The sequence below is a fragment of the Streptomyces sp. NPDC057445 genome, from assembly GCF_042802855.1.
Lineage (GTDB): Bacteria > Actinomycetota > Actinomycetes > Streptomycetales > Streptomycetaceae > Streptomyces.
In genome coordinates, this window is record NZ_JBHVDH010000007.1 from 70,608 (window position 1) to 184,329 (window position 113,722).

Here is a 113,722-nt window from a genome sequence, read left to right on the forward strand (position 1 = left end):
GCCCCCGACCTCCGCCCTGCGTCTGCTCAAGTCCCCGAACGTGGTCCTCTCCCCCCACGTCGGCGGCGTCACCCGTGAAACCCTGGTCCGTATCGCCCTGGCCGCGGTTCAGAACGTCCTCGATCACATCGACGGCAAGCCGCTGCGGGACGTCGTGGCGTAGGCCACGCCCCCTCGGCGGCTTCCTCGTCGGCGGCTTCCTCGTCGGCGGTTTCCTCTGGCGCGACGCGGAAGGACCGGGCGCCACGAGGGCGTCCGGTCCCTTTGCCGCAGGAGAAGAACGCGGGGGCGCGGGCCGTGCGCACTTTCCCACCGCGCAGAACGTCAAAGCCCCTACCGGGTTTCCCGGTAAGGGCTTTGATTTGTTGTTGTGGACCTGAGGGGATTTGAACCCCTGACCCCCTCGATGCGAACGAGGTGCGCTACCAGTCTGCGCCACAGGCCCTTGCAACGAGTGAAACCTTAGCATCCCGATCGGGGTGCTTGGAAATCCGTTCCTCGCTGGTCAGCCGGGGCGGAGTTCCGAAGGTCTCGTCCGCCGTTCTCACTCGTTGGCGGCGCGGGGACGGTCGTCGTCCGCGTACTGGTCGAAGAGCGGGGTGCGGCCGTGGTCGCGGCTGCGGCGGGGTGGAGCGGTGCGCCGGCTCGGGGCCGGGGCGGGAGTCGGGTCGGCCGTGGAGGACCGGGCCGAGCTCCAGGTGTCCGGGTCCGTGACATCGATGCCGCTGGTGGCGCGCGGGGCGACCGGGGCGGTGACATAGGTCGGGAGCGGGACCGGGACCGGGTCCCAGCTGTCGCCGCGGGCCGGGCCGGGGTCGCGCTGCTGGTCGACCCACTCCGCGTGGTCGGTCTGCTCGACCAGGGCGCGGCGGCCGGCCTCCTGGGGGGAGACCGCGGGTGCGGGCTCGGGCTCGGGTCGGTCCGTGGGCTCCTCGGCCGGCGACGCCGCGGCTGCGGCGGGCTGACGGCGCGGGCGGTTCTCACGCAGGCGCTGGGCCGCGGCCTCCGCACGGCGTCGGTCCATGACGTAGACGAAGCGGCGGCGCTCCTTCGCGCGCAGATGCGCGATGTACGCGGTGAGCAGGACGGCCGGGACCCCCGGCGCCCAGAGGAAGCCGAGCCCGCCGACCGCGGCGACGATCGCGCCGAGGGTGAAGGTGAGGAAGAGCATCACCGTGGTGCGCCGACGGCGCACGAGAACCTTGGAGCGCCGGGCACGTGCTGCTGCCGCCCCGTTCTCGCGCGGGGCGCGCGCCGGAGGCCGGATACGGACTTCCGTACGGGCCGGGGGCGCGGAGAAGGCCCGGACGTCGACGGAACTCAATCGGTCCGTCTCGGCATCCGGGTCGGCGTCGGTGTCCGCCTCCTCCTCTGCGGTGCGGTCACGCAGCTCCTTGGCGTAACGGCGCTCCATTCCCGCCCGTCCGGACAGTAGCCGGATGGCGGTGCTGAAGCGTTCCGTCGGACGGGCTTCGTTGAGCTCGTCCTGCCTGCGGAGCCACATCGGCACCAAGTAGGCGGCCCAGGCCCCGACGATGACTGCGTAGATGAGGCCGCTGCTGCTCACGCTTCACACCGTAGAGGGGTTCGCGCGAGGGCATCGGCCAATTGGCCCGGTGTGTCGCACGATCTGGCTGATATCACTGACTTTTTTTGTGATTCTTCAGATCGCCCGGCGATCGAGTCGCGATTGAATTCGAACAGGTATTTTATTTTTCGTGCCGCGCGGTTCGTGCCTGGTGCCAGCGCCGCAGCAGCCCCTGCGGCACCTCCTCCGCCGTGAGGGCGAAGACAAGATGGTCCCGCCACGCGCCGTCGATGTGCAGATAGCGGGGACGGAGTCCCTCTTCGCGGAATCCGAGTTTCTCGACGACCCTGCGGCTCGGGCCGTTCTCGGGCCGAATGCAGACCTCTATGCGGTGCAGTCCGACCGCGCGGAAACAGTGGTCCACGGCGAGCGCGACGGCTGTCGGCATCACCCCGCGGCCCGCGACATCACGGTCGACCCAGTAGCCGACATGGCCCGAGCACATCGAGCCCCAGGTGATTCCGGCGACGGTGAGCTGGCCGACGAGCACTCCCCTGTACTCGACCACGAACGGCAGCATCCGGCCCGCGTTCGCCTCGGCCCGCAGATGGCGGACCATCTGGCGGTACGTGGGGCGCTGGGCCATCGGGGCACCGGGGGCGGGCGGCGGGATCGTCGCCTCCCAGGGACGCAGCCAGTCACGGTTGCGCCGGTTCACCTCGCGCCAGGCCCGCTGGTCGCGCAGCTTTATGGGGCGGAGGGTGACATCACCGTCCGTCAGGACCACGGGCCAGGAGACGTTCAGTGTGAGCTCCCCGTGGGTCTGGGATGGTCGCCGCCGTGGATCTGGTCCACGGCGTGCGGCAGGATCCGGCCGAGTACGGCGAGCCCGTCCCGTACGCCACCCGTCGAACCCGGCAGATTGACGATCAGCGTGCGACCTCCCGCGACGCCCGCGAGGCCCCGCGACAGCGCGGCGGTGGGGACCTTCGCCAGTCCGTGTGCCCGGATCGCCTCCGGAATGCCCGGGATCTCGTAGTCGAGGACCCGGCGGGTGGCGTCGGGGGTGCGGTCGGTCGGCGAGACGCCCGTGCCACCGGTGGTGAGAATGACGTCGTACGCCGCGGCCACCCCTTCCCGCAGCGCGGCCTCGACCGGGTCGCCGTCGGGCACGACCCGGGGGCCGTCGACCTCGAAGCCCATCGCGGCAAGCCCCTCAGCGAGAAGGGGGCCGCCCTTGTCCTCGTACACACCGGCGGACGCACGGTTCGAGGCGGTCACCACCAGGGCACGCCGCGCGTGCGGGCCGGCGTCCTGGCGCTCCTCGCCCCCGGGCGCGGTGCCATGGGCGTGGCTGTGGACCTCACCGGCGCGCGGGCTCACTGCCCGGCCTCCGTACCCGCCCCCGTACGCCTCCAGTCGCCCGACTTGCCGCCCGTCTTCTCCTCCACCCGGATGTCGGAGATGACCGCCGCCTTGTCGACGGCCTTGACCATGTCGACGACGGTCAGCGCGGCCACCGACACCGCGGTCAGGGCCTCCATCTCGACGCCCGTACGGTCCGTCGTCCGCACCGTCGCGACGATCTCCACGGCGTCGTCGGCCACGGAGAGGTCCAGCTTCACGCCGGAGACCGCCAGCGGGTGGCACAGAGGGATCAGATCGGGGGTGCGCTTGGCGCCCATGATGCCCGCGATACGGGCGGTGGCGAGGGCGTCGCCCTTGGGGACTCCCTCGCCACGCAGCAGCTCGACGACGCGCGCCGACACAAGAACCCGGCCGCTCGCCCGGGCGGTGCGCGCGGTGACGCTCTTGCCGGAGACGTCGACCATACGGGCCGCGCCCGCCTCGTCGATGTGTGTGAGTCCTTGCTGCGCGCTCATTGCTGTGGCTCCCGGTCACTGTGTGGTCAGACACCGTACCGCCACGGCCTTGCGCTCAGCCGAGGAGGACCACCTCGGTCCCCGTGCCGGGCTCCAGGGAGGTGACGTCCTCGGGGACCACGATGAGCGCGTCCGCCTGGGCCAGGGCCGCGATCAGGTGGGATCCGCTGCCGCCGACGGGCGTGACGGTGCCCTTCTCCGCATCGTAGGCACCCCGCAGGAACTGGCGCTTCCCGGCCGGCGACGGCAGGGCCTTGTCGGCGCGCAGCTCGGCGCGCACGCGCGGGCGGTGCACGTCCTTCAGGCCCATCAGCGCCCGGATGGCCGGTCGCACGAACAGCTCGAACGACACGTAGGAGGACACGGGATTCCCCGGCAGCGCGAGCAGGGGTGTGTGCTCCGGGCCGATGGAACCGAAGCCCTGCGGCTTGCCCGGCTGCATGGCGAGCTTGCGGAACTCGACCCCGCCGCCCGGCTTCTCGGTGCTCCCGTCCTCGGCCCCGTCCTCGGCCCTGTCCTTGTCCGCGTCCGCGCGCTCGTTCCCGTCGCCGACCGAGGACAGCGCCTCCTTGACCACGTCGTACGCGCCGACGCTCACGCCGCCCGTGGTGACCAGCAGGTCCGCGCGGATCAGCTGGTCCTCGATGGTGGCCCTCAGCTCGTCGGCGTCATCGGTGACGGCACCCACGCGGTAGGCGATGGCGCCGGCGTCGCGGGCGGCGGCCGTGAGCGCGAAGCTGTTCGAGTCGTAGATCTGGCCCTCGGCCAGCTCCTCGCCCGGCTGGACGAGTTCGCTGCCGGTCGAGAGGACGACCACGCGCGGGCGGGGGCGCACCCGCACCGTGGCGCGGCCGATGGCGGCGAGCAGGCCGATCTGCGGCGGGCCGATGACCGCGCCCTCCCCCAGCGCGACATCGCCGGCCCGGACGTCGCTGCCGCGCGCCCGGACGTGCGCCCGGGGCCCGGCGGGCCGGTGGACGCGGACCTCACCGCTCGCGTCCCCGGGAGCATGCCCGGCCGGGCGCATCTCCGTGGCAGCGCCCTCGCCGCGGCCGCCGTCGGTCCACTCGACCGGGACGACGGTCTCTGCGCCGGGCGGCAACGGAGCACCCGTCATGATGCGGGCGGCCTGTCCTGGGCCCACGACGGGCGGCTCGCCGCTGCCCGCCGCGACATCGCCGATGACGGTGAGGACCGCGGGGAACTCCTCGCTCGCGCCCGCGACATCGGCGACCCGCACCGCGTACCCGTCCATCGAGCTGTTGTCGAAGGGCGGAAGGTCGACAGGGACGGTGACGTCCTCGACCAGGACACAGCCCTGGGCGTCGGGCAGCTGCAGTTCGATGGGCTCGAGCGGGCGGATCGCGCCGAGGATGTCGTCCAGGTGCTCGTCCACCGACCACACGTGCGCGGTGCCCCCGCGGGCGCCGCCCGAGGCGGCGGACGGCGTTGCCGTACTGCTCAAAGTGCTACATCTCCTCGGTGACGTAACGGCGAAGCCAGGTCCGGAAGTCCGGGCCCAGGTCTTCACGTTCGCACGCGAGTCTGACAATGGCACGCAGATAGTCGCCTCGGTCGCCGGTGTCGTAGCGGCGGCCCTTGAACACGACGCCGTGGACCGGGCCTCCGACCTTCTCGTCGGCGGCGAGCTTCTGGAGGGCGTCGGTGAGCTGGATCTCGCCACCGCGGCCCGGCTCGGTCTTGCGGAGTATCTCGAAGACGGCCGGGTCGAGGACGTAGCGGCCGATGATGGCGTAGTTGCTCGGCGCCTCTGCCGGGTCCGGCTTCTCGACCAGATCGGTCACCCTGACCACGTCGTCGTCGCCGGTGGCCTCGACCGCGGCGCAGCCGTAGAGGTGGATCTGGGAGGGCTCGACCTCCATGAGGGCGATGACGCTGCCGCCCTCACGCTCCTGGATGTCGACCATCCGGGAGAGCAGCGGGTCGCGCGGGTCGATCAGGTCGTCGCCGAGGAGGACGGCGAAGGGCTGGTCGCCGACGTGCGGGGCGGCGCAGAGGACGGCGTGCCCGAGGCCCCTGGGGTCGCCCTGACGTACGTAGTGCATAGTGGCCAGGTCGCTCGACTCCTGGACCTTGGCGAGCCGCTGGGCGTCGCCCTTGCGCCGCAGCGCCTCTTCCAGCTCGTAGTTGCGGTCGAAGTGGTCCTCGAGGGGGCGCTTGTTGCGACCGGTGACCATGAGGACGTCCGAGAGACCGGCGCCCACTGCTTCTTCGACGACGTACTGGATCGCCGGCTTGTCGACGACAGGCAGCATCTCTTTGGGAGTGGCTTTCGTTGCAGGCAAGAACCTGGTACCGAGGCCTGCGGCGGGGATGACAGCCTTGCTGATCCTGGGGTGCGACTCGTTCATGCGGAGCACCATATCCGCTGCCTATGGGCGGAAGATTAGCCTCCGGTTAACTTTCTGCTCATAAAGGCGTATTGACTGGAGATTGCGAGGCCGTGGTGGGTGCCGACATGTCCGGAAAGATCGCGGTTCGACGTGAACTGCTCGACGCACGGCGCCTGCTGTCCTCTGATGACGTCCGGGAGGCCGCCGCGGTTCTCGCGCACCGCGCACTCGGCCTGCCGGAACTCGCCTCCGTCCGCACCGTGGCCGCCTATGTGTCGGTGGGGCGCGAGCCGGGCACCCGCGCGCTGCTCGACGCGCTGCGCACGCGGGGCGTACGGGTGCTCCTCCCGGTGCTCATGGAGGACAACGATCTCGACTGGGCGGTGTACGCGGGCGCGGAGCACCTGGTGCCCGCCGGGCGCGGGCTGCTGGAGCCGGACGGACCGCGACTCGGTCCCGGGGCCGTGCTGGAGGCGGAGACGGTGCTTCTGCCCGGGCTCGCCGTGGACGAGCGGGGCATGCGCCTCGGCCGGGGCGGCGGTTCGTACGACCGCGTCCTCGCCCGCCTGGAGGCCGCTTCCGCGGACCCGGCCCTCGTGGTGCTCCTGTACGCGAACGAGGTGGTCGCCCGGGTCCCAGAGGAACCGCACGACCACCCCGTACACGCGGTGGTGACGCCCGAAGGCATCCGCCGTTTCACTGCCTGAGGCCCGCACCCTCCAGGGGCCGGGCCCCCGGCATCAGGGCTTGAGCACCAGCGTGTCCTTCGTCGCCCCTGAGACCGCCTGCTCGCCGTAGGCCCAGTCCAGCAGCTCGCCCTTGGCCCACTTGTCGGTCTGGTCGGTGTAGTGCGCGTTGTACGCGTGCCCGGAGGCACCGGTCAGATTGATCCAGCGGGACTTGTCCCAGTCGCCGACATTGACGACCATCCGCATCGACGGCACCCAGATCACCTCGTAGCCGCCGGCCGCGTTCCAGCCTGTCGCGTTCACGGCGGCCTCGCCGCCGCCCAGGTTCCACGGGCCGCGGTTGAGCATCCACCGCAGCGCGCCGGGTCCGCCGGTGCCCAGTGTCTGGTTCTTCAGCGTCAGCTGGTGCAGCCGGCCCCAGCTCCAGCTGGAGACGTCCTTGCCGAGCTTCGCGGTGAGCTCCCAGCGCGCGTCGTCCATGGCCCGGGCGAGCAGCTGGTCACGGGTCGCCGTGGCGACCTCCTTGCGGTTCGGGGGGGTCTGCCACCACTCGCTGGTCTCGTTCTTCAGCAGGCCGCGGACCACCTCGTACCAGCGGTCCCCACCGTCGGGCTGGGCCGACTCCGCATCACGCCTGCCGCACTCGCGCACCAGCCGGTTCAGATCGTCGACCGGTCCGGTGCTGTCGGCGGGACGGACGTTGAGGCACTCGCCGTCGACCCGCAGCTCCTTGGGCAGCTTGTTGCCGAAGGCGAGCTTGAGGACGTTGCGCCAGACGGCGTTGAAGTACGCCGCGGCTCCAGAGTCGGGCTCCTGGGTGTAGTCCCAGCCCTCGAGGAGCTTCTGGGCCTCGCGGATGTAGGGGTCGGACACATCGATCTTCAGCAGATACGGCGTCAGCAGCTTGGCGATCTCACTGCTGTTGTCCATCTGCATGGTGCGCATGTCGTCCGTGGAGATCTTCCCGCCGTCCTTGATCTTCGACTCGATGAGATCGTTGATCCGCTGGCTGCGGGAGCCGTAGCCGTAGTCGCCCGTGATCATGTACGGGTACTTCCCGGCGTCCACGACCGCCTGGTTGGCGGTCACGATGTAACCGCGCTTCGGGTTGTACTCGTACGGAAGCTCGTCGAAGGGGATGTAGCGCCTCCAGCCGGAGCTGGGGTCCCAGCCCGGCGTCGGCATGGAGCCGTCGTAGCCCTTGGCGCGGACCGGGATCCTTCCGGGGGCCTGGTAGCCGATGTTGCCCTTGGTGTCGGCGTAGATCAGGTTCTGGGACGGGACCTCGAAGTCCTTGGCGGCCGCTCGGAAGCTGTCGAAGTCCTTGGCCCGGTTGAGCATGAAGACCGCGTCCATGGACTTGCCGGGGTCGAGCGCCGTCCACCTCAGCGCCACGGCGTAGCCCTCGCCCCGGTCCGGGGCGGAGGTCCGGACGGGCGCGCGTTGGCCGACGCCCTCGAGCTCCTCGTTGCGGTCCGAGATCAGCGGACCGTGCTCGGTCTCCCGGACCAGGATCTTGTGGCTCGCGCCGCCCGCGACCTTGATGGTCTCCTCGCGGGTCCTGAACGGCTTGGTACTCCTGCCGGAGAGGTAGCCGTCCTGGGAGATCTTCTCCAGATAGAGGTCGGTGACATCGGCACCGAGGTTCGTGAAGCCCCAGGCGATGTCCTTGTTGTGACCGATGACCACGCCCGGCATGCCGGAGAAGGTGTACCCGGCGACGTCGTACGTGCACTTGTCCGAGACGGCGCGGCAGTGCAGGCCCATCTGCGACCAGAGGGAGGGCAGCTGGGGAGCGAGGTGCGGGTCGTTGGCGAGCAGCGGCTTGCCGGTGGTCGTGTTGCTGCCGGAGACGACCCAGGAGTTCGAGCCGATGCCGTTGCCGTTCGGGCCGAGCAGGGCCGGGACGTCGTCGAGGGAGTCGGAGAGCGCGGAAAGCTGGGTCTGGGTGTCCTCGCTCCCGTCCGAGGCGCTGCCCGCGGACCCGTCCTGCGAGCCGGAGCCCTGGTCCGAACTCGCGGTCGAGTCCCCGGACGAGGGCGAGCCCGCCGCCGTCGAGGAGTCGGAGTCCGAGGACGGCTCGGCCTGCGGATCCCACTTCTCGCTGCCCGAGTCGACGGCACCGTTCTGGACCACGGGCTGGTGCAGCTCGTACGGGTAGGCCGGGTACAGCTCCTTGATCTGCTGCGGGCTCAGCCTGGAGGACATCAGCGACCGGTCGATCTCGTCCTGCATGTTGCCGCGCAGATCCCAGGCCATGGCCTTGAGCCAGGCGACCGAGTCCACCGGCGTCCACTTCTCGGGCTTGTAGTCGTTGGTGAAGCCCAGCGCGGCGTACTCGACGGAGATGTCGTCGTTGTCCCGCCCGGCCAGATAGGCGTTGACGCCGTCCGCGTACGACCGGAGGTACTTCTTGGTCTCGTCGGACAGGACCTTGTCGTACTCCTCCTGGGCCACCTTGCGCCAGCCGAGGGTACGCAGGAAGGCATCGGTGTCGACCTGGTCGGAGCCGAACATCTCGGAGAGGCGGCCGGCCGTCACATGGCGCCGTACGTCCATCTCCCAGAAGCGGTCCTGGGCGTGGACATAGCCCTGGGCCTTGAAGAGGTCCTCGTCGCTGTCCGCGTAGATCTGCGGGATGCCGTTGGCGTCGCGCTTGACGTCCACGGGGGCGCCGAGCCCCTTGAGCTCGATCGTGCCGGTGGTCTGGGGGAACGAGGCACGTACCGTGCTCACGCCCCAGTACGAGCCGTATCCGAGGCCCCCGACCAGCGCCAGCACCAGGACGATCACGGTCAGACGACCGCGTCGCCCCTTCTTCCTGCCGGGCGTGCCGGCCGAAGGGACGGTGGAATCAGCACTGTCGCCGCTCGGCGGCGTCGTTGAGGGGCGGTTGTCGGGCGACGGGCGGGAGGGCATCGCTGTCCTTCGAGGGGCACGGTTGTCCAGGAGAGTGCTGGAGCAACCATAGGCGCAGCGCGAAACGGGCCCGGACGCGGTATCAGTAACGCCATGCCATCAAGTTGGCCGCCGACATATGCCGAACTGACGATCGAGTACAGCGTCAGGGAACGCCAAGAGGCGTCAAGAGGCGTCAAGGAAGCGTTAAAGATTAGGTAAGGTAACGAAGTGTTGCCGCCCGGAGGGGCGATCCGGCACGCCGGCGCGAGGGGAAGGATCGGCCACTGACTGTCCACCAGCTCAACGAACTCCTGCTCATCTGCTCGCTCGTCCTGCTCATCGCCGTCGCGGCGGTGCGCGTCTCGTCCCGGAGCGGGCTGCCGAGCCTGCTGCTCTATCTGGGCATCGGGGTCGCCATCGGGCAGGACGGCTTTTTCCATGTCAAGTTCGACAACGCCGAACTGACGCAGGTGATCGGTTATGCCGCACTTGTGGTGATCCTGGCCGAAGGTGGTCTGGGCACCAAGTGGAAGGAGGTCAAACCGGCGCTGCCCGCGGCAGCCTCACTGTCGCTCGTCGGCGTCGCGGTGAGCGTGGGCGTCACGGCGGCCGCGGCGCACTATCTGGTCGGACTGGAGTGGCGTCAGGCGCTCATCATCGGCGCGGTCGTCTCCTCGACGGACGCCGCCGCGGTCTTCTCCGTACTGCGGAGGGTGCCCCTGCCGTCGCGTGTCACGGGCGTACTCGAAGCGGAGTCGGGCTTCAACGACGCTCCTGTGGTCATCCTGGTGGTCGCCTTCTCGACGGCCGGTCCCGTGGACGACTGGTACATCCTCATCGGGAAGATCGTCCTGGAGCTGGCGATCGGCGCGGCCGTCGGCCTCGCGGTCGGCTTCCTCGGCGCGTACGGCCTGCGGCATGTGGCCCTGCCCGCCTCTGGTCTGTACCCGATCGCGGTCATGGCGATCGCGGTGAGCGCGTACGCCGCCGGCGCCATCGCCCACGGCAGCGGCTTCCTCGCGGTCTATCTGGCGGCGATGGTGCTGGGGAACTCCAGGCTGCCGCACTGGCCCGCCACCCGCGGATTCGCCGACGGGCTCGGCTGGATCGCCCAGATCGGCATGTTCGTCCTGCTCGGGCTGCTGGTCACCCCGCACGAGCTGGTGCACGACTTCTGGAAGGCCGTCGTCATCGGACTGGTGCTGACCATGGTGGCGCGGCCCCTGTCGGTCGTCGTCAGTCTGCTGCCGTTCAAGATGCCCTGGCAGGAGAAGGCACTGATGTCATGGGCGGGGCTGCGCGGCGCCGTCCCCATCATCCTGGCCACGATTCCGATGGTGTACAAGATCCCCGGCAGCGACCGGATCTTCAACATCGTCTTCGTGCTCGTGGTCGTCTACACACTGGTGCAGGGCCCGACGCTGCCCTGGCTGGCCAGGGCACTGCGGCTCGGCGGCGATGCCGAGGCCGCCGACCTCGGCATCGAGTCGGCGCCTCTGGAGCGGCTGCGCGGGCATCTGCTGTCGGTGGCCATCCCCGAGAAGTCGCGGATGCACGGTGTCGAGGTCGCGGAGTTGCGGCTGCCTCCCGGGGCCGCGGTCACCCTCGTCGTACGCGAGGGGAAGAGCTTCGTACCGCTTCCGTCGACCGTGCTGCGGCGCGGGGACGAGCTTCTGGTCGTGACGACGGATCCGGTACGGGACGCGGCGGAGGCGCGGCTGCGGGCAGTCGGACAGGGCGGAAAGCTGGCGGGATGGCTAGGAACCGGAAGAGAAACGTCCGGTTAATCCCAGGTGAGGATCCCAGAACGTCGGCAACTTCACAGGGCTGAGCCGCTTTCACCCCTGTAGCATGAAGGCACACAGATCGACCAACTCTGCCTGATGCAGAGCTGGCGCGACCGTATGGCGGCCGAGTCTCCCCTTCCGTGGGCACCGGTATCTACCGCAGTTCCGCGCAAGAGGACAGCTCTCGGCAGCTCCCACCACCCCGGGGAGCGCTACCAGGCGGCAGAAAGGCAAGGACCGTGGCGTCCACGGTCACCTCTGGCACGTCCGGCCGGCGTCCTGGCTACGGACAGTTGCTCCGTACCCCCGGGGTCTGGACATTCCTGCTCCCCGGTTTCGCGGCCCGGCAGCCGTTCGCGATGCTCACCATCAGCATCGTCCTGCTGGTCCAGCACACCACCGGCTCGTTCGGCAGCGCGGGCGCCGTCGCCGCTGTCACCGGCGTCTCCATGGCGCTCTTCGCCCCCCAGAGCGGCAAGCTCGCCGACCGCTTCGGCCAGCGCGCGGTCCTGGTACCCGGAGTGCTGGTGCATGCGGCGTCCGTCGGCACGCTCACCGCGCTGGCGCTCGCGGACGCGCCCCTGTGGGTGCTGTTCGCGGCCGCCGTGCCGACCGGTGCCTCCGTGCCGCAGGTCGGGCCCATGGTGCGGGCCCGCTGGGCGGCGAGGCTCGGAGGCTCTCCGCTGATGCCGACCGCGGCGGCCTTCGAGTCCGTGACGGACGAGTTCACCTTCGTGGTCGGGCCGGTCCTTGCCACGGCCCTGTGCACCGGCGTCCACCCGGCCGCCGGTCTGACCGCAGAGGCCGTGCTCACGCTGGCCGGCGGTCTGCTGTTCGCGGCCCAGCGCCGTACCCAGCCGCCCTTCGGCCGCCCGTCCGGCCATGAGCGGGCGGCGCACGTGTCCGCGCTGTCCGTGCCGGGTGTACGTGTCCTGGCCGTTGCCTTCCTGGGTATCGGCGCCGTCTTCGGCGGCATGCAAGTCTCCCTGACCGCGTTCACCGAGGAGATCGGTGAGCCCGGCATGAACGGCCTGCTGTACGGGCTCTTCGCCGCCGGCAACATGCTGGCCGGCATCGCCGTCGGCGCGATCGCCTGGAAGTCCGGGCCGCGGCGCCGCCTCGTCATCGGCTACGCGGGACTGACGGCCGCCGCGTCCCTGCTGTGGGCAGCGCACTCCGTGGTGCTGCTCGGCGCGCTCGGTCTGGTCGTGGGCCTGTGCATCGCGCCCGCTCTGATCACCGGCTACACGCTGGTCGAACCGCTGGTCCCGGCATCCGCCCGTACGGAGGCCTTCACCTGGCTCACGGGCGCGGTGGCACTCGGCCAGGCGGCCGCGGTGACGGTCGCCGGCAGGCTGGCCGACGCACACGGTTCGGCGGCCGGATTCCTGGTCCCGCTGGTGGGCACCGCGCTGGCGCTCGTCACCCTGGTGGCACTCCGGGCGCGGCTCGTTCCGCAGACGCACAGCCGTACGGTCGCACGTGGTATCGGTCACCGAGTGCCGGTGACGGTGGACTGAGCCGACGGAATACGTCAGTATGGAACATCGTTAGCACTCATTGAGTGAGAGTGCCAGGAGGAAGACAAGTGCCGACCTACCAGTACCAGTGCACCGAGTGCGGCGAGGGCCTCGAGGCGGTGCAGAAGTTCACCGATGACGCCCTGACCGAGTGCCCGAGCTGCCAGGGACGCCTCAAGAAGGTGTTCTCCGCCGTCGGCATTGTCTTCAAGGGCTCCGGGTTCTACCGGAACGACAGCCGCGGGTCGTCGTCGACCAGCTCGCCGGCGTCGGCGTCCTCGTCGTCGTCTTCTTCGTCGGGGTCGTCGTCCTCTTCGTCGGGGTCGTCGTCGAACGCGAAGGCCTCCGAGTCGAAGCCGTCGGCGTCGAGCTCGTCCAGCAGCGGCACGACGGCTGCCTGAGCCTCCCTCCCCATCTGTTTGCGCGAGGCCCCCTGTTCGACTGCTTCGGACAGCGGGGCCTTCGCCATGTTCGGGCGCGGCTACTGTGATCGCCATGGCCAACGCAGAGAGCGCACATCAGGGGAACGCCCGGCAGGAGACCGCGGGGCAGGGGACCACCGGGCAGGAGACCGCCCGGAAGGAGACCGCCCGGCGGAAGACCGGTGAGCGCGCCGAGATCGGTGTGATCGGCGGCTCGGGCTTCTACTCGTTCCTGGAGAACGTGACCGAGGTCCAGGTGCCGACCCCGTACGGCAGCCCCAGCGATTCCCTGTTCTTCGGGGAGCTCGCCGGCCGGCGGGTCGCCTTCCTGCCGAGGCACGGACGCGGTCACCACCTGCCGCCCCACCGCATCAACTACCGGGCCAATCTGTGGGCCCTGCGGTCCGTGGGCGTACGCCAGGTGCTGGCGCCCTGCGCGGTCGGCGGGCTGCGGCCGGAATACGGACCTGGCACGCTGCTCGTCCCTGACCAGCTGGTGGACCGTACGAAGTCACGCGCCGACACCTACTTCGACGGCGAGCCCCTTCCGGAGGGCTCGGTGCCGAAGGTCGTCCATGTGTCGCTGGCCGACCCGTACTGCCCGGAGGGGCGGACGGTCGCGCTGGCCGCGGCGCGGGGGCGCGACTGGGAGCCGGTCGACGGCGGGACGTTGGTGGTGATCGAGGGGCCACGCTTCGGGACCCGCGCCGAGTCGCGCTGGCACGCGGCGATGGGCTGGTCGGTGGTCGGGATGACCGGGCACCCCGAGGCGGCGCTGGCCCGTGAGCTGGAGCTCTGCTACACGGCGATCGCCATGGTGACGGACCTCGACGCGGGGGCGGAGGCGGGTGAAGGCGTCTCCCACGAGGATGTGATGAAGGTCTTCGCCTCGAACGTGGACCGGCTGCGCGGCGTCGTGTTCGACGCGGTGGCCGGGCTGCAGGCGAACGAGGACCGCAGCTGCCTGTGCACCACGGCGCTGAGCGGTCTCGAGACGGGGATAGAGCTGCCGTGATCACCCTGCGGCGGCTGCGGTGATCACCATGTGAGGGCAGTCGTGATCACCCGTCGGGGTGAGCGGGTTGTCCACAGCCGGGGTGCGGTCCACAGGGTCCGGCAGGGCGGCGGGAAAGCGTGGATCGTGAGGTGCGTTCGGCACAACACTTCGCGAATCTCACGGTCCTCACGGTTCTCACGAACGGCGGTCACGGCAATGTCGCTGCTTTCTCCCCGCGGGCAAGACGCTTCGTCCACGCACGGTTCTTCGCACGGCGCTTCGGCGGGCTCCTCGTACCGTCCTTCACACGGCGCTTCGCACGGCGCTTCGGCGGGCTCCTCGTACCGTCCTTCACACGGCGCTTCGGCCGGCGCTGCGGCGGGCTCGCCGTACCGTCCTTCACACGGCGCTTCGGCCGGCGCTGCGGCGGGCTCCTCGTACGGTTCCGCCCCCGGCTCCCCCTCCGGCCCGTCGCACGGAAACGGCCTCCTGAGCGCGCAGCATATGGAGCGGGGGCCGTTCGCCGTGCGGCGCGGCCCCCTGGGCAGCCGGCAGGGGCCGGTGCTCTTGGGCCAGGGCGGTTCCTCGGGCACGCAGGGGTCGCCGTCGGCCCTGCCGCCCTCGTCCGCGCCCGAGCCGTTCGGCGTCCCGGCGTTCGCTCCCCTGCATGTGAGGACCGGCTGGCAGCGACTGCGGCTGTGGCGCGCGATGCGCCGCAGGCGGCGTGCCCTGGCCGCCGGGCTGGCGCTGACGGCGGTCGCACTGGCGTTATGGGGGCCGCGCGCGCCGGTCGGGGCCGAGCCGCACGACGAGCCCGTGTCGCTGCGCCGGCACCGGCCTCCCCCGCCGGTGGACCTGGTCTCCGCCCCCGTACGGATCGCGGACGCCGAGACGGTCCGGCTGCTGCGGCCGGGCGACCGGGTCGACGTGATCGCGGCGCCGGACTCCCCGGCGGGCGGGACACCCGCCGCTCGCGTCATCGCGACCGGCGCCCGGGTGGCTGTGGTTCCTCGGTCGGAGGGGACGTTTCCCGACGGCGGCGCGCTGGTCGTTCTGTCCGTCCCACGCCCGGTCGCCGCGGTGCTGGCGGGCGCGGGCACCACGTCCCGTCTGGCGGTGACGCTGTGCTGACGCACCGCCGGCAGGACCGGGGTGCGGCTCAGAGGTGGTGCGGGGGCCGCTCGTCGAGGAACCGCGCAAGGTCCGCAGCACTGTCGCCGCTCGTCGCCGGAGGCCGCTCGCCCCACCCGCGGTCCGTATCGTCCGCGGACTGCTGGTCCAGCGGATCCTCGAAGATCAGCGCCGGCGGCTTGGGAAGGGGCTCCTGCCGGGCTTCCTTCGCATCGCGCGGTCCGGGGGCGGGGGCGGTACTCATACGCCCAGGGTACGCCGGGGCCGACAAGGCCAGGCCCGGAGAGGAGGGGTCCGGCGAGCAGAGGTCCGGCGAGCAGAGGTCCGGCGAGCAGAGGTCCGGCGAGCAGAGGTCCGGCGAGCAGAGGTCCGGCGAGCAGAGGTCCGGCGAGGAGGGGTCCGGAGAGATGGGGCCCGGCAGTCGCGTCCGGCAGTCGCGTCCGGCAGCGGGCGGGACCGGACGACGGGTGTCGTGCGGGGTGCGGACGTGGCCCGTTCTGTTCTGCTGGAGGGATGACGTCCACATCCGCCTCCGCCGAGGGCGACGGCTCCCGCCCTGTGCGTCGTATGCGCGCCCGCCACCGCGACGAGGCACATCGCGCCGCGACGCCGCTCGAGCTCTTCTTCGACCTCTGCTTCGTCGTCGCCGTCGGGCAGGCCGGGCTGCAGCTGGTGCACGCGCTCGCCGAGGGCCACGTGAGCGAAGGCGTCGTCGGCTATCTGTATGTCTTCTTCGGCGTGTGGTGGGCCTGGATCAACTTCACCTGGTTCGCCTCCGCCTACGACTGCGACGACGTGCCGTACCGGATCGCGACGCTGGTGCAGATCTGCGGGGTGCTGATCTACGCGGCCGGCGTGCCGAGGGCCTTCGCCGACAACGACTGGACCATCGCGGTCGTCGGCTATGTCGTCATGCGTATCGCACTGACGGTGCTGTGGCTGCGGGCCGCCGCGGCCGAGCCACCGGGGCCGGCCCGGGGCACCGCCCTCATGTACGCGGCCGGTCTGGTGGTCTGCCAGGCGGCGTGGATCGCCCTGCTGGCCGCGCCCGACGGGGCGAAGCGCTGGCTCTTCCCCGCTGTCGCGGCGGCCGAGATGCTCGTACCCGTGATCGCCGAGCATCGCCACCAGACGCCCTGGCATCCGCACCACATCGCTGAGCGGTACGGCCTGTTCACCATCATCGTGCTGGGCGAGACGATGTTCGCGGCCACCATCGGCGTCCAGTCCGCCCTGGGCAGCGTGGTGAAGGTCGGTGAGCTGGCACCCATCGCGTCCGGCGGCATTCTGATCATCTTCTCGGCCTGGTGGATCTACTTCGCCGTGCCCGCGCACGAGCGGCTCAGGGGCAACCGCGAGGCCATTCCCTGGGGTTACGGGCACTTCCTGATCTTCGCTTCCGCCGCCGCGATCGGGGCAGGGCTGGAGGTCGCGGTGGAGCAGTCCGTGGGCGAGGCGCACATCTCGACGTTCGCCGCGTCGGCCGCGGTGACCGTGCCGACGGCACTGTTCCTGCTGACCCTCTGGTATCTGCACGCCCGGCACTTCAAGCGCACGACCGCAGAGCAACTCCTGCTTCCGGTCTCGGTGCCCGCGATCCTCGCCTGCACGTTCGCCGGGCACGCGGCCGTGCTCAGCGCCGGTCTGGTGGCGGCGGCCACGGTCGCGGCGGGTGTGGCCCTGGCGAGCCGCAACCCGGAGTCGGCACAGCCCCCGGACCACCCGGAGTTGGAGGTGTGACGGCCCCTCCTCGAATCGCGGACCCGCGTGATACGCAGAAGGTATGGCACTCAACGACGCACTGACCGATGTCGCCGGCCTCCGGGTCGGCCACGCCGGTCTCTCCGGACCCGGCGCGCTCAGCGGCACCACCGTCGTCCTCGCGCCCGAGGGCGGGGCGATCGCCGCCGTCGACGTTCGCGGCGGAGGGCCCGGCACGCGGGAGACCGACGCGCTCGACCCCCGGAACCTGGTGCAGCGCGTCGACGCGATCGTCCTGACCGGCGGCAGCGCGTACGGGCTGGATTCCGCGTCGGGCGTCATGGCGTGGCTGGAGGAGCAGGGCCGTGGGGTTCCGGTGAGCCGCGAGCCCGGCCAGGTCGTCCCGGTCGTGCCGGCCGCCTGCGTCTTCGACCTGGGGCGCGGCGGTGACTGGCGGGCCAGGCCCGACGCGGCGACCGGGCGGGCAGCCGTGGAGGCGGCGGCGCGTACGGAGCCGGGCGCGCCGGTCGAGGAGGGCGGGGTGGGCGCCGGTACGGGCGCGGTCGTCGGCAGGATCAAGGGCGGGGTGGGCACGGCGAGCACCGTGCTTCCCGACGGGTCCACCGTCGCCGCGCTGGTGGTGGCGAACGCCGTGGGGTCGGCGGTCGATCCGGACACCGGTGCGCTGTACGGGCAGTACTTCACCGGCGAGCGACCCGCGTTCCCCTCCCCGGAGGTCCATGCCGCGGCGCTGCACCGCCTTGCCGAGACCGCGGACGCGAACGGTGCGCCGCCGCTGAACACCACCCTCGCCGTCGTCGCCACCGACTCCGAACTGACCCGTGCCCAGGCGCAGAAGCTCGCGGGCACGGCGCACGACGGCATCGCCCGCGCGGTGCGCCCGGTCCATCTCCTCAACGACGGTGACACCGTCTTCGTCCTCGCCACCGGCAGCCGTCCCCTCGGCCCTCACCCGCTCGCCCTCAACGCGGTCCTGGCGGCCGGTGCGGACGTCGTGACGCGGGCGATCGTGCGTGCCGTGCTGGCCGCGCGCACGGTGACCGGTCCGGGCGGCGAATTCCCCTCGTACCGGGAGCTGTACGCCGCTGCCGCCGAGTGACAGGGAGCACACCGGGACAGCCCGACGGCCTTGACCGGCAAGGCAGTTGAAGGAGCGCGCGCCCGCGCCGGGAAACTCCGCGCGCGCCCCCGTTCGTTTTCCCGAACCCTGGACGAGATGTCGGACCCAGGGACTACGTTAAGCAGTCACCAAGTGACGTGTGGCAACGGCCTGGAGATCCGGAGATCCACCTTGAACGATCCGTACGAGACAACCGAGACGCACCTCGAGCGGCTCCTGGGTCGGGCACTCAACTCCTTCGACCTTCCCGACACCATGGTCGACCGGCTCGAATCCGCGCTGGCTCACGCCAGTTCGCTCCACTCCTCGCACCACAGCGCGACGCTGCACCGCACGACCTACCGGCATACGTATCTGCTGGCCGACGGTTCCTCGCTCACCCTCTGGGAGCTCGTCCACAACACCGGCCGGGGCGGCGCCGACCAGCACGAGCTGTACACGGAGGAGACGGAGGCGCGGCTCGCCGCCTCCCGGCTCCGGGCCTTCGGCCGACAGCAGCCGGGCGGTGCGGGCGGCGACGGTCGCGCCGTGGCACCGGGCGCCTGGCCGGAGGCCGGTCCCGATCCGGATGCCGGTCCCGACGCCGGCCTGGACACGGGCCCCGACGCCGATCTGGACGCCGATCTGGAGCTGCTCGGCAGACTGCTGGCAACGGCCCCCGCCGCCCCGGCGCGTACGTACGCCCCCGACGACTCCCCCGACCATGCCCGCCGGCTGCTGCGCCGCGCCGAGAACCCCGACCGGCCGGGCGAGGAGACGGCCCGGCTGTTGCGGTCCGCCTTCGCCCACCACATCGGTCAGGCATTCGGCCGCCAGTGCCTGGCCGACGGCCGGGATTCGGGGTTCACCCTCTACGAGCATGCGTTCCTGCTGCTCGACGGCACCGAGCTGAGTCTGTGGGAGGTCGAGCACACGGCGACGCCCGACGGCCGCCACATGTGCGAGGTCTACGCCGACGAGCGCACCGCACGCGGGGCGATGGAGCTCCGCGCGCGAGTGCGCTGACCGACGGGTCCGGGGCCGGGCTCAGACGGCCGCGACCACCTGGGGCTTGTCGGACGCCGCCTCGGCCGGCCCGGTCACCTCCGACGTCCTGCGCATGCCTTTCAGCAGGATGACCAGGCCCGCGCCGACGACGGTGCCCGCGAGAACGGCCACGAGGTAGAGGAACGCGTTGCCGATCAGCGGGACCACGAAGATGCCGCCGTGCGGTGCGCGCAGAGTGCATCCGAAGGCCATGGACAGGGCGCCGGTCACGGCGCCGCCCGCCATCACCGACGGGATGACCCTCAGCGGGTCGGCCGCGGCGAACGGGATCGCGCCCTCCGTGATGAACGAAGCGCCCAGCACCCAGGCCGCCTTGCCGTTCTCCCGCTCCGCCTTCGTGAAGAGCCTGGCGCGCACGGTCGTCGCCAGTGCCAGCGCCAGCGGCGGCACCATGCCCGCGGCCATCACGGCCGCCATGACCTTGAGAGAGCCGTCGGTGGCATTGGCGAGACCGCCGACCGCGAAGGTGTACGCGACCTTGTTGAGCGGACCGCCCAGATCGAAGCACATCATCAGTCCGAGGATCACACCCAGGATGACGGCGTTGGCGCCCGTGAGGCCGTTCAGCCAGTCGGTGAGGCCCTGCTGGAGCTTCGCGAGCGGCTTGCCGATCACCAGGAACATCAGAAAACCGACGATCGCGGACGAGATCAGGGGAATCACGACGACGGGCATGATGCCCCGCAGCACGGCGGGCACCCTGACTCTCTGGATGGCCATCACGACGGCGCCCGCGAGGAGTCCCGCGACCAGGCCGCCGAGGAAGCCCGCCTTGATCGTGATCGCGATCGCCCCGCCGACGAAGCCCGGTACGAGGCCGGGGCGGTCGGCCATTCCGTAGGCGATGTACCCCGCGAGCACCGGGATCAGGAAGCTGAAGGCCAGCCCGCCGATCTGGAAGAGGAGCGCGGCCCAACTGGTCGGGTCGCCCCAGGCGAACGCCTCGGCGACGGGCTTGGCGCCGGCGATCTCGTAGCCGCCGATGGCGAAGCCGAGCGCGATGAGCAGGCCTCCCGCCGCGACGAACGGAATCATGTAACTGACTCCGGACATCAGCCACTTGCGGAGCTTGGTGCCGTACCCCTCGTCGGGACCGCCGGAGCGCTCCACGGGGCCGCCGGCCACGGCGTCGCTCACCTCGCCCCGGGCGGCCTTCTCCCGGACCTCGGATATGAGCTCGGCGGGCCGGTTGATCCCGGCCTTCACCCCGACGTCGACGACAGGCTTCCCGGCGAAGCGGTGCTTGTCCCGTACGGGCACGTCGTGCGCGAAGATCACGCCGTCGGCCGCGTCGACGACGGCGGGGTCGAGCCGCGCGAACCCGGCTGATCCCTGCGTCTCGACGACCACCTCGACGCCTGCGGCGCGTCCGGCCTTCTCGAGGGACTCGGCGGCCATGTAGGTGTGGGCGATACCGGTCGGGCAGGAGGTGACGGCGACGATGCGGAACGGTTCCTGTCCCCCTCCCTCAGCCCCGTCCTTCCCTGGATCGGAGGCTACGGGCGCTGGGGGCGCGGAGGTCGCGGCCGTCGTCCCGGGCACCGCGTCCGAGGCAGGCGCGGCGCCGGGCGCCGCCGGGGCGTTCGCGCCCTCCGGAGCGGCGGTCCGCCCGGGCCCGGCATTCGTCGTTGCCGGCTCCGCGCCGACGGACGAAGCGCCGGCCGAGGAGGCCGCGGCATTCGTCGCCCCCGCCTCGGGATCTGAGGTCACCGACTGCGCAGCGGCACCGGCCTGCGCCGGCGGGCCGGCCGCGCCAGGCTCGGCAGCGGGCTCCGTGGCGTCGGTGCCCTCCGCTTCGCCGCTCGCTGCCCCGCCGCCGGAAGTCGCCGCGTCCGCAGTCGCGTCCGCCGCGTCCGGGTCGGCGTCCCCGCGGAGCATGGCCGCGGCGACACGGGGTGAGGCCGTCGTGCGGAGGGCGGTGGTGAAGTCCCCGTCCATCAGGCGGCGGGCGAGGGAGGAGAGGATCGTGAGGTGGGCGTCGTCGGCTCCCGACGGGGCGGCTATGAGGAAGACGAGGTCCGCCGGGCCGTCGGGGGCGCCGAAGTCGATGCCCTGGGGAGCTCGGCCGAAGGCCAGGGTCGGTTCGGCCACGTGGGGGCTGCGGCAGTGGGGAATACCGATCCCGCCGTCGAGGCCCGTCGGCATCTGCGCCTCCCGTGCGGCCACATCGGCGAGGAAGCCGTCGAGGTCGGTGACGCGGCCGAGCGTGACCATGCGCCGCGCCAGCGAGCGGGCCGCCTCTTCCTTCGTCGCGGCGGCCAGGTCGAGGTCGACCAGGTCCGCGGTGATCATGTCGCTCATCGCGGGCTCCCTTGCTCCGTGAGTACGCGGTCCAGGGGGACGTCCGCGGTCACCTGGACCGCGGCGGTATCGAGGTCGGACGGCGTGGGCATCACGCTGCCCGGCAGTTGGACGGCCGCGGCGCCGTGCGCCACGGCGGCGGCCAGGGCATCCGGCCCCTCGCCACCGGCCGCCAGGAAACCGGCGAGGGACGCGTCCCCGGCGCCGACGTTGCTCCGCACGGCGGAGACCGGCGCGGCACCGTAGTGGACGCCCGCGTCCGAGACGAGCAGTTGTCCGTCCGCGCCCAGGCTGGCCAGGACCGTTGCCGCTCCGAGGGATCGCAGCTCCTCGGCGGCCTTCACGGCGTCCCCCACCGTCGCGAGCGGCCGTCCGACCGCCTCGGCGAGTTCGTCGGCGTTCGGTTTCACGACATCGGGCCGGGCCGGGAGCGCGGCCAGCAGCGAAGGGCCGGAGGTGTCGACGGCGATCCGGGCGCCCCATTCGTGCGCCCGCGTGACCAGCTCGGCGTACCAGGCGGGGGTGAGGCCCAGTGGCAGGCTGCCGCTGCAGACGATCCACGACACGGATGAGGAGTGCTCCAGTACCGCGGCGAGGAGAGCTCTCGATTCGGCGGCCGTGAGCCGCGGGCCAGGCGCGTTGATCTTCGTCAGCGTGCCGTCCCGCTCCGCCAGCGCGATGTTCGACCGCGTCACGCCCACGATCCTCACCGGTGCGACCTCGACCCCCTCCCCCTCGAGCAGCTCGGCGACCAGTCCGCCCGGAGCGCCGCCGAGCGGCATCACCGCGACGGTGCGGTGCCCGGCCGCGGCGACCGCCAGGGAGACGTTGACGCCCTTGCCGCCCGGGTCCATGCGCTCGCCGGTGGCACGCAGCACTTCACCGCGCTCCAGGTCCGGGATCTCGTACGTCCGGTCAAGCGACGGGTTCGGTGTGACGGTGAGGATCATGTGCGTACCACTTCCGTGCCCGCGGCCTCGATCGCCGCGGCGTCCTCGGGGCTGAGCCCGCTGTCGGTGATGAGCAGATCGACGTCGGCGAGGTCCGCGAAGCGCGCGAAGTGTTCCTCGCCGTACTTGTTCGAGTCGGCGAGCAGCACCACCCGCCGCGCGGCCGCGACGACGGCCCGCTTCACGGCGGCCTCTGCGAGGTCGGGCGTGGTCAGTCCGGCGGTGACCGAGAAGCCGTTGGTGCCGAGGAAGACGACATCGGCGCGAATCTCGCCGTACGCCCTCAGGGCCCACGCGTCGACGGCGGCACGCGTACGCTGCCGGACTCGGCCGCCGACCAGATGCAGATCGATACCGGGGTGATCGGCGAGCCGCGACGCGGCGGGCAGCGCGTGGGTGACGACCGTGAGCAAGCACTCCAGCGGAAACGCCGCCGCGAGCCGCGCCACCGTCGAGCCCGCGTCCAGAATGACGCTGCCGTCCTTCGGCAGCTCGGCGAGTGCCGCCCGGGCTATGCGGTCCTTCTCGTCGGCCGCGGTGGACTCCCGCTCGGCAAGATCCGGCTCGAAGTCGAGTCGCCCGGCCGGAATGGCCCCACCGTGCACCCGGCGCACGAGCCCGGCCCGGTCGAGGGCCTTCAGGTCACGCCTGATGGTCTCGGCGGTGACCTGGAACTCGTCGGCGAGAGACAGCACATCGACGCGTCCGCCCTCGCGGGCGAGATGGAGGATCTGCTGCTGACGCTCCGGTGCATACATGTGGGTTTACGTCCGTTCCGTGCCCGAACCTGTGGTTTCACCGCAAGGCTACGCCCAGGATTCCGCAAAGTAAACAGATTCGGGCACCGGACGGACATATTCGGGCTCTGCGACGGCTGGCGACGGGACACGGCGCGGGCCAAGAGCCCCGGGCACACGAAAGCCCGGCACCGGGAAAACGTCCCCCGTGCCGGGCCTCCCCCCGGGCCTCCGCGGCCTGCGGGCTCAGTGCGTCAGCGCCGGCTCCCGCTCCTTGCCCTGCTGCCCGGCGCCGGCCTCCTGCCCGGTCTCGTCCGTGGCGCCGGCGCCCTCCAGGTGCTGCTTCGGCCGCGCCGGGAGCGCGAACATCACCAGGAAGATCACGACCAGCACCGCGACGACCCACCACAGTGAGCCCTGGAATGCGTCCGAGAACGCCTGGCCCACCTCGGCCGGAGCCGGCCGCTGCTCATCGATCGTCCCGAAGAAGACGACCGACACCAGCCCGAGCCCGAGCGCATTGCCCATCTGCGTGGTGGTGTTGATCAGCCCGGACGCCGAACCGGCGTGTTCCCGCGGCACATCCGACAGCACCGCGTCCGTCAGCGGCGCCACGATCAGCCCCATACCGAGACCCATGACCACGAGCGGCGCGATCATCTGCCAGGAGTGGATCCCCGTGCCGTACCGCCCGGCCTCCCAGATGTAGAGGAGCAGCCCCGCAGCCATCGTCAGCGCGCCCGCCTGCAGCACCTTCCGGCCGAAGCGCGGTACGAGCTGCTGCACGGACATGCCGGCCGCCAGCGACACCGCGATGGAGAACGGCACCCCGGTCAGACCCGCCTTCAGCGGGCTCCAGCCGAGGCCGATCTGCATGTACAGCGTCCAGACCAGGAAGAAGATGCCCATGACCACGCCGAAGGTCAGCTGCACCGCGACGCCGGCGGCGAAGCTCTTCACACGGAACAGCGACAGCTCGACGAGCGGCGAACCGTCCTTGCGCGTCTTCCGCTTCTCGTACGCCACGAACACGCCGAACACGAGCGGACTGCCCGCCATGCACAGATGACCCCAGAGCGGCCAGTCCAGCTCACGGCCGCGCGTGAGCGGGTAGATCAGCATCAGCAGACCGGCCGTGACGAGTGCGACGCCGACCAGGTCGAGGCGGAGCGCCTTCTCGGCCTTCGACTCGGTGATGAACCTCCGGCCCAGGATGACGCCCGCGATGCCGACCGGAAGGTTGATCAGGAAGATGGGCCGCCACTCCAGCCCGAACAGATTCCACTCGGTCAGCAGCGCACCGAGCAGCGGACCGGACACCGCACCGAGGCCGACGATCGCACCGAACATCCCGAAGACCTTGCCGCGTTCGTGCGCCGGGAAGGTCACATGGATGATCGAGAGCACCTGAGGCACCATCATCGCGGCCATGGCGCCCTGCAGCATCCGCGCGGCGACCAGCATCTCCGCACCGGCGGCGAAGCCGCACAGCGCGGAGGCGACGGTGAAGCCGGTGATTCCGATCAGGAACAGCCGCTTGCGGCCGAAGATGTCCCCGAGACGACCACCTGTGATGAGTCCGGCGGCGAACGCCAGCGCGTAACCGGCGGTGATCCACTGGATCGCCCCGAACGACGCTCCCAGGTCCCGCTCGATGCTCGGGATCGCGATGTTGACGATGGTGACGTCGACCAGGTCCATGAAAGCCGCGGTCATGACGATGGCCAGGGCTATCCAGCGACGCCGGTCGGCCACGGCGTCGGGACCCGCCGCCGGCCCGGCCCCCTCGGGCGCCTCCACAGACGTGCGAGGAGACGGGTTTTCCAGCGCCGGCGCGGACGCTGGAGCGGGTACGGAAGCGGAGACAGGGGTGGACGTTGCCGTATCCGGTACGGCGGCTTCGGAGCTCATGCGAAGCAAATTAGTGAGGATATAGGTCAGCTCATGTCCTAGAAGGCTGGCAATCTGAGGCTCATGACGGACACCCCGGCACGACTGCTGAATCTGCTGTCCCTCCTCCAGACGCCGCGCGAGTGGCCGGGCAGCGAACTCGCCGAGAGGCTCCAGGTCAGCCCGCGCACGATCCGGCGGGACATCGACCGGCTGCGCGACCTCGGCTATCCCGTCGAGGCCACGAAAGGCGCGGTCGGCGGATACCGGCTGGTCGCGGGCACGGCCATGCCGCCGCTGCTCCTCGACGACGAGGAGGCCGTCGCGATCGCGGTGGGGCTGCGGGCGGGGGCCGGGCATGCCATCGAAGGGGTCGAAGAGGCGTCCGTAAGGGCCCTCGCGAAGCTGGAGCAGGTGCTGCCGTCGCGGCTGCGGCACCGGGTGTCGACCCTGCAGAACGCGATGATTCCCTTCACCCGCGGCGACGGCGCCACCGTCCATCCGCACACGCTCACCGCCATCGCGGCAACGGTCACCGGCCGGGAGCGGCTGCGGTTCGGCTATCGCTCGGGGGACGGCACGGAGACGAAGCGGCAGGTCGAGCCGTACCGGCTGATCTCGACGGGCCGGCGGTGGTACCTGGTCGCTTACGACCTCGAGCGGGAGGACTGGCGTACGTTCCGGGTGGACCGGGTGCGAGACACCTTCGCCACGGGAGCCCGCTTCACGCCGCGCGAGGTGCCGGCCGGCTGGGACGCGGTGAAACTCCTGTCCCACTCCATGTACCGGAATCAGCCGGAACACGCGCTGGACGTGTCCTTCGGGGCGCCCGCGGAGTACGTCGCGGCCCGGCTCCCCGGCTACCTCGGTACGCCCGAGGCGACAGGACCGGACAGCTGCCGTCTGCACACCAGCTCACAGGACTCGCTGGAGTGGCTCGCCGTCCGGCTGGCGCTGGTCGACTGCGAGTTCACGGTCCATGCCCCGGCGACGCTGGCCGAGCACCTCTCGGAACTGGGCGCGCGTCTCACGCGCGCGGGGCGCTGAGGCGGCGGGGCGGCAGGCTCCGGATCCACCGTTCCGGATCGCGTCCACCGTTCCGGATCGCGTCCACCGTTCCAGATCGCACAGAGAGCCGTCCGGACAGAGCCGTCCGAACAGAGCCGTCCGGAAAGACCGGAAAGATAAGGACCCCGACACCGGGGGGAAGGTGCCGGGGTCCGCTCAGGGGGCGTGGGGTCGCGCCCCACACCGCTCACGCCGCCGCGTCGAAGCCGGTGTCCCGCGCCATCCGCTTCAGCTCGAGCAGCGCGTGCTTCTCGATCTGGCGGATGCGCTCGCGCGTCAGGCCGTGCTCCTTGCCCACCTCGGTCAGCGTACGCTCGCGGCCGTCCTCGATGCCGTACCGCATACGGATGATCGACGCGGTCCGGTGGTCGAGCTTGTCGATCAGATCGTCCAGTTCCTCGCTGCGCAGCAGCGTCAGCACCGACTGCTCCGGCGACACCGCCGAGGTGTCCTCCAGCAGATCGCCGAACTGCGTCTCGCCCTCGTCGTCGACCGACATGTTCAGTGAGACCGGGTCCCGGGCCCAGTCCAGCACGTCGACGATCCGCTCCGGCGTGGAGCCCAGCTCCGCGGCCACCTCGGCCGGCTCGGGCTCACGGCCGTTCTCGCGGTTGAACTCGCGCTGGACACGGCGGATCCGGCCCAGCTCCTCCACCAGATGGACGGGGAGCCGGATCGTGCGGGACTGGTCGGCTATGGAACGCGTGATGGCCTGACGGATCCACCACGTCGCGTACGTCGAGAACTTGAAGCCCTTCGCGTAGTCGAACTTCTCGACCGCGCGCACCAGGCCCGCGTTTCCCTCCTGGATCAGATCCAGCAGCGGAAGGCCGCTGCGGGGATAGCGCCGGGCCACGGCCACCACCAGGCGGAGGTTCGACCGGATGAAGATGTCCTTGGCGCGCTCGCCCTGGGCGACCAGCGCCTCCAGTTCCTCGCGCGTGACAGCGCCCCCGTCGCCCGAACCCTTGGCGGCGTCCGATGTCACGGAGCCGTCGAGGATCTGCGTGGCGTACACACCGGCCTCGATGGTCTGGGAGAGCTCGACCTCCTTTGCGGCGTCGAGCAGGGGCGTACGCGCGATCTCGTCGAGATACATGCCGACCAGGTCGCGGTCGGCGATCTCCCCGCCCACGGCGCGAACGCTGCTTGCCCTGTTGGCCCCAGCCCCGTTTGCGGCGGACTGACGACGGGCGACGGCACGGGTTGCCATGCGTGCTCCCTTGCTGAGTAGGTCGCGACACCCTTCAGAGTCTTCCGGGTGCCCTGCATCCGAGGGAAACAACGACTGGAAACCGGACAGAATTCCCAGGCGGTGCAGGGATTTTTGTGATCTTGCAGTACCCTGTCCGGCCACCACGGGAGGACGAATGCTGCCGGAGCACATGGAGACGCAGGTCAAGGCGGGCTCGGAGGCGGATCTTCCGGCACTCACGGAGCTGTACAACCACTACGTCCGCGAGACGGCCGTGACCTTCGACACCGTCGCTTTCACCCCCGAGCAGCGCCGCCCCTGGCTGCGCTCCCACCCTGAAGACGGCCCGCACCGTCTTCTGGTTGCTCGGGATGTCCGTTCCGGCCGGACCCTTGGATACGCGACCAGCAGCGCGTTCCGGCCGAAGGCCGCCTACGCCACCTCGGTGGAGGTCAGCGTCTATCTCGCTCCCGACGCGGCGGGCCGCGGCATCGGCACCCTCCTCTACGACGCGCTCTTCGACGCACTCGCCGGCGAGGACCTGCACCGCGCCTACGCGGGGATCGCCTTGCCGAACAAGGCCTCGGTCCGGCTCCACGAGCGCTTCGGGTTCCGGCACGTCGGGACGTACGAGGAGGTCGGGCGGAAGTTCGGCCGGTACTGGGACGTGGCCTGGTTCGAGAAGAGACTGGACCAGGGCCCGGACCCGACCCCGGACCCGGACCGCTGGAGCGCGGGACGCCGCCCTGGCACCGACCGTACGGAGTCCCGCGGCAGCGGACCACTTGCGGTCGCCCCGGGCCGTGTCTGAGAACTCCTGCCCGGCTCGCCCCGCCCTGCGGGCGGACGGCGCGCGACCCCGCTCACCGATCCGGCCTGATCCGGCCTGATCCGGAGGAGAGACCCTAGCCGAACTGGACCGAGCGCTTCGCCAGCCCCATCCAGAAGCCGTCGATGACGCTCCGGCTGTGCGCCGGTTCGTCGCCCGCGGCACCCAGGGTCACGAACAACGGCGCGAAGTGCTCGGTGCGCGGGTGCGCGAGTCTCCCCGCCGGCGACTTGTGCTCGAAGTCGAGCAGGGCGTCCACGTCCGCGGCGGCCAGCGCCCGCTGCCCCCAGTCGTCGAACTCCACCGACCAGCCGGGGACGCCGCCGCCCACGTGCCGCAGCGCCGCGAGGTTGTGGGTGAAGAAGCCGCTGCCGACGATCAGCACGCCCTCGTCGCGCAGTGGTGCGAGCTTGCGCCCGATGGCGAGGAGCCGCTGCGGGTCGAGCGTCGGCATGGAGATCTGCAGTACGGGAGTGTCGGCGCCGGGGAACATCTCGACGAGCGGGACGTACGCCCCGTGATCGAGGCCGCGGTCCGGCATGTCCTGCACGGGAGTGCCGGGGCCGCGCAGCAGCTTCCGCACGGACTCGGCGAGTGCGGGCGCACCCGGGGCCTCGTAACGGACCCGGTAGTAGTGCTCGGGAAAGCCCCAGAAGTCGTACACGAGCGGCACGGTCTCCGTCGCGCCGAGCGCGAGCGGGGCCTCCTCCCAGTGCGCGGAGACGACCAGGATGGCCTTCGGCCGGGGCAGGCCCGCCGACCAGGCCGCGAGCTGGCCCGGCCAGACCGGGTCGTCGGCGAGCGGAGGCGCGCCGTGTGAGAGATAGAGAGCCGGCATCCGCCCCGTGGCGACCGGGCCGGGCGAGGCGGCATCCGAGCTCAGGGGGGCCACGGGGCCCACAGGGTCTATGGCGTTCGCCGCGCTCGCCGCGTCCATGGTGCCCATCGGAGCCTCCCGAGCAGTCGATCTTGAATCTTCAAGTTCCTGTACCTCAGAAGACTAGGGCCATCTTGTTCAACTTTCAAGAAAAGGCTCGTAGAGTAGATGCATGACGACGGCATCCAACGCGGGCGAAGGTCGCTGGCTCAGCTCGGAGGAGCAGCGCATATGGCGCTCCTACCGCCACGCCACCACGCTCCTCGAGGACAGTCTCGACCGCCGGCTCCAGCGGGACGCGGGCATGCCGCACATCTACTACGGCCTACTCGTCCAGCTCTCCGAGGCTCCGCGCCGCCGCCTCCGCATGACCGAGCTGGCCAAGGACGCCAAGATCACCCGCTCGCGGCTCTCGCACGCGATCGCACGCCTGGAGAAGAACGGGTGGGTGCGCCGCGAGGACTGTCCGTCCGACAGACGGGGCCAGAACGCGTATCTCACCGACGAGGGGTACGAGGTCCTGAAGAACGCGGCCCCCGCGCATGTCACCGCCGTACGGCAAGCGATCTTCGACCGTCTCACCCCGGAGCAGGTACGCCAGCTCGGCGAGATCACCCGGATCATGACCGAGGGTCTCGAGCCGGACGGCACCGGCGCGGACCTCCCCTGGCTGCGCTGAGACACGTTCGGGCACAGGGGACGGGGCCGGGGGACGGGGCCAGAGGACGGGACCAGAGGACGGGACCAGGGAACGGGCCCAGAGGACGCGCCCAGGGGACGGGGCCAGGGGACGGGGCCAGGGGACGGGCACATACAAGACGGGTCCCCGCCCGGGTTCCATGAACCCGGGCGGGGACCCGCTCTCCCTCACGGTGGCGTCAACCGCGCCCCACCGCCACCGGGCTCAGTGCGCGACCACCGGGATCTTCACCTCGTCGTCGACGCCGTCCCCGGAGGACACCACGGCCGTCGCTCCCGGCCGCCCGGTGTTGATGAAGGCGAAAGCGATGGCCGCGGACGCCGCCAGGATGCCGACCGCCCACCAGATCGCGCTGGCGTAGCCGTGCACCATGCCCTGCAGCTGCAGCAGTTGCTGCGCCTTGGGGCCGGTCGCCCCCGCCGCGTGCGCGGTGATGTAGGTGGTGGTGGCGGACGCGGCGATCGTGTTGAGCAGGGCGGTGCCGATCGCGCCGCCCACCTGCTGCGAGGTGTTCACCATCGCGGAGGCGACGCCCGCGTCCCGCGCCTCGACGCCGTGCGTGGAGAGCGACATCGCCGGCATGAAGGCCGTGCCCATGCCGAGGCCGAGCAGCAGCTGCGCGGGCAGGATCAGACCGGTGTAAGAGGACCCGATCTCGAGCTGCGTCAGCAGCAGCATGCCGGTCCCGGCGACCAGGAAGCCCGGACCCATGAGCAGCCGGGGCGGCACGCGGGTCATCAGCCGGGCGCCGATCTGCGTGGAGCCCGTGATCATGCCCGCGATCATCGGAAGGAAGGCGAAGCCCGTCTTGACCGGCGAGTAACCCTTCACGACCTGCAGGTAGTACGTGAGGAAGAGGAACAGGCCGAACATCGCGATGATGGCGAGGCCCAGCGAGAGGTAGACACCGCCGCGGTTGCGGTCGGTCAGAACGCGCAGCGGCAGAAGCGGCGACCGCACCTTCGACTCGGTGAGAACGAAGGCCGCGAGCAGAACGGCAGAGGCGACGAAGAGGCCGATCGTCGTGGAGTCCGACCAGCCGTCCGACTCGGCGCGCGTGAAGCCGTACACCAGGGCCACCAGACCGAGGGTGGACAGAATGACGCCGGGGATGTCGAGCGGCGAGCGGTTGCGCCCGCCGGCCGGCTCACGGATGACGAAGTACGCGCCCGCCGCGGCGGCGACCGCGAAGGGGATGTTGACGAAGAACGTCCAGCGCCAGTCCAGGTATTCGGTGAGGAAGCCGCCGAGAATCAGTCCGACGGCGCCACCGCCACCGGCGATCGCTCCATAGATGCCGAAGGCCTTGGCCCGCTCCTTGGCGTCGGTGAACATCACGGCGAGCAGCGAGAGGGCGGCGGGGGCGAGCAGTGCGCCGAACGCGCCCTGCAGCGCCCTCGAGCCGAGCAGCATGGCCTCGCCGGAGGCCGCGCCACCGAGCGCGGACGCGGCGGCGAACCCGAGCAGGCCGACCACGAAGGTGCGCTTGCGGCCCCACAGGTCGGCTATGCGTCCGCCGAACAGCAGCAGCCCGCCGAAGGCCAGGGCGTAGGCGGTGATGACCCACTGCCGGTTGCCGTCCGAAATCCCCAGGTCCTGCTGGGCGGACGGCAGCGCGATGTTCACGATCGTCGCGTCGAGCACGACCATCAACTGGGCGAGGGCGATGAAGACCAGGGCTTTCCAGCGACTGGGGTCCGGGAGCCGGGTTTCGGCTGTTTTTGACATGGGTGTAGCCACCTAAGGGTGCGTAAGGGAGCGAGCAGGGCGAAAACGGGCGTCGTTCAGGTCGTACGGCGGGCCTTACGGGCCGCCGGGTGCGGACCGTCCGTACGGATGAGGGAGTCGGATCGCCGCGGTCCGATCGCCGGGACAGGGTCGCCGTGATCGGATCGGCTGGGTCGATTTGCGGTGGTCGAAGTGCGGGAGCCGGATCGCGAGTTACGGATCGCGGGTTACGGATCGCGGGTTACGGGTTGCGGGTTGCGGGCGGGCTATGGGTCGCAGGGTCGGTCGGCCGCGGGGCGCGATGCTCGCCGGTCGCGAATGACGGCGCGCCGTGGCTCACGGCTCACGGCTTGTGCCGCAGGTCCTCCAAGGTCGCGGCCGCACCGGGCAGTTCGGAGCGCGCGGGCGCTTCGAGACCGTCCAGCAACAGCTGCAGATGGCGGTGGGTGAACCGGTCCATGTCCGGGCACACGGTGCCCGGCAGCGGCCGGGTGAGCTGGGAGATGGCCACCATCAGATCTCCGACGGCGACGTCGGGGCGGAGCCTGCCCGCCGCCTGCGCACGGTCCATGAGGCCCTGCACGGCCTCTTCGAGCCGGTCGCGCTCGGCGAGCAGTTCGGGATGATCCTTGTCGAAGCCTCCGGAGAGCATCGGGCAGAGCGCGCCGATCCGCTCGTCGGCAGCCGCATAGGTGAAGCGCGTCAGCGCGGCGAAGGGGTCCGCCTCCTCGGCGGCCGCCTCCTCCGCACGCTCCGCGGTGCGCGCCATGACGCTGAGGACGACCTCGTGGATCAGAGTCGCCCGGTCGTGGAAGTTCCGGTAGAGAGTCGCGTTGCCGACACCGGCGCGGCGGGCGATCTCGTCGAGCGGCACCTCGGGGCCGAACTCGACGAACACCTCACGGGCCGCCGATACGATCCGCTCCCGGTTGCGCAGAGCGTCGGCGCGCGGCCTGCCGGCTCGGCGCACTGCGGTGTCGGTGGCGGTGCTCACGGCTCCACTCCCTCTCGTCGTCGTCACTCGTACTCGCTGTGGCTCGTACTCGTAGCTGTCACGTCTCATACGGTCGGCCCCGCGGCCTTCCGTCCCGGCCCGGCCTTGTGGCCGACCACGGGCAACCGCATCCGGGGAATGCCTCCCCGTTTCGCAGGTTCACCGGTTCAAACGGGGAAACGGTCCCCGGTTATTTCGGCCGCCGGGAAAAATCCGTGTGACCTGAGCCACGTCATGCAAGTCTCCGCGCAGCGACCCGCCGGGCGTGTCCCACGATCGGCCCACCCGGCGCGCGCCCGCTCCCGGCCCGACCGAGGCTGATCGCACGGAGCGCAGTCGAGGACCGGCCGGCTGCCGCGGACCCGAAGGCGACCGCATGGAGCAGACCCGCCGCCGGATACGCAGACCCGCCGCGCTCGGCGCCGTAGCGGCACTCACCCTGGGCGCGCTGACTTCGGCGAGCTCGTACCTCCCCGGCCCCTCCCGGATCTCGGCCGGCAGCCCCGTCGCGGAGGCCGAGGAATCGGCGCTGGGACCCTGTCGCATCGCCGCGACCATGGGCGTGCAGATGTCGGAGGGCATGCCCACGCCGCCCGGGTACGTGCGCTCCACGGGTGAGGTCCGCGCCCTCAGCATCATGATCGACTTCCCCGACGCGGAAGGAGAGGGAACGGCCCTCGAGCGGTTCGAGGAGTTCTCCCCGCAGACCCAGAAGTGGTTCGCCACCAGCTCGTACGGACGCCTCAGCTACCGTCCCGAAGCCCCCCTGGCCGGTTGGCTGCGAATGCCGATGCCGTTCGCCGCGTACGGGATAGACCGGGGCTCGCCGTTCGAGCCCGGCTACCGGCAGCTGGTGCAGGACATCGCGACGGCGGCCGACCCGCATGTGGACTTCAGTGCGTACGACCTGGTCAACGTACTCGTCACGCCGAACGCCGGCCCGTCCGCGCTGGACACGGTTCTGTCCGTGACCTTCTCCGGGAACCACGACGCGCCGTACGCGGACGGGGTGCCGCTCGCCAACACCTCGTTCGTCTACAGCCGCCAGGACGACGGATCCGGCTCGTACGACGAGACCGGCTTCCGCGTGCTCCCGCACGAGAACGGCCATGTCTTCGGCCTGCCCGACCTCTACACCTCGGAAGGCGGCGGCGCGGTCGGCCACTGGGACATCATGTCCGAGGACTGGGGGGCCAACAACGACCTGCTGGGCTGGCACAAGTGGAAGCTGGGCTGGCTCGACAACGACCAGGTCAGCTGCGCCTCCGCCACGGGAACGAGCGAGTACGAACTGACGCCGCTCGCCACCAGGGGCGGCCGCAAGCTCGTCTTCGTACCGCTCAGCGCGGATTCCGGTTACGCCGTGGAGGTCCGCACCCGGGAGGGCAACGACGAGGCGGTCTGCGAGCCGGGCGTCCTCGTCTACCGGGTCGAGACGGACATCGACACAGGACAGGGACCGGTGCGGGTCGCCGACAGCGACCAGGACAGCGGCGGCTGCACGCGGCGGCCCAATGTGCACGCCGAGCTGTCGGACGCTCCCTACCGGCCGGGCGAGTCCTTCACGGACCCGCGCAACAAGATCCGCATCACCGTGGTCGCGGAGGACGCGACGGGGACCTACCGGGTACGGGTCACGCGCCCCTGAGCCCCGGCCGGCCCGGACCTGCCCCCGGTCCGCCCGCGCCTGCCCGTCGGCTCACCCTCGACCCGACAGCACCGCCTACTTCTCGGCCGGCGTCCCGCCCCGTGCCGGGACCCGCCCCCCTGCCTGCTCCGGCACCCGCGTCCCTGCCTGTCCCGGCATCCGGGTCCCTGCCTGTCCCGGCACCCGCGTCCCTGCCTGTCCCGGCATCCGGGTCCCTGCCTGTTCCGGCACCCGCGCCCCTGCCTGCTCCGGCACCCGCGCCCCGCCCGCTTTCCGGACCTGCGCCCCGACCGGCTCGCGCAGCTCCCGCTTGAGGATCTTCCCGGTGGGATTGCGGGGCAGCGGCTCGTCCCGTACGACGACGTAGGCCGGCACCTTGAAGGCGGCGAGGGTCCTGCCGACATGAGCCCGCAGCTCGTCGGGGGTCACGGCGGCCCCGGGCCGCAGCTGGACGACGGCGGCGACCTCCTCGCCGAGGACGGCGTGCGGTACCCCGAGGACGGCCGCGTCGGCGACGTCCGGATGGTCGTGGAGGGCGGCCTCGACCTCGACGCAGTACACGTTCTCGCCGCCGCGGACGACCATGTCCTTGATCCGGTCGACGATCGAGACCCGGCCGCCGTCCCGCACGGTCGCGAGGTCACCCGTCCTGAACCAGCCGTCCTCCGTGAACGCGGCCGCCGTGGCCTCCGGGTTGCGCCAGTACCCGCGCACCAGCGACTGCCCGCGCAGCCACAACTCACCCGTCCCGCCCTCCGGGAGAGCCTCGCCCGCGGGCCCGGCGATCCTCACCTCTGTGGCGGGGGTGGGCCGGCCCACGCTGTCCGGGAACTCCCGGTACTCCGCACCGAAGTTCGCCGTCACACCGCCGCTGGTCTCCGTGAGCCCGTAGCCGTTGCGGGGCTCGATCCGCTCCGCGTAGCGCCGCGTGAGCCGGCCGACGAGGTCCGGCGGCGCGGCGGCCCCGCCCGTGTTGAGGTGGGTGAGGCTCGACAGCTCCGCGTTCCGCCGCTCGGCCGCATCGAGCAGTTGCAGCGCGGTGGTGGGCACCCCGGAGCAATGCGTGACGCGGTGCCGCTCGATCAGCCCGAGGGCCTTGTCCGCGTCCCATTTCCGCATCAGCACGAGGGTCCCGCCCACGGCCATCAGGGAGTACAGCGTGGTGAAGGCCGCCACGTGGAAGAACGGGAACGTCATCAGCGTGACGGGCGCCGGGCCCTGGCCCGGCATCACGCCTCTCGCGAGTGCGGAGGCGGCTGCGGTGTAGCGCGGATTCATCGCGGCCCCGGCCTGCGCGAGGTGAGTGGCGACAGCGCCCTTGGGCCGGCCCGTGGTGCCGGACGTGTAGAAGATCGTGGCGTCGTCCTCTGGCCGTACGTCGACGTCGGGCGGCGCGGCGGCAGGATCAGGGGCGGGCAGGTCCTCGTACCGTACGACGCCTTCGCCGACCGCCCCTTCGTGATGGAAGACGACGACCGGAACCGCCCGTGCCCTCGCCCACGCGTCGACCCTCGGCAGCCGCTCTCCGTCGACGAGCAGGACGTGCGGCTCGCAGTCGTCGAGCGCGTACGCGAACTCCTCCGTGGTCCACCAGGCGTTGAGCGGCACGGCGATCAGTCCGGCGAGTTGAGCCGCCCAGAAGGCGATCTGCCACTCGGGGTGGTTGCGCATCCCGACGACGGCCCGGTCGCCGGGCCGCAGCCCGTACTCCCCGGTGAACCGCCGCGCCAGCGCCGACGCGGCCGCGAAGAACTGCCCGTACGTGTACGTCCCGCTCTCCGCCACCAGAAAGGGCCGGTCCCCGAACGCCCACGTCGCCTCGACGAACTCCCGCAGCGTGCGCGGCCCGGACGTGTACACCCCGTCGGCGACCGCGAAGGGGGCGCCCGGTGCGGTGAGGGCTTCGAGGGCGGCGGAACGGGGGTGCGGCACGGGGCGCCCTTCTGTCGTACGTGGGCGCCGCACCGGCCGGCCGGCGGGCTGAGCGCCCGCTCAGCTCGGGGCGACGCTATGCGCCGGTCCCTGCGTCGTCAAGACGCGTTCGGCGTACGCCCGCCGGGGCTGGAGGGCGTATGCCGCATGGTGCGGTCGGCGCGAGCGCGTGGCGCGGTGGACGGAGACCGCGTGGCGCACGGCGCGCGGTCGCCGCGGAGCTGAGTCACCGAGGGCCGACGCACCGGTTGCCGCCGTCGATGCGAACCGCTCGGCGACGAAGGCCGGATGCGTCCACCGACCGCGTCTTGCCGAGCCCACCGGCAAACAACTCCTGGTACAGGACCTGCGGCGCGGCACAGGGAACGGCGGTGGCGGTCGTACGTCGCGAGTGCGGCGGAGGCGCCCGCCATGGCCGCCTCGCAGTGCATCAGCTCGAGCAACAACTCCTCGTCCCGCGGCAGCTCCCGAAACAGCTCAACAGAACCGAGCACCTGCGTCAGGTCCCGCCGGACAACCCCGCCGGCCGACGGCTGAAGTGTTCCGCCAGGACAGCGCTCCCAGTACTCACGCTTCGACCAGAGCCACCCTGCAAGAGGGCGCCCGCCCACGGCGCCGACGCGGCGCTCCTGATCTACATCGGCTCCGCCTGGCCCAACAACTCCGTCGCCCGAGCCATGATCAATCGCCTCCAGGGCGCCTAAGCCGAGTGAGGCCCCACCTACCGCCCGTAGTCAGATCCCGATCAAGCACCACCCGCTACACTGTCCGACGGTGGCTGATCCCCACGGGTCGGGCGCCGCGCTGTCGATCAACGGTTTCAGACACGTTTTCCGACAGATCCCCGCCTTCGTAGCTCAGGGGATAGAGCACCGCTCTCCTAAAGCGGGTGTCGCAGGTTCGAATCCTGCCGGGGGCACCAGCCAAAAGGCCCCGGACCGATCATGGTCCGGGGCCTTTGACATCAGCTTTTGACATCAACGGGGGCGGTCACTCACGGCCCGGGCGCCTCTTGAGCAGCCGGTCCATGTGGCTGATCGCCTCGCGCTGCGTGTCCTGGACGACGTGCGTGTACACGTCCATCGTGATGCTGATCTGGCTGTGCCCGAGGATCTCCATCACGACGCGGGGCGCGACCCCGGCCGCGGTGAGCAGCGTCGCGCAGCCGTGCCGGGCATCGTGCAGCCGGACGACGCGGAGGCCGGCGGAGTCGGCGACGCGGGTGAAGGAGCGGTACACGTTGCGCGGCTCGACCGGGCGGCCCGTGCGGGTGGTGAAGACGTGGCCGTTCTCGTCCCAGGACTCCCCCGCACGCTGCTTCGCGGCCGCCTGGCGCATCCGATGCCAGCGCAGCGGCGGGATGCACATCGCCGGGAGCGGCAGCGCACGACGGCGACGGTTCTTGGTCTCGTCGTCGTAGAGGACTCCGCGCCGTCGCTGGGTCTGCTGCCGGACATAGATCACGCGGTTGTCCAGGTCGACATCACTCCAGCGGAGACCGACGATCTCCCCCCGGCGCAGGCCCATGGCGATCGCGAGCACAAAGGCCGCGTACAACGGGTCCTTACGGGCAGCGGCGAGGAAGTCCAGCGTCTCGTCGAGGGTCCAGGGGCTCAGCTCCCGGGACTTGGCCCGCGGCGGCTCGACGAGGGCGGCCACGTTCCGGGTCACCAGTTCCTCGCGGCAGGCTGCGCTGAGAGCCGTGCGCAACACTCGGTGAGACTCCTTGGCGGTGGCCGCGGTCGTCTTGTTCTCCAGCTGGACGATGAAGCGCCGGACATCGGCGACGCCGAGAGATTCCAGACGCTTCGAGCCCACCATGGGCACAAGGTAGAGCCGCACGTGTGCTTCGTACTTGTCGTAGGTGCTCAGCTTGCGTCGGGGCTTGACGATGTTGTCCAGCCAGTACGGCAGCCATTCAGCGAGCCGGGCCGAACGGGTGGGGACGGGCACGCCCTGGTCCACCTTGTCGAGGAGCTCCCGCCGCTTGGCGTCGCACTCCGCCCAGCTCTTGCCGTAGGCGAACTTGCGGGCACGGGTGCCGTCCGGCTGGAGAACGTAGACGGCGGCTTGGTAGCGGCCGTCCTTGCGCTTGGTGATGGTGCCGGCGCCGTTGGGGTTGCGCTTGCGCTGCGTCGCCATCAGGCGGCCTCCTCGATCTGGCCGAGGACGAAGTCCTGGACTGCGTCGGCCGGGATTCGGCGGCAGCCATCGATCTTGATCGAGGTCAGGCGGCGGGAGCGGATCAGGTCGTAGACCTTGGAGCGTCCGAGCTTGAGCCGCGCCATGACCTCGGGCACGGTGAGGAGTTCGGCGGTCGCGGTGGTCATGCTGCGGCTCCTTCCAGGGCCAGTTGGTCTTGCAGGGCTTCACGGGCGGTTTGGCGGTTGAGCTGGATGTCTCTGGCGATAGAGGCGGCGAGTACGGACTCGCCGGGGCTGTGGCCCTGTCCGGCGAACCGCCAGTCGGCCAGGACGAGGACGGTCGGGTCGTGGTCCGGGTCGGGCAGGCCGAGTTCGTCGCGTTGCTGGGCGGCGCGGTAGTCGGCGCGGACCTGCCGGAGGGCGCCCAGGGTCGTCGAGTAGCGGCGGGACTTGCTGGAGAAGTGGCCGCGGAAGCCGAGCATGTGGGCCCAGGCCCTCAGTCGCCGGTCGGGATACGCGGCGTCGAGGTCGAAGCACGCTTCGATGAGGCGGCGTGGGTGGTCGGGGATGTCGAGGAGGACCAGGACCTCACGGTTGCCGATGCGGCGGTCTACGGTGCCGGTCGTCTCGGCAGCCTTGGTCGCGTACTTGGCAACGTAGGAGGCGACGGCCTGTTCGGTGATGGCGGTGCCGGCCTCGAAGGCGCGGATGGGCCGGATGTCGAGCTGGGTGCCCCAGCGCAGTGTGCGGGCAGGGTGGCCGTCGGCGGCCGGGACGGTGATGGTCGTGTAGGAGTGCGCGGCGGCGGCGCGGATGGCGTCGGTGAGCAGCTGCACGGTGGCCCAGGACGGTGGCGGGGATTCGGGGCCGTCCGGTCCGTCGAGGCGTACGACGGCGTGGAAGTGGACGGCGCCGCGCTTCTGGAACTCGGCGACCTTGCCGTATGAGACTCGGGCGCATTCCTTGAGTTCGCGCTGTGTGATGCCGGCGCGGGCGGCGATCTCGCGGCGAAGCCGGTTGGTGAGGCGCTGCCAGAGCTCCCCGGCGTGGTTGTTGAAGAGGACCGCCGCAGCGTAGTCGTACGTGGCCGGGTCGATCGGTGTGCCGAGTGCGTCGTCGTCCGCCGGGTGCTGGAGGCCGCAGCGGCAGCGGCCGGAGTCGGGGCGGTTGTGGACGCGGCCGAACGACGGGGCGGTGAGCGTGGCGAAGACCCGGGGGTGGTCGCGGACGGTGGCGGGGACGTCCTTGTCCTGGTCGCCCATGAGCCCGGCGCGGATCAGGTGATAGGTGTCGGCGGCGTACATCCAGGCGCAGGCCGGGCAGCGGGATGCGCGGCGGTTGCCGCAGGCGACGCGGAGCCGACCATCGGGCTCGGTGTCGGTCGAGTAGCGGTGCAGTGTGTCGCCGGTGGTCTTGTCCTTGGTGAGGGTCCAGCCGGACAGATGGATGGGATTGGCGCAGCCGCCTGTGCGGCGGATCTGGTCACGCCAGCGGTCGAAGCCGGGGGACCCGGCCACCCGCAGCAGGTCGCCGAGGGTGGCCGGGTCCAGGCCCGCGATGGTCGCGGTGTCGGTCACGCGCTCACCGCCACGGCGACGGGCTCGCAGATCGTGTAGACGCGCAGAGAGATGAGGCCGAGCGATGCCGTGAAGAGCAGTTTCGTACCCTCAGCGCGTTCGGTGATCAGCACGGCGGCGGGTTCCGCGTAGAGGGCCTGGCGCCAGGCTTCGAGGTCGCTCGGGCCGTCGAGCAGGACGTGGGCTTCAGCGGGCGTGATGTCGCTGGCGGTGATGTAGGCGCCGGGCAGGTCCGGGTGTGCCTCGGTGAAGCGGGCGAGGACTGCGAACAGTGCGGCCTGTGTGCCGAGCGGGTTGTTGAGCGAGGCGTCCATGCCCTACCTCCCCGCCGGAACGGTGAGGGGACGGCGGGCCGACGCGGTGCCGGTGCCGTGGCAGGCCGTGCAGTGCGCGGTGATGGTGCGGAGGTGTCCGGACCGGTCGCGGCCGCCGAGGGTGACCTTGACGGCGGGGAAGCCGTCGCAGTCGGGGCAGACGCGTGTCCGGGCAGGGGTGGGCTGGGACATGATGGTGGTCCTTTCGATTGCGGTTGGAAGGGGCCGGACCGTCCGGGCGGCGGCGATGCTTGGCGGCTTGTGCGCCGCCCGGAGGCCGGTCAGTGCGTGGCTATGGATCAGCGCGCGAGGGTGCGGGTCCCGCGGCGGCCGGCCTTGCCTTTGATCTCGTACATGGCGGCGTCGGCGGCGCAGAGCGCGTCGGAGAGGCTTCGCAGGGGCAGGTCCACGACGCGGGAGGCCCCGGTGGACACGTAGAGCGGGATGCGTACACCGGCGTGGGCGAGCGGTTCGTGGAGGAGGTCGACGAGGCGGTCGATGTCCTCCGTGCCGGCGGAGCGGACGACGGCGACGAACTCGTCTCCGCCGAAGCGGCCCGCGATGCCGTGTCGGCCGCACCAGGCGGTGAGACGGGCGGCGATGGCGGTCAGTGCCGCGTCTCCGGCGGCGTGGCCGTGGGTGTCGTTGAGGTGCTTGAAGTCGTCGACGTCCAGGAGCAGGACGACGGCGTTGCGGTGGCGGCGGATGATGCGTTCGGCTCGGGCGGTCCATCCGGCGCGGGTGCGCAGGCCGGTGAGCGGGTCGCGGCGGGCGGTGGCCAGTCGGTGGGTGAGGTAGCCGAAGTGTGCGACCCAGCCGACCAGCGGCAGGGATAAGGCGAGCGCTTGGGTGTCCACGGTTGTCCCTTCGTTTGCGGTTGGAAGAGGTGCGTGGGCCGTCCGGGCGGTGGCGATGCTTGGCGGCTTGTGGCACCGCCCGGAGGCCGGTCAGCGGCGGAATTCCTGGCGGAGCATGCGGACCAGGACCAGGAGGACGACGCCGCTGATGGAGAGCGCGAGGCCGGTGATGGCCACGGCCAGGAGCATGGAGACGAGGACCGCGCCGACGGCGACGACCCCGGTGACCGTGGCGGCCGGGTTGACGCGGACCTGGTCGACGAGCCCGGGCCGGTTCGAGGCCGCCGGCGCGGCGGGCCGTTCGGCCGGGACGGGCGCGGGGGCGATGCGGCTGGTGAGCGCGTCGTAGGTGTCGGAGGGCGGGTACTTGGGCTTGAACACGGGCCGTGTCCTTTCCTGTCGGTTACTTGGCGAGCGGGTCGATGACCGGGGCGAGGAGGCTGTCGGCGAGGAGGTAGCCGCCGAGGAGGAGCACGGCGACGAGCCACCAGGGCGGGCGGACGAGCTTGATGCCGAGGGCGCCGACGACGATCAGCGCGAGCCAGAGCGGTACGTCCATGGCGTGATCTCCTGAGTGGTCAGCGGGGGTTGCAGCGGTGGGTACGGGCGGCCAGCTCGGCGGCGGCGCGGTTGAGGTAGTCGGCCGACCAGTCGCAGCCGGGTGCGGTGCAGGCGGCGGCGTGGGCCTCGCGGCCCTGCCGGTCGCGGTGGGTTCCGATCTGGACGGGGCCGATGCGGTCGACGTCCCAGAAGCGGTTGCGCGGCATGGGGATCACCTCCTCTCAGGCGAGTCGGGCGGCGATGGCGTCGGCCATCGGGGCGGGGACGCCGAGCCGGGAGCGCAGGGTGTCGGCGTCGATGTCGCGTCCGGTCGCCGAGCGGTGCGAGTCGGCGAGCTTCCGGGCGTGGACGATGAGGGCGGGCGGTACCGCGGGGTCGGCGGCCGGGAGCTCCGGAGCCGAAGCGGGCTCGTCCTCGGGAACCTCTGCCCGTACGACCTCGGGTGCCGTGTCCTCCTGGGCGACGGGCTCGGGCGCGTGTCGCGTGGCTTCCGGGGTGTGCACGAGGAGCGTGCCGCCGAGGAAGGCGAGCGCCGGCCAACCGGCGACGAGGATGCGCAGCCAGTCCGGCACGTCGTTCAGATCGAGCAGCCCGGCCGTGGCGACGTTCGCCCCGAGGGAGGCAGCGAGGGCCACGGCGAACCAGGACCAGGCAGCCCCTCGCGACGCGCCCGCATCCCTCAGCGTCCGGAGCCGACGCCAGGCAGCGACGAGCAGGAGGTCCACGGAGACCGGGTAGGCCCATGCCTTCCAGCCGTGCTGTCCGGCGGCCTCTGCCAGGTCGTGCAGGTGGGAGAAGGAAAGGGCCCCGGCGATCACGGCTTGCACGAGGACGGCGTCGAGTCGGAGCGATGGGCGCATGGCGTCAGTCCTTGTCGGCGACCAGGTCGAAGGCGAGGGCGGGGACCACGGGACGGAAGGCGGCCAGACCGGGCAGGTCGGGGGTCAGGGCCGCGTGCTCGGTGCATGTGGCCACCGCGTCTGCGAGCTCGGTGAACGGACTGCGGACGAGGGACCAGCCGCCCGAGGAGTCGCCCGCGACGGCCACGCCGCGCTGTTCCGGCGCTATGGCGGTGGCGGCCAGGACGGCGAGCGGGCTGATGTCGCCGAGCGCCATCTTGGCGGTGGTCTCGTCGTTCACCCGGTGCGAGATCCGGCCCGTGAGCTGGGCGCGAAGTGCGGTTGCGCCCTTGCCGAGTTCGGCGCCGAAGCGCTGCCCGCAGACCTCCAGGTAGAGGCCGGCGGCGCGGCCGAGCTGGGCGAGGCGAACGAGCTGGGTGACCATCTGGTCTCGGCGCTTCTCGTCGGCGGAGCAGGCCGTGAGGAACAGCTCCGCCACCTCGTCGACGAAGACGACCACCGGTACCGGTCGCATGTCCTCCGGCAGTCCCCAGATGTCCGACGTGATGGACTCCACCGGACCGGGCCCGAGCCGCTGCACACTCCGGATCAGCTCGTATCGTTCGGTCATCTCCGCCACCAGGGCGTCAAGCAGCTCGGCGGCCTCCTCCGGCGTGCAGGCGAGCGCGGACAACCGCGGCGAGAACGGGGCGAGTTCCACGCCCCACTTGCAGTCGATCCCGACGAGCGCGACAGGCTGCGGCGCGAGGCCGGCCAACAGGCCACGCAGGTAGACCGACTTCCCCGACAACGTGGCGCCCATCACCAACTCATGCGGCACCGTGCGGAAGTCCCTTGTGTGGACCGCTCCGTCGGAGCGCACGGCCACCGGGATGCTCAGCAGCGACGGACGCGCCCTCTTCGGCATCACGACCTGGCGGAGCACGTCGTACCCGACGACCTTGACCTGAAGCCACCCCGGGGTGAGCGCCGAGACGTGCACCGCGTAGGCCCGCCAGGAGTGGCGCAGCCGCTCGGTGGCCGTCTCGAAGTCGTGGACCTCCTGCCCGGGCTGCATCCGGATCCGTAAGACCAGGCCACTCGCGGTGAACCGGATGCGAGCCAGGCGGGGCACCCTGCGCGGGGCGGTACGGTTCGTCGTCGCCGCGACAGCGAGGCGGAAACGGGACGGGGGCTCGGTGAGCCCGCACGCCTCCATGACCGAGCGGTACGTGACCACGATCCGGATCAGCTTGGCGGAGGCGCCGACCGCGTACCAGTACCAGGCGGGGCGCCAGCGCCGCAGGACGAGCAGTCCGGCGGCCACCAGCACCAAAGCCAGGTAGATCAGGAACTCTCGGGCGCTCATGAGTCAGCCCGCCAGCGCGGTCACGGCAGCGGCGCGGAAGGTGATTCCGTGCTTCTTCTTGCCGTCGAACTCGTTCTCCCACGGCCGTGCCACCAGGCCGGACAGCGCCACCTGCGTGCCCGTGACGAGTTCACCGGAGAGGTCTGCCTCGGCCACCGTCACGGTGACCAGGTCGGCGTTGCCGTTCGCGACGAACAGCACGTCCACCGTCATCAGGGAGCCGCCGGTCTCGGCGTCCACGGCGATCACGCCGTTCTTCCTGTCCTTCATCTTCGGCTGCGGGGGCTGGGCCACCATCGCGGTCACGCCGCTCATGTCCACGGGGATCACACGCACAGAGATCACTCCTCTAGAAGTGCTGGACTCCGTCACTCATGTATATGAGTGACATGAAGAAGAGTGCATGACTCCTATACATGAGTCAACCCGCCGAGACGGAGAAGTCGCGGCGGGCTAAAGGGAGTTGAGCGGGCGTCAGTCGGCCGCGGGGATCCTGTACTGGAAGACGAACTGGTCAGCGGCCATGAGGGTGTCGCAGACCTCGACCACCCGACCCTCTTCGGTCACGGCCTCGCGCACGAGGTGAACGACCGGAGCTCCGGGGCTCAAGGCGAGCTCGGACGACTCGGCCTTGCTCGCCGATCGGGCCTGAAGCGTCTCGACGAATTCGGCGAAGACGTGGCCGTCGTCCTCGAGGCGGGCGTAGATGCCGCCAGGGCCGGGGTTCTCGCCGAACAGCTCGGGGATGTCCTTGACCACGTCCCACGGCAGGTACGAAGTGGCCGTCTCGACGGGTGTGCCGTTCCGAAAGTAGAGCCGCCGCCGCGCGAGCACCTGGGCGCCGGCCTCGACGCCGAGCCGTTCGGCGATCTCCTCGGGAGCCTCCATCGGGCCGATGTAGAGCACGCTCACCTTGGCAGTCGCGCCGGACTGCTCAGACTCGGCCAGGTACGCGGCCTTGCCGCCTCGACGATGCGAGGCCCGAAACCGGTCCGAGGACCGCAGCCGCACCGGCGGCCGATCCTTCACGATCGAGCCTTTGCCGTGCCGAGTCTCCACCAGGCCACTGGCGCGGACCTCCACCATGGCCTTGCGAATCGTCCCGCCGGAGACGCCGTAGCGCTCGACGAGCTCGGACTCACTCGGCACCATGTCACCAGGCTTCAGGACACCAGCCCGGATCTGCTGAACGATCTCGTCGGCGATCTGAACGTACCGAGGTACGGCCCTGCCACCTCCTACCGCGGTTCCCATAGTCCTTCTCTTCCTCCTATGCTCCTGTACATGAGTACGGGTTCCCCGCAGCACAAGTCAACGCCACTGCACTCCGTGTCCGTGGCGGGGGCGGTCATGCGCGAGGACGGCCGGCTCCTCGCGATCCGCCGGGCAGACAACGGGACTTGGGAGCTGCCGGGCGGAGTTCTGGAGCTCTCCGAAACGCCGGAAGACGGTGTGGCCCGCGAAGTCTGGGAAGAGACCGGCATTCACGTCGAAGTCGACCAGCTCAGCGGCGTCTACAAGAACACGACGCGAGGCATCGTCGCCCTGGTCTTCCGCTGCAAGCCCTCCGGGGGCACCGAGCGCACCTCCGACGAGTCGACGGCGGTCGCCTGGCTCACGCCGGAAGAAGTCGCCGAGCGAATGTCCGAGGTCTACGCGGTGCGCCTGCTCGATGCACTGGACGGCAACGGACCCCACGTCCGGAGCCACGACGGCCAACAACTGCTGGAGGCATCGGCATGACCAGCAATGCCGGACTCCCCAAGCCAAGGCCGCTGCACGAGCTGTGCGGCGTACACGACTTCCTCGACGACGTTCGCCTCAGGCCAGGCATGTACGTGCGAGGGCGTTCCGTCTTGCACCTTCAGTCGATCCTTTACGGGTACAGCGTCGCTTGCGAGATCCACGGAGCCCCGGCGGCAAAGGACTTCGACCACTTCGGGCCGTTCAGCGAGTGGCTCTGGCCTCGGCTCGGCATGCAGTACGCGAGCCCGCTCGGCTGGGCCGTCGAGATCGAACGGGCAGCTGAAGCAGCGGGCGGACAGCCCCTGGACATGTTCTTCGACCTCTTGGACGAGTTCCGCGCTGCGCAAGCCCCGACAGCCAACCAGGCCGCGCGGTAAGAGTTTCTCTACTTCATCAAGGCGGCTCGCTCCGCTCGCCGCGCGCTCCCCGGCTCACCGCCGAGGACGACGCTCCTGTCTCCGCCCCGCTCCGTCCCCGGCTACGCCGGTCGCGCGGCTGGAGCAAGACGACTTGGCCGAGGCGAGAACGGCCGGCAGGGGGCTGGGGCGGTCGGCTCCGCGGCTTTAGGCAGCCACCATGGGGCGAGCCTCGAAGATCGGGGCCCACATCGGGCCACTGCGGGCAGGTCAGGAGACTGCCCGAGTCGCGGGAAGCTTACGGGCCCCGATCTCTCGCCCCATGGCAGCTCCCGCCCAAAGCCGCTCCCACCGACCTACGCGTTGTGCTACACCGTTGTTCATGGGCGAGGGACTGGCAGCTTTGATCGTCGCAGGAGTGGGCTGTGCAGGCGCGTTAGGGGGTGCTCTCATCGGTGGGACCCTGGCGGGGCGAGGAGCAAGATCCAGCGCAGAGATAGCAGCCGCCGCAACACGATCCAGCGCAGAGACAGCGCGCTACTGCGCAGAGATGGCAGCCGCCGCAACACGGTTCAGCGCAGAGATGGCAGCCGCTACAGCTCGCATGCAGACCACGCTTCCCTACTACGCGGCCTACCAGACTTCGCTGGACGAGTTCCGCCGATGCCTTAGAGCTGACGTCTTTGACCTCGAAGATCTGAAGCGCGCCGACGACTTGGTCCACAGCAGCTACAACGGGGTCCATTCAGTGGGAAACAGGGACGTGACTCGCATCGCACTGGGGATCAACAGGGAATGCCTAGCGATCAAGCAGAACCTAAATCGGGACCTCGACTCTCCGGAGAATCGCTCGGCAGCGTGGACGAGACTGGGGCAACAGCGACTCGACCTGAATAGTGCGATCGCCCGCGCAATCGACCGACGAATCTGACGACAGGCCGACGGCAGGGAACGCCACGGGTACGCAGCGGTGTGTCACGGGCTGGTGCAAGATCTCCAAGGAGCGCTGCCCCCGACTGACATCCACGTGTGACATCAACGGTGGCGGACGCGGGCACCCTTGCGCGGCTCAGCACGTCCGACCCATCCACCCGCTGACACCTCCGGGCCGAGGTTGGATCGAACTCCTAAAGCGGGTGTCGCAGGTTCGAATCCTGCCGGGGGCACAGGAAAAAGGGCCAGTTCAGAGGATTGATCCTCTCGAACTGGCCCTTTCGCATGATCGCGGGCGGGCCACGCACGTGTCAGATGCTCGCTACAACTCCGCTCCCCCGTTGCTCTGGCGGATCATCGCTCCGAGCCGGTCGGCGATGGCCCGGTGAGGGCCCGGCGACCGGAAGGTCGCCGGGCGCTGTTGATCGGTGGTGGTCAGACGACGCCGTCGCCCAAGGTGTTCACGGAGTCCGCCGCAGAGAGGTCATGTCGGGGACGCTGCTGGCGATCGCTTCTGCGAGCGCGGCGGGCTGGGACAAGAAGGGCGAGTGGGAGGAGTCGAGTTCGGTAACGGCGGTCGGGGAAGCCGACACGGCGTCGATCTCCTTGATGAAGCGGTGTTGCAGCGCCAGGGGGATGGCGTTGTCCCGGGTGCAGGTCACGTACGAATGCGGGATGCTGCCGTAGCGCTGCGCGGTGACGGTCAGTTCCTCACCGGGGATCCCCACCGGACCATCCGGACTGAGCAGGGCGATCGCGGCATCCGCCGCGCGGTCGTCGACGTCGTTGTAGAAGGCCTCCTTGATCTGATCGTGCCTGTCCGGGTCGTCGAAGTCGATGCGCGCCGCGCCGACCACCGCCGGGTCGGCTGCCAGCAGTCGGAGCAACTTCTCGTCGGCGTTCTCCGGGCACGTGCTGTAGAAGGCCGCCGGCACCCCGTTCACCGGTGCGAGCGCGGATACATAGACCAGCCCTCCCACGAGTTCCGGAGCGAGTTCCGCCAGTGCGGTGGCGACCACACCACCCATGCTGTGCGCGACCACGAGACATGGCCGACCGGCGCCGATCGTTCGTATCCGGTCGGCGAGGGAAGCCGCCGCGGACGATGCGGTGACGGTCCGGACCGGTGATGGTTCGGTGGCGAATGCCTCTGCGTCGAACGGCCGCGCCCAGCGGGCCCGCAGTGCGGGCCCGCGCAGTCCGTGTCCGTCGAGGTCGACAGCGACCGACCGGATCCTGCGGCCGGCCAGCTGCTCGGCCACCGGGTTCCAGCACCAGCTGCCGTGCCAGAAACCGTGCACCAGGACGACGGGCAGGGAGTTGTTCATTTCTTTCCTCACGCGTTCGTAGGGCGCGGACCCGGCACGTGACGCATTCGGGTTCGCTGACAGGCGGGAACTGCGGGCGGAGATGTCCCACCGTTACCTTCGAACGCACAATGACTGAGGGTGGTGAACAACGGGGAGCAGGTCTGAGGAAGCCCTGAGCGCAGGGTGGGGAATTTCAGGGATATCGCCATCAACCAGTAGCTGGCCTTCAGTGCACCCCAAGGAGCCGAGCGGTCAGTCCAAGGGACCTCAGCGACCACCCGCCCGTACTGCGCATCGAGAGCGTCAACCCGGGCCACAGACGTGCCAGTTGGCGCGGGGACCCACGGGGAACCGCGGCTGTCGGCGAGGCTCACGTGCCGCAAGCACTAAACAGGTGTCGCAGGTTCGAATCCGTCCAGATACGACACAGCGGCGGGTTAGGTGCCCGGACGGGGAGCTCGCAGGTGTTGACGCTGTGCCAGCTCCTCGTCGTCGACCAGGGTGAGCATGGGCTGACCCGGCGCACACATCATGGTGACGAGGAAGCGGCTCGAGGAGTCCGTCCGGTTGTTTCCGTCCTGGTAGTGGATGACATCGCCGCCCGGCTCCCAGAACGTCTCCCCGGCCTTGATCACACGCTCGGGCTCGCCTTCCAGCTCGAAGAGCATCTCCCCCTCCAGCATGTAGCCGAAGGCGGGTCCCGAGTGCCGGTGCGGAGGGGTACCGGGGTCGCCGGGAGGGAACTCGATGAGGACCGTCATCGCCTCTGCCCCATCCGGAATGGACGGCGGTTCTACCGACTGCAGCACAGTCAGCGCCGTCTTCCATGCTTCTGAGCGCGGTTGGCTCTCAGCGCTGTCTGCTGCCGGCTCATTGTTCGACATTGTGAGGCCTCCGGTGATGGGCGGGGTGGTTCAGGAGAGCCAGTCGCTGTAATGGGTGGGGAGGATGCGGGCGTCGCCCTTGGCGGTGAGGGCATCGCCGTGGACGACGGCGAACATGCCGGCGGTGTCGTCGGTGACGACCGTGCGCCCGTCGGGGCGGGCGTTCAGGGTGATCCGGCCGAGTTCGTCGAGGGGGAAGACGTCCGGCCCGGCGATATCGAGGGTGCCGTTCAAGGGGGGACCGACGGCGACTTCGGCGACGGTGTCGGAGATGTCCTGGGCGGCGATGGGCTGGAGCGGGGTGGTGGGCAGGCGGACGGTGTTGGCCTCGGTGGTCCAGGACATGACAGCGTCGATGAACTCCATGAACTGGGTGGCGCGGACGATCGAGTAGGGGATCGGCCCGGCCTTGAGGATGTCTTCCTGCAGGACCTTGGCCCGGTAGTAGACGAGGTCGGGCACCTGGTCCGCGCCGATGATCGAGAGAATGACGGCGTGCCCCACCCCGACTTTGTGGCTGGCGGCCAGGAGGTTGTCCATCGAGGTCCGGAAGAACGCCGGGGACGCGTCGTCGAAGGTCGGGGAATTCGTCAGGTTGACGACCACATCGGCGCCGGCCACCGCCTCCGCCAGGCCCTGACCCGTGATCACGTCGACACCTGTGGACAGCGAGTGCGGCACGGCCTCGTGCCCGGCCGCGTTCAGCTTCTTCACGACCTGCGACCCGATCAGGCCGGTACCGCCGATGACTGCGATATTCATGGGGCACCTCTCGTCGCGCACCGATAGGTCATACGTCCAGATTGCGACTGTGCAGTACGCGGCGCACGCGGACCGTGCGCTCCTGGGCATCCTGGTGGCGCTGCGTGCTGACGACAACGCTGACGGCAACGGGTGCATACAGGCGACTGCGAAGTAGGCAAATCGAGCGGCCCATGCGGGGGGCTCCAGAAGTACAGCAACGAGGTACAGCAACCCCGCCGACCGCAGACATCCTGTACCGGGTCCAGAACCATGTGCCAAGGCCTGTATGGCCCCCGCCGACTGAGCCGCGCAGAGCTACGGATCAGAAGGCTCTGACATCCACGGCTGACTGTGAGGATGTCGGCGGTGCCGCCCTGGGGGCCTGACTCTCCGTCTGACCGACGCCGTCCGGCTGTCCTGTTGATGATTTGTCGGCCGTCGTGGGCGGTGCCGCCCCCGTGCGCGGCCGGTCGGGCGTCTGTGACCTCATAGGCCCGGCCAAAGGTCCCATCACAGTCTTGTCCTGCCGCCCGACCGGCGCGCGCCGTCCCTCACGCGTCGCACGGAAGGACAGCAGCAACCACCGATGGCAGACCAAATAGCGGTGGTCGGCGGCGTCGACACCCACACCGACTTCCACCAGGCCGCCGTGATCGACTCCATCGGCCGGCACCTGGCCACCCAGGCTTTCCCCACCACCTCCGACGGCTACCGCCGGCTGCTCAACTGGCTGCGCTCACACGGCGAGGTCATCGCCGTCGGCGTCGGCGTCGGCGTCGGCGCACCGGCGCCTACGGCTCGCAGCTCACCCGCGTCCTGCGAACAAACCAGGTCACCGTCATCGAGGTGGACCGGCCCGACCGGCGGGCCCGCAGGGCCAACGGAAAGTCCGACCCCGTCGACGCCTACGCCGCCGCCACCGCCGTGCTCTCCGGCCGGGCCAGCGGGACACCGAAGACCCGCGACGGCATCGGCCCGGGCCCTCCCCCGATCCGGCTTGAGCTGGTGATCAGAAGGGGGCGCATGTAAGGGCCTGCACTGGTCAGGCCCCTGCGGTTATAGCCTGCTCACATGTTCGGGGAAGACGATGAGAGCCGGGATGTCCGCGTAGGCAGCGGGATCGAGCTGCGTTTTCACGAGCCGACGCGCCCCTTCCCGGACATCGACGATGACCCCGTGCTGGACTTCCTGGTCACAGCTCGCGGCAAGTGGGTGGGCGTTGAGGTTTCGGTCCGCACGCTGGACGGCGACGGTCTTGATGTCTTCTTGACAAGGCTGGCGGACGAATTCCGCGGCTGGGAGGGCGTCCGAACCTGGCAATCCCTGGAAGGTGACCTGACGGTCTCTGCACGGCACTCAGGGCGTTCCGTGCATCTGACCTGGGGCCTGCACGACCGTCCACCGTCGGAAGAGTGGCATTTCGAAGCGATCACCAGCCATGCCCCGGGAGAAGACATGCGCAACCTGGCCGCCAGGATGGGCCTCTTCCTGGAGTCCGAGCCCCGACCCTAGATCCGCGCGCTACGAGAAACGGTGACGGCAGTCGACCAACAACGTCCGTGCGGAGCCAAAAGGCCGTGCGGAGCCAAAAGGCCGGCCCGGCAGACCTCAGCAACCGCCCTGCCCGTAGCTCGCATCGAGGGGCGCACCACAGAGCACTCAGGCCGTCTCTGGGCTGTGCGGGGCGCTCAGCGGCGACCAACGACCAACGCCGACAACCCTTGACCACTCAGCCGCAGGTCACAGTCCTGATCGGTTAGGCCACCGCAGGTGACAGACCCGGCGTGTCACTTCTTCGGCGACTCATCGCTTCTCGGCCGGGTGGCTCTGTCACGGGGACGGCTCGAGTCGGATTGCACCGTGCGGTCCGGGCCCGCAAACGCGATGGGCATGAGCATTGCTCTGCCTGATCACGGAGGGATGCCTCTTGAGCAGCCGATCAGCACCCTCAGCCTGCGCCACATCGTCCCGGACCCCGACGCCTGGTCGCACTGGGTGCAGGTGCGCGCGTTCATCGACGGCCGGGATGTGGTGAAGGAGGTCCACCCCGAGGGGCTGGCCGGCTGCCACGACGAATGGGCCGGTCCGGCGCAGGTCTGGCCGCTGGCAGCGACGGAAGACCCGCGGCGCATCGTTCTGTCCGAGCCCGACTGCACTCCCGGGTGCTGCGGAGCCCTCTACGTCACGATCCGCCGCCAGGGCGACCGGGTGATCTGGTCGTCCTGGAAGAACACCAGCAGCATCAACTCCCTGCCGGCCACCGACTTCCACTTCGACGCGACCCAGTACGACGCCGAACTGGCGCGCGCTGCAGCAGACTTGAGTTGGGAGCAGCCGGTGGACACCGTTGCCCGGATTCTGACGCGGACGTTTGCGGACAGCGGCTGGTTCGCACGGTGGGATTGCGTCCTGGAAGATGTGGACCCCTGCCCGTGAGGCGCCCCAGGGCGTCGACGTGTACTTCAGCTGCACGCACCACCCGGACGAGCGCGCGACCCGGTTCCGGCACGAGCTGCTCGTCACCCAGGACGAACCTGCCGAGGAGCAGGCGCAGCGCCTGGCCGCGCAGATCCTGGCGGACGACCCCCGCAAGACCGCCGAGGTGTGCGATGACTGATGTGCCCCGGATACGACGCCGAGGGCCGGCGCTCGAACTCCTGAAGCGGGTCTCGCAGGTTCGAATCCAGCCGGTGCGCCCTGGCCAGGGCGTATGGGCGGAGTGAATGTCATGTCCACGAGTGGCCGGTGGATACAATCCCACCCGAGTTGTCAAGATCCACTTTTGAAGGGTGTCTCCGTGACCATGTGGAAGAGGGCGTTCGGACTGGCTGCCGCAGGACTGGCCGCCGTCGTGCTCGCGTCGAGCCCTGCGGCGGCCTACCCGAATTGGCAGACAGTGGACACCAATGCGAATTGGACCTGCCAGGGCTACCAGTCCCATGTGGGGTCACACAACATCAACTTCAAGGGCTGCGTGGTGCGCAACGCGGCAGGTGAGTCCCAGCCTGTGCTGGTGGTGCAGAACAAGGCCGGTGTCGCGATCAACATCAAAGCCGAACTGAAGGTGTGGCCGAAGTCCGCCCCGCACCACGACCCCGATGCGGCCAACGGCAGCGTGTTCCGCTGCGACCCCTCCCCGCTCCAGCCCGGATTCACACGAGGCTGTTTCGGCCGCACCGATGCGAATTGGAGGGCGACTCTGATCTTCTACTTCAACGGCATTGCCGATTCCACCTCTGTCAGCAGCTGATCCTGCTGCCCTTCAGGGGCTGCCGCAGTGAACGGGATCCGTCCTGCGGCGGCGCCCGCCGGGCCACTGCCACCGCGCGAAAATGAGCATGTCTACCGTCGCTCCGGCCCCGGCGCCCAGGACGCCCGCGGCGATGAGCGCGGGCAGCGCGCAGCACGCCACACATGCCAGGGCGGTCATGCCCGCGAGCGCCTTCGAGGTCTTGTGGGGGGGGCGGAGGTCCGCAGGGTTCGGCACGGCGGTTCTCCTCGGCGAGGTCGGTGAAGGGGACGGGGCAACAGGCGCTGGAGGCGCAGACGGTCAGGTCGTCGCACCCCGCGTCGACCCGCCGCGGCTCCGTTCCTGCCGTCTGGCGTGAGCGAACGTCTCCCCGGGGACAGAGGCAGAGGTCCCAAGGCCGAGTTGCCGGAGTGCTTGGCTGGACACGGCCCGGCCCTGAACTACAGGCGAAGCCTGCCGAGGGCACACGACCAGCGGCGAGTTCAGAGGCTTGATCCTCGAACTGGCCCCTTCGCATACCGCGGCCGTGCCACGCACGTGCCGGATGCTCGCCACGACTCCGCTGTCCCACGTGCCAGGTGTCGTGGAACCGAGCACGGCAGTTCAGTCGTTCTCCGCTTACGTGATGTGACGTGTTCCTACGCCGGGTTGCCGGCGAGTCGAGAACGAGGGCGTCCGGGGGTCGGCGAATGAGTGCGGAGATCATTCAGTTCGTGGCACAGACCGGGCCGTATCTGACGGCAGCTCTGGGGGCGTATGGAGCAGGGGTGTTGACGCGTCCGGAGTGCGCTGCGGTCGAGGCGACGGCGAATGTGGGGCGGCGCATGCTGCACGCGGTGTGGCACCGCCGCGATCAGGAGGACCGTGCCGAGCTGGAGGCGGCCGTGCGGGACGCGGCTGAGGAACCGGAGGATGCGGACGCGGCGGGGGCGTTGCGCCAGCAGATCGAGCGGGATGCGCGGGGGGACGAAGAACTGTTGCGGGAGCCGGCGGGATTGCTGCCGGCCGGGAGCGGGCCGGTGTCGGTGACCGCGTCGGGTGAGCGGGCCGTTGCCGCGCAGACGATCACCACCGCGATCACCGGTGACAACACCACTGTGCAGCCATGAACGACACCGACCCGATCACGACCGGCGGGGTGCGGGCATCGGGCCTGAGGGCGGTGGCGGCCGGGACCATCGGCGTGGCGATCACGGGAGATGACGCCCAGGTCGTGATGCTGCCGCCGGAGGCGGTGCGCTGGGCGCAGGAGGTGAGTGCGCCGCCGGGGGCGGGGAATCTGCCGGGGTCGGCGTCCGGGGTGTTCGTCGGCCGGGAAAGTGAGCTGGAGCGGCTGCGGGAGATGCTGATCGGCCAAGGTGAGGCTGCGGTGACGCAGACCCGGGCCGTGCACGGGCTGGGCGGTGTGGGCAAGAGCACGCTGGCGCTGCACTACGCCCATCGATACCGGGCCGAGTACACGCTGACGTGGTGGGTCACTGCGGAGTCTCCGGAGCAGATCAACACCGCTCTGGCCGGTCTGGCCTGGCGGTTGTGTCCGCAGTGGGCCGCAACCGCCGGGACGGACGAGCAGACCGCGTGGGCGATTCTATGGCTGCAGTGGCATCCCGGCTGGCTGCTGGTCTTCGACAACGTCGAGCATCCTGACGACCTGCGCCTGTATCTGGGCACCTTGACCGGCGGACACCACGTGGCGACCAGTCGCAAGGCCACCGGATGGAAGGCCATCGCCCCGACCGTGCCGTTGGGCCTGCTGACCCCAGCCGCCTCCGCGGACCTGCTCTGCACCCTCGCTCTGGAGGAGACACAGCAGCCCACCCTCGAGCAGCGACGCCAGGCCGCGCTCCTGGCGCGTGATCTGGGGCATCTTCCGCTGGCGCTGGAGCAGGCCGGCGCCTACCTGTACCAGACCGGCACCGGGATGGACGCCTATCGGCGGACTCTGGGGCGGATGCTGGACAAATCCACCGACGGCATCGACTCGCAACGCACCATCGCCTGCATTTGGAACCAGACCCTGCAAGCGATCACCACCCGCGACCCGCTGGCCGTCACCCTCCTGCACACCCTCGCCTGGCTCGCCCCCGACAACCTCCCCCGCGCCCTGCTCACAGCCTGCGCAACCGACCCCCAAACCCTGGACCAAGCCCTGGGCGTGCTGCGCGCCTACGACATGATCACCCTGACCGGCTCCGACATCACCGTCCACCGCCTGCTCCAAGCCGTCCTGCGCGCCACAGCTCCGGAGCCGGACACGCCGCCGCCGGGCAGGCGCGAGGCGGAACTTCTCATGCTCCACGCACTTCATCCGGACGGCCAGGACCGGGCGCCCGCGCCGCCGAAGCAGTGGCAACACCTGATCCCCCACCTGATCGCTCTCGCCGTCACCTCCCCGGCCGGCCACCACAACGACGGTGCGCTCGCCGCCTACCAGACCACCGCGAAGCACTTGGAGGAGACGAGGCAGGAGGTACGCGCTGTCCCGCTCTTCAAGGCTGTCCTGGCCCAGCGGAAGCAGGTCCTGGGCGCCAATCACCCCGAGACCCTGCGAAGCCGCGACCAACTCGCTCACGCCTACTATGCGGCGGGAGATCAGGGGCAGGCCATTCCCCTGTACGAAGCAAACTTGACCCACCGCCGGAGGGTCCTGGGCGACACCCACCCCGACACACTCACCAACCGCATGAACCTCGCTCACGCCCATCGCATGGCGGGAGAGGCCGAGCGGGCCATCCCGCTGTATGAGCAGGCCCTGGCCGAAAGTGTCAGTGCGCTGGGCGACAGCCATCCCGACACCCTGACCATCCGCATCGGCCTCGCCGGCGCATACAAGTGGGCCGGGGATCTGGAGCGGGCGATTCCGCTGTTCGAAGCAACCTTTGTCAAATACAAACAGGTGCTGGGCGACAGTCATCCCCACACCCTCTTCAGCCGCGACCAGCTGGCCGGCGCTTACGAGGCCTCCGGGGACTTCGGACGGGCGATTCCCTTGTTCGAGGCAACCTTGGCCCTGTGTGAACAGGTCCTGGACAACGCCGACTGGCTCACTCTGCGTTGCCGCAGTAATCTCGCCGACGCTTATCAAAGGGTGGGGGATCTGGAGCGGGCGATTCCCTTGTTCGAGACGACCTTGGCCCAACGCGAGCAGCTGTTTGGCGACACCCACCCTGACACCCTGCGTAGTCGCGATTGTCTCGCCCACGTCTATCTGATTGCGGGAGACCTGGAGCGGGCGATTCCCTTGTTCGAGACGACCTTGGCCCAGCGCGAGCAGGCACTGGGCCACGGCAGCGTGGACACCCTGCGTACCCGCAAACACCTGGCCGAGGCCTACCAGGCGGCCCAGGCCGTACAGCAGCAAAGCTCAGCAACTCCAACGACCGCCGGCGACCCACCCCGTTCTCCCCCGTCCCGCTGAGGAAGGACGACATCCCGCATGTGTCAGCGGTGTTGCGCTCGCTGGCTGTGGCTGTGGTGTGGCGGGTGACGGGTGGCGCTGTGACGACTCACGTTGAGCTGACGTTGCCGGCCGTCGGCACGTTCGCCTTGTTCGGCATCCTCCTCCCGGCGTTCGCCGCAGATTCCGTCATGGTGCCGGCCACGCGAGCTCGTCCTGACGCGGTCGCCCGCCGGCAACGCGGCCTCGCTTGGGCGGTGGCCACCGGCGGCGGCCTGACATCCGCCGGCCTCGATGCCGTTCGGTCAGGAGGAGACGCGCAGCGTCCGGGCGCATGCCCCGTCCTGGACAGGCGTCTCAGCGGCTCGGGCCTCACCTTGCACCCGGGAAGCGCACGGGAACGGCCGCCGTCCGACCCCTGTGATGAGGGGCCGGACGGCGGCCGTCGGATGTATCGGCGTTCTCAGCGGAGCGTTGCCTTACCGGGCGGCCTCACTGAGCGGCCTCACTGATGCGCCAGGCGACCATCCCGGAGGATCCTGGTTCGCCGTCGACGTCGATCCTGAGCCTGCTCGGTGCTGCCGCAATGCGCTGATGGACCGCAGTGCCGTCGCAGTCGAAGCTCTGCACGGCCGGTTGGTCCTTGATCCGAACCGACAGCCTGGCCTTGCCCCGTCCCGCACAGGCGACTGCGAGCTGATACGACTTCCCGCGCGTCAGCGGTGAGTTCGTATGGATGCCGTCACCGAGGGCTTCCAAGCCCGATTCCACGAACTCCGGATCGTCGATCGTCACCGTGTCCAGGGCGGCTTCCGCCTGTTCTCCGAGCTTCCTGTCGGTCGCACCGGGTGAGTGTCGTTCTGGCTGAGATGACGTCGGCGGGGTGACCCGCTTCGTCGGCCGCTCTGAGCTTCCCGAGCCCTCCGTACACCCGGTGACCAGGATGGCGGACAGCACGCCGATGCACATCGCCGCACCGGTACCGCTGAGACGCCTTCGAGGGGTCATGAGCTCCATTCCCAGTGTCGCCGACCGGTCTCCATGGTAGGCAGCTTCCCGCTGCCGCTCTTCAGCCTCGTCCTGCCGCACCGGTCGGCGCTGGTGGCGTACTTGGCCCAGCTGATCCGGTATCCCCGGGAGCTGTACTGAAGATGCCTGAAGAAGCGCCCTGCGCGCCACCTGCTGGAGCGGCGAGCGTGCCGGCCACGGTATCGGCCATGGCTCGGGCCATGCGGTGGTAGAAGCGCCACAGGAAGGGGTCGCGCGGGCTGGGTGCGCCGAAGTAGCCCTGCGGTGTCACCCTGCGGGCGTGTTCGCCCCCCTTTCGCCATTCGGCCAGGTCCGCCGGCCCGAGGCCCGTCGGCCGGAGCCCGTCCATGGCGTCGTAATCGACGAGCTCAGGGAACCAGCGCATCATCAGCGCGCTCTCGATCTCTTCGGCATGGACACCGAGTTCACCGGTCAGCTCCAGGCCCTCGAACAGCGGTTGCATGGGGAACGTGGCCAGCGCGGGAGTCCTCGCCGCCTCGCCCAAGCGGTCAGCGATGAAGTCCGGCTCGATGAGGACGACCCCCGTGCTGCCCTGCTCGTGTCGGCGCGTCACGACGTCGAGCAGCATCCGATTGTGAGCGATGTCGCCCTGGTGGTTGATCACGAAGATGTGCCGGAACCCGTCGGTGGCGAGCGATTCCATAATGTCGAAATGCAGTGCGGCCGCAGTCTCGGGGCGTGTGCGGAACGTTCCGGCAAAGGCATCGGAAACCTGATTGATGCCCCAGAACACGGGCGGGGCGATCAGCGCCGGTACCTGATGCCGGTCGAGCTCGTCCTTCACCATCCGGCACAGCTGATAGGCGCCGTAGGCGTCGGTGCCCAGCGGCAGGTGCGGGCCGTGCTGCTCGATGACGCCCGTGGGCAGCAGGACGCATGCGCCCGCGGCCGCCGCCGCCTCCACCTGCGGGTATGTGAGGTCGGCCATCGTCCCGGCGAAGACCGAGTATCCACTGTGCATGCGCTTCCCCCGTACGCGATGTCATGACCGGCCTGACCACCGATCATGATGATCTTCGCCAGAGAACACGGCGGCTCACGAGCGGCACCCACGCCGGAAATCACGCCTGCGCCTTGTAGGGAGATCACAAATGGCCTCCGCGGCCCGCCTCCACGACCTGCCTCTCCGGGCTTCGCCTGTCGGCACCTTCATCCGGTCCGCACGATGGTCCGAAGGAATCGGCCCGAGCGGGTGTCGCAGGTTCGCATCCTGCCGGGGCGCCGGCCGGAAGGCCCCGGACCGATCACGGTCCGGGGCCTTCGACATCCAGGTCCGACGCCAACCGGAGCAGGGCCTGTACCGCGCAGGGTGCGCGGACCGCGTCAGTCGGCTTGCGACGGGGTCTGCTTGATGCTGTCGACGACGGCCCGGTTCATGATGGCGCTGGTGTAGGTCACCGTGCCGGGCTTGACCAGGGCGTCCTTTCCGCTGTTCTCCCGTACCTGGACGATGCGCTGGCCGAGGAAGACGTGGGTCTTCCTGTCGAAGATCCACTCCTCGCGCTGACCGCTGGTCGAGTCGAGCCGGGCCACCGCCACCCCGTGCCGGCCCACCGCGTCCACCGCGTCCTGTACGACGACGACACCGGGGATCTTCGCGGCGGCCTTGAACAGAGCCGAGTGGAGCTCCGCCGGAGGATAGCTCTCGCCGAGCAGGTCCCCGATGGTGGTGAAGGCCTCCTGGTCGGGGGAGTTGCCGTGGCCCTTGGTCTCTTTGTAGATCTTGGCCAGCAGTTCGCCGGGGTCGGTGGTGAGCTTGGCCAGGTAGTCGTACGACGGGCCGTTCAGGTACGCCTTGGGGGTGTTGCCCTGCTCGTCGGGGAGGCTCAGGGTCTCGCCCTCGGGGCCGTCGTTGACTGCGGGGTCGATCAGCCAGCCCTTGGTTCCGTCCGGGGACTTCCACATCTGGCGGCGGTGCAGCTGGTGGCTGGCCAGGGTGGTCTTGCCGTCGACGGTCTTCAGGAAGGTGTCGGCCGTCTTGGACTCGATGTAGATGTACTGGCCGGGCTTGACGGCCGGATGGGACCCGTCGGCTGCCGCCAGCGAGATCTGGTCGAGCAGCTGGGGCACGCCCTTGGTGGTCGCGGCGCCGATCTGTGTGGTCAGACCCGGTCCGGTGGGGACGCCGCCGTCCCTGACTCCGCCACCGCCGGACATCGCGCTCCCGGCGACGACCGCCCCCGCCACGGCCGCCGCCATGGCGGGCAGGACGATCGCCGCACGCGGCAGCCGGAACCGCCGTGCCTTCGCCGGGGCCGCCGTCGCCGTGCGCTCTTCCTGCTGCATGTCGTGAATCTGGGCCATCAGACGCTCCCTGTGGAACTGGTGACGGCCCGTCGGCAGGTCGCGCGCCGCCCGGGACAGGAGCTGTGCGCTCTCATCCCACTCGGCCGGGTTCTGCCGGGACGTATCCGCGTTCATCGGTATCCTTCCTGCGCGGGCCGGATCGCGTTTGTGTGATCGCCTCTTATCTGTCGGCCGCGGTGGCCGGCTTCCCGTTTCTCACGCACTTTCTTGCGCGCCACTTCGGTTGCGGGGCGGGACAGTTCGGTTGCCGGCCGGACCGTCCCGGCAAAGGGGCGCGCCAGATCGGCCTCGGCCAGCACACGCAACCTCTTGCGGGCCCGGGACAGCCGGGACGCGACCGTGCCGACCGGAATCCCGAGCGCTTCCGCCGCGGCCTCGTAGTCCAGGCCCTCCCCCAGGCAGAGCGCGATGACCTCGCGCTCCGGTCTGCGCAGCGAGGCGAGCGCGGTGAGGGCCGTCGCGAGTCGTCGCCGGTCGTCGACCCGGTCGGCCACCTCGTCGGCGTGGTCGGGCACCGACAGCTCGGCCGCCGCGGCGGCGTTGGCCGCCGCCCGGTACCGCCGGTTGCTCCGGTACTGGTTACGTGCCGTGTTGGTGGCGATGCCCAGCAGCCAGGGCCGCAGGGAGCCGCCCTCGGGGTCGACCCTGTCGCGGAGCCGCCATGCCTCCATGAAGGTCGCGGCCATCACGTCCTCGGCCGTCGACCAGTCGGCGGTCAGCCGGAAGGCATGGTTGTAGACCGCGCGAGCGTAGCTGTCGAAGAGCTCAGCGAACGCGCTCGATTCCCCGGCCCGTACCCGGATACGCATATGAGTGCTCACCTCAATGAGCTGTCCGGCACCCCACACCGGCTTCCCGTGACCTGCGCCACACTCGGCCTTGATGCCCCTTCCGACCGGACGGCCCCACGGGGAACTGCAAGCCCGCCCGACCGGGCCGGGCCTGGCCGGCCCGGGCCGGACCGGACGGAAGGCCATCGCGAGCATGGCCGACGCAGGGCCCCGAATCTGTCATCGGTCCCCACGAGCTCCTGTCCGTGGTGTTGGATCAGCCGCGCCGGTAGACCACTGATCCGTCTTCCCCGGACGGGTCCTTGGACGGGTCCTCGTACCAGTCGAAGTGCTCCCGCACAACGGACCCGTCACCCGCCTCGACCGCCAGCAGCAGCGCGTAGAACGGCACATCGCCGACGCCGTCACGGATGGTGGGCTGGTTCACGAACGGCCGCTCCAGATAGATGTTCCTCTCCACCTCTTCCCGAGGCAGACCCTCATCCGCCTCGTGGAACTCCCACGCTCCGGCCTTGTGCCGCACCGCGACCTCACCGACGTACCAGATACAGCCCTGTACGAAGGGGGTCCGCTCACGGTCGGCGAACTTCTCCGTCGTCCCGTACCGGTGGATCACCAACCGGGCCAGCGCGTCCAACGAGGCAGGGGAGAAGTCCCACAGGCTCTTCTCGCTGCCGGTCTCCGCGGCCCACGCGTCGAAGCCGCTCCGGCGCTCCTCCACCCATGCGGCCAGCCACGGATGCCGCCCCCCGACGCCGGTCGGATCGAGGCCCGGAGTCGCCTCTTTGACCGGCCTCCACCCGGGCTGCTGTTCCCTGCGGGCCGCGACGGCGGCCCGTAGCCGATCCGCCGTCTCCTCGAACACCCCGAACTGCGCCGTCTCCATGGCGCTGTTGATCAGGAGCAGCGGGTCGAGCGGCTCCATGCGCAGCTCCGCGTCCGGCAGCACGACCGGATGTCCGGCCGTGTTCCACCCCCACCGGCCGCCGCCGACGTGCATCAGCGCCTCACCGAGGTAGGCCATCGCCCCCTGAAGGAAGTCCCGGGACTCGTCCGTCCCTTCCGGTTCGTAGGTGAGGACGACGGTCTCCTCCAGCGTTCCGAGAGAGTCCGCCGACATGTCCGGGTGGAAGTGCTCCGGGGTGTGCCAGGTGTCCAGGCGCATCACGAGACCCGGGACGTCGGCCACCCACTCGGAGAGCTCCTCACCGGCCGCCACGGCATCCATCGGACCGCTCGAGTTCTCAGACATGCAGGCCACTCTAGGTCCGGGCGCGACAGGAATCCCGAACTCGCCTGCCATCGGGCCGAGTTGCGTGTCCGAAACACCGGTCACCTATGCGACTCCTGTCGCAGCAGCCCCCTAGGGTGTTGTCATGGCGGGATCATCTTCACGGGGGCATTGAACCCGCCTGCACCACCAGGAACCCGTGGCCCCCTGACCATGGGAGACACAACCGTGAGCCACGCATTACCGCGGCGCAGGCCCTGGCTCGGCCGTACGGCCGTCCTGGCCATGAGCGTCGGCATCCTCACCGGCGGAATCCCCGTCCTGGACAACGTCCAGGACGCCGAAGCCGCCACCAAGCGATGCAGCGAGATGTACGGAACGCCCAACCGGGCACCGCGACTTGGGAGCCTGCCGGGCTTCAAGGCCCCCGGCCCCTACCAATGGCGCACCCGGGGCGACACCAAGCGCACGTACGACTACGACAACCCGCGCAGGGCCCTGTCCGGTCTCGAACTGCCCGACGCTGCGACTCTGGCGAAGATCAAGCCGGACCCCAAGCTGTACGACAACGCCACACCCGAGCATGCGTGGGCGTACTGGAAGCAGAACCAGGCAAAGGGCGACAACCGCTACAAGGGCACGTTCAACGACTACGTCAACACCCTCTACTCCAACGGCGAGGGCAACAGCCGGCGCGGCAACGCCTACGAGCGCGAGAACGCCGAGTACTTCAAGCTCGGCGGCCGTGACTGGTACTGCCAGTACTCGCTCGCCGAGGAGATGCCCGAACTCTACGCCGAGATCGTTCAGGAGCTGATCGACGAACTCGGCGAGCAGAAGGCCAAGGAGGTCCTCAAGGAGGACCGCCGCTTCGACGCGATCAGGAACAGCGGCCGCCAGAAGATCATCTACGAGTTCAAGTCCGGACGTGAGATCGGCCGGGCACAACTCCTGATCGACCAGAAGATGGCCGCACGCGGCTACAAGGTCGTGTACATCTTCGGACGCCAGCCCACCCGGAACACCATGGACCTCCTCAAGCAGCACGGAGTGAGCTGGTACCAGCACCGTGCCGTGGAGAACGGGCGCTTCACACCCAACGAGCACACCCGCAAGGACACCGCCTTCACCGACCCCAAGAACGGGCGGTCCTCGCGCGGCGCCGCGAACGACATGGCGCGCGACTCCGGCAGGACCGAGGAGGAAGCCCGTCGGCGTGCCCAGGCCCGCGCGAAGGCCCCGGGCGCGGTCAACCGCGTCCGCGGACCGGGCGGCATCGACTTCTCCACGATGGAGCTGCGCTACATCACCGAGCCCGTCAAGGGCAAGGGCATGGACTACGGCTTCAAGGCCAGGCTGAACGACGACGAGGACAACAACCCCTCGTGGGGCGGCGGCGAGAAGATCGACCTCGCCTCCGATTCCATGTTCACGTGGCTCGCGCTGCACCCCAACCGGTTCTGGGTCAACCTCAACCCCGACCAGCCCGACCAGGTCACCGACGACAAGCTCGCCAAGACCGACGCCGGGCACGTGCTGCTGGAGGCAGACCTCCAGATGAAGCACGACCTGGCCAAGGTCATGGTCCCGGACAACCCCGTCGGCAGCCGGCTGTGGGACTCCTTCCGGCACGTCAACGGCGCACCCTGCTGGAAGACCTACCGCTTCTTCATCGAACCTGCCCCTGCGCAGGTCCGCGAGGAGGACGGCAAGCTCTACATCCTGGACGCTCCGATGGACGTCAAGGCGGAGAAGCTGGAGATCAAGAACCCGCCCAGGTGCGACCAGCCCGAAGAGGTCCAGGAGTACAACTTCCGGCAGATCCGGCAGATCGCGATCCCTGAGGTGGAGAAGTTCGTCAACAACGATCCTCAGTACGCCGATCTGCGCCGCGTGTACACCTCCCGCATCGCCGCCGAGTGGATCAAGCAGCGCGACGCCGTCAAGCCCGGTGACTTTCACAGCATCATCGGCTCCGACGACGCGTCCGCCTGGCCCGCGCGCACCAAATGGGACCGCAACAAGGTGTACGCCGACTACATGAAGTCCTACCGAGAGGGAGACTTCCACTTCAAGCGGAAGTACGAGCAGGACGGCACGGTGCTGGAGTTCGAGTTCGCCACCGGCGGCGTGGACTTCTCCAAGCAGCCCAAGCGGAACATCTCCAAGGTCCGCTTCCAGGCCGAACACCCCGAGCTGCCCGACACCGCGCAGCAGTCGACGAAGTCGACCGTCCAGTACGGCGACACCGACACCGGCTACCTCGGCGGGAACAACTACGGCAAGGCGCCCGGTGGCGATGGGGACGACCCCACCCCGACGCCGCCCGGGGACCCGGACCCGACGCCGACGCCGACGCAGCAGCCGCCGACCCCTGCCCCGACCGACAGCACGCCTGGCGGCCACGAGCCCACCCACGGCCCGCAGGACCCGGGCGGGGACCTTGCCCACACCGGCTCCTCGGGCGTCGGCCGGATGGTCACCCTCGCCGCGGGCCTGGTCGCCGTCGGCGGCGGCCTGGCATGGTGGATGCGCAGGCGGAAGGCCGCACACCTGTAGCCCGAACCCGGCCGTTCACTCGGCATCAACACAGCGGCCCCGCCCGGACCTCCCGGGCGGGGCCGCTCCATGCGGTTGAAGCACAAGACTTCACCGACCGTGTGCATACACTCCCGGTGCCGAACACGAGGAGCCGAGGGGGGACACCGTGGACCGGCAGTCCTGGGGCATCACCGGTTCGGGGATTCTCATGGTCAGCGCCGGCGGGTACGCGCGCTTGAGGGAGAAGGCCCGGACACGACGGAATGCTGATCGCATCCGTTACCGGCTCCTCAGGGTGTGGATGCCCTTCGTCCTTGGAGCAGCTGCGCTCGGGACCGGTCTGCCGAGAGCCCTCCATGCACCGTTCCCGGTCGTGGTGCTCGGTTCCGTGCTGGGCCTCGCGCCTGTTCTTGCCATCTGCGCATGGGGGGCCCGTGCCGGCAGGCGACCAGCCCGAAGGGCACCTGACCTCCACAGCTGACATCGGCGACGTCGCGGTCGTGCCACGCACGTGCCTGGCGGGCTGGAGGAACCGGCAGGCACTCCGCGCGGCGGGGTGCGTGGCCGGCGGGGGCCGATCGGAACGGGCCGGCGGCGGATCAAGGACGGGCTGCACCGGCCAGAGCCGTGTCGCCTGCCTGTCGGGCAGCAGGTCGCCGATCACTCCGATCGAGGCCTACGTGAGCACAAATCCGCTTGCGTCGGACGTGGTGGACGGGGCGAGGATGCCCGTATGAGCAGAGAGCCGGACGGCATACCGGACGACGTGGCCGAGGCGATCGCAGGCGAGCTGCGCTTCATGGACCCGCGTGTGCGAACGTCGCGCGCACATGTGCGGCAGCTGCTGGATCCGGACTTCGTGGAGGTCGGCGCATCGGGTACGCGCTGGACCTACGAGAAGATGCTCGCCGCGCTGCCCGAGATGGAAGGCGGGTCGGAGGACGGCCCGCGCTACGAGCCGTCGGGTATGACCGGTGTCGTGCTCGCGCCGGGGCTGGTGCATCTGACCTACGAGACCGTGATCACCGGGAGGCGGGCGCGGCGTTGCTCGCTCTGGCGCAGGACGCGCGAAGGAGCGCCTTGGCGTATGTACTACCACCAGGCCACCCCCGTCCCGCCCCGGGCCGGGCAGCCGGGCGGCGGTGAGCCAAGGCGGTGACCGTAAGCGGCGATGAGTACACGGCAGCCGGTACGCGGCGGCCGCAACACGTCGTCAGCAAAGGGCGTCCCGTGCGTTGCGCCGCAGGCGGGAGCTACGGCCTCATACCCGGCAGGTCAGTTTCATCTGGGCCGCCGCGTGGTGCGCTCCCACCAAGGCGGCCGTGCCCCAGTCACGGCCGCGGTCGACGAGTTGGACCGCGAAGGTGGTGCCGCCCTTGACGGTGTAGCTGCCGACGGGGACCAGTTCGCCGCGGTGCACGGTCTGGCGGACGCCGAAGCCCGTGTAGCCCGAGCCCGGGTCGTTCGGGTCGGCCAGGACCCGGTAGAGGGTGGGGTTGCCGGCGACGTCAGAGGCGCGGGTGCTGCTGGGGACGATGACCGCGAGGGAGCACTTCTTGTAGCTCCGGTCGAGGTCCCAGCTCCAGGTCGCAGAGGAGCTCGCGTCACGCTCGGCGCTGCCCGACATGGGGACGGCCGAGAAACTGCCGTCGCAGGAGGAGTCGCGCCGCCCGCCGGACGGCACGGTGTACCAGGCCGCGCGGCCGTTCTCGAAACGTCCGTCCTCGCGGTAGCGTCCGGTCGAACAGCCCGGGCCCGCCCACTGCTCGAAGCCCGGCCCGGTGACCTCCGGGTCCGGCAGCGACGTGGGGCCGATGCGCGTCGGGCCGATACGTGTAGGTGCGCCACCCGCCGATATGTCGTCGTCCCCGCCCCGGGCGTCGCCGCCCCCGTCCCTGTCGGAGGTGGTGATCAGTGCCGCTGCCGCGATGAAGCATCCGAGGACGGCCACGGCCCCCGCCGCCAGCAGACTCCTCCGGAACCGGCTCGGCCCACGGAAACGGGGCGCGACCATCTCGGGGGCGACCCACGACGCGCCCGAGCCAGGGTCGTCCCGGGTCACAAAACCGCATTCGGGGCAACTCGTACCGGACAGGGGGTTGTGCGGCTCGCAGCCACACCGTTCGCACGCCATACCTGCTCACTATGCAGGAATCACGTGCGTCACGCTGGCCGAACGCCTACACGAACAGTCACACAAACGCCCCGCGAACACCCGGACGAAAGCGGTCATGCCACACAGTCCGCACGGATCTGCGCGGCCGCATGATGCGCTCCGTCGCGGTATCCCCTCCCCCAGTCCTGTCCCCTGTCCACAAGCTGAACCGTCAACTCCCCTTCCCTGACCAGGAGATCGTTCACGACGACCACACCACCGCGCATGCTCCGCTGGTCGATCCCGAAGTACATGACGACATCGTCGGATTCGCCGGGTCCGGAAAGAACGTTGTAGCGCGTCGGATCACCCGCGACGTCTTCGTCTCGTGGACTCCAGGGGATGCGTACGGCCACCGAGCACTTCGTGTATGCCGGGCCGGGCCGCCAGTTCCACGTCACCGTGCCGCCGCTGTCCCTGTCCGCTGCCCCGGACATCGGTACGGCGATGAAGCTCCCGTCGCACGAATCGCCGGTGTGACCACCGGAGTAGACGTCGTACCAGCCGTCGGGTCCGTCCGAGTAGCGGCCGGACGTCCGCACGCCGTTCGGGCAGCCCGGCCCCGCCCACTCGCTGTAGGCAGGCCGCCGGGGTGCCGAGGGCGACGGCCCCGGCCCGGCCGCATGGGAGGGGTTCCGCTTCGTGGCCGACGGGGACGGGGACACGGACGGCGACGGTCCGCGGCTCGTCGCGCTCGGCGAAGGCGAGTCCGGCGGGACGAAGGTCGGGCCCACCCGGTCCGGCAGCCCGCCCAGCGTGAGGTCGTCCACGGTGGTGAGGGGTTCGCCGGCCGTCTCGTCGTGGCTGTCTTCCCCGGTCAGCAGCAGGACCCCCAGCAACAGCCCGCCGAGAGCCACCACAACTCCCGCTGTCAGCAGGGTCCCCCGCCCCGGAAACGGCTCGATCACTCTCCGCTCGGCCCGCGGCGGATCCACCGTGCACGTTTCCGTCACCATGCCCGGCAGGGCGCCCCGGTGCGTGCCTCCGCATCTCTCGCACACCATGCGGATCACTATGCAGCGGCCTCACACCGATCGGTAGGCGCCGGTGCGTCTCGGCGCGATATCGATACGCGGCCGAGTGCGTCGCCACAAGTGGCGCGGCTCGTCGCCGCCGGCCACCGGTCCGTAGGCGTTGCGTCCGGCGCCCCGTGATCTTCACCGTGCGGCATCTTCACCAGAGGTTTGACCCTGCCCCTGGGGCAGGGCTCAGCGTTCTCGTACCGGGCGGACAGCACAGGAAACCGCCGCCCGGTGACGGAGGATGGGACCGTGCACGACGACGACTCCCTGCTGACCATCGGGGCCTTCGCGGCCCGGGCACGGCTTTCACCCAAGGCGCTGCGACTCTACGACCGGCTGGGACTCGTCGTCCCCGCGTACGTCGACGAGGCGACCGGCTACCGCTGGTACCGCGCCGGCCAGGTGGAATCCGCCCGGCTCGTCGCACTGCTGCGTCAGCTCGACATGCCGCTGGCGCGGATCGCCGAGGTGGTCGAGCTGCCGGGGGCGCAGGGCGCGCAGGCCCTGGCCGCCTACTGGGCAGAGGTCGACGAGCGCCGGGCCCGGCAGGCCACGCTCGTGGCCCACCTCCGTGACCGACTCTCGGGCAGGAGGCCCACGATGTACGAGATCAGGACATGCGACGTACCGGAACAGGCGGTGCTCGCCGAGCGCAGGCATCTCCTCGCGGACGAGCTGCCCCGCTGGATCCCCACGGCTTTCGACCGGCTGACACGGGCCGCGGCGGAGTGCGGGGGCGTCGTCGGCGTCCCCTTCGTGGCGTACTACGCCGAAGTGAGTCCGGACAGCGACGGGCCGGCCGAGGCGTGTGTCCCGGTCGGCGACGTGCGGGCGGCCGAGGCGTGGGCGGCGGCGAACGGCCGCGGTGGTGCCGTCGTACGCGTCGAGCCCGCACAGCGGCTCGCCTGCACCCGCATCACCAAGGCCCAGGTCGCCCACCCGCAGATCCTCTCCGCCTTCGACGCGGTGGAGGACTACATCGCCCGCGAGGGCCTGACCGTCACCGGCCCCTGTCGCGAGGTGTACTTCGCGGACTGGGAGTCGGCGTCGGCCACGGACGAAGTGTGCGACATCGCCTTCCCGGTGGCTTGACCGCCTCCGCCCGCCGGTCGGCGCGGGGCGCCGCCCCTCACGGGGCGAGGGCGGCGTCGCGGCGAGGGCGGCGTCGCGGCGAGGGCGGCGTCGGGACGAGGGCGGCGTCGCGGCGAGGGCGGCGTCGGGACGAGGGCGGCGTCGCGGCGAGGCCCGCGGGCCGGTCGCCGTCCCGGCCGGGGCCCGGTCCGGCGGGCCTGTCCGCGGGGCGCGAGGCCGGCCCGGGCGTCCGGTTGTCGGCGCGGGCGGCTGTCTACGCGCCGGGCCTCAAGCCCTAGGGTCCCCGGACGTCCAGGCGTCAGGGCGCCGAGGTGTTGAGGCGCCCGGAGGTCTCGGCGCGAGCGCGAGGGTCTCCGCGCGTCAGCGGCAAAGCCTCCCCCGCACCCGTACCGCCGCGAGACCCCACCCGCTCCCGCGGAACCTCGCACGGGCGGCGGGCGGTCGACCGCCGCGTACCGCCTCTGCGTGCCGTAGCTCCGGACGTCACCCGGAGTGCAGCCCACCCCTGTGAGGGTCCCCGGTGACCGGACCCGGCCCCGGCCCCGTCAACGCTCCTCGCTCAGCTCCTCCGGGCACGGTGTCCCTCGCGGAAGCTGGTACGGCGCCGCCAACCGGTACACGCCCGGACGGGGGGCGATGAGTTCCGTCCACTCGTCGCCCTCCGCGTCCTCCTCCGCCTTCGTCAGACAGCCGGCCACATTGACGAACGTCCGTGGCTCGTCGCCGTCCCGCTCCTTGGACGCCTCCGTCTCCTGCGGCTGCTCCACGCTCCGCCCCTCCTCGTCGACGAGGCCGAGCCACGGCGAGTACGGGATACGGATCAGCACCCGGCCCGCCGTGCGCACATGGATCGTCAGCTCGCCCGCGCCCGCCCGGTCCACCGTGGCCGGCGGGTCGGCCAGCGGCATCGGGTCCCGGACCGCGAAGAGCTGCCAGTTCTCGTCCGACCAGACGCGCTTCAGATAGGGCTGGCCGCGCTCGACGAGCTCCGCCTCCTGCCCGCCGCCCGAGTCCGGTCGGCCCTTGGGCAGCACCACGTAGTGCACGGCCCAGCGGTCGAGCCATTCGCGGTAGCTGCCGGCGTCGAGCGTGTCGTCGTAGAAGAGCGGGTTGCGTTCCATGTCGGCCTGGCGGTTCCAGCCGCGGGCCAGATTGACGTACGGGGCGAGCGCCGACGCCTCCCGGTGGCTGCTGGCCGGGACGACCTCGACACGGCCCTTCTCGGCATCGACCTGCTGGAGCTCGTTCACGAGCGGGGCGAGCTCGCGCGTCCAGGAGGCGGCCGGTGCCGTCCGGACGACGTCGTCGACGCCCTTGAAGCCGATCCACCCGTTGAGCCCGGCGAAGGCGACGACGACCGCGTACCACTTGCGGGTGCGCGGGGCGGTGTACGGCAGCGCCGCCAGCAGCACCACACCCGCGAACAGCATCGGAAGCCGCGAGACGTTCGAGCCGATCTGCGAGTCGACGAGGAAGGTGAGGAGGGTACCGACCGCGTAGACGGCGGCGGCGGCACGGACCGTCCGCCACTCCTCCGGTACGAGGACCAGGACGAGAACGCCGAAGAGGAACGGCAGCGACGTCGACGCCAGCGACATCGGCTGCGTACCCGAGAACGGGAACAGCCACGCAGAAAGCGCCACGACCACGACCGGTGCGAGGCCCAGCGCGTACGCACCCGGTCGCCGCCCGTTCAGGAACAGGGCTGCCGCGACGACCCCGAGGAACAGCCCGGCGACCGGGCTCGACGCGGTCGCGAGGCCCGCGAGCGGTGCCGCTGCGGCGGCCTTGGCCCAGCGCTTCGTACGCCAGCGGTGCGGCCAGCAGAACACCGCGGCGACCGCGCCCAGCGCGAAGAGCATGCCCAGCCCGAAGGTGACCCGCCCGGACAGCGCGTTGCAGAGGAAGGCGAAGACGGCGGCGAGCGCGCAGGCCAGCGGATTGCGGACGGCGCGGACACGGGTGAGGACCAGCGCGGTCAGGGAGGCGGAGAGGGTGCCGGCGACCATCATTGTCGTCCGCACGCCGAGCACGGACATCAGATACGGGGACACCACGCTGTACGAGACGGGGTGCATGCCCCCGTACCAGGCGAGGTTGTACGCGGAGTCGGGGTGCCGGCCGACGAACTCGGCCCAGGCGTCCTGCGCCGCCAGGTCACCGCCGCTGTTCGCGAAGACGAAGAACCAGACGACGTGGAGGACGCCGGCGAGGAGCGTGGCGACGCTCACCGGGTGGCGGCGGAGCCACTCGGCACGCTGCCGCAGGTCGGCGCGCCGGACGTACGGTTCGGCGTCCTGGTCGGCATACGTCGGCGTGGGCCCAGCGGTGATCACTTCTGTTCTCCCCGTCCGTCCCAACGTGGCCGACCCTTCTACGTACAGGGACGCGTCACGGGGATGTCACGTTGCCCGGACGCTAGCACGCTCATCGATCCGGCCTTCGAGTACAGCCCAGGCAGGCACCGGGAGCAGGCACGGGCTGCGGGTACGGGTACGAGTACAGGCTCATGACGCGGACCGGGCGAGGGGGTGCATCGGCAGTCCGATGTACCCCCTCGCCCCGCTCGGTCACCCGGCCCGGCCCGCGGAACCACCACCGCGGCCACGCGCTGTCGCCACGTCCGGGCAACCCGTTGAGCCGTCAGCCGAGGTGCAGCAGCTTCGCGCCGAAGCCCGCCTCTGCCAGGTCGCGCTGGAGCGCGACGGGCACCGTGACCGCACCGTCGGAGCCTTCGCCCACGGTGAGGGCGCCCACCACGGTTCCGGCGGGGGCGGAACGCGGCACGGCCTTGCCCCCGTCGCCCAACGTGAGCCGGACGGTGAGTCCGGCCCAGCCGACGGCGGAGACGTCCTTCGTGGCAATCACCGGCGTCGTTCCGCCGAGGCCGTCGTCCACGACACCGACGACGTCGCCCTTCTTCACGACGACCTTCGACTCCAGGACGCCCTGCGCTCCCTTCATCAGCTGGTCGCCCGCGTCCAGGGCGCCCGTCAGGATCGACTTGTCACGCGCCGCCGGAGGCTGGCTCAGCACGGCGCCGATGATCGTCTGAGTGGTGCCGCCGACTTCCTTGGTGGCAGCGAAGAGGAGGTTCCCTCCGGCAGCCGTGGTGGTACCCGTCTTGATGCCGACGACACCGTTGACAGGGACGAGACGGTTCCAGTTCGGCTGCTCCTTGCCGTTGACGTCCGTGTACCCGGGCATCCTCGACACCTGGCGGAACAGCTTGTCCTCCATCGCCTTCTTGCCCAGCTTCACCTGGTCCACGGCCGAGCTCACGGTCGTCGCGTTCAGGCCGGAGGGGTCCGTGTAGGTGGTGTTGGTCATGCCGAGGCTCTTGGCCGTGGCGTTCATCTTCTCGACGAAGGCCTTCTCCGAGCCGGCGTCCCAACGGGCGAGCTGCCGTGCGATGTTGTTCGCCGAAGCGAGCATGATCGCCTGGATGGCCTCCTTCTCGGTGATCTTCTGGCCCTTGGTGACGTCGACGGTCGACTCGCCCTGGGAGGACAACTTGGCGTCGTCCTCACCCTGCTGGTCGATCTCGATGAGCTCTCCGTCGGAGCCCTCCTTGACCGGGTGGTCGCGCAGGATGATGTACGCCGTCATCACCTTGGCCACGCTCGCGATCGGGACGGGCTTCTGCTCGCCGAAGGACCCGAAGGAGCCGATTCCGTCGACGTCAAGGGCCGCTTGGCCCTCGGCGGGCCACGGCATCGACGGCTTGGCGCCCTCGAACGAGAACGTCGGCACGGCCGTCAGCGACAGCGTGGGCTGCGGAAGCGGGCGCACCATCTGCACGACCGCGAAGACGATCACGAGAAGCAGGACCAGCGGCGTCCAGATCTTCACGCGCCGCATGAGGGTGCGGGCCGGGGTCTGGCGCGGCGGCGGGGTGTTCGTCAGCTCGGCGAGCAGATCGAGCGGAGGCTTGGGCGGCAGCGGCTGCTGCTTGGTCCGCTCGGGTTCGGTGAGCGATGCGGGGGTCGCGGGCGCCGCGGGCGCCGCGGATGCCGCGGATGCCGCGGGGGCGACGGGCTCGGGCTTGTCGGAGGTTACGGGCCGTGTGGGCGTCGCCGGGGGTGCGGACGCCGCGGACCGTGCAGAGGCCGTGTCGTCGCGCCGCAGCGGTACGAACCTGCTGGTCCGCTCGGCCTCCGACTCCGGCTTGGGCGCGGACTTCGTGTCCGGCTCGCGCGCGGGCGGCGGGGTGATCTTGAGCGCGGTGGTGGGCTGGTCCACGGCCGGGCGAGGCCGCGTCCTGAAGACAGCCGTCGGCTGATCGACCGGCTTGCCGGCCTTGCCGGCCTTGGCGTTGGTCCCGCTGCCGGTCCCGCCGTCGGCACTGTCGCCGGTCGCGGCTTCGCTCTCGGCGTCGCTCTCGGCGTCGGCCTTGCTCTTGGCCTCGCTCTCGGCCTCGGCCCCGGCCTCGTTCCTGCTCTTGGCCTCTGCCCAGCTCGGCACCTTGGCGCCCGTCGCGGCGGATGCGCCGTCGGCGTCGTCAGGCTCGCCACCCTCGGACGCGTCGGACTCAGGCTGCTCGTCACCTTCGGGCTCGCCGTCGGACGCCCCACCGTCGGAGGTGGCGGCGTCGTCCGGCTCGTCGCCATCGGGCTCGTCGTCGTCGGACGAGCCTGAAGCGGGCTCGTCAGGGGAAGCACCGGCTTCCTCGGGCTTGTCCTCGGACGTCGCGGGCACGGCGGAATCCCCCGCCTCACCAGAGGTCTTCGGGTCTGCGGCCGGCTCCTCCCGCTCCGCCGAGTTCTCGGACTCGCCGCCACCGCTCTGGTCCGAGGCGTCTACGTCCACGCCTGGCGTGTCCGTGCCCGCGTCCGCGTCGGATTCCGCTTCGGCTTCCGTTCCCGGCTCCCCGTCCACCGAAGTGTCCGACTCCGACTCGGCGTCGTCCGCCGTCGAGACCCACGCCGCGACCGCCGCGCGCAGCCGGGCGTCGTCGCGTCCTGCAGGGACATCAGATGCGTCGGACGGGTCGGACACGTCGGAAGCGCCGAGCTCACCGGCGGACGCGGACTCGGACTCGGACTCGGACTCGGACTCTGACTCAGACTCAGACGCGGACTCGGAACCGGAAGCCGCCTCCGTGGCGTCCGGTCCAGAGGGTGACGGCAGTGTCTTGAACACCGCCGTCGGCTGGTCGACACGCCCCTCCGTCCGCGGCGCCCCACCCGCCGCACGGAACACGGCAAGCCTCGGATCGCGTTCGCTCGAAGCCGTCTCCCCCGACGACTTCTGCTGCTCCGACTTGTCGGGGGACTCGCCCGCCACCGTGCCTCCTCCATGCCTTGCGCCGCGAAACAACGCTGTCCGAACCATCTACCAGTGTCCTGTGTGAACCCTTGGCTCCCGTGCAAGACGAGAACGACATACCTACTGGTTCCAACACGAAGCACCCAGGCACTCTCGACAAGAGAATGTGAGAGGCGTCACCCTGTCATTCATCCACGCGGGGAGGCATGGATGGGCAGGAGCCGCAGAACAATTCCGGAAGAGCTTCTGCTGCTCGCTCTGGACCCGACCACGGGTACCACGGCGCAGCCGCAGTCGCTCGACCTCGGCCTGGCCGGAGCACAGCTAGTGGAGCTGGCTCTGGCAGGACGGATAGCCCCTGACGGGGATCGTATCGCCGTGGTGATGCCACGGCCGACAGGAGATCCGACACTGGACTCCGCACTGGAACTGCTGCGCAGGCGCGGCAGTCCGGTTCGGGCCGTCCACTGGATCGGCGGGCCCCGGCTGGGGTTGCGCCAGACCTACCTTTCGCATCTGGAACGGTGCGGCATGGTGCATGCCGTCGCGGGTCAGATGTGCGGGGTGCTGCCGACGACTCGCTACCAGGCGACGGACACGGCGATCAGCCGGGAAATCAGGTCCCGGCTGGACAGTGCGATCCGCACCGGCGTACCACCGGACCCGCGGACCGCGGCGCTCGCCGCTCTGGCCCACGCGGTCGGCCTCGGCAAGCACCTCTACCCGGGGAACGAAGGGCGCTCGTCGCGCTCCCGTCTCCGGGATCTGATCAGGCACGACCCCATGGGCGGCCTCGTGGCGCACGCCGTGATGGACGTCCAGAACGGTGCGGCAGCACAGCCCCGCCGCAGCTCCGCCACGGGCAGCCGCCCGTCGGCCGTCGCAGCGCCACCGCGCCGCGGCATGGCGGGGGCAGCCGCGCACTAGTCGTACGCAATCCCACCACCCACCACGAAACACCCACCACTGAACACGCAGCACGCAATACACACAGAAGACCCGGTTCGGGAGCCGCACAGAACGCGCGGGGCAGTCATCTCGACTACCCCGCGCGTTCGCTTTGTTGCGCGTGTCGTCATTTTCCAGCGCAGGCCGCACTATTGGTGGCAGTCTGCTGAGACGTAGATACACACAGCAACAAACGGAAATCCCGCAGCCGGAGGTGCAGTTCCCGTGGCGTCCAACGTCAACCCAACCGTCAGGCGCCGCCGCTTGGGCCAGGAGCTGCGCCGACTCCGCGAGCTCAAGGGCATGACCGCGGAGGAGGTGGCGGAGCGCCTGCTCGTCTCCCAGTCGAAGATCAGCCGACTGGAGAACGGCCGACGCTCGATCAGCCAGCGCGATGTCCGCGATCTCTGCGGGGTGTACGAGGTCGAGGACCACAGGGTCGTCGACTCGCTGATGCAGATGGCCAAGGACTCCCGCCAGCAAGGCTGGTGGCACGCCTTCGGCGACATCCCGTACAGCGTCTACATCGGCCTGGAGACCGACGCGGCCAGTCTGCGCGTCTACGAGCCACAGATCGTCCCGGGACTGCTCCAGACCCGACAGTACGCGGAGGCTCTCATCACCGGCGCGCTCCCCGAGACGCCGGTCAGCGACGTGGAGAAGCGGGTGCAGGTCAGACTGCGCCGGCAGGAACGTGTCGTCACTCCCGACAACCCCCTGCGACTGTGGGCCGTGGTCGACGAGGCGGCGCTGCGCCGGGTCGTGGGCAACGAGCAGTTGATGCGCGATCAGCTGGAGTTCCTGGTCGAGCAGTCGCAGCTGCCGCATGTCACGGTCCAGGTCCTGCCGTTCAGCATGGGCGCACACCCCGGCATCACCGGGCACTACGCGGTACTGGAGTTCCCCGACGCCTCTGACTCGAGCGTGGTCTACATCGAGGGTGTCACCAGCGATCTCTACCTCGAGAAGGCGAACGACGTCCACAAGTACACCGTGATGTACGAGCACCTGCGCGCACAGGCGTTGAACGTGGACCAGACCAGGGAGTTCATCGCCGACATCGCCAAGGGGTACGCGAAGTGACCTCCGGGTAACACGTCGGCGAGGGGCGTAAGGTACACCGTCGCAAGCGATTGCTGGAAGACCAGACTCATATATGCCATCCGGTCGGGTGAACGGGCGTTCTCATCCACAGATCCCGCCAAGTAGCGTCGTGATCACGCCGTCAAGAACGTCGGCGGCAACGACCGACCTGGAACCGGAGATGCACATGGCTATTCAAAAGGGCGCCCTGGACAAGTGGACCAAGTCCTCGTACTCCGGGGGGAACGGCGCCTGCGTCGAGGTCAAGTCCCCCGTCGTACAGGCCATCGCCGTGCGGGACTCCAAGGTCCCCGCCGGCCCCTCCCTCACCTTCGTCCCGGATTCGTGGAATGCCTTCGTTCACGAGGTGAGCAGGGGTTCCCTCTAGAAGCCGCCGGAATTGCCGGGAAGCACCGGCAAGCACCCCGGACCACCGGACGACACCGGCCGGACGACACCGTCCGGACAACACCGTCCGGAGAACGCCAGATTCACAGACAGAGCCCTCTCGACTGGTCCGCCGACCCGGCCGAGGGGGCTCGGCCTATGTCCGGGGGCGCCAGGGCGGGCCGTAAGGCAGGACCCGGCCGCCCCGCCCCTTCCCGTGTCCCGCCCTTTCCCGTGTCCCGCCCCTTCCCGCGCCCGGTGCCCTCCCGTACCCCGCGCCCGGCGCCCGGCACTTGGCGACCCGGCGTCTCAGCGCAGCTGGTCCACGTAGCGGTCCGTTCCCGGCACCGTCGGAATGAACGGCGCCACCAGCTCCACCCTGCCCAGCTCCCCCGCGTCGAGGTCCGCGAAATGCTCCTCCCAGCAGGTGCGGGGGTCCTGCTCCAGGAACCAGAGCAGCGTCAGCCGCGTGTCGACGCCCTCGACCTGCTTCACGTACGACATACGGTCCAGTGGCAGCGGAGTGGGACGGAAGACCGTCACCATGGCCGCGGGCGCCGCGGTCTCCCCCTTCGCGGCGAGCCGCTTCGGCAGGTGGTGCGCCCGCAGCCACTCCAGCAGTTCCGCCCGCTGCCCGGGCCCTTCCGCGTCGATGACTTCGAGAACCATGCCCGCGTAGGGGTGGTCGAGGGCGTGGTGGTCGCGCGGGCCCGCCGCGCCGTCCCGGTACACGGTCGCCACATGGTCCTGGAAGGCCGTGAAGACGTGCGTACGCTGCTGATGGACGCGTCCGTCGCGGTTGAGCCGCTTGTTGATGGCGACGGTCCACTTCATGTGGTCGTCGTAGCGCCCTTCGGTGATCCAGTAGGTGGAGAGATAGCACCCGGCCGTCACCGGCTGGGCGACCGCCGACTTCTCGGGGCGGCGCAGGAGCTGCAGCTCCCGGGTCGCCACCCAGCGCCGGCCCGCGTACATCCAGGGCATCGCCATCGCGCCCGCGTAGTAGTGGTCGTCCTCGTACCAGCGGTTGTACGCGTACTCCTGGCCCGGATGCGGCTCGACCATGGTGATCAGCGCATGGCCGGGGTGGACCCCGTAGGGGCCCACGGCCGCCAGTTCCGCGTACACGTCGGACCGGGTGTCCTCACTCACGACGTTCCCCTTCCCCCTCTTCCTTCCTCCGTCGGACGGACCTACTCTGACGCTCCGTCAGATGAATGACCAGAGGCGGGAGTCGGCGGGATGCTGCTGCAGGGGAAGACCGTCATCGTGTCCGGCGTCGGCGCCGGTCTTGGACACCAGGTCGCCGCGACCGTCGTGCGGGACGGGGGCAACGCCGTCCTCGGCGCGCGCACGGAGGCCAATCTCGCCAAGTGCGCCGCCGGGATCGATCCCGCGGGCGCCCGCACCGCGTACCGCGCCACCGACATCACCGACGAGACACAGTGCGAGGCGCTGGCGGCGCTTGCCACCGAGCGCTTCGGCCGGATCGACGCGGTCGTCCATGTCGCCGCCTGGGACAGCTGTTTCGGGGGTCTGGAGGACGCCGACTTCGCGACCTGGCTGCAGGTCGTCGACGTCAATCTGCTGGGGACGCTGCGTATGACCCGCGCCTGTCTGCCGGCGCTGAAGGAGCGGGGCGGCTCGGTCGTCATCATCGGGACCCAGTCGTCGGTGGCCGCCCCGTCGCAGGTGCGGCAGGCGGCGTACGCGGCGTCCAAGGGTGCGCTCACTTCGGCGATGTACTCACTGGCGCGCGAGCTCGGCCCGTACCGGATCAGGGTCAACACCGTGCTTCCCGGCTGGATGTGGGGGCCGCCGGTCGAGGCGTACGTGCGGTTCACCGCGCACACCGAGGGGGTGGCGGAGTCCGAGGTGCTGGGCCGGCTGACCGAGCGGATGGCCTTGCCGGAGCTGGCCACGGACGGGGACGTGGCGGAGGCCGCGGCCTTCCTCTCCTCCGACCGGGCGCGGGCGATCACCGGACAGTCGCTGCTGGTCAACGCCGGTGAGCTGATGCGATAGGGAGCGGGCGCCGGCGAAGACCCCTACCGGCCGCCACTGCCCACCCGCGGCCCGCCTCGCGGCCCCGTTGCACTTCCCCGTGCGCGTACGGGCGGGTCAGCCGCGCGGATAGCGCAGCAGCCAGCCCGGGGCCGAGGACGCCGGGCCGTGCAGGGCGGGGCCCTGGGTCATCTCCATGGCGAAGTCGTCGGCGAGTTCGAGGATCGTGGCCCGGCCCTCCAGCTCCGCGAGCCAGGCCGGGGGCAGGGCGGTCTCGCCGTGCAGGGCGCCGAGCAGTCCGCCGCAGAGCGTGCCGGTCGTGTGCGACGCGCCGTCGTGGTCGACCGCGAGGCGCAGCCCGTGGCGGACGTCCTCGCTCACCAGGGTGCAGTAGACGGCGATGGCGAGCGCGTCCTCCGCATGCTCCGGATTGCCGAGCGCCGCGATACGGGCCGGGCTCGGGATGCCCTGGCGTACGGCGCCGAGCGCCTGCTTCAGCGCGTCGGTGACGAGCTGGTGGCCGGGTCGGGGCGCGAGGAGGGCGAGGGCACGCTGGACGGACCCGTCCACGGTCTCGCCCCGGGCCAGTCCGTGCACGATCACGGCGAAGGCGCCGGCCGAGAGGTACGCGGTGGGGTGACCGTGGGTCTGTGCCGCACACTCCACGGCCAGCTGGCAGACCAGCTGCGGCTCCCAGCCCACCAGCAGCCCGAACGGCGCCGAGCGGACGAGGGCCCCGGCGTCACGGGCGGTGGGGTTCTTGGGCTTGTCCAGGGTGCCGAGCATCTCGTCGGCGAGCCCGCCGACGGTGGCCGGATCCGGATCACGGCGGGCGTACAGCCACTCCTCGCGGGCGAGCCAGCCGTTGTCCTTGCGGCGCTCGTCGGGGCCCCAGTCGCGCTGCGTCGCCGCCCAGCGCAGATAGGCGCGGTGCACATCGGTCGGAGGGTGCCAGGCGCCGGTGTCACGGCGCACCTGGGCGCGTATCAGACCATCGACGGTGAACAGGGTCATCTGCGTCGCTGCGGTCACGGCGCCGCGACGGCCGTAGGCGGGCACGAGGTCGCTCACTCCGTCGGTGCCGTGTGCGGCCCGTATGTCCTCAACGGTGAGCTCCGCGACTCCGGCACCGAGCGCGTCCCCGATGGCGCCGCCGAGCAGGCAGCCGCGTACCCGGGCGCGGAAGTCCTGCTGTTCGGCACGGCCCCAGACGGCTGTGGCTGCTGTGGTCACGCGGCATCCCTCCTCACTCGTGCGCAGCACTGTAATCGACCGCGGCCGATCGCTTCATGGGTGCAATCAAGCCGGAACGCTCTGTGATCGATCAGCTCTGAGGCTGGATTTGATCGTTGCTCCTGGCTCATTCGCGGGTGCGTTGCGTCACGGGGGGGGTGGCGGGACGGGCGGGGGTACGGGACCGGGGGCGCGGGCCGCGTGCCCCGCCGGGCGTCCACGGTCCGGGCGGGCCCGCCCGGCTGCGGGACCGGCTTGCCCGCCGCTCGGTCCGCCCTGGGCTCGTACGTTCCCGTGGGTACGGGACCGCGGGCACGCCCCCGGGTACGGGACCGCGGGCACGCCGACCGGCCGTACGCCCGTGCCGGCGTGCCGGGACCGAGGGAACCCCTGGGAGGGAACCCCTGGACGGTCGCGGCGCGAGGCGCCCCGGGCCCCCGCCCGGTGAGCGCGGCCGTGGCAACCCGCCCGGGCAGCCCCGCCCGCGCAACCCCCTTCGCCCCACCCGCCCGGGCAGCCCCGCCCGCGCAACCCCCTCCGCCCCACCCGCCCGGGCAGCCGCGCTCGCGCAACCCCGTCCGCTTGCCCTCGTCCGCGCAGTCCCGCCCGGACAGTCCCGCCCGGACAGTCCCCGGCGCCGGCTCCGGCTCCGGCTCAGTCCGTGAGCACCGGCAGCAGCTCCGGCAGATGCCCGTCGGACGCGGCTGCTGCCGCGACCCGCTCCTGCGGAACCTCTCCGTACAGCGTCGTACGCGGCTTCGCCGGCCGCCCCGCCGCCTCCGCGATCGCGGTCAGGTCCTTCACCGAGCGGTACGAGCCGTAGCTCGAGCCCGCCATCCGGGAGATGGTCTCCTCCATCAGCGTGCCGCCCAGGTCGTTGGCGCCCGAGCGGAGCATCTCCGCGGCACCCTCCGTGCCGAGCTTCACCCAGCTGGTCTGGATGTTGGGGATGTGCGGGTGGAGCAGCAGACGCGCCATCGCCGTCACCGCCCTGTTGTCCCGGGCCGTCGGGCCCGGCCGGGCGATCCCCGCGAGATAGACGGGCGCGTTGGTGTGGATGAAGGGCAGGGTCACGAACTCCGTGAAACCGCCCGTCTCCTGCTGGATGCCGGCCAGCGCCCGGAAGTGGCCGAGCCAGTGGCGGGGCTGGTCGACATGCCCGTACATCATGGTCGAAGAGGAGCGGATGCCCAGCTCGTGCGCGGTGGTGACGACCTCGATCCAGGTGGCCGTGGGCAGCTTGCCCTTCGTGAGCACCCAGCGCACCTCGTCGTCGAGGATCTCGGCGGCCGTGCCCGGGATGGAGTCGAGCCCGGCCTCCTTCGCGGCCGTCAGCCACTCACGGATCGACATCCCGGTCCTGGACGCGCCGTTGACGACCTCCATCGGGGAGAAGGCGTGCACATGCATGCCGGGGACGCGTTCCTTGACGGCCCGCGCAATGTCGAAGTAGGCCGTGCCCGGCAGGTCCGGGTGGATGCCGCCCTGCATACAGACCTCGACGGCGCCGACGTCCCACGCCTGCTGCGCCCGGTCGGCGACCTGGTCCAGCGAGAGGGTGTAGGCGTCGGCATCGGTGCGGCGCTGCGCGAAGGCGCAGAAGCGGCAGCCGGTGTAGCAGACGTTGGTGAAGTTGATGTTGCGGGTGACGATGTACGTGACGTCGTCGCCGACCACCGACCTTCGGACGTCGTCGGCGATCCCGCACAGCGCGTCCAGCGCGGGCCCGTCGGCGTGCAGGAGCGCGAGCGCCTCGTCGTCGGTGAGCTTCGTCGGGTCGTCGGCGGCCGTGGCGAGGGCGGCGCGAACGTCCGTGTCGATACGGGACGGCACCATGCCGGGCGCCGCAGCCTCCCGCAGCGCCTCCCAGTCGCCGTACACCTCGTCGAAGTCGTCACGCCGGTCGCCCGTGCGGCCCGTGGTGTCGATGGTGCGGTGCAGGTCGGTCCGGCCGCTCGCCGTGAACCCCTCGTCGGGCTCCTGCCAGGGCAGGCCCGCCGGCCTGGCGTTCTCGTCCGCCAGCCCGGTCTCCGGGTCGGCCAGCGCCCTTACGTGCGGCAGCAGCCGCGGGTCCAGCCACGGCTCACCGCGCCGGACGAACTCCGGGTAGACGGCCAGCCGTTCACGCAGCCGGAAGCCGGCGGCGGCCGACCGGTCGGCGAGCACGTCGATCTGCGGCCAGGGGCGCTCCGGGTTGACGTGGTCCGGCGTGAGCGGCGACACCCCGCCCCAGTCGTCGATCCCGGCCGCGATGAGCTGCCCGTACTCGTCGTCGACGAGATTCGGCGGCGCCTGCAGACAGCCCGAAGGACCCATGATGTGCCGCGCCACGGCGATGGTCGCGACCAGGTCGTCGAGCTCGGCGTCCGGCATCCCGCGCATCGCCGTGTCCGGCTTGGCGCGGAAGTTCTGGATGATGAGCTCCTGGATCCCGTGGTAGGCCCGGGAGATCCGGCGCAGCGCGAACAGCGACTCCGCCCGCTCCTCGTACGTCTCCCCGATCCCGATCAGCAGCCCGCTGGTGAACGGCACGGAACTGCGCCCCGCGTCCTCCAGGACGCGCAGCCGCACCGCCGGCTCCTTGTCGGGTGACCCGTGGTGCGGCCCGCCGGGCTCGCTCCACAGCCGCTCGGCGGTGGTCTCCAGCATCATGCCCATCGACGGCGCCACAGGCTTCAGCCGCTGGAAGTCGGTCCAGGTCATCACCCCGGGGTTGAGGTGGGGCAGCAGCCCGGTCTCCTCGAGGATCCGGATCGCCATGGCCCGTACGTAGGCGATGGTGTCGTCGTACCCGTGCGCGTCGAGCCATTCCCGCGCCTCGGGCCAGCGGTCCTCGGGCTTGTCCCCGAGCGTGATGAGCGCTTCCTTGCAGCCCAGTTCGGCTCCGCGCCGCGCGACGTCCAGAACCTCGTCGGGCGACATGAACATCCCGTGCCCTGCGCGACGCAGCTTTCCCGGCACGGTGGCGAAGGTGCAGTAGTGGCACTTGTCGCGACAGAGCCGGGTCAGCGGGATGAACACGCTCTTCGAGTACGTGATCACGCCGGGACGGCCTGCCGCCTCGAGCCCGGCGTCCCGCACGCGGGCGGCGGACGCACAGAGATCCTCCAGGTCCGCGCCGCGTGCCTGCAGCAGCACGGCGGCCTCGGCGGCGTCGAGTGCGACGCCGTCACGGGCTCGCCTGAGAGCGCGGCGCATGGCGTTCTCGGTGGGGCGTCCGGGCTGCCCGGCAAGCTGCCCTGCGGGCCGCTCGGTGGGCCGGTCCCCGGGCTCGTGACGTCCGGGCTGGTGATCGGTCATGGACCGAGCATACGAGCGCGTGCCGACAGCCCGGCCCTCGCGGGTCACGCCATGTATGGGCCACTTTGCGCCCACTGGCCGGTTACTTTCGGGAATGACGCCGTGACGCCATGCCCCACCCCGGCATCGCGCGCTTGGTGAGACCTCCAGGACGACCGCGTCGACCGTCGCGGCCAGGTCCCTGCAGGAAGGCTGACGTTGCTTCAGCGACGGCCTGGCAAGCGCCGTGAAGGCGGGCCTTCGCCCTCTGCGCGTGCGGCACGGCCTGTGGACCGACTGCGCTCCAGGTCGCAGTCTCTCTCAGTGCAAACGGCGGTGCGAACTGTCGTACGGTAGGCGCCGAGGTGCAGGTGTTCGCGAACGGGGTGCCATCGGCATGGAGTTGTTCGAGGAGATAGCGGCTGCGCGCGAGGGGCGTGGTGATCCGGGGCGTCTGCTCGGCGAGTTCCGGCGTGCGGCGGTGCTCGTGCCGGTGGTGGACGGCGGGCTGAGGTCGGGGAACGTCAGTGGCATCCGCTGGATCTACGCGTTCACGGACGAGTCGGCACTTGCGCGCTTCGCCCATGCACGAGGCAGCGGTGACGCGGAGTGGGAGTACTTGTCGATTCTCGGCGCACGCCTGCTGGACGCGGTGATTCCCTCGCTCGACGGTCCGACGGGCATCGCCGTGAACGTGGCGGACGAGGACGGCTCGATGATGTTCCCTCCCGTGAGCGGGATCGTTCCGGACAGCGTTGCCGTGGACCTCGCGGCCGGCCGTGGGGAGGTCGCGCCATGAGCGGGAACAAGGACCTCGAGGTGGACCCGGCAGCGATCAAAAAGATCACCGAGGGCCTGCGGGGTGCGGTGGCTGAGCTGCGCGAGATCGGCACGGCGGGTGGCGCCGCGATGGGCGCGGGCTTCGGTGAACTGTCGCTGACAGGTATGGAATCCGGGCATCCCGGGCTCGCGGGCGACTTCGAGGACTTCTGCGAGCGCTGGGAGTGGGGCGTCCGCGCACTGATCCAGGACGCCGGCGATCTGGCCACTCGGACGGGAATCGCGGCGGGCGCACTGTGGGAGGAGGACCAGTACCTCCAGGGTGCGTGGAAGGTGGGGGCGAACTCGCTGTACGGCAATCCGCACGCGAGTGAGGACGACATCGAGAAGAAGGCGTGGGGCGACGTCTTCTCGGCCGATGTCTACGAACCGGACTACAGCGCGGAGTCGGTCCTCAACGCGAGCCAGGACATGCAGCAGACCTGGGAGACCACGGGCGACAAGCTCGAGAACGAGGGAGTGGCCGGCTCGCTCCAGGAGCTCGCCGAGGGGGGCAGCGGCTGATGGGCTGGCGGGACTACGTACCGGACAGCATCGAGGACGCGGGCGAGGATGTCGTCGAGGGTGTCGGCGACGGCATCGAGTGGCTCGGCGACAAGACCGCGGATGTGGCAGACAAGGCCGGCTGGGACGACGGCGCCGACTGGATACGCGACAAGAGCCGCTCTGCCGCGAACCACCTCGGCGCGGACGTCTCCGAGCTGGAGCTGGGCCAGACCGAGGATCCGAAGAAGCTGGTCCACGGCAGCGTGGACAAGATCCGCTCGACGGTCACGCACCTGGAGAAGTTCCAGTCGTCGTTCGACAAGGTCGGCGAGGGGCTCAAGGGCGTGGACGCGGACGCTTTCCAGGGCGAGGTCGCGACCGCGTACCGGGAGGCCTCGGCGAAACAGCCGCCGAAATGGTTCAAGGCCGCCGATGCCTTCTCGAAGGCGGCCGGTGCGATGAGCCGTTTCGCGGAGACGGTGGAGTGGGCGCAGGGCCAGGCCAAGGAGGCCGTCGAGGAGTACAACGCGGCCACGCAGCTGTACGAGGAAGCCCGTACCGCGCACAACAAACGTGTCGACGAGTACAAGAACGCGGTGGAGGCGGAGAAGGACACACTCCCGCCGCGCCCGGGTGACTTCACGGCGCCCGCCTCGGTCAAGGCAAAGGCGAACGCTGCCCAGGACAAGCTCGACGAGGCCCGCCGCCAGCGCAACGAGGCCGCCGAGACGGCTCGTTCCGCGGTGCGAGCGGCCCGCGACGCGGCCCCGCCGAAGCCCTCGTACACGGAGCAGCTCGAAGACGGCTTCGTGGCCACGTACATCGACGGGAACCATGTGGTCGGGGGAGTGATCAAGGGGACGGCGGGCCTGGTGAACTTCGTCCGCTCGGTCAACCCGACGGACCCCTACAACCTGACGCACCCGGCCGAGTTCGCCATGAGCCTGAACTCGACGGCCGCGGGCCTCCTGACGACGGCGAACAATCCCGTCGGTGCCGCGAAGACCATGGTCGACGAGTTCATGAAGGACCCCTCGGAGGGCATCGGCAAGCTCATACCCGAGCTGGTGGGCACGAAGGGCCTCGGTGCCCTCAAGAAGACCGCGTCCGTCGCCAAGCACGTGGACGACATCAAGAAGCCCGGACCGGCCCGGACGGAGCTGAAGAGCCCCGACGGCCCGCAGGACAGGTCGCGCGACGCGAAAACGGAGAAGGTCTGCGAGAAAGACCCCGTCGACGTCGCGACCGGCCGCATGGTTCTGCCGCAGACCGACGTGGTGCTCCCGGGGGCCCTGCCGATGGTCTTCGAGCGCACCTTCGAGTCCTCCTACCGTGCGGGCCGGTGGTTCGGCCCGACGTGGGCCGGCACGATCGACCAGAGGCTGGAGATCGACCCCGAGGGAGTCGTCTTCGTCCGCGAGGACGGCAGTCTGCTCGCCTATCCGCACCCAGCGCCGGGCGTGCCCGTGCAGCCCGAGCACGGCAAGCGCTGGCCGCTCGCCCGGCAGTCGGACGGCTACACCGTCACGGATCCCGCAACCGGCCGCGTCCGGCACTTCACGGACCACCATGACGGCGACGTAGCCCTGCTGACGCAGATCGACGACCGCAACGGGGCCTGGATCTCCTTCGAATACGCCCCGGACGGGACCCCGCTGTCCGCCTCCCACAGCGGAGGCTACGGACTGCACTTCACGTCTTCCGAGGGAAGGATCACCGCGCTGTCCCTCGCGGACGGCACCAGGATCCTCGAATACGGGTACACAGGCGGCCACCTGACCGAGGTGACCAACTCCTCGGGGCGACCGCTGCGTTTCGGCTACGACGAGTACGGCCGGATCACCTCCTGGACCGACACCAACGGCAGGCACTTCGACTACGTCTACGACGAGCGCGACCGCTGTGTGGCCCAGTCGGGTGCCAACGGGCACTTCAGCTCGCGCTTCGCGTACGACGAGCACGGCACGACACTGACGGACGCCGCGGGCCACCAGAGCCGCTACCTCGTCGACGACCGACTGCAGGTCGTGGCGGAGACCGACGCCACGGGCGCCACCACCCGATTCGAGCGGGACCGCTACAACAGGCTGCTCGCACGCACCGATCCTCTGGGGCACACGACCCGTATCTCCTACGACAGCGTCGGCCGGGTCGTGTCCGTCGCCCGCCCGGACGGCCGGCAGAGCATTGTCGAGTACGACGAGCTCGGTCTGCCGGTACGGGTGACCGGCGTGGACGGCACGGTGACACGCCAGACCTTCGACGAGCGCGGCAACCGCACGTCGGTGACCGATGCGTCGGGCGCGACGACCCGCTTCTCGTACGACGCGTACGGCCATCTGACGTCGGTGACCGACGCCCTCGGGCACACCAGCACCGTGCGCTGCGACAGGGCGGGCCTCGCCCTCGCGATCACGGATCCGCTGGGGGCGACCACGCGCTATGAACGGGACGCGTTCGGCCGCCCCGTCACCATCACCGACCCGCTCGGGTCGGTGACCCGTCTGGAGTGGACCGTTGAGGGGAACCTGGCGCGTCGCACCGAGGCCGACGGTTCGCAGCAGTCGTGGGACTACGACGGTGAGGGCAACTGCATCCGCCACACCGATGCGATGGGCGGGGTCTCCACGTACGAGTACACGGACTTCGACCTGCTGGTGGCGCGGACCGGGCCGGACGGTGTGCGGTACGAGTTCAGCCACGACATGGATCTCCGGCTGACCCGGGTGACCAATCCGCAGGGGCTGACCTGGGACTACGCGTACGACCCGGCGGGCCGGCTGATATCCGAGACCGACTTCGACGATCGGACCCTGGCGTACGCGTACGACCCGGCGGGGCGGCTGGTGTGCCGGACGAACGGTCTCGGCCAGAGCATCCAGTACGAACACAACGAGCTCGACCAAGTCGTCCGCAAGGACGCCGAGGGCGCCGTCACCACGTACGAGTACGACATCTTCGACGAACTGGCGGTGGCGGCGGGCCCGGACGCGATGCTCACGCGCCTGCGGGATCGTTTCGGCCGACTCAAGTCCGAGACGGTGAACGGCCGCGAGCTGGTTTTCGCGTACGACGGCCTGGGCCGCCGGACCGGCCGGACGACGCCGAGCGGCGCCGTGAGCTCGTGGACCTACGACGCGGCGGGCCGCCGCACGGAGCTGACCACATCGGGGCGGACGCTCACCTTCGAGCACGACGCCGCGGGCCAGGAGCTGGCCCGTCACATCGGTGGGACGGTCACCCTGCGGCACGCGTACGACGCCATGGGCCGCCTCACCGACCAGCACGTGGTGGGGGCGGATCGCAGCCTCCAGCGCCGCGGCTACGCCTACCGCGCGGACGGCAACCTCATCGGCATCGACGACCAGCTCGGAGGCACCCGCCGCTTCGACCTCGACGCGGTGGGCCGCGTCACCGCGGTGCAGGCCGCGAACTGGACCGAGCGGTACGCCTACGACGCGGCGGGCAACCAGACGGAGGCGTCCTGGCCCACCAAGCACCCGGGCCAGGAGGCCACGGGTGCGCGTGCCTACACGGGCACCCTCATCACGCGTGCCGGCAATGTCCGCTACGAACACGACGCGCAGGGCCGCGTGGTGCTCCGCCAGAAGACCCGCCTGTCACGAAAGCCGGACACCTGGCGCTACGAGTGGGACGCGGAGGACCGGCTCACCTCGGTGACCACACCGGACGGCACGGTATGGCACTACCAGTACGACGCGCTGGGCCGCCGCACCGCGAAACAGCGCTTGGCCGACGACGGCGAAACGGTCGTCGAGCAGGTCTCCTTCACCTGGGAAGGCACGAGGCTCTGCGAGCAGACGACCGAGGGCACGGACCTGCCCCACCCGGTCGCGGTGACCTGGGACCACAACGGCCTGCGCCCGATCACCCAGACGGAACGCATCCTCACCGCGGACGCCCCGCAGGAGGCGATCGACGAACGCTTCTTCGCCATCGTCACCGACCTCGTAGGCACCCCGACCGAACTCGTCGACGAGTCGGGGGAGCTTGCGTGGCGCACGCGCAGCACGCTGTGGGGGACGACGACGTGGGCGAAGTCGAGCACGGCGTATACGCCACTGCGGTTTCCGGGGCAGTACTTCGACCCCGAAACGGGGCTGCACTACAACTACTTCCGCCATTACGACCCGGAAACGGCGCGCTACCTCAGCCTTGACCTACTCGGCCTCTCGCCCGCGCCCAACCCCAACACCTACGTTCACAATCCCATTACCTGGGTCGACCAGCTCGGGCTGAGCCCCTGTCCCAACGGGCGGGGTCCCTTCGACTTCCGGGATCCAAGCAGTACCCGTCCACCAAGCACCACGCTGACCGACGCCATGCGAGCCGCACCCAGGGGCTCGGAAATCGACTGTTCGGACATCGCCTCCTTCATAGCCAGGAACGCCAATGGCGAGGGTAAGATCGTGCATTACATCACACACTCCGGAAACGACATCAGGATCCCTGAGCACGGTGGCGAGATCATCGAAGATTATGTCTTTCACGAGGTGTACACGGATGGCCGCTACGCCTACGATCCGACTCTTAGCGCAAATCCGATCCCGCTAGGCGACTATGAGCGAGCTCTTCGACTTTCAAACGAAGGAGAGAAGATCGTGAGAAAGAATGGTGAACACAAAATGCTTCCACCATGGGGGCGTCGTTGACCAGCGTAGATGACTGCTCAGGACTGCCCCCACGTAACCAACGGGCGAAGCAGATCCTGAGCAGGTTCGGTCGAGTGGTTTGGTTCAGGTCACCCACCGAACGGCATCCAGTCTACGGATACCTTCAAGTTGCGTTCGTGGGGTGGCGCTTCGCAGAGCCCCGAGAGAAACTTAAGGCCGTGTTCGAAGACGCGGTACACCAGGCCGATTTACGTGTGGATTGGACCTTTACGTCGACGAGAAATTGGATGATCGTGCCCACTCGCTTGATCGAGGAAGCCGGACGTGACACCCGATACTTCAATGATTCGATGGCTGCCATCAACAGGGAAGATCAGGACTTCTGCGCGGCAACGGCCGAGGATCTTGAAAGGATCCTCCTCACTCTTGAAGCTGCCGATGCCGATGCTTCCTGGGAACCGTAGGCTTCTAGGCATACGCCGAATTTCTCCTGAGGGTGCATCGCCGTCCAGACCGTCTTGCCGATGACACGGTCGGTCGTGCCCCAGGCCGTGGCGAGAGCGTCCACGAGCAGGAGGTCACGGCCCGTGTCGGAGTCCGGGGTCGATGGGCCGCTGTGATGGAAGCACGATCTCAAACATCTTTCGAATGTGGCGCGTGGCGTTCCTCCCTGAAATACTGTCTCCGTCGTCGAAGGTGGCTGGAACGACGAAGGAAAAATTCAGGGAATATGCCCACGCGCTTGAGGCGACTATCGGAGCGATGTGATCTAGAGACAAACGCCTCCTGCACACCTCCCGAGTCAGCACTTCAAACCGGAAACGGATCTGCACAGCAATGGTTTCCGGCATTACGCCCCACGACGGCACGCACCTCGGCCCCGACCTCCCTGCGCGACGCAGGATGCTCCATCCACGGCAGACGCAGGCGCATGACGACGGTCACCGCAGAGCCTGTCCAGCCCAGACCGCTTGCCGATGACGCGATGGCCGTGCCCCAGGCCGTGGCAATCGACCGCGCTCGATACGACGTTCAGTGGGCGGCGCCCGGCATCGCGCCGCGGCTCCCCGTGGACGAGGAGCTCTGGGTGAACCTGCAGGGGGGCGCAGGACCTGATCCGCGCCGTAGCGCCCTGACCGCGATCCGCACCCGCCGACTTCATGCGCAGGATGCCCGGCCTGCCGCCCCGGGCAGTTGAGGGATTAACGAATTTGAGCGAACGCCGGACCCCGTGAGCCACTCCCCGCTAACGTGACCCACCTCACACCTCGTCACGTGCGAAAGGGGGGCACTCGTGACCAATCACCACCCCGGCCCCGGTTGGATTCCGCCCGGCCCACCGCAGGTTCCTCCGCAGCCGCGCGCCGGCATGGCCGACAAGCCCAAGTTCTGGGTCGCCATAGCCGTCACCGCGTTGCTGGCAGGAAGCTGCGGGCTCGGCGTCGGCGCCTCCGGGGAGAGCAGCGCCGACGACAACCGCACCCTGGCCGCCGCGAGCGCGCAGCCCACCACGACGGTGACGGCCACGGTCACCGCCAGCCCTGAAGCTGCCGCTCCCAAGCCGCAGCCGACCGTCACCAAGGAGGTCGAGGTCACGGTCACCGAGACGGTGACCGTGACCGAGCAGGCCGACGCGCCTGCCGAGGCGCCTCCGCCCGACGAGGACAGCGGAGCCGACAGCGTCTACTACGAGAACTGCTCCGCCGCACGAGCCGCCGGCGCGGCACCCGTCCGAGCCGGCGACCCGGGGTACGGCCGCCATCTCGACCGCGACGGCGACGGCACCGGCTGCGAGTGAGGCCACCCCTTTGCCCCGGCTTCCATGGGGACGGCTTGCTCAGTGTCCTTGAGGTGTCGGGGCGAGGCGTGGACCAGGTGCACAGTGCGGCGGGCGTCGTCCACCAAGTAGCGGACCCGCCCGCCGGCCGTCACCTCGTACTCCCACTGGGGATACTCGCGCCCGCCCAGGTTCCGCGTTGCCAGTCGACCACGCAGCCGGTGCTGCCGGTCGGGGTCGGCTTGAGACACAGGATCGCCGCGTAAAGCATCGAAACAGCGCCGTGTAATGCCCGGCGCCTCGGCACTCAACGCCACGCCATGGACTGCGGCATCAACCGGCTCAAGCGTCACCGGGCCGTGGCCCTCAGGTACGACAAGCTCGCGGTTCGCTACGAAGCGACCGTGCTGCTCACAGCCGTCGCATGCTTCGCTGGCATCCAGGGGGCGGCCATCACGGCGAAGGGGCATACTGGCGCGTCAAGGGGTGGGAAGGGGACTTGGGAGGACTCATTAGATGAGTGAAATTTCATCAAGCGATGAGACCCTGCGCCAAGTAATTCGCGCATTGGAGCCTCTCACGTGGTCAGCTGACCACCAGTTGAACCACATTAGAGACCTAGATGTCGGAGTTGACGAGTTGGCGCTGGAATTCGACGACGCCTTCAGACTCGCTCTAGGAAGAGCAGCCCAAGGCGAACTCCCTCAGCAGGTCGTAACACTCTTGACTCCAACGAACGACAAGCTTGAGTCGATGACGACGCAGGGCCTTACCGTGTGGACACCGGAAGCACTCACAGAAGCCCCCGAATGGGTTGAGGTTCGCGCCGAATCAGCTCGAGCTCTGGAGGCTTTGAGGTCCCTGGAGGTCTGACCCGCACACCTGCACCGGTGCCGCAAAACCGACGAGGATCCTCCGGGGTGTGTGTGCCACCGCAGCCTGACTTCCTGGTGCGGGTGGACGAGTTGCTGTGTGCAGGTGGGGTCTCGCACGCAGGTGAGCGGCATCGCCGAGGCTAGGCCCGCCACCGCACTCAGGTACGCGTCCGAACTGATGGACCTCGTCGTCGGAGAGATGCCGGACCTACGGGAGAACCGACGGCAGCGCGTGCGGTACGGCCCGCGCCCCGCCGTCGGCTCCCATCAGGGCCGCGAAGAGCCGGGCCGTGAGGTCGGCGGTCTCTTCACGCTCCCGGTCGTGACGAGCCGTCGTGAGACAGAGGTCCTCGCCGTCACGTCGGGTGATGTGCAAACGGTGAGCCTGGTCGAGCTTCTCGGCGACGCGCTTCGAATTCTCGGTTCGGAATGTCCGAAGTCAACCCTCACAGATACTGTGCGTAGTCGTCCAGCGCCCGCAGCACCTCCCGCTCCCCCGCCGGCGGCAGCTGCAGCACCACCTCCTCCACCCCCAGCTCCGCGTAGTGCGCCAGCTTGCCCGCCGACGGCAGGACCGCATAGGGCACGAGCTGCAACGCCTCAGGGTCGCGGCCCGCCTTCGCCCAGACCTCGCGCAGTACCGGCACGGAGTCCGTCAGGCCGCGGCCGCCGATGGGCATCCAGCCGTCCGCGTACTCGGCGATGTGCGCGAAGAGCTTCGGGCCGGCCGCGCCGCCGACCAGAGTGCGGGGGGCGCCGCCGGTCACCGGCTTCGGGTACGCGTACGACGCCCGTACCGAACCGAAGTCGCCCTTGTACGCGGTCGGTTCGTCCGCCCACAGCGCCCGCATCAAGCGCATCCGGTCGCGGATCAGCTCGCGCCGCGTCGACCACTCGACGCCGTGGTCCGCGGCCTCCTCCTTGTTCCAGCCGAAGCCGACGCCGAGGGTGAATCGGCCGCCGCTGAGATGGTCCAGGGTCGCGATCTGCTTGGCGAGGTCGATCGGGTCGTGCTGGGCGACGAGGGTGATACCGGTGCCGAGGCCGAGGTGCGAAGTGACGGCCGCGGCCTGGCCGAGGGCCACGAACGGGTCGAGGGTGCGGCCGTACTCGGGCGGCAGGTCACCGCCTGCCGGGTACGGGGTGGTCCGTTCGACCGGGATGTGGGTGTGCTCGGGCAGATACAGGCCGGCGAAGCCACGCTCCTCCAGCTCGCGCGCCAGCCGCACGGGCGTGATCGTCTCGTCCGTCAGGAAGATCGTGGTCGAGATCCGCATGCGCGTCCCTCCGTCAGCATCTCTGGTGGCGGCCCAAAGGTATGCCGTACGGTGCCAGATTCCGAGAGTCCGGCAGCAACGGGGGAGTCGAGATCATGATGCGTTTGCGCGTCGCCGCCACGGCGATCGTGCTGTCCGGGGCGCTGGTGGCGGGAGTGCCCGCCGCCTCCGCGTCGTCCACCGGCAGCGCCACCACCGCGACGGCCGTGCGGTACGGGCACGAGTCCGCACCCTCGGCCTGGTCGTCGGCCGCCGAGGCAGGTGCCGGCGAAGCGCGCGTCGCCGCGGCGGGCACCGTCGGTAAGAACCTCGGCGAGAACCACGGCAAGAAGGACCGCAAGAAGGACCGGAAGAAGAAAAAGAAGAAGGGCATGGGCTTCGCGTCCGTGCTGGTCATCGGCGTGCTCATCGGCATCGCGCTGCTCGTCGCCGTCGTGATCCTGCTCAAGCGGCGCAGTGGGAGCGGCGGGGCGCGATAACGCCACACCCTCGAAACCCGCCACCTGCCTGCCCTTGCATCCGGGTTCATCGCCGAGTACCAGGTTTGAGTGCACCACTCCTGTCCCTCTCACCACTCCGGGGAGCCGACGGTATGTGCAACGACGAGCAGCACGGCGATCAGCACGGCGATCAGCGCGGCGAACACTCGATCAGCAGACGCGGCCTGTTCGTGACGGGAGCCGTCACCGCGCTTACCTTGAGCAGCGTGAGCTTCGCCGAGGCAGCAGCCGAGAAGAGCGACACCAAGGTCGTGCGCGGCACCCTCCCGCCCGGCTCCCCCGACTTCGTCCACCTCCCCGTCGAGATCCCCCGCGGCGTCTCGGAGATCCGGGTCTCGTACGCGTACGAGAAGCCGCCCGTCCCCGCGGGCACCCAGGGCAACGCCCTCGACATCGGCATCTTCGACGAGCGCGGCACGGAGCTCGGCGGCGAGGGCTTCCGCGGCTGGTCGGGCGGGGCGCGCAGCGAGTTCTTCATCCGGGGGGACGAGGCGACGCCCGGCTACATCCCGGGGCCGATCCGGGCGGGCACCTGGTACGTCGTCCTCGGCCCGTACACCGTCGCGCCGCAGGGACTCCCGTACACGGTCACCGTCACGCTCACGTACGGCACTCCCGCCAGGACCCCGGCGCCCGTCTACCCGCCCGAACGCGCCAGGGGGCGGGGCCGTGCCTGGTACCGGGGCGACTGCCATCTGCACTCCTGGTACTCGGACGGCCGGCGCACCCCCGCCGAGATCGCCGCCCTCGCCCGCGCGGCCGGACTGGACTTCATCAACAGCAGTGAGCACAACACCCATGCCGCGCATGCCCATTGGGCGCAGGCGGCGGGTGACGACCTGCTGGTCCTTCTGGGCGAGGAGGTCACCACCCGCAACGGGCACGTCGTCGCCCTCGGCACCGATCCCGGCACTTTCATCGACTGGCGCTACCGCGCGCGGGACAACCGCTTCGGCCACTACGCCCGCGAGATCCGCCGCGCCGGCGGCCTGGTCGTACCCGCCCACCCGCACGCCACCTGCATCGGCTGCAACTGGAAGTTCGGCTTCGGCGAGGCGGACGCGGTGGAGGTCTGGAACGGGCCCTACACCCCCGACGACGAGGTGTCACTGGCCTCCTGGGACAACACCCTGGTGGCATCGGCCCGTTCGGGAGGCGGAGGAGGGCGCGGAGGGCGCTGGACCCCTGCCATGGGCAACAGCGACGCGCACCGAGACCCGGACGCCGTCGGCACCCCGCAGACCGTGGTCCTCGCCGACGATCTGACCCGCGAGGCGATCCTCGACGGCATCCGCGCGGGCCGCTCGTACGTCGCCGAGTCGTCTGCCGTGTCCCTGTCCTTCGGCGCGACGGGCGGGCGCGGCCGTCACGCGGGCATCGGCGAGCGGCTGCGTGTCGACGCCGACGATCCGGTGACGGTCCGGCTGGAGGTCACCGGCGCACCCGGCCGCACGGCCAGGTTCGTCACCGACCAGGGTGTGCTGCACACGGCGACGCTCCCGGAGTCGGGCCCGGGCACGGTGGAGTGGCGTACGACGGCGGCGTACGCGGCGTACGTACGGGCCGAGGTCCGCCACGCACCGGTCGTGCCGATCCCGGGCTTCCCCGGGCCGCTGGCCGCGTTCACGAACCCGGTCTTCCTCGGGCATCCCGCGTGACGTGGTCCCCGCATGACGAACGCAATCGCGCGGAAGGGCGGCCACCGCCCCGTCCGATGAAGTGGCCAGGCCGAGGCGGTCGCCGACGGCACGACGTCGACCGGCGGCCACCCGTCCCGTGAAGCGGTGTTCGCCACGGTGCGCGAGGACCGCGCCGGACCGGCCGCGGAGCGGTTGCTCCGCCTCACCGCGGACCCGGCGCCGGTGCGCCGTGAGGCGCTCGATCTGCTGCACAACAGTCTGGTCGGCGACGGTGGCCCCGGGGAAGCGGCGGCGCAGGCTCGGGGACGAGGACGAGGACGAGGACGAGGACAGGGCAGTGCGGTGCCGGGCCGCCGACGTGCCCGTACGGGCAGGGCGGCCGGGCCTCGCGCTCGCCGAGCCGGGCCGCCACGCCCTGGCCGCCGTACCGGCCTTGGACAGCGTCATCGAGCGCCGCAGCCACGGATCCCCGTCCACGAACCGTCCCGGGACGGGGAGACCGAGACGGAGCCCGACGAGATCCTGCCGACCGCGGCCGTACGCGCACGTCGCCGCATCCTGGACGCGGCGGCCGACGAGGCCGGTGGCGGTGGCAATGCCGGTGCCGGTGCCGGTGCCGGTGCCGGTGCCGGTGCCGGTGCCGTAGCAGGCGGGATCGCCGGAAGTCCCGCAGCCCCCGCTCCCGCCGCTGACCGGGTTCGAAGGTCGTGACATGGCGGGTAGGGACGATGGCGGTAATGATCGGCTGCCGGTTCCGCCGTCGTGCACCATGTGCAGCAGCCGAAGTCCGAAGAGCCCTTCAGGAGGACGCATGTCACAGCCCGTCAGCTCCCGCTCCGCCGCGGTGGAGCCCGCGCGGCACCGGCTGGTGGATGTCCCGGGCGGACGCATCCATCTGGTCGAGCAGGGCACCGGCCCCATGGTCCTGATGGTCCACGGGTTTCCCGAGTCGTGGTACTCGTGGCGCCACCAGCTCCCGGTGATCGCGGAGGCCGGCTGTCACGCGGTAGCCATCGACGTACGCGGCTACGGGCGCTCGTCGAAGCCCGCAGAGGTGGACGCCTACCGGATGCTGGCCCATGTCGCCGACAACGTGGCGGTGGTGAAGGCGCTCGGCGCGGAAACGGCCGTGATCGTGGGCCATGACTGGGGCTCGCCCATCGCGGCCAACAGCGCCCTGCTCCGGCCGGATGTCTTCACCGCTGTCGGGCTTCTCAGCGTTCCCTACGCGCCGCGCGGCGGTCAGCGGCCCACCGAGGCGTTCGCGCAGTTCGGCGGGCCCGAGGAGTTCTACATCAGCTACTTCCAGGAGCCCGGCAGGGCCGAGGCGGAGATCGAACCGGACGTCCGGAGCTGGATCGCGGGCTTCTACACCGCTCTCTCGGGCGGCGTGAAGCCGCCGGCCGGCGGCGGGCTGCCCTTCGTCGCTGAAGGCGGCAGGCTCTCCGACGGTTTCCCCGACGGCCCCCTGCCGTCCTGGCTCACCGAGGCCGACCTCGACTTCTACGCGGGCGAGTTCGAGCACACCGGTCTGACCGGACCGCTGAACCGCTACCGCAACGTCGACCGGGACTGGGAGGACCTCGCCGCCTGGGACGGGGAACCGATCGGCCAGCCCGCGCTGTTCATCGGCGGGGAGCACGACGGCCCCACCCAGTGGATGGCGGACGCCATCAAGGCCTTCCCCACCACCCTGCCCCGCCTGGTCTCCTCGCACATCCTGGAAGGCTGCGGGCACTGGGTCCAGCAGGAACGCACGAAGGAGGTCAACGCCCTCCTGGTCGACTGGCTGCGATCGCTTCCGGCCGGTCCGGGCCAGCGCTGAACGCAACGGGACGGTGTCGCCCGTGGACGGCTGACAGCCTCCGAAGCCTCGGATGCAGCCGCACGAAGAAGAAGAAGAAGAAGAAGAAGAAGGAGGAGGAGGTGCTGCGAGGGACGAGGCTTCGCCGGCCGGGGCACCCCCCTGGGAGGACGCCGTGAGCAGCATGACCCCCGATCAGATTCAGCGCATGCACGAAGTGGTGGAGCACCTCTCCGCGTATGCCGAGAACCTGGAGAAGGGCTGGAAGGTGGAGACCACGGACGGGGAGGTCAAGCTCGTCATGATGAGCCAGAATCTGCCTCACACCACCAACATGGACGCCTTTCGTGAGCAGATCAAGGCGCAGACTCCGGGGATCTCGGCGGTCAATGACACCGACATGGCCGACCCGGTCACCGGCCTCGAGAAGGTGCCCGATCTGATGGCCTTTCCCACCGAGGACGTCGACCCTCAGGCCGAGTCCGTCGACCCCCGTGCGGTGCTCCTCGTCGTCGAGATCGTCTCCAAGAGCAACCCCAAGAACGACCTTGTCACCAAGTTGGAGGACTATCCGAGGATGGGTGTCCCCCTCTACGTCGTGGTGGACCCACGCAACGGCACCATCACGGTCCACTCCGAGCCGAAGGACGGCCCCGACGGACTCAAGTACCGCTGCTCCGTGCCGTATGCCTTCGGCGACACCGTGCCCGCCGGGCGCTGGTCGTTCGACACACGCGGGCTCGTGCGCTACCGCTGAACGCCGCTACGGACCCGAGGGGGACGCGGTCTCCACGCGGGCATCGGCGAGTGGCTGCGCGTCGACGCCGACGATCCGGTAACGGTCGGCTGGACGTGGTCCCGTGTTCTCTCGGGTGAGGGCTCAGGCCTCAGTGCCCGTCCCTGCTCAGGCGCATCCACCGTCCGAGCACGGCGGGCACCACGTAGATCAGGGCGAGCGCGCCGAGCACGAGGAAGGGCTGCAGGATGGTGAGAAGACCACCGACCAGGCCCTCGAAGAACGACGTGGTGCCCGCCCGGCCGTCACGGAGCGACTCATAGAGTTGATCTTCGTCGTACCGGCTGACCGCGTACGAGCCCTGGACGGTGAAGAACCCCAGCGTCAGCCAGTAGAACTGGCTCAGCCGGAACCACCTGGCGCGGTCCTCCTGGTTGCGAGCCACCGCCAGCCAGAAGGCGAGCGCGGCCAGGCCAGTCACCACAAGCAGCCGGATCCAGGCCATGGCGGTGGGCAGGGTCAGGACGATCAGGACGGAACTGAGCGCCAGCGGTGCGAGCCAGGCCAGGCCGATGGCCGGCCGGCCGACGAGTCCCTGGTGGATCCAAGGTCCCGGTACCGCCCGACCGGGCTGTGTCGCTGCTCCCGGCCTTCCGGGCCTTCCCGGCGGTGTCGACGGGCCGGACGGACCCGAAGAGCCCGACGGTCGCGGAGGAGGGCCCCACTGCGGGGTGCCCGGCGGCGGGGTACCGGGCGCCGTCCTGGGCGGAGGGGGCGGTGGCGGTGTCCCGGGGCCTGACGGTCCGGGCCCCTGGGTGGGGGCGTCGTGGAACCCCGGACGGCCGGCGTTCGGGTCAGGCCGGGTCCAGGAGCCCGGATGCGCCCCCGCCTCCCTCTTCTCGCGCGCTTCCCGCGCCTCTTGCGCCTCCTGCGCCTCCAGGTTCAGGAGTTCCTCGGACCTACGGGCGATGAGCGACGCCACCGGCGCCGGCAGCCAGGTGTCGTTCGTCGTGTCCTGCGCCCGCGCCTGTACGGCGAGCTGGGCCGCGTCCGGTCTGCGGTCGGGATCCGGGTCGAGGCAGTGCTGGATCATCACGGCCAGGGCCGGGTCCACCCCCGGGAGTTGGCCCGCGACGGTGCCACGGTGCGGGACCTGGCCGCCGGCCGCGAAGGCCAGGGTCAGCCCGTAGCTGTAGATGTCGCTCGCCGTCGTGATCCGCTCCCCGTACGCCTGCTCGGGCGACATGTAGGCCGGGGTTCCGATACGCGCGCCGCTCATGGTCAGCACGGTGTCGAGTGCCACGTGCACGATCCCGAAGTCGATGAGCCGGGGCCCGGCGGTGGCGAGCAGGACATTGGACGGTTTGAGATCGCGATGGACGAGGCTCTCGCGGTGCACGTGCTCCAGCGTTTCTGCGAGATCGGCGGCGAACCGCCACAGCGCGTCCGCGGGCAGCGGCCCGAAGGTGTCCACGGCGTCCTGGAGCGAGGGGCCTGGCACGTACTCCGAGGCGTACCAGGGATGCTGCTCATCGACTCCGGCGTCCACCACCGGCACCGTGCCGGCCCCGGCGACGCGCCGGACGACGTCCACCTCGCGCCGGAAGCGGTCGCGGAAGCCGGGAACGGACGCCATGTCGGCGTGGATGAACTTGAGCGCCACGGACCGGCCGCCCGCGTTCCGCGCGAAATAGACCCGGCCCATTCCCCCCTCGCCGAGCCGCCGCAGGATGCGGTACCCGCCGACCGCGCGGGGGTCCCGCGCATCCAGAACTTCCACCGGCCGCCCCCGAATACCTGCCCGATGTCGACAACGCTGCATTCTCACATGCCAGTTGCACGTACATGCGCCACCTTTTCGCAGCGCTCGGAAATCGAGGTGCGCGGCGGTGGAGGATGCTGCAGGCTCGCGGGCATGAGCGCGAGGATCACCCGGATCAACCCCGGGCAGCTGCACGGGACCCCGGGCTATCACCACATCACCGTGGTCGAAGCCGGCCGCACGGCCTACTTGGCAGGGCAGTGTCCGCTCGACGTCCACGGGTCCCTGGTCGGCCCGGGCGACCTCGATGCGCAGATCGACCAGGTCGCCGCGAACGCCCTGACCGCGCTGGTCACGGTGGAGGCGGGACCGCAGCATGTGGTCCGTTCGGTGATCTACGTGCGCAGCGACGAGCAGGACGTCCTGGCCGGCGCATGGTCCAGGCTCACCGGCTCGGTCATCGGCCCGGCGTTCACCACGGCCTGCACCCTGCTGGGTGTCGCGCAGCTCGGCTTCCGCGGACAGCTCGTCGAGGTGGACCTGACGGTGGCGCTGCCCGGCTGAACGCCGGGCGTTCGACACCGGTGGACCCGTCCGCCACCGCTGGACGCCGGTCCGGGCCGGCGCTGAACGTGCCCGTGCCCGGCCCCCTCCACGGGGCCGGGCACGGGCGCATCAGAGACACGGGTCAGTCCGGGACCACCAGCGACGGGGTGTCCTTCGTCAGGACCTCGCCGCGGAAGAACGCCGGGCTGCGGCGCTGCATGACCATCATGAGGACGCCGCCGAGGAGCAGCAGGCCGACGCCGATCACGAAGACCGAGCCGACACCGAAGACGGCGGAGCCGGAGCCGTAGGCCGGGTCCCACATGTCGTAGAGCGTCTTGCCGAAGACCGCCGACAGCAGGAGACCGCCGAGGACCGGGAAGAGGCCCTTGAAGGCGAAGTCGCGGCCGGAGCGGAAGAGCTCGCCGCGGAAGTACCAGGCGCAGGCGAAGGCGGTCAGCGCGTAGTAGAAGCAGATCATGAGGCCGAGCGCGTAGATGGTGTCGACCAGGACGTGCTCGCTGACGAGGGTCATGACCGTGTAGAACGCACCGGTGGCGACGCCCGCGACCACCGTGGCGCGGCCGGGGACCTTGAAGCGGGGGCTGACCTTCGCGAAGGACGCGGGCAGGGCCTCGTACGTGGACATCGCGAGCACCGTGCGGGCGACCGGGATGAACGTCGTCTGGAGGCTGGCGGCGGCCGACGCGAGGACGGCGACGAAGAGCGCTATGCCGAGGACGGGTCCCATCACCGGCCCGGCCAGGGCGGCGAAGACGTTGTCGGAGGTGTCCGGGTTGGCGAGGCCGAGGCCCTTGTCCCCGGAGCCCACGGCCATCTGCGCGGCGATGCCGGTGGCGAGGTACGAGCCGACGAGGACGACCATGGCGACGAGTGCGGCGCGGCCGGGGGTCCTGTCGGAGCCGGTGGTCTCCTCGTTCGTGGACAGACAGGCGTCCCAGCCCCAGTACATGAAGATCGACAGGGAGATACCGGCGGTGAAGGCCGCGAAGGACTGGACCGCGAAGGGGTTCATCCAGGACCAGGAGAAGTCGACCCCGGTGTCGAAGGCTCCGCTGCCCGCCTTCTGGAGCGCCATCACGATGAAGACGGCGAGGACGACGAGCTGGAGGCCGACGAGGGCGTACTGCACACGCTTGGTGGCGGTCATGCCGCGGTAGCTGATCGCGGTGGCGATGGCGATCAGGACGAGGCAGGTGAGGATGTGGACGGCCTTGTTGCCGTCGAGGGCGGCGATCGAATCGCTGCCGGTCAGCTCGCCCGCCAGCAGCCAGAAGTAGGAGGTCGCGACGCCCGCGAGGTTGGAGAGCACGATGATCGTCGCGATCACCAGCCCCCAGCCGCACATCCAGCCCACGCGCGGCCCGAAGGCCTTCACCGTCCAGGTGAAGGACGTGCCGGAGTCCGGCATCACCTTGTTGAGCTCTCGGTAGGCGAAGGCGACGAGAAGCATCGGCAGGAAGCCGGCCAGGAAGACGGCGGGCATCTGCAGCCCGACCTCGCCGGCCGTGGAGCCGAGGGTGGAGGTCAGGCAGTACACGGGGGCGACCGTCGAGATGCCGATGACGGCGCTGCCCATGAGGCCGACGGAGTTCTTTTCGAGGCCCTTGGAACGGACGCCGCCTTCAGAGCGTCCCCGTACCGTGTCTCCGACCTGGGGTCGCGTCTCCAGCTGAGTCATGAAGAGGACGTTAAGTGCTGCGGTTCCCGCATCCGGAGTCTCGAAGTCCGGATATCGAACCTTGGATATTGACCATGCATCCCCGCCCATTGCCCATGCTTAGAAGGTCAACTGGCCCATGTCCATGGCTTTGAAAGGTGTTGACCCAAGGCTTCCATGTTGCGAAAACCGCAGCTGTGTCCGTTTTGGCATGTTTCAAAAATTTCCGTCGCGGTTCATGTCTCAGCCACCGGGCCACACGATCGCCTGCAGCTCGCTGTACGCGTGCAGGGCGTACGAGCCCACGTCCCGGCCGACCCCGCTCTTCTTGAACCCCCCGAACGGCGCCTCCATGTTCCGGCCGATCGTGTTCACCCCGACCCCGCCGGCCCGCAGTCGCCGCGCCACCCGGAAGGCCCGCGCCGCGTCCCCGGACCATACGTAGTCGAGCAGCCCGTAGTCGCTGTCGTTGGCGAGCGCGATGCCTTCCTCCTCGTCGTCGAAGGGGACCACGACCACCACCGGGCCGAAGATCTCCTCCCGTACGACACGCATTTCGTTGGTGCAGTCCGCGAAAAGCGTCGGAGCCACGTAGAAGCCGCGTGCGAATCCGGGGCGCTCGCCGCCCGCGACCAGCCGTGCGCCCTCCTTCTTCCCCAGCTCGACGTACGACTCGATCCGGTCGCGGTGGGCGGCGGAGATGACCGGGCCGACCACCGTGCCCCGCGCCGCCGGGTCACCGACCTTCATGAAGGCCAGGTAGCCCGTCAGCTTCTCGATCAGGGCCTCGTACACCGCCCGCTGGGCCAGGACACGCGTCGGCGCGGTGCAGATCTGGCCGCTGTAGAAGGCGAACGTCGTGCCGATGCCCATGACCGCCGAGTCCAGGTCGGCGTCGTCGAAGACGAGCGCCGCGCCCTTGCCCCCCAGCTCCATCAGCTGCCGCTTCATCGCCCGCCCGCACACCTCGCCGATGCTCCGGCCGACGGCCGTCGAGCCGGTGAAGCTGACCATGTCGACGTCGGGCGAGTCGACGGCCGCCTCGCCGACCTCCGTACGGGATCCGGAGACGACGTTCACGACACCGGGCGGCGCCCCGGCCTCCGCCAGCGCCTCCGCCATCCGGTAGACCGAGAGCGGGTCCTGCGGCGCAGGCTTCACGACGACCGTGTTGCCCATGGCGAGCGCGGGCGCGACCTTGCCGGCCGGGTTCGCCCACGGATTGTTGTACGAGGTGATGCAGGTGACCACACCGACCGGACGGCGGGCGGCCAGCGCGCCGAGGATCCCGGCCCTGCCCATCGGTCCCGCCTCGTTGATCTGCGGGGGAAGGCCCTGCTCGACGGGCTCCAGCGCGCCCTTCGCGTACCGCCGGAACCGGGAGACCCCCACCGCGACCTGCATTCCACGGGCGGTGCCGGTCGTCGCGCCGGTCTCGGCGCGGGCGAGGTCCGCGTACGCCTCGAACTCGCGCTGGATCACGTCCGCCGCCCGGTCCAGGATCGCCGCGCGCCGCTCGGGGGACGTACGGGACCAGGGCTCGAATGCGTCCCTGGCGGCGGCGGCGGCCTCGTACACCTGGTCCCGGCCCGCCTCGGGGGCGAGCCCGACGGGCTCCTCGGTCGCCGGGTCGATCACCTCGTAGTGGCCGCCGTCCGGCTCGACCCACTCCCCTCCTATGAACAGCCGCTGCTCGGCGCTCACCTCGTGCTCACCGTCCTGGTGTCCCGGCCCGAGCGCAGCACCCGGCCCGGGATCGCGCCCGTGACCTCGTCGTCGCGGATCGTCTCGACGCCGTTGACGCGTACGGACACGATGCCGACCGCCCGCGAGTCCAGCCGCGGGCTGTCCCCCGGCAAATCGTGGACGAGGGTCGCCGGGCCCGCGTCGATCCGCTCGGGGTCGAAGAGGACCAGGTCCGCGTGGTGGCCCTCGACGATCCGTCCGCGCTCGCGCAGGCCGAAGAGCTGCGCCGGGTCGTCGGTGAGCATCTTCACCGCCTCCTCCAGCGAGGCCAGTTTCCGCCCGCGCAGACAGTCGCCGATGAAGCGGGTGGTGTACGGCGCCCCGCACATCCGGTCCAGATGCGCGCCCGCGTCCGAGCCGCCGAGCATGACGTCCTCGTGCTGCCAGGTCTCGGCCCGCAGGGCCCAGCTGGCCGGGTCGTTGTCCGTGGGCATGGGCCACAGGACCGTACGCAGTCCGTCGGCCGCGCAGATCTCGACGAGGCAGTGGAAGGGGTCCTGGCCGCGTTCGGCGGCGATGTCACGGACGACCCGGCCGGTGAGGCCGTCGTTCGCCGGCGAGTAGGTGTCGCCGATGACGTACCGCTCGAAGTCGGCGAGCCGCCGGAAGACACCCGCCTCCCTGGAGTCGGCGCGGCGCAGCATCTCGGCCCGGACGTCCGGGTCCCGGAGTCTCCCGATCCGCTCGGGGACGGGCAGGGCGAGGATCTCGCCCCAGCCGGGGATGAGGTTGAGCGCGCAGAAGGTGCCGAGCGACATGTTCATGGGGGTGAGGATCGGCATGGTGAGCGCCACGATCCTGCCGCCGGCCTTGCGGGCGCGTTCGGAGGGGAGGAGCTGCCGCGGGACGCGTTCGGGCACGGCGGCGTCGATGGTGAGGACGTTCCAGTTGAGCGGGCGGCCCGCGACGGCGCTCATCTCCACGAACAGGTCGATCTCCTCGTCCGAGAACTGGTCGAGGCAGCCCGCGACGATCGCTTCGAGCTGCGTGCCCTCGTGCTCGGCGACGGCACCCGAGAGGGCGAGCAGTTCGGCGGGATCGGCATGACGGGAGGCGACGGGCCTGCCGTCACCGTCGGAGTGGGTGGACGACCGGGTGGTGGAAAGCCCCCAGGCACCGGCGTCCATGGCGTCGTGGAACAGCGCGAGCATCTGCCGGAGCTGGGCCTCGGTCGGCCGGCCGCCGATCGCGTCCGGCCCCATGACGTACCGGCGCAGGGCGCAATGGCCCACCATGAAGCCCGCGTTGACGGCGATGCGGCCTTCGAGCGCGTCCAGGTACTCGCCGAAGGTGTGCCAGTTCCAGGGCGCGCCCTCTTCGAGGGCGACCAGGGACATGCCCTCGACCTTGGACATCATGCGGCGTGTGTAGTCGGCGTCCTCCGGCCGGCCGGGGTTGAGCGGCGCGAGCGTGAATCCGCAGTTGCCGCCCGCGACGGTGGTCACGCCGTGATTCATGGACGGGGTGGCGTACGGGTCCCAGAAGAGCTGGGCGTCGTAGTGGGTGTGCGGGTCGACGAAGCCGGGGGCGAGGACGAGTCCGTCCGCGTCCTCGCTCGTCCGGGCGGCCTCGGTGACGGTGCCGGGCTCGGCTATGACCGCGATGCGGCCGTCACGGATGCCGAGGTCGGCGGCGTAGGCGGGGGCGCCGGTTCCGTCGACGACGGACGCGCGCCTGATGAGGTGGTCGAGCATGAGTGGGCGTCCCTTTCCGGTGCGGCTGCTCTGGCTGCGTATGTGCCCCGGCCGTGGGACGCCATGGCAGGCCGCTGCCGTGGCGCCCCACGACCGGGGCCCTTGCCGGGGCGGCGGCCCGGGAAACCCCGCCCCCTCGGGACCGCGCCCGGCGGGCGCCGTCCCGCGCTTGGCCCGCGGCTCAGTCGGTCGCCGACTGACGGAAGCGGGTCGTGCGGTGCACCGGGTCCGTGTCGATCTTCGGGATGACGTGTTCGCCGATCAGCTTGATCGTCGTCATGGTGTCCTCGTACGAGATCCCGATCGGCAGCCCGAACGACAGCTGGTCGGCCCCGGCCTGCTCCCAGCGCTTGCACTGGCGCAGCACCTCTTCCGGGTCGCCGCAGATCATCAGCTCCTCCGCGATGAGGAGTTCGATGATCTCGGCGGTGTACTCGGGCAGCAGCTCGGGCCACTCGGGGATGCCCTCGGGCCGCGGGAAGGTGTCGTGGTAGCGGAAGAGCAGCGACTGGAGGTAGTTGAGCCCGCCGCCGACCGCGATCTCGACCGCCTTGTCGTGGGTCTCTGCGCATATCGCCGTGGAGGTCACCATGACGTTGTCGTTGACGTAGCCGCCGACCGGCGCCGCCTCCTTGACCGCCGTCTTGTACGACTCGACGACCCACTCCATGTCGGCGACCTTCTGCACGCTGAAGCCCAGCACACCGAGGCCCTTCTTGCCGGCCATGGCGTACGAGGACGGTGACCCGGCCGCGTACCACATCGCCGGGTGGGACTTCCCGTACGGCTTCGGCAGGACCTTGCGCGGCGGCAGGGACCAGTGCTTGCCCTGGAAGCCGGCGTACTCGTCCTGGAGCCACATCTTCGGGAACTCGGCGATGGTCTCTTCCCAGATCTCCTTGGTGTGGTTCATGTCGGTGATGCCCGGCATGAACCCGAGGATCTCGTGCGAGCCGGCGCCGCGTCCCGAGCCGAACTCGAAGCGGCCCTCGGAGAGATGGTCGAGCATGGCGACCTTCTCCGCGACCTTCACGGGGTGGTTGACGGGGGCGAGGGGGTTGAAGATGCCGGACCCCAGGTGGATCCGGTCCGTCGCGTGGGCGAGGTAGCCGAGGTACACGTCGTTCGCCGACAGGTGCGAGTACTCCTCCAGGAAGTGGTGCTCGGAGGCCCAGGCGTACTTGAAGCCGGACCTGTCCGCCTGGATGACGTACTCGGTCTCCTCCATCAGCGCCTTGTGTTCGGCGAGCGGGTCGGTCTCGGCGCGCTTGCCTACGTAACCCTGCACAAAGAGCCCGAATTCCATGGGGGTCCCACCACCGTCCCTGCGTTTCTGACGCATCGTCAGATCTGAATGCGTCGACTGTTCCACCGTGCGCCGGAGGCGTCAATACCTGACGGCATGTCAGAGAGCCGGGCGTCAGAGAACGCTGACTCCGGCCAGCCAGCCTCCGTCGATGACGAACGGCTGGCCCGTGATGTACGAGGAGTCCTCGCCGGTCAGGAACAGCGCGAGCCGCGCCACTTCCTCCGGCCGACCGACCCGCCCCAGCGGCACGAGCTTCCGGTACACCTCGTCGAGCGCATCGGGGTCCGCGCCTCCGGGATTGCTCATCGGCGTGTCCACCGCCCCGGGGCACACGGCGTTCACCCGGATCCTCTTCGGGGCGAGCTCCATCGCGGCCACCCGGGTCAGGCCGAGGACGGCGTGCTTGGTCGCCGCGTAGGCGCCGACGTAGGACATGCCCGTGAGCGCGGTGTAGGAGGCGGTGTTGACGATCGTGCCGCCGCCGGCCGCCTCTATCTCGGGCGCGACGGCCTTGATACCCAGGAACGCGCCTATCTGGTTGACCTGGATGATCTGCTGGAACTCCTCCAGGGGCGTGCTCACCAGCTCGTTGAAGCGCAGGATGCCCGCGTTGTTGACCAGGCCGTCGATGCGGCAGAAGGCGTCCTTGGCGGCGGTGACAGCGGCGGCCCAGTCGGCCTCCTGGCTCACGTCGAGGTGCACGTACCGCGCGGTGTCCTGACCGATCTCCTTCGCGAGCGCCTCACCCTGGTCGTCGAGGACGTCCGCGAGGACGACCTTCGCTCCCTCCGCGGCGAAGAGACGGGCCTCCTGCTCGCCCTGGCCGCGTGCCGCGCCCGTGATGAGGACGACCCGTCCGTCCAGCTTCCCCATGTCCGTACTCCTATCGCTCGAGGTGCGGAGCCACGTCCGCGGCGAAGGCCGCCATCTGGTCGGTGAGTTCGGTGCGGCTGCGGCTGCGGAACCGCACCTGGATCCGGTCCACGCCCATCGCGCCGTACGCGCGCAGCGACTCGGCGAGCGCCTCCGGTTTGCCGGTGAGGGTACGGCGGCCCACGTCCCAGGGGGCGTCGCCGACGTACAACGGCTCGGTGATCGCGCCGATCCCGACGGGACGTACGATCCCCGCCTCCTCGCGAAGGGCCTTGAGCTTCGCGATCTGTGCGGGCAGCCTGCCGCGCGGATCGCCCTGCGGGAGCCAGCCGTCGCCCCTGAGCGCGGCCCGGCGTACGGCGGCGGGCGAGGAGCCGCCGATCCAGATGGGCACGTCGGGCCGGGCCGGCCTGGGCTTCTGCCCGAGGCCCTCGAAGGAGAAGTGCTCACCTTCGAAGTGGGGGAACTCCTCGGGCCCGAGGGCCGCCCTGAGCGCGTCGATCGTCTCGTCGAGCACGGCCCCGCGCCGCTCGAAGTCGACGCCGAGCACCTCGAACTCCTCCCGCACATGACCGGCGCCGACGCCGAGGATCAGCCTGCCGCCGCAGAGATGGTCGAGGGTCGCGTACTGCTTGGCGGTGAGGAGGGGGTGGCGCAGGCCGACGACGGCGACATGACTGAGGAGCTGTACGCGCTCGGTGACGGCGGCGAGGAAGGAGAGCGTGGCCACGGGGTCGTACCACACCGTCGACATGGCGGCGGCGAGCCGGCGCGGGATGGCGACGTGGTCGCAGCACGCGACGTAGGCGAAGCCGCTGCGGTCGGCGACGCGGGCGATCTCGGCGAGGTCGCCGGGGCCGGCGGAGGCCTCCCAGGGCTCGGCGTAGATGGTGCTCTGCGACTGGACCGGGAGCTGCATCCCGTAGTCCACCATGATCCGTCCCTTCGATCTGACGATTCGTCATATGCGAGTGCGGGACACCATGGTGTTTGCTGACGCTGCATCAGACAAGGGGTGTGCGGGGCGCACGGCCCCCCGGCGCCGTCACGGCTTCCGTGGCCCTCGTCAGCAGCCGACCGCGGCGACCTGGGCGTCCAGGGCCGCACGGAGCCAGTCTTCTGCTGCACCGAAGGTCGGATCCGCCGGGCCGGCCAGTTCGGCGGCGAGCTGCCAGTAGCGGCCGATCACCGGATCCGCCGTCAGGGCCAGCCTGTCGCTGAGCTGTCGGCGGAACTCGGGGGTGTCCCGCATGCCGCGCGATGTGGCGTGCGCGGAGACGAAACAGTCGAGCGCCTCGCCCTCGTGCGGGGTCTTCCGCGCCCGGAGGTCCCCGGAGACCAGCTCGTACGCCTCGTCGAGACCGTCGTAGAGCACGGCGGGCCGGTAGCCCCGGTCGGGCTGGCGCGGCATGGGCCGGCAGAAGTCGGTGAGAGGGAAGGAGTGGGAGACCAGGGCGTGCATCCGGGCGAAGGTCAGCACCTGGGCCGGGGTCGGGTCCGCGGGAGGCTGTGGAACGACCCCGTCGAGGATGGAGGAGAGCAGCCGGGCCGGGAGCCGGACGGGCAGTACACGGCGCCAGAAGCGAGCCAGCGCCGCCGTGCTGGGCGGGGCGGACACGGCGCCGATCAGGCGCAGCCGCTCGGCACGTTCCCCCGGAGAGCAGTCCCGGAGCAGACGGAGGGCGGCCTCCCGCCAGCGCAGGGCGGCCATCCTCGAGCCGAGCTCCTCCAACTGGCCCGCGATGACGTCCTCCAGCAGGTCCTCCCGGTCCAGGACCCGGCCCACATCCGGAACCGGAAGGTCCAGCGCGCGCAACGAGCGGATCAGGCGCAGCCGGTCGAGCGCCTCCGGGCCGTACCGGCGATGGCCCCCGCTGCTCCGGGCGGCCTCTGGCAGCAGGCCGCGGTCCGAGTAGAAGCGGACCGTCTTGACGGTGACGCCCGCGCGTTCGGCGAGCTCTCCGATGCTCCACATGCCGTCGGACGTCTCGTGGCACTCCAGGGTCAACGCTTGAACCTCCCTCAGGGGGAGTTCCTACCGTATCCGGCGAGCGCGGCCGGCCACGGGGGTCCGGCCGCGCGGACCCTGCGTACGAGGAGGCGGTCATGACGGCATTCGTGCTGGTGCCGGGCACCCACACCGGCGGCTGGATCTGGGAGGACGTGGCCGCCCGGCTGCGGGAGTCGGGAGCACAGGCGTACCCGGCGACGCTCACCGGGCTGGGGGACCGCCGCCATCTGGCGGGACCCGGCACGGACCTGGAGACGCACATCGAGGACCTGGTGCAGCTGATCGACCATGTGGACGCGCCGGAGGTGGTGATCGCCGGCCACGGCGGCGGCATCGTCGCGGCGCTGGGCGCGGCCGGCCGGCGCCCCGAGCGGATCGCCCGGATCGTCTACGTGGACACGCCCGTGGCGCAGGACGGCGACCCCGCCCTCGCACTCGTACCCGACCGGACGCTGCGCGAGCGGCTGACGCAGAGTGCCGGGGCGAGCGGCGGGGACCGGCGGGTCTCCGCACCGCTGCTCGACGAGTGGCACCGCTTCGGCAGCGTCGCCGGCGTCCCGGTGGAGGCGCTGGCACGGCTGGACCTGCTTTCCGCACCGCAGCCGCCGGCCACTCTCACCCAGCCGTTCCGGCTGCCGGAGACGCTCGCCGGGCTGCCGACGACCGGCGTCCTGTGCACCGCCAACGGGTCGAGCATCGCCATGCTCCAGGCCGTGGTCGGATTCGGGGACCCGCGGTTCCAGGCACTCACCGACCCACGGGTGGGCTTCTTCGAACTCGACACCGGGCACTGGCCGATGCTGTCGTGCCCCGACGAGCTGGCCGACGTGCTCCTGCGGGCCGCCGCGGGAGAGGGCCATCGGCTCACCGCGACCGTTGACGAGAAGCCTGCGCATCTGCGGCCGTTCCTCTTGGACGTACCGGAACGCCCCCGCGAGCGGGTGGGGCGGGTCGATCTCCATCTGCCCGACGGCGACGGCCCGTGGCCCGCCGTGGTGTTGGTGCATGGCGGCCCGGTTCCCGCCGACGCCCGGCCGACGCCGCGGGACTGGCCGACCCTCGTCGGCTACGCCCGGTACGTGGCGGGTCTGGGGGCGGTCGGCGGGACGGTGGACCACCGGCTGCACGATCTCTCCGACTACGGGCGCGCCGCCGAGGACGTCGCAGAAGCGGTCGAGCTCGTACGGAGCGATCCGCGCGTCGACGGGGAACGCGTCGCGCTGTGGTACTTCTCCGGAGGCGGACTGCTGTCGGCGGACCTGCTCCCGGCGCCTCCGCCGTGGCTGCGGTGCCTTGCGGCGACCTATCCCGTACTCGCCCCGCTGCCGAACTGGGGGCTCGCCGACTCCCGGTTCCGCCCGGCCCACATGGTGCGTGGCGCGGGGCAGTTGCCGATCGTGCTGACGCGGGTGGGGCTGGAGCGCCCGGAGATCGCGGCGACGGTCGAGGAGTTCCTGACCGCCGCCGAGGACTGCGGGGCGAACGTCGAGGTGATCGATGTCCCGCTCGGACACCACGCGTTCGAGACGATCGACCACACCGAGCAGGCGCGCGAGGCCGTGGAACGCGCGGTGCGATCCGTACTGGGGCACCTGCGGGACTGAGGCTCCCCGCGCGGGGGCGGGCCTGTCAGCCGAGCAGCGCGTACACCGTGGAGGCGCGGGCGGCGGGTTCGTCCGCGCCCTCCGCGGTCATCGTGATGTCGGCGAACGCCATGCGCTTGCCGAGCTTGGAGACACGGGCGTCGATCAGGACGTCCGCGCCGGTCACGGCACGCTGGAAGCTGGTCGACTGCTGCACCGTCGTCATCGGGACGAAGGCGCCGCGGGCGGACGACACGGCGATCACGGTCGCGGTGTCGGCCGCCGCCATCAGCGCCTGGCCGGAGAGCGCACCGCCCTCGCGGGCCAGCCGGTCCGACCAGGGCAGGCGCAGAACGGCGTGGAGAGCTCCCGTTTCGACGACGGTGAGACCGAGGTCGAGCACCCAGGGTGCGAAGTTGTCGGAGAGGATCTTGTCGGCGTCGACCGGCGAAAGCGTCATGTGCCGATGGTGCGGGCGCCCACCCCTCGATGTCCACGTCCGGCGCCCCGGCTCTCCGCGCGTCCGATGTCGGCGTGGATGTCCGTGTCCCGCACGGAATGGCCGCGACCCGTTCCGGGAGTGTCCCAGCGGTGTAACCGGGTGAGGGCGGCCCGTAACCGGCCCCGTACCCCGTGGCGAAGGCTCCGGGGGGTCCGGAGTGCCACACTCGAGGGAGAGCCCCATGTTCGACAAGCGCTTCGGGATGATCGCCGGTGCCGCCGCTGCCGGTGTTCTGCTGCTGACCGCCTGCAACGGTACGGACAACGCCACCGGCGTCCCGGCGCCGTCCGCGCCGGCGACCGCGGACCAGGGCGCCGCCGGCCAGGGCGGCACACAGGAACTGAACTTCCTGAGCGGCACGGCCAAGCAGAACAACGCGGCGGCCAGGACCGGGGACTGGGCCAACAGCCCCGGCAAGGCCGCGGTGAAGCCGGCCGCGAAGAAGTGGGTCCAGCTCAGCGCCTCGAAGGCGGGCAGCCTCGACCCCGTCGTGGTCAACGGGGCGGGCTTCACCCTCTACCGCTTCGACAAGGACACCGCGAACCCGTCGAAGTCCAACTGCAACGGCGACTGCGCGACCACCTGGCCGCCCGTCGTCGTCGCGCCCGGGGGCAGGATCTTCATCGACGGGGTGAAGAAGTCCGACGTCGGCGTGGTCAAGCGGGACGACGGAAACCTCCAGGTCACCGTCGGCGGCTGGCCGGTCTACCGCTTCAGCAAGGACCTGAAGCCCGGTGACACGAACGGGCAGGGCGTGGGGGGCACCTGGTTCGGTGTGACCCCGGACGGCAAGAAGGCCGGGGGCGGTCAGGAAGACGGCGGCCAGGGCGGCGAGCAGGCCGGCGGAGGTGCCGCCGGGCCCGCCACCAGCGTCACCCTCTCCGACGAGAAGAACTTCGGTGACCCCTCCCAGGGCCTCGCCGGCTCCGGCTGCCAGAACGTCACCCGCGACGACGTCGCCTCGTCGCTCCAGGCCTCCGGCTCCCTGAAGGTCTGGTCCGGGAAGAACTGCACGGGCAAGTCCAAGGTCGTGAACGGTGATGTCGCCGACCTCGCCACCATCGGCTTCGACAACGACATCTCGTCGGTCTTCCTCGGCTGACCGCACGCACCAGGCAGCCGCGACCCCTGGCGGGGGCGCGGCTGCTTCGCGCTAGGCTCCCGGCCACAGCCCCTCGGGGGTGAGTCCCAGCAGCTCGATCGCGTTCCCCCGAACGATCCGCTCCACCACGTCCGGTGCCAGATGTCCCATCTGCGCCTCGCCGACCTCCCGTGACTTCGGCCAGGTGGAGTCCGAGTGCGGGTAGTCCGTCTCGTACAGGACGTTGCCGACACCGATCGCGTCCAGGTTCCTCAGCCCGAAGGCGTCGTCGAAGAAGCACCCGTACACATGCCCGGCGAAGAGCTCCGACGGCGGGCGCAGGACCTTGTCCGCGACGCCTCCCCAGCCCCGGTTCTCCTCCCACACCACGTCCGCGCGTTCGAGGATGTAAGGGATCCAGCCGATCTGGCCCTCCGCGTACATGATCCTCAGGTTGGGGAAGCGCTCGAACTTGCCGCTCATCAGCCAGTCGACCATCGAGAAGCAGCAGTTGGCGAAGGTGATGGTGGAGCCCACGGCCGGAGGTGCGTCCGCCGAGGTCGACGGCATCCTGGACGAGGAGCCGATGTGCATGGCGACGACCGTGCCGGTCTCGTCGCACGCGGCGAGGAACGGATCCCACTCGTCCGTGTGGACGGACGGGAGGCCGAGGTGCGGGGGAATCTCGGAGAAGGCCACCGCCCGCACTCCGCGTGCGGCATTGCGACGCACCTCGGCGGCGGCGAGCTGCGCGTCCCACAGCGGTATCAGCGTGAGCGGGATCAGCCGGCCCTGCGCGTGGGGGCCGCACCACTCCTCCACCATCCAGTCGTTGTACGCCCGGACGCCGAGCAGTGCCAGCTCGCGGTCCTTGGCCTCGGTGAAGGTCTGCCCGCAGAAGCGCGGGAAGGTGGGGAAGCACAACGCCGACTGGACGTGGTTGACGTCCATGTCGGCCAGTCGGTCCGGCACGCTGAACGAGCCCGGCCGCATCTGCTCGTACGTGATGACCTCGAGCCTGATCTCGTCCCTGTCGTAGCCGACGGCGGTGTCGAGACGGGTGAGCGGCCGGTGCAGGTCCTCGTACACCCACCAGTCGCCGATCGGCCCGTCGTCGCCGGGGGCGCCCATGACCGGTGCGAACCTGCCTCCCAGGAAGGTCATTTCCTTCAGAGGCGCACGGACGATACGCGGGCCGGTGTCCTGGTACCTCGACGGGAGCCGGTCCCGCCAGACGTTGGGGGGCTCCACCGTGTGGTCGTCCACCGAGATGATCTTCGGGAAGGTCTCCATGTCTTCACGGTAGCGCCGATCTGACGCTCCGTCAGCTATCGGTCCACGCCTGATCCGGCAGATCCTGTGCAGAGCGTCACCCACTGCTGACGAGCCGGGCTCGCACAAGGCAGACTGTCGAGGGCGATACCGGCGAGACCGGCGATACGAAGCGGTACGAGCAGGGGGAAGCTATGGACCGTGAGGACGGGTCCTCCGCACAGGAGCGCGTCCCGGAGCGCGTTCCGGAGCAGCGCGTTCCGGTGCAGGCCGGCAGCGGAAGCTGCAGCGACCTGCGCTTCAGCGTGCTCGGACCCGTACGCGCCTGGGGAGACGGCGAAGCCCTGCCGTCCGGCTCACCGCAACAACGGGCGCTGCTGGCCGCGTTGCTGATGCGCGAGGGCCGAACGGCCACGGCGTCCGAGCTGATCGACGCGATCTGGGGCGAGGAGCCCCCGTCACAGGCGCTGG

General features: G+C 70.3%; 102 protein-coding genes, 2 tRNA genes and 2 pseudogenes (2 of these 106 only partly in view). 47 read left to right on the plus strand and 59 right to left on the minus strand.

The features are described from left to right. A protein-coding gene (locus tag ACFU5O_RS17730; RefSeq protein ID WP_384241244.1) for a 2-hydroxyacid dehydrogenase crosses the window boundary here: on the plus strand, positions 1-163 show its final stretch. It extends 812 nt beyond the left edge of the window; 163 of the gene's 975 nt are visible here — the last part of the coding sequence; its start codon lies beyond the left edge, outside the window; it ends in the stop codon at positions 161-163. A 208-nt stretch (positions 164-371) separates the two neighbouring features. On the opposite strand, the gene ACFU5O_RS17735 is transcribed toward ACFU5O_RS17730, so the two are convergent. From ACFU5O_RS17735 to galU, 7 genes are all read right to left on the minus strand, one after another. After that, a tRNA-Ala gene (locus ACFU5O_RS17735) sits at positions 372-445 on the minus strand. A 99-nt stretch (positions 446-544) separates the two neighbouring features. Continuing rightward, positions 545-1,567 carry a gephyrin-like molybdotransferase receptor GlpR gene (gene glpR / locus ACFU5O_RS17740; protein ID WP_384241246.1) on the minus strand — a complete coding sequence of 341 codons (1,023 nt, stop codon included), beginning with the start codon at positions 1,565-1,567 and terminating at the stop codon, positions 545-547. Between the two features lie 142 nt (positions 1,568-1,709). After that, the gene (locus ACFU5O_RS17745; RefSeq protein WP_384241249.1) at positions 1,710-2,315 is read right to left on the minus strand and encodes a GNAT family N-acetyltransferase; all 606 of its coding nucleotides are present in this window, start codon (positions 2,313-2,315) and stop codon (positions 1,710-1,712) included. 14 nt (positions 2,316-2,329) lie between these two features. Continuing rightward, positions 2,330-2,911 carry a molybdenum cofactor biosynthesis protein B gene (locus ACFU5O_RS17750; RefSeq protein ID WP_384241250.1) on the minus strand — a complete coding sequence of 194 codons (582 nt, stop codon included), beginning with the start codon at positions 2,909-2,911 and terminating at the stop codon, positions 2,330-2,332. Then, entirely contained in the window at positions 2,908-3,411 is a 504-nt protein-coding gene (gene moaC, locus ACFU5O_RS17755; protein ID WP_384241252.1) for a cyclic pyranopterin monophosphate synthase MoaC, read from the minus strand. The genes ACFU5O_RS17750 and moaC overlap by 4 nt, the downstream gene beginning before the upstream one ends. Before the next feature lie 55 nt (positions 3,412-3,466). After that, positions 3,467-4,876 (minus strand): gephyrin-like molybdotransferase Glp, encoded by a 1,410-nt coding sequence (gene glp / locus ACFU5O_RS17760; RefSeq protein WP_384241255.1) that lies wholly within the window; start codon positions 4,874-4,876, stop codon positions 3,467-3,469. Between the two features lie 4 nt (positions 4,877-4,880). Beyond that, on the minus strand, positions 4,881-5,783 hold the full coding sequence (galU, locus tag ACFU5O_RS17765; RefSeq protein WP_384241257.1) for a UTP--glucose-1-phosphate uridylyltransferase GalU: 903 nt from the start codon (positions 5,781-5,783) through the stop codon (positions 4,881-4,883). A gap of 107 nt (positions 5,784-5,890) precedes the next feature. On the opposite strand from galU, the gene ACFU5O_RS17770 reads away from it, so the two are divergent. Continuing rightward, positions 5,891-6,472, plus strand: a complete 582-nt coding sequence (locus tag ACFU5O_RS17770) for a 5-formyltetrahydrofolate cyclo-ligase (RefSeq protein WP_384241259.1) — start codon at positions 5,891-5,893, stop codon at positions 6,470-6,472. Positions 6,473-6,505: 33 nt separating this feature from the next. Here the strand turns inward: ACFU5O_RS17770 and ACFU5O_RS17775 are convergent, their stop codons facing one another. Next, positions 6,506-9,373, minus strand: coding sequence for a penicillin acylase family protein (locus ACFU5O_RS17775; protein ID WP_384241261.1), 2,868 nt, complete (start codon positions 9,371-9,373; stop codon positions 6,506-6,508). A 266-nt stretch (positions 9,374-9,639) separates the two neighbouring features. Here ACFU5O_RS17775 and ACFU5O_RS17780 point away from each other — a divergent pair, with 266 nt between their 5' ends. The 5 genes from ACFU5O_RS17780 to ACFU5O_RS17800 all read left to right on the plus strand — a co-directional run bounded on the left by ACFU5O_RS17780 (position 9,640) and on the right by ACFU5O_RS17800 (position 15,212). After that, the gene (locus ACFU5O_RS17780) at positions 9,640-11,142 is read left to right on the plus strand and encodes a potassium/proton antiporter (RefSeq protein ID WP_384241694.1); all 1,503 of its coding nucleotides are present in this window, start codon (positions 9,640-9,642) and stop codon (positions 11,140-11,142) included. A gap of 239 nt (positions 11,143-11,381) precedes the next feature. Beyond that, complete coding sequence (locus ACFU5O_RS17785) at positions 11,382-12,662, plus strand: MFS transporter (protein ID WP_384241263.1); 1,281 nt, start codon at positions 11,382-11,384, stop codon at positions 12,660-12,662. A gap of 68 nt (positions 12,663-12,730) precedes the next feature. Next, the gene (locus ACFU5O_RS17790; RefSeq protein ID WP_384241265.1) at positions 12,731-13,063 is read left to right on the plus strand and encodes an FmdB family zinc ribbon protein; all 333 of its coding nucleotides are present in this window, start codon (positions 12,731-12,733) and stop codon (positions 13,061-13,063) included. 94 nt (positions 13,064-13,157) lie between these two features. After that, positions 13,158-14,099 carry an S-methyl-5'-thioadenosine phosphorylase gene (locus tag ACFU5O_RS17795; RefSeq protein ID WP_384241266.1) on the plus strand — a complete coding sequence of 314 codons (942 nt, stop codon included), beginning with the start codon at positions 13,158-13,160 and terminating at the stop codon, positions 14,097-14,099. Between the two features lie 486 nt (positions 14,100-14,585). Next, positions 14,586-15,212 carry a hypothetical protein gene (locus ACFU5O_RS17800; RefSeq protein ID WP_384241268.1) on the plus strand — a complete coding sequence of 209 codons (627 nt, stop codon included), beginning with the start codon at positions 14,586-14,588 and terminating at the stop codon, positions 15,210-15,212. Between the two features lie 28 nt (positions 15,213-15,240). Here the strand turns inward: ACFU5O_RS17800 and ACFU5O_RS17805 are convergent, their stop codons facing one another. Beyond that, positions 15,241-15,456: a hypothetical protein gene (locus ACFU5O_RS17805; RefSeq protein ID WP_384241269.1), complete on the minus strand. Its 216-nt coding sequence runs from the start codon at positions 15,454-15,456 to the stop codon at positions 15,241-15,243. 269 nt (positions 15,457-15,725) lie between these two features. Here ACFU5O_RS17805 and ACFU5O_RS17810 point away from each other — a divergent pair, with 269 nt between their 5' ends. The 3 genes from ACFU5O_RS17810 to ACFU5O_RS17820 all read left to right on the plus strand — a co-directional run bounded on the left by ACFU5O_RS17810 (position 15,726) and on the right by ACFU5O_RS17820 (position 19,059). Beyond that, positions 15,726-16,952, plus strand: a complete 1,227-nt coding sequence (locus ACFU5O_RS17810) for a low temperature requirement protein A (protein ID WP_384241271.1) — start codon at positions 15,726-15,728, stop codon at positions 16,950-16,952. A 43-nt stretch (positions 16,953-16,995) separates the two neighbouring features. Further along, positions 16,996-18,033 carry a P1 family peptidase gene (locus ACFU5O_RS17815; protein ID WP_384241272.1) on the plus strand — a complete coding sequence of 346 codons (1,038 nt, stop codon included), beginning with the start codon at positions 16,996-16,998 and terminating at the stop codon, positions 18,031-18,033. 192 nt (positions 18,034-18,225) lie between these two features. Continuing rightward, a complete protein-coding gene (locus ACFU5O_RS17820) occupies positions 18,226-19,059 on the plus strand; it encodes a DUF6227 family protein (protein ID WP_384241275.1) in 834 nt (277 codons plus the stop codon). A gap of 21 nt (positions 19,060-19,080) precedes the next feature. Here ACFU5O_RS17820 and ACFU5O_RS17825 read toward each other — a convergent pair whose 3' ends face one another. From ACFU5O_RS17825 to ACFU5O_RS17840, 4 genes are all read right to left on the minus strand, one after another. Beyond that, on the minus strand, positions 19,081-21,402 hold the full coding sequence (locus ACFU5O_RS17825; protein WP_384241277.1) for a fructose-specific PTS transporter subunit EIIC: 2,322 nt from the start codon (positions 21,400-21,402) through the stop codon (positions 19,081-19,083). Further along, positions 21,399-22,352, minus strand: a complete 954-nt coding sequence (pfkB, locus tag ACFU5O_RS17830) for a 1-phosphofructokinase (protein ID WP_384241279.1) — start codon at positions 22,350-22,352, stop codon at positions 21,399-21,401. The genes ACFU5O_RS17825 and pfkB overlap by 4 nt, the downstream gene beginning before the upstream one ends. Next, a complete protein-coding gene (locus tag ACFU5O_RS17835; RefSeq protein ID WP_384241281.1) occupies positions 22,349-23,110 on the minus strand; it encodes a DeoR/GlpR family DNA-binding transcription regulator in 762 nt (253 codons plus the stop codon). The genes pfkB and ACFU5O_RS17835 overlap by 4 nt, the downstream gene beginning before the upstream one ends. A gap of 225 nt (positions 23,111-23,335) precedes the next feature. Next, positions 23,336-24,805, minus strand: coding sequence for an MFS transporter (locus ACFU5O_RS17840; RefSeq protein ID WP_384241695.1), 1,470 nt, complete (start codon positions 24,803-24,805; stop codon positions 23,336-23,338). Between the two features lie 258 nt (positions 24,806-25,063). On the opposite strand from ACFU5O_RS17840, the gene ACFU5O_RS17845 reads away from it, so the two are divergent. Beyond that, the gene (locus ACFU5O_RS17845) at positions 25,064-26,026 is read left to right on the plus strand and encodes a helix-turn-helix transcriptional regulator (protein ID WP_384241283.1); all 963 of its coding nucleotides are present in this window, start codon (positions 25,064-25,066) and stop codon (positions 26,024-26,026) included. 208 nt (positions 26,027-26,234) lie between these two features. Here ACFU5O_RS17845 and ACFU5O_RS17850 read toward each other — a convergent pair whose 3' ends face one another. Then, entirely contained in the window at positions 26,235-27,260 is a 1,026-nt protein-coding gene (locus ACFU5O_RS17850; RefSeq protein WP_384241285.1) for an RNA polymerase sigma factor RpoD/SigA, read from the minus strand. Positions 27,261-27,417: 157 nt separating this feature from the next. Between ACFU5O_RS17850 and ACFU5O_RS17855 the strand changes: the two are divergent. Beyond that, positions 27,418-27,933, plus strand: a pseudogene (locus ACFU5O_RS17855) (GNAT family N-acetyltransferase); the annotation flags it as partial. Between the two features lie 214 nt (positions 27,934-28,147). Here the strand turns inward: ACFU5O_RS17855 and ACFU5O_RS17860 are convergent. Beyond that, positions 28,148-28,909, minus strand: coding sequence for a dioxygenase (locus ACFU5O_RS17860; protein ID WP_384241698.1), 762 nt, complete (start codon positions 28,907-28,909; stop codon positions 28,148-28,150). Positions 28,910-29,120: 211 nt separating this feature from the next. On the opposite strand from ACFU5O_RS17860, the gene ACFU5O_RS17865 reads away from it, so the two are divergent. Then, on the plus strand, positions 29,121-29,627 hold the full coding sequence (locus tag ACFU5O_RS17865; RefSeq protein WP_384241288.1) for a MarR family winged helix-turn-helix transcriptional regulator: 507 nt from the start codon (positions 29,121-29,123) through the stop codon (positions 29,625-29,627). 225 nt (positions 29,628-29,852) lie between these two features. Here ACFU5O_RS17865 and ACFU5O_RS17870 read toward each other — a convergent pair whose 3' ends face one another. Both ACFU5O_RS17870 and ACFU5O_RS17875 read right to left on the minus strand, forming a co-directional pair. Next, positions 29,853-31,376, minus strand: a complete 1,524-nt coding sequence (locus ACFU5O_RS17870) for an MFS transporter (protein WP_384241290.1) — start codon at positions 31,374-31,376, stop codon at positions 29,853-29,855. 343 nt (positions 31,377-31,719) lie between these two features. Beyond that, positions 31,720-32,370 (minus strand): TetR/AcrR family transcriptional regulator, encoded by a 651-nt coding sequence (locus ACFU5O_RS17875; RefSeq protein WP_384241292.1) that lies wholly within the window; start codon positions 32,368-32,370, stop codon positions 31,720-31,722. A gap of 376 nt (positions 32,371-32,746) precedes the next feature. Here ACFU5O_RS17875 and ACFU5O_RS17880 point away from each other — a divergent pair, with 376 nt between their 5' ends. Then, the gene (locus ACFU5O_RS17880; RefSeq protein WP_384241295.1) at positions 32,747-34,018 is read left to right on the plus strand and encodes a M6 family metalloprotease domain-containing protein; all 1,272 of its coding nucleotides are present in this window, start codon (positions 32,747-32,749) and stop codon (positions 34,016-34,018) included. 75 nt (positions 34,019-34,093) lie between these two features. Here ACFU5O_RS17880 and ACFU5O_RS17885 read toward each other — a convergent pair whose 3' ends face one another. Further along, positions 34,094-35,950, minus strand: coding sequence for an AMP-binding protein (locus ACFU5O_RS17885; RefSeq protein ID WP_384241296.1), 1,857 nt, complete (start codon positions 35,948-35,950; stop codon positions 34,094-34,096). A gap of 846 nt (positions 35,951-36,796) precedes the next feature. Here ACFU5O_RS17885 and ACFU5O_RS17890 point away from each other — a divergent pair. Beyond that, positions 36,797-36,872 (plus strand) — tRNA-Arg (locus ACFU5O_RS17890). A 68-nt stretch (positions 36,873-36,940) separates the two neighbouring features. Here the strand turns inward: ACFU5O_RS17890 and ACFU5O_RS17895 are convergent. From ACFU5O_RS17895 to ACFU5O_RS17955, 13 genes are all read right to left on the minus strand, one after another. Beyond that, positions 36,941-38,092 carry a tyrosine-type recombinase/integrase gene (locus ACFU5O_RS17895; protein WP_384241299.1) on the minus strand — a complete coding sequence of 384 codons (1,152 nt, stop codon included), beginning with the start codon at positions 38,090-38,092 and terminating at the stop codon, positions 36,941-36,943. After that, the gene (locus tag ACFU5O_RS17900) at positions 38,092-38,280 is read right to left on the minus strand and encodes a helix-turn-helix domain-containing protein (protein WP_352103701.1); all 189 of its coding nucleotides are present in this window, start codon (positions 38,278-38,280) and stop codon (positions 38,092-38,094) included. Before ACFU5O_RS17900 ends, ACFU5O_RS17895 begins: the two co-directional genes overlap by 1 nt. Beyond that, the gene (gene repSA, locus ACFU5O_RS17905; protein ID WP_384241301.1) at positions 38,277-39,671 is read right to left on the minus strand and encodes a replication initiator protein RepSA; all 1,395 of its coding nucleotides are present in this window, start codon (positions 39,669-39,671) and stop codon (positions 38,277-38,279) included. The genes ACFU5O_RS17900 and repSA overlap by 4 nt, the downstream gene beginning before the upstream one ends. Next, positions 39,668-39,985 (minus strand): hypothetical protein, encoded by a 318-nt coding sequence (locus tag ACFU5O_RS17910; RefSeq protein WP_384241302.1) that lies wholly within the window; start codon positions 39,983-39,985, stop codon positions 39,668-39,670. The genes repSA and ACFU5O_RS17910 overlap by 4 nt, the downstream gene beginning before the upstream one ends. 3 nt (positions 39,986-39,988) lie before the next feature. Then, positions 39,989-40,177 carry a hypothetical protein gene (locus tag ACFU5O_RS17915; RefSeq protein WP_384241305.1) on the minus strand — a complete coding sequence of 63 codons (189 nt, stop codon included), beginning with the start codon at positions 40,175-40,177 and terminating at the stop codon, positions 39,989-39,991. A gap of 107 nt (positions 40,178-40,284) precedes the next feature. Further along, complete coding sequence (locus tag ACFU5O_RS17920; protein ID WP_384241307.1) at positions 40,285-40,842, minus strand: GGDEF domain-containing protein; 558 nt, start codon at positions 40,840-40,842, stop codon at positions 40,285-40,287. Between the two features lie 90 nt (positions 40,843-40,932). Continuing rightward, positions 40,933-41,223, minus strand: coding sequence for a SpdD protein (locus tag ACFU5O_RS17925; RefSeq protein ID WP_384241309.1), 291 nt, complete (start codon positions 41,221-41,223; stop codon positions 40,933-40,935). A gap of 22 nt (positions 41,224-41,245) precedes the next feature. Next, entirely contained in the window at positions 41,246-41,401 is a 156-nt protein-coding gene (locus tag ACFU5O_RS17930; RefSeq protein WP_134407504.1) for a hypothetical protein, read from the minus strand. 19 nt (positions 41,402-41,420) lie between these two features. Next, the gene (locus ACFU5O_RS17935; RefSeq protein WP_134407505.1) at positions 41,421-41,609 is read right to left on the minus strand and encodes a mobile element transfer protein; all 189 of its coding nucleotides are present in this window, start codon (positions 41,607-41,609) and stop codon (positions 41,421-41,423) included. Between the two features lie 15 nt (positions 41,610-41,624). Next, positions 41,625-42,263 carry a DUF2637 domain-containing protein gene (locus ACFU5O_RS17940; protein WP_384241312.1) on the minus strand — a complete coding sequence of 213 codons (639 nt, stop codon included), beginning with the start codon at positions 42,261-42,263 and terminating at the stop codon, positions 41,625-41,627. Positions 42,264-42,267: 4 nt separating this feature from the next. After that, positions 42,268-43,611 (minus strand): FtsK/SpoIIIE domain-containing protein, encoded by a 1,344-nt coding sequence (locus ACFU5O_RS17945; RefSeq protein WP_384241314.1) that lies wholly within the window; start codon positions 43,609-43,611, stop codon positions 42,268-42,270. Positions 43,612-43,614: 3 nt separating this feature from the next. Continuing rightward, entirely contained in the window at positions 43,615-43,947 is a 333-nt protein-coding gene (locus ACFU5O_RS17950) for a hypothetical protein (RefSeq protein WP_384241315.1), read from the minus strand. A gap of 138 nt (positions 43,948-44,085) precedes the next feature. Beyond that, entirely contained in the window at positions 44,086-44,865 is a 780-nt protein-coding gene (locus tag ACFU5O_RS17955; protein ID WP_384241318.1) for a GntR family transcriptional regulator, read from the minus strand. Between the two features lie 18 nt (positions 44,866-44,883). Here ACFU5O_RS17955 and ACFU5O_RS17960 point away from each other — a divergent pair, with 18 nt between their 5' ends. From ACFU5O_RS17960 to ACFU5O_RS17970, 3 genes are all read left to right on the plus strand, one after another. Continuing rightward, positions 44,884-45,354: an NUDIX hydrolase gene (locus ACFU5O_RS17960; RefSeq protein WP_384241320.1), complete on the plus strand. Its 471-nt coding sequence runs from the start codon at positions 44,884-44,886 to the stop codon at positions 45,352-45,354. Beyond that, complete coding sequence (locus tag ACFU5O_RS17965) at positions 45,351-45,734, plus strand: hypothetical protein (protein ID WP_384241323.1); 384 nt, start codon at positions 45,351-45,353, stop codon at positions 45,732-45,734. Before ACFU5O_RS17960 ends, ACFU5O_RS17965 begins: the two co-directional genes overlap by 4 nt. A 361-nt stretch (positions 45,735-46,095) precedes the next feature. Next, entirely contained in the window at positions 46,096-46,644 is a 549-nt protein-coding gene (locus tag ACFU5O_RS17970) for a hypothetical protein (protein WP_384241325.1), read from the plus strand. Between the two features lie 463 nt (positions 46,645-47,107). Here the strand turns inward: ACFU5O_RS17970 and ACFU5O_RS17975 are convergent, their stop codons facing one another. From ACFU5O_RS17975 to ACFU5O_RS17985, 3 genes are all read right to left on the minus strand, one after another. Next, positions 47,108-47,974 carry an alpha/beta fold hydrolase gene (locus ACFU5O_RS17975; protein ID WP_384241327.1) on the minus strand — a complete coding sequence of 289 codons (867 nt, stop codon included), beginning with the start codon at positions 47,972-47,974 and terminating at the stop codon, positions 47,108-47,110. A gap of 419 nt (positions 47,975-48,393) precedes the next feature. After that, a complete protein-coding gene (locus tag ACFU5O_RS17980; RefSeq protein WP_384241329.1) occupies positions 48,394-48,840 on the minus strand; it encodes a cupin domain-containing protein in 447 nt (148 codons plus the stop codon). Between the two features lie 30 nt (positions 48,841-48,870). Continuing rightward, positions 48,871-49,602, minus strand: a complete 732-nt coding sequence (locus ACFU5O_RS17985; RefSeq protein ID WP_384241331.1) for an SDR family oxidoreductase — start codon at positions 49,600-49,602, stop codon at positions 48,871-48,873. Positions 49,603-50,170: 568 nt separating this feature from the next. Between ACFU5O_RS17985 and ACFU5O_RS17990 the strand changes: the two are divergent. The 6 genes and pseudogenes from ACFU5O_RS17990 to ACFU5O_RS18015 form a co-directional block, all read left to right on the plus strand. Further along, positions 50,171-50,284, plus strand: a pseudogene (locus tag ACFU5O_RS17990) (IS110 family transposase); the annotation flags it as partial. 146 nt (positions 50,285-50,430) lie between these two features. Then, complete coding sequence (locus ACFU5O_RS17995) at positions 50,431-50,613, plus strand: hypothetical protein (protein ID WP_384241720.1); 183 nt, start codon at positions 50,431-50,433, stop codon at positions 50,611-50,613. A gap of 42 nt (positions 50,614-50,655) precedes the next feature. Then, a complete protein-coding gene (locus tag ACFU5O_RS18000) occupies positions 50,656-51,096 on the plus strand; it encodes a DUF6228 family protein (protein ID WP_384241334.1) in 441 nt (146 codons plus the stop codon). Between the two features lie 258 nt (positions 51,097-51,354). Next, a complete protein-coding gene (locus tag ACFU5O_RS18005; protein ID WP_384241336.1) occupies positions 51,355-52,020 on the plus strand; it encodes a hypothetical protein in 666 nt (221 codons plus the stop codon). Then, positions 52,001-52,201, plus strand: coding sequence for a hypothetical protein (locus ACFU5O_RS18010; RefSeq protein ID WP_384241338.1), 201 nt, complete (start codon positions 52,001-52,003; stop codon positions 52,199-52,201). The genes ACFU5O_RS18005 and ACFU5O_RS18010 overlap by 20 nt, the downstream gene beginning before the upstream one ends. Positions 52,202-52,381: 180 nt before the next feature. Next, entirely contained in the window at positions 52,382-52,834 is a 453-nt protein-coding gene (locus tag ACFU5O_RS18015) for a hypothetical protein (protein WP_384241339.1), read from the plus strand. A 12-nt stretch (positions 52,835-52,846) separates the two neighbouring features. On the opposite strand, the gene ACFU5O_RS18020 is transcribed toward ACFU5O_RS18015, so the two are convergent. Further along, positions 52,847-53,071 carry a hypothetical protein gene (locus tag ACFU5O_RS18020; protein ID WP_384241342.1) on the minus strand — a complete coding sequence of 75 codons (225 nt, stop codon included), beginning with the start codon at positions 53,069-53,071 and terminating at the stop codon, positions 52,847-52,849. 587 nt (positions 53,072-53,658) lie between these two features. On the opposite strand from ACFU5O_RS18020, the gene ACFU5O_RS18025 reads away from it, so the two are divergent. Then, on the plus strand, positions 53,659-53,943 hold the full coding sequence (locus tag ACFU5O_RS18025) for a hypothetical protein (protein WP_384241344.1): 285 nt from the start codon (positions 53,659-53,661) through the stop codon (positions 53,941-53,943). After that, positions 53,940-56,252, plus strand: a complete 2,313-nt coding sequence (locus tag ACFU5O_RS18030; protein WP_384241346.1) for a tetratricopeptide repeat protein — start codon at positions 53,940-53,942, stop codon at positions 56,250-56,252. Before ACFU5O_RS18025 ends, ACFU5O_RS18030 begins: the two co-directional genes overlap by 4 nt. Positions 56,253-56,723: 471 nt before the next feature. On the opposite strand, the gene ACFU5O_RS18035 is transcribed toward ACFU5O_RS18030, so the two are convergent. The 5 genes from ACFU5O_RS18035 to ACFU5O_RS18055 form a co-directional block, all read right to left on the minus strand. Then, a complete protein-coding gene (locus ACFU5O_RS18035; RefSeq protein WP_384241349.1) occupies positions 56,724-57,239 on the minus strand; it encodes a hypothetical protein in 516 nt (171 codons plus the stop codon). Positions 57,240-57,300: 61 nt separating this feature from the next. Then, positions 57,301-58,209 (minus strand): creatininase family protein, encoded by a 909-nt coding sequence (locus tag ACFU5O_RS18040; RefSeq protein ID WP_384241351.1) that lies wholly within the window; start codon positions 58,207-58,209, stop codon positions 57,301-57,303. 395 nt (positions 58,210-58,604) lie between these two features. Then, a complete protein-coding gene (locus ACFU5O_RS18045) occupies positions 58,605-59,702 on the minus strand; it encodes a CU044_5270 family protein (RefSeq protein WP_384241353.1) in 1,098 nt (365 codons plus the stop codon). Next, the gene (locus ACFU5O_RS18050) at positions 59,699-60,397 is read right to left on the minus strand and encodes an RNA polymerase sigma factor (protein ID WP_384241700.1); all 699 of its coding nucleotides are present in this window, start codon (positions 60,395-60,397) and stop codon (positions 59,699-59,701) included. Before ACFU5O_RS18050 ends, ACFU5O_RS18045 begins: the two co-directional genes overlap by 4 nt. Before the next feature lie 238 nt (positions 60,398-60,635). Beyond that, positions 60,636-61,631 (minus strand): hypothetical protein, encoded by a 996-nt coding sequence (locus ACFU5O_RS18055; RefSeq protein WP_384241355.1) that lies wholly within the window; start codon positions 61,629-61,631, stop codon positions 60,636-60,638. A 207-nt stretch (positions 61,632-61,838) separates the two neighbouring features. Between ACFU5O_RS18055 and ACFU5O_RS18060 the strand changes: the two genes are divergently transcribed. Next, on the plus strand, positions 61,839-64,169 hold the full coding sequence (locus ACFU5O_RS18060) for a hypothetical protein (protein WP_384241357.1): 2,331 nt from the start codon (positions 61,839-61,841) through the stop codon (positions 64,167-64,169). Between the two features lie 715 nt (positions 64,170-64,884). After that, positions 64,885-65,310 (plus strand): DUF4440 domain-containing protein, encoded by a 426-nt coding sequence (locus ACFU5O_RS18065; RefSeq protein WP_384241360.1) that lies wholly within the window; start codon positions 64,885-64,887, stop codon positions 65,308-65,310. A gap of 102 nt (positions 65,311-65,412) precedes the next feature. Here the strand turns inward: ACFU5O_RS18065 and ACFU5O_RS18070 are convergent, their stop codons facing one another. Then, on the minus strand, positions 65,413-66,102 hold the full coding sequence (locus ACFU5O_RS18070; protein WP_384241361.1) for an adhesin: 690 nt from the start codon (positions 66,100-66,102) through the stop codon (positions 65,413-65,415). A 278-nt stretch (positions 66,103-66,380) separates the two neighbouring features. Then, positions 66,381-67,310, minus strand: a complete 930-nt coding sequence (locus ACFU5O_RS18075; protein ID WP_384241362.1) for an adhesin — start codon at positions 67,308-67,310, stop codon at positions 66,381-66,383. A gap of 249 nt (positions 67,311-67,559) precedes the next feature. Between ACFU5O_RS18075 and ACFU5O_RS18080 the strand changes: the two genes are divergently transcribed. Beyond that, positions 67,560-68,420, plus strand: coding sequence for a MerR family transcriptional regulator (locus ACFU5O_RS18080; RefSeq protein ID WP_384241365.1), 861 nt, complete (start codon positions 67,560-67,562; stop codon positions 68,418-68,420). A 545-nt stretch (positions 68,421-68,965) separates the two neighbouring features. Here ACFU5O_RS18080 and ACFU5O_RS18085 read toward each other — a convergent pair. Next, complete coding sequence (locus tag ACFU5O_RS18085) at positions 68,966-70,687, minus strand: MFS transporter (RefSeq protein ID WP_384241702.1); 1,722 nt, start codon at positions 70,685-70,687, stop codon at positions 68,966-68,968. Positions 70,688-71,063: 376 nt separating this feature from the next. Next, positions 71,064-73,706: a D-alanyl-D-alanine carboxypeptidase gene (locus tag ACFU5O_RS18090; protein WP_384241367.1), complete on the minus strand. Its 2,643-nt coding sequence runs from the start codon at positions 73,704-73,706 to the stop codon at positions 71,064-71,066. Between the two features lie 192 nt (positions 73,707-73,898). On the opposite strand from ACFU5O_RS18090, the gene ACFU5O_RS18095 reads away from it, so the two are divergent. From ACFU5O_RS18095 to ACFU5O_RS18105, 3 genes are all read left to right on the plus strand, one after another. Next, positions 73,899-74,615 (plus strand): GPP34 family phosphoprotein, encoded by a 717-nt coding sequence (locus ACFU5O_RS18095; protein ID WP_384241368.1) that lies wholly within the window; start codon positions 73,899-73,901, stop codon positions 74,613-74,615. 246 nt (positions 74,616-74,861) lie between these two features. Then, a complete protein-coding gene (locus ACFU5O_RS18100) occupies positions 74,862-75,719 on the plus strand; it encodes a helix-turn-helix domain-containing protein (protein ID WP_384241370.1) in 858 nt (285 codons plus the stop codon). A 187-nt stretch (positions 75,720-75,906) separates the two neighbouring features. Beyond that, positions 75,907-76,107 carry a DUF397 domain-containing protein gene (locus ACFU5O_RS18105; protein ID WP_384241371.1) on the plus strand — a complete coding sequence of 67 codons (201 nt, stop codon included), beginning with the start codon at positions 75,907-75,909 and terminating at the stop codon, positions 76,105-76,107. A 308-nt stretch (positions 76,108-76,415) separates the two neighbouring features. Here ACFU5O_RS18105 and ACFU5O_RS18110 read toward each other — a convergent pair whose 3' ends face one another. Then, a complete protein-coding gene (locus ACFU5O_RS18110; RefSeq protein WP_384241373.1) occupies positions 76,416-77,258 on the minus strand; it encodes a hypothetical protein in 843 nt (280 codons plus the stop codon). A gap of 90 nt (positions 77,259-77,348) precedes the next feature. Here ACFU5O_RS18110 and ACFU5O_RS18115 point away from each other — a divergent pair, with 90 nt between their 5' ends. Next, positions 77,349-78,131 (plus strand): SDR family oxidoreductase, encoded by a 783-nt coding sequence (locus ACFU5O_RS18115; RefSeq protein ID WP_384241375.1) that lies wholly within the window; start codon positions 77,349-77,351, stop codon positions 78,129-78,131. Between the two features lie 96 nt (positions 78,132-78,227). Here ACFU5O_RS18115 and ACFU5O_RS18120 read toward each other — a convergent pair whose 3' ends face one another. Beyond that, positions 78,228-79,343 (minus strand): ADP-ribosylglycohydrolase family protein, encoded by a 1,116-nt coding sequence (locus ACFU5O_RS18120; RefSeq protein WP_384241378.1) that lies wholly within the window; start codon positions 79,341-79,343, stop codon positions 78,228-78,230. 654 nt (positions 79,344-79,997) lie between these two features. After that, the gene (locus tag ACFU5O_RS18125; protein ID WP_384241379.1) at positions 79,998-82,643 is read right to left on the minus strand and encodes a bifunctional FO biosynthesis protein CofGH; all 2,646 of its coding nucleotides are present in this window, start codon (positions 82,641-82,643) and stop codon (positions 79,998-80,000) included. 376 nt (positions 82,644-83,019) lie between these two features. On the opposite strand from ACFU5O_RS18125, the gene ACFU5O_RS18130 reads away from it, so the two are divergent. The 6 genes from ACFU5O_RS18130 to ACFU5O_RS18155 all read left to right on the plus strand — a co-directional run bounded on the left by ACFU5O_RS18130 (position 83,020) and on the right by ACFU5O_RS18155 (position 91,232). Beyond that, positions 83,020-83,421 carry an SseB family protein gene (locus ACFU5O_RS18130; protein ID WP_384241381.1) on the plus strand — a complete coding sequence of 134 codons (402 nt, stop codon included), beginning with the start codon at positions 83,020-83,022 and terminating at the stop codon, positions 83,419-83,421. Beyond that, positions 83,418-83,966, plus strand: a complete 549-nt coding sequence (locus tag ACFU5O_RS18135) for a hypothetical protein (RefSeq protein ID WP_384241384.1) — start codon at positions 83,418-83,420, stop codon at positions 83,964-83,966. The genes ACFU5O_RS18130 and ACFU5O_RS18135 overlap by 4 nt, the downstream gene beginning before the upstream one ends. After that, complete coding sequence (locus tag ACFU5O_RS18140) at positions 83,966-88,621, plus strand: putative T7SS-secreted protein (RefSeq protein ID WP_384241386.1); 4,656 nt, start codon at positions 83,966-83,968, stop codon at positions 88,619-88,621. Before ACFU5O_RS18135 ends, ACFU5O_RS18140 begins: the two co-directional genes overlap by 1 nt. Before the next feature lie 179 nt (positions 88,622-88,800). Continuing rightward, a complete protein-coding gene (locus tag ACFU5O_RS18145; RefSeq protein ID WP_384241388.1) occupies positions 88,801-89,046 on the plus strand; it encodes a hypothetical protein in 246 nt (81 codons plus the stop codon). Positions 89,047-89,876: 830 nt separating this feature from the next. After that, positions 89,877-90,380 carry an excalibur calcium-binding domain-containing protein gene (locus tag ACFU5O_RS18150; RefSeq protein WP_384241390.1) on the plus strand — a complete coding sequence of 168 codons (504 nt, stop codon included), beginning with the start codon at positions 89,877-89,879 and terminating at the stop codon, positions 90,378-90,380. A gap of 495 nt (positions 90,381-90,875) precedes the next feature. Next, positions 90,876-91,232 carry a hypothetical protein gene (locus ACFU5O_RS18155; protein ID WP_384241393.1) on the plus strand — a complete coding sequence of 119 codons (357 nt, stop codon included), beginning with the start codon at positions 90,876-90,878 and terminating at the stop codon, positions 91,230-91,232. A gap of 210 nt (positions 91,233-91,442) precedes the next feature. On the opposite strand, the gene ACFU5O_RS18160 is transcribed toward ACFU5O_RS18155, so the two are convergent. Further along, positions 91,443-91,610, minus strand: a complete 168-nt coding sequence (locus tag ACFU5O_RS18160; protein ID WP_384241395.1) for a hypothetical protein — start codon at positions 91,608-91,610, stop codon at positions 91,443-91,445. Between the two features lie 70 nt (positions 91,611-91,680). Further along, positions 91,681-92,511, minus strand: a complete 831-nt coding sequence (locus tag ACFU5O_RS18165; RefSeq protein WP_384241397.1) for an LLM class F420-dependent oxidoreductase — start codon at positions 92,509-92,511, stop codon at positions 91,681-91,683. A 95-nt stretch (positions 92,512-92,606) separates the two neighbouring features. On the opposite strand from ACFU5O_RS18165, the gene ACFU5O_RS18170 reads away from it, so the two are divergent. From ACFU5O_RS18170 to ACFU5O_RS18185, 4 genes are all read left to right on the plus strand, one after another. Then, positions 92,607-92,990 (plus strand): hypothetical protein, encoded by a 384-nt coding sequence (locus ACFU5O_RS18170; protein ID WP_384241399.1) that lies wholly within the window; start codon positions 92,607-92,609, stop codon positions 92,988-92,990. Between the two features lie 113 nt (positions 92,991-93,103). Beyond that, on the plus strand, positions 93,104-94,669 hold the full coding sequence (locus tag ACFU5O_RS18175) for a CehA/McbA family metallohydrolase (RefSeq protein WP_384241401.1): 1,566 nt from the start codon (positions 93,104-93,106) through the stop codon (positions 94,667-94,669). A 793-nt stretch (positions 94,670-95,462) separates the two neighbouring features. Continuing rightward, entirely contained in the window at positions 95,463-96,476 is a 1,014-nt protein-coding gene (locus ACFU5O_RS18180; protein WP_384241403.1) for an alpha/beta fold hydrolase, read from the plus strand. Between the two features lie 163 nt (positions 96,477-96,639). Further along, entirely contained in the window at positions 96,640-97,212 is a 573-nt protein-coding gene (locus ACFU5O_RS18185; RefSeq protein ID WP_384241705.1) for a Uma2 family endonuclease, read from the plus strand. 130 nt (positions 97,213-97,342) lie between these two features. Here the strand turns inward: ACFU5O_RS18185 and ACFU5O_RS18190 are convergent, their stop codons facing one another. Beyond that, positions 97,343-98,971, minus strand: a complete 1,629-nt coding sequence (locus ACFU5O_RS18190) for a serine/threonine-protein kinase (RefSeq protein WP_384241406.1) — start codon at positions 98,969-98,971, stop codon at positions 97,343-97,345. A gap of 135 nt (positions 98,972-99,106) precedes the next feature. On the opposite strand from ACFU5O_RS18190, the gene ACFU5O_RS18195 reads away from it, so the two are divergent. Continuing rightward, entirely contained in the window at positions 99,107-99,517 is a 411-nt protein-coding gene (locus ACFU5O_RS18195; RefSeq protein ID WP_384241407.1) for a RidA family protein, read from the plus strand. Between the two features lie 124 nt (positions 99,518-99,641). On the opposite strand, the gene ACFU5O_RS18200 is transcribed toward ACFU5O_RS18195, so the two are convergent. From ACFU5O_RS18200 to ACFU5O_RS18230, 7 genes are all read right to left on the minus strand, one after another. Next, on the minus strand, positions 99,642-101,201 hold the full coding sequence (locus ACFU5O_RS18200) for an APC family permease (protein ID WP_384241410.1): 1,560 nt from the start codon (positions 101,199-101,201) through the stop codon (positions 99,642-99,644). Between the two features lie 222 nt (positions 101,202-101,423). Beyond that, positions 101,424-102,884: an aldehyde dehydrogenase family protein gene (locus ACFU5O_RS18205; protein WP_384241412.1), complete on the minus strand. Its 1,461-nt coding sequence runs from the start codon at positions 102,882-102,884 to the stop codon at positions 101,424-101,426. Then, positions 102,881-104,620, minus strand: a complete 1,740-nt coding sequence (locus ACFU5O_RS18210) for an amidohydrolase family protein (protein WP_384241414.1) — start codon at positions 104,618-104,620, stop codon at positions 102,881-102,883. Before ACFU5O_RS18210 ends, ACFU5O_RS18205 begins: the two co-directional genes overlap by 4 nt. 181 nt (positions 104,621-104,801) lie before the next feature. Continuing rightward, entirely contained in the window at positions 104,802-105,926 is a 1,125-nt protein-coding gene (locus ACFU5O_RS18215; RefSeq protein WP_384241417.1) for an LLM class flavin-dependent oxidoreductase, read from the minus strand. A gap of 114 nt (positions 105,927-106,040) precedes the next feature. Beyond that, positions 106,041-106,802, minus strand: a complete 762-nt coding sequence (locus ACFU5O_RS18220; RefSeq protein ID WP_384241419.1) for an SDR family NAD(P)-dependent oxidoreductase — start codon at positions 106,800-106,802, stop codon at positions 106,041-106,043. Between the two features lie 10 nt (positions 106,803-106,812). Then, positions 106,813-107,736, minus strand: coding sequence for an LLM class F420-dependent oxidoreductase (locus ACFU5O_RS18225; RefSeq protein ID WP_384241421.1), 924 nt, complete (start codon positions 107,734-107,736; stop codon positions 106,813-106,815). A 132-nt stretch (positions 107,737-107,868) separates the two neighbouring features. Next, positions 107,869-108,777, minus strand: a complete 909-nt coding sequence (locus ACFU5O_RS18230) for a MerR family transcriptional regulator (protein WP_384241706.1) — start codon at positions 108,775-108,777, stop codon at positions 107,869-107,871. A gap of 131 nt (positions 108,778-108,908) precedes the next feature. Between ACFU5O_RS18230 and ACFU5O_RS18235 the strand changes: the two genes are divergently transcribed. Further along, positions 108,909-110,417 (plus strand): alpha/beta hydrolase, encoded by a 1,509-nt coding sequence (locus ACFU5O_RS18235; RefSeq protein ID WP_384241424.1) that lies wholly within the window; start codon positions 108,909-108,911, stop codon positions 110,415-110,417. 25 nt (positions 110,418-110,442) lie between these two features. Here ACFU5O_RS18235 and ACFU5O_RS18240 read toward each other — a convergent pair whose 3' ends face one another. Next, positions 110,443-110,856, minus strand: a complete 414-nt coding sequence (locus ACFU5O_RS18240) for a PaaI family thioesterase (RefSeq protein WP_384241426.1) — start codon at positions 110,854-110,856, stop codon at positions 110,443-110,445. A 223-nt stretch (positions 110,857-111,079) separates the two neighbouring features. Between ACFU5O_RS18240 and ACFU5O_RS18245 the strand changes: the two genes are divergently transcribed. Then, on the plus strand, positions 111,080-112,000 hold the full coding sequence (locus ACFU5O_RS18245) for a hypothetical protein (protein ID WP_384241428.1): 921 nt from the start codon (positions 111,080-111,082) through the stop codon (positions 111,998-112,000). A gap of 51 nt (positions 112,001-112,051) precedes the next feature. Here ACFU5O_RS18245 and ACFU5O_RS18250 read toward each other — a convergent pair whose 3' ends face one another. Beyond that, positions 112,052-113,272 (minus strand): amidohydrolase family protein, encoded by a 1,221-nt coding sequence (locus ACFU5O_RS18250; RefSeq protein ID WP_384241431.1) that lies wholly within the window; start codon positions 113,270-113,272, stop codon positions 112,052-112,054. A 173-nt stretch (positions 113,273-113,445) separates the two neighbouring features. Between ACFU5O_RS18250 and ACFU5O_RS18255 the strand changes: the two genes are divergently transcribed. Next, positions 113,446-113,722: the 5' end (the start) of a BTAD domain-containing putative transcriptional regulator gene (locus ACFU5O_RS18255; RefSeq protein WP_384241433.1), read on the plus strand. 2,705 nt of this gene lie beyond the right edge of the window; only the first 277 of its 2,982 coding nucleotides appear in the window; it begins with the start codon at positions 113,446-113,448; its stop codon lies beyond the right edge, outside the window.

What these genes read in the sequence shown, in the direction of transcription:
- ACFU5O_RS17845 (WP_384241283.1), top strand. Translation starts at nt 25,064, where the DNA reads ATGACGGACACCCCGGCACGACTGCTGAATCTGCTGTCCCTCCTCCAG.
- ACFU5O_RS18095 (WP_384241368.1), top strand. Translation starts at nt 73,899, where the DNA reads ATGGGCAGGAGCCGCAGAACAATTCCGGAAGAGCTTCTGCTGCTCGCT.
- ACFU5O_RS17985 (WP_384241331.1), bottom strand. Translation starts at nt 49,602, where the DNA reads ATGAATATCGCAGTCATCGGCGGTACCGGCCTGATCGGGTCGCAGGTC.
- ACFU5O_RS18055 (WP_384241355.1), bottom strand. Translation starts at nt 61,631, where the DNA reads ATGTCTGAGAACTCGAGCGGTCCGATGGATGCCGTGGCGGCCGGTGAG.
- ACFU5O_RS17850 (WP_384241285.1), bottom strand. Translation starts at nt 27,260, where the DNA reads ATGGCAACCCGTGCCGTCGCCCGTCGTCAGTCCGCCGCAAACGGGGCT.
- ACFU5O_RS18000 (WP_384241334.1), top strand. Translation starts at nt 50,656, where the DNA reads ATGTTCGGGGAAGACGATGAGAGCCGGGATGTCCGCGTAGGCAGCGGG.
- ACFU5O_RS17805 (WP_384241269.1), bottom strand. Translation starts at nt 15,456, where the DNA reads ATGAGTACCGCCCCCGCCCCCGGACCGCGCGATGCGAAGGAAGCCCGG.
- ACFU5O_RS17970 (WP_384241325.1), top strand. Translation starts at nt 46,096, where the DNA reads ATGGGCGAGGGACTGGCAGCTTTGATCGTCGCAGGAGTGGGCTGTGCA.
- ACFU5O_RS17935 (WP_134407505.1), bottom strand. Translation starts at nt 41,609, where the DNA reads ATGCCGCGCAACCGCTTCTGGGACGTCGACCGCATCGGCCCCGTCCAG.
- ACFU5O_RS18115 (WP_384241375.1), top strand. Translation starts at nt 77,349, where the DNA reads ATGCTGCTGCAGGGGAAGACCGTCATCGTGTCCGGCGTCGGCGCCGGT.
- ACFU5O_RS18030 (WP_384241346.1), top strand. Translation starts at nt 53,940, where the DNA reads ATGAACGACACCGACCCGATCACGACCGGCGGGGTGCGGGCATCGGGC.
- ACFU5O_RS18125 (WP_384241379.1), bottom strand. Translation starts at nt 82,643, where the DNA reads ATGACCGATCACCAGCCCGGACGTCACGAGCCCGGGGACCGGCCCACC.
- ACFU5O_RS18250 (WP_384241431.1), bottom strand. Translation starts at nt 113,272, where the DNA reads ATGGAGACCTTCCCGAAGATCATCTCGGTGGACGACCACACGGTGGAG.
- ACFU5O_RS18130 (WP_384241381.1), top strand. Translation starts at nt 83,020, where the DNA reads ATGGAGTTGTTCGAGGAGATAGCGGCTGCGCGCGAGGGGCGTGGTGAT.
- ACFU5O_RS17810 (WP_384241271.1), top strand. Translation starts at nt 15,726, where the DNA reads ATGACGTCCACATCCGCCTCCGCCGAGGGCGACGGCTCCCGCCCTGTG.
- ACFU5O_RS17840 (WP_384241695.1), bottom strand. Translation starts at nt 24,805, where the DNA reads ATGACCGCGGCTTTCATGGACCTGGTCGACGTCACCATCGTCAACATC.
- ACFU5O_RS17955 (WP_384241318.1), bottom strand. Translation starts at nt 44,865, where the DNA reads ATGGGAACCGCGGTAGGAGGTGGCAGGGCCGTACCTCGGTACGTTCAG.
- ACFU5O_RS18230 (WP_384241706.1), bottom strand. Translation starts at nt 108,777, where the DNA reads ATGTGGAGCATCGGAGAGCTCGCCGAACGCGCGGGCGTCACCGTCAAG.
- ACFU5O_RS18245 (WP_384241428.1), top strand. Translation starts at nt 111,080, where the DNA reads ATGTTCGACAAGCGCTTCGGGATGATCGCCGGTGCCGCCGCTGCCGGT.
- ACFU5O_RS17915 (WP_384241305.1), bottom strand. Translation starts at nt 40,177, where the DNA reads ATGTCCCAGCCCACCCCTGCCCGGACACGCGTCTGCCCCGACTGCGAC.
- ACFU5O_RS18040 (WP_384241351.1), bottom strand. Translation starts at nt 58,209, where the DNA reads ATGGCCGACCTCACATACCCGCAGGTGGAGGCGGCGGCGGCCGCGGGC.
- ACFU5O_RS17825 (WP_384241277.1), bottom strand. Translation starts at nt 21,402, where the DNA reads ATGAGCGACATGATCACCGCGGACCTGGTCGACCTCGACCTGGCCGCC.
- ACFU5O_RS18225 (WP_384241421.1), bottom strand. Translation starts at nt 107,736, where the DNA reads ATGGTGGACTACGGGATGCAGCTCCCGGTCCAGTCGCAGAGCACCATC.
- ACFU5O_RS18010 (WP_384241338.1), top strand. Translation starts at nt 52,001, where the DNA reads ATGTGGACCCCTGCCCGTGAGGCGCCCCAGGGCGTCGACGTGTACTTC.
- ACFU5O_RS17880 (WP_384241295.1), top strand. Translation starts at nt 32,747, where the DNA reads ATGGAGCAGACCCGCCGCCGGATACGCAGACCCGCCGCGCTCGGCGCC.
- ACFU5O_RS18180 (WP_384241403.1), top strand. Translation starts at nt 95,463, where the DNA reads ATGTCACAGCCCGTCAGCTCCCGCTCCGCCGCGGTGGAGCCCGCGCGG.
- ACFU5O_RS18105 (WP_384241371.1), top strand. Translation starts at nt 75,907, where the DNA reads ATGGCTATTCAAAAGGGCGCCCTGGACAAGTGGACCAAGTCCTCGTAC.
- ACFU5O_RS18045 (WP_384241353.1), bottom strand. Translation starts at nt 59,702, where the DNA reads ATGAACGCGGATACGTCCCGGCAGAACCCGGCCGAGTGGGATGAGAGC.
- ACFU5O_RS18175 (WP_384241401.1), top strand. Translation starts at nt 93,104, where the DNA reads ATGTGCAACGACGAGCAGCACGGCGATCAGCACGGCGATCAGCGCGGC.
- ACFU5O_RS18185 (WP_384241705.1), top strand. Translation starts at nt 96,640, where the DNA reads ATGACCCCCGATCAGATTCAGCGCATGCACGAAGTGGTGGAGCACCTC.
- ACFU5O_RS18215 (WP_384241417.1), bottom strand. Translation starts at nt 105,926, where the DNA reads ATGGAATTCGGGCTCTTTGTGCAGGGTTACGTAGGCAAGCGCGCCGAG.
- pfkB (WP_384241279.1), bottom strand. Translation starts at nt 22,352, where the DNA reads ATGATCCTCACCGTCACACCGAACCCGTCGCTTGACCGGACGTACGAG.
- ACFU5O_RS18235 (WP_384241424.1), top strand. Translation starts at nt 108,909, where the DNA reads ATGACGGCATTCGTGCTGGTGCCGGGCACCCACACCGGCGGCTGGATC.
- ACFU5O_RS18075 (WP_384241362.1), bottom strand. Translation starts at nt 67,310, where the DNA reads ATGGTGTGCGAGAGATGCGGAGGCACGCACCGGGGCGCCCTGCCGGGC.
- ACFU5O_RS17835 (WP_384241281.1), bottom strand. Translation starts at nt 23,110, where the DNA reads ATGTATGCACCGGAGCGTCAGCAGCAGATCCTCCATCTCGCCCGCGAG.
- ACFU5O_RS18165 (WP_384241397.1), bottom strand. Translation starts at nt 92,511, where the DNA reads ATGCGGATCTCGACCACGATCTTCCTGACGGACGAGACGATCACGCCC.
- ACFU5O_RS17930 (WP_134407504.1), bottom strand. Translation starts at nt 41,401, where the DNA reads ATGGACGTACCGCTCTGGCTCGCGCTGATCGTCGTCGGCGCCCTCGGC.
- ACFU5O_RS18155 (WP_384241393.1), top strand. Translation starts at nt 90,876, where the DNA reads ATGAGTGAAATTTCATCAAGCGATGAGACCCTGCGCCAAGTAATTCGC.
- ACFU5O_RS17980 (WP_384241329.1), bottom strand. Translation starts at nt 48,840, where the DNA reads ATGTCGAACAATGAGCCGGCAGCAGACAGCGCTGAGAGCCAACCGCGC.
- ACFU5O_RS17940 (WP_384241312.1), bottom strand. Translation starts at nt 42,263, where the DNA reads ATGCGCCCATCGCTCCGACTCGACGCCGTCCTCGTGCAAGCCGTGATC.
- ACFU5O_RS17975 (WP_384241327.1), bottom strand. Translation starts at nt 47,974, where the DNA reads ATGAACAACTCCCTGCCCGTCGTCCTGGTGCACGGTTTCTGGCACGGC.
- galU (WP_384241257.1), bottom strand. Translation starts at nt 5,783, where the DNA reads ATGAACGAGTCGCACCCCAGGATCAGCAAGGCTGTCATCCCCGCCGCA.
- ACFU5O_RS18220 (WP_384241419.1), bottom strand. Translation starts at nt 106,802, where the DNA reads ATGGGGAAGCTGGACGGACGGGTCGTCCTCATCACGGGCGCGGCACGC.
- ACFU5O_RS17815 (WP_384241272.1), top strand. Translation starts at nt 16,996, where the DNA reads ATGGCACTCAACGACGCACTGACCGATGTCGCCGGCCTCCGGGTCGGC.
- ACFU5O_RS18140 (WP_384241386.1), top strand. Translation starts at nt 83,966, where the DNA reads ATGGGCTGGCGGGACTACGTACCGGACAGCATCGAGGACGCGGGCGAG.
- ACFU5O_RS17775 (WP_384241261.1), bottom strand. Translation starts at nt 9,373, where the DNA reads ATGCCCTCCCGCCCGTCGCCCGACAACCGCCCCTCAACGACGCCGCCG.
- ACFU5O_RS18065 (WP_384241360.1), top strand. Translation starts at nt 64,885, where the DNA reads ATGAGCAGAGAGCCGGACGGCATACCGGACGACGTGGCCGAGGCGATC.
- ACFU5O_RS18035 (WP_384241349.1), bottom strand. Translation starts at nt 57,239, where the DNA reads ATGACCCCTCGAAGGCGTCTCAGCGGTACCGGTGCGGCGATGTGCATC.
- ACFU5O_RS18135 (WP_384241384.1), top strand. Translation starts at nt 83,418, where the DNA reads ATGAGCGGGAACAAGGACCTCGAGGTGGACCCGGCAGCGATCAAAAAG.
- ACFU5O_RS18025 (WP_384241344.1), top strand. Translation starts at nt 53,659, where the DNA reads ATGCTGCACGCGGTGTGGCACCGCCGCGATCAGGAGGACCGTGCCGAG.
- ACFU5O_RS18195 (WP_384241407.1), top strand. Translation starts at nt 99,107, where the DNA reads ATGAGCGCGAGGATCACCCGGATCAACCCCGGGCAGCTGCACGGGACC.
- ACFU5O_RS17800 (WP_384241268.1), top strand. Translation starts at nt 14,586, where the DNA reads ATGGAGCGGGGGCCGTTCGCCGTGCGGCGCGGCCCCCTGGGCAGCCGG.
- ACFU5O_RS17870 (WP_384241290.1), bottom strand. Translation starts at nt 31,376, where the DNA reads ATGTCAAAAACAGCCGAAACCCGGCTCCCGGACCCCAGTCGCTGGAAA.
- ACFU5O_RS18050 (WP_384241700.1), bottom strand. Translation starts at nt 60,397, where the DNA reads ATGCGTATCCGGGTACGGGCCGGGGAATCGAGCGCGTTCGCTGAGCTC.
- ACFU5O_RS17960 (WP_384241320.1), top strand. Translation starts at nt 44,884, where the DNA reads ATGCTCCTGTACATGAGTACGGGTTCCCCGCAGCACAAGTCAACGCCA.
- ACFU5O_RS17895 (WP_384241299.1), bottom strand. Translation starts at nt 38,092, where the DNA reads ATGGCGACGCAGCGCAAGCGCAACCCCAACGGCGCCGGCACCATCACC.
- ACFU5O_RS17900 (WP_352103701.1), bottom strand. Translation starts at nt 38,280, where the DNA reads ATGACCACCGCGACCGCCGAACTCCTCACCGTGCCCGAGGTCATGGCG.
- moaC (WP_384241252.1), bottom strand. Translation starts at nt 3,411, where the DNA reads ATGAGCGCGCAGCAAGGACTCACACACATCGACGAGGCGGGCGCGGCC.
- ACFU5O_RS17965 (WP_384241323.1), top strand. Translation starts at nt 45,351, where the DNA reads ATGACCAGCAATGCCGGACTCCCCAAGCCAAGGCCGCTGCACGAGCTG.
- ACFU5O_RS17865 (WP_384241288.1), top strand. Translation starts at nt 29,121, where the DNA reads ATGACGACGGCATCCAACGCGGGCGAAGGTCGCTGGCTCAGCTCGGAG.
- ACFU5O_RS17770 (WP_384241259.1), top strand. Translation starts at nt 5,891, where the DNA reads ATGTCCGGAAAGATCGCGGTTCGACGTGAACTGCTCGACGCACGGCGC.
- ACFU5O_RS18240 (WP_384241426.1), bottom strand. Translation starts at nt 110,856, where the DNA reads ATGACGCTTTCGCCGGTCGACGCCGACAAGATCCTCTCCGACAACTTC.
- ACFU5O_RS17945 (WP_384241314.1), bottom strand. Translation starts at nt 43,611, where the DNA reads ATGAGCGCCCGAGAGTTCCTGATCTACCTGGCTTTGGTGCTGGTGGCC.
- ACFU5O_RS18170 (WP_384241399.1), top strand. Translation starts at nt 92,607, where the DNA reads ATGATGCGTTTGCGCGTCGCCGCCACGGCGATCGTGCTGTCCGGGGCG.
- ACFU5O_RS17795 (WP_384241266.1), top strand. Translation starts at nt 13,158, where the DNA reads ATGGCCAACGCAGAGAGCGCACATCAGGGGAACGCCCGGCAGGAGACC.
- ACFU5O_RS18200 (WP_384241410.1), bottom strand. Translation starts at nt 101,201, where the DNA reads ATGACTCAGCTGGAGACGCGACCCCAGGTCGGAGACACGGTACGGGGA.
- ACFU5O_RS18210 (WP_384241414.1), bottom strand. Translation starts at nt 104,620, where the DNA reads ATGCTCGACCACCTCATCAGGCGCGCGTCCGTCGTCGACGGAACCGGC.
- ACFU5O_RS17860 (WP_384241698.1), bottom strand. Translation starts at nt 28,909, where the DNA reads ATGCCGGCTCTCTATCTCTCACACGGCGCGCCTCCGCTCGCCGACGAC.
- ACFU5O_RS17910 (WP_384241302.1), bottom strand. Translation starts at nt 39,985, where the DNA reads ATGGACGCCTCGCTCAACAACCCGCTCGGCACACAGGCCGCACTGTTC.